Here is a 115,343-nt window from a genome sequence, read left to right on the forward strand (position 1 = left end):
AGAAGTAGTTCTTCCGGGCGAAGCGGCACCACTCGGCGATCTCGCAGTTCAGCGCGAGACCGATCTTGATGGCGGACTCGACGCCGATCTCGTTGACGACCGGCAGGGCGCCGGGCAGGCCGAGACAGACCGGGCAGGTCTGGGAGTTGGCGTCCTGCTTGAGCTCGGTGGAGCAGCCGCAGAACATCTTGGTCTTGGTGCCGAGCTCGACATGGACCTCCAGGCCCATGACGGGGTCGTAGGACGCGAGCGCGTCCTCGTACGACACCAGGTCGATGACAGTCACGGTGAAACTTCCCTCTCAGCCCAGCAGAACGTCGTCATCGCCGAGGCGCTTGAGCTCGCGCAGCAGCAGGGCGACACCGGTGGCGATGGCGGCGGCGGAGACAACGGCGTCGATCAGTCGGAGCGTGTCGTGCTCATGGCGTGCCTTCTTGGCCTGCTTGAGCACGCCGACCGCCCCGAAGGCGGTGGTGCCGATGGACAGGTACGTACCGGTCTTGGACTTCTTGAAGCCCTTGGCCTTGGTCAGTGCGCTCACAACGACGGAGCCTCCTCCAGCAGCGGGTGACCCCACTTTTCCACGAAGGCGGCCTCGACGGCGGCTCCGACCTTGTAGAGACGGTCGTCCTTCATGGCGGGGGCGATGATCTGCAGCCCGACCGGCAGGCCGTCCTCGGGTGCCAGGCCGCAGGGCAGCGACATGGCGGAGTTGCCCGCGAGGTTGGTCGGGATGGTGCACAGGTCCGCGAGGTACATCGCCATCGGGTCGTCGGCGCGCTCGCCGATCGGGAAGGCGGTGGTGGGCGTCGTCGGGGAGACGATGACGTCCACCTGCTCGAAGGCCTTCTCGAAGTCCTGCGTGATCAGGGTGCGGACCTTCTGCGCCGAGCCGTAGTACGCGTCGTAGTAGCCGGAGCTGAGTGCGTACGTACCGAGGATGACGCGGCGCTTGACCTCGTCGCCGAAGCCGGCCTCGCGGGTGAGCGCGGTGACGTCCTCGGCGGACCTCGTGCCGTCGTCACCGACGCGCAGCCCGTAACGCATGGCGTCGAAGCGGGCCAGGTTGGAGGAGCACTCGGACGGCGCGATCAGGTAGTACGCCGACAGGGCCAGGTCGAAGGACGGGCAGTCCAGCTCGACGATCGTGGCGCCGAGCGACTTCAGCAGCTCGACCGACTCGTTGAAGCGCTGGACGACTCCGGCCTGGTAGCCCTCACCGGAGAACTGCTTGACGACACCGACGCGCATGCCCTCGACGCTGCCGTTGCGCGCGGCCTCGACGACCGGCGGGACCGGGGCGTCGATGGACGTCGAGTCCATCGGGTCGTACCCGGCGATCGCCTCGTGCAGCAGGGCCGCGTCCAGGACGGTACGGGCGCAGGGCCCGCCCTGGTCCAGGGAGCTGGAGAAGGCCACCATGCCGTAGCGGGAGACGCCGCCGTAGGTGGGCTTGACGCCGACGGTGCCGGTGACGGCGGCGGGCTGGCGGATGGAGCCGCCGGTGTCCGTGCCGATGGCGAGCGGGGCCTCGTACGACGCGAGCGCGGCGGACGAGCCGCCGCCGGAGCCGCCCGGGATGCGGGTGAGGTCCCACGGGTTGCCGGTCGGGCCGTAGGCGCTGTTCTCGGTGGAGGACCCCATGGCGAACTCGTCCATGTTGGTCTTGCCGAGGATGACGACGTCGGCGGCCTTCAGCCGCTTGGTGAGGGTCGCGTCGTACGGCGGGATCCAGCCTTCGAGGATCTTGGAACCGACGGTGGTCGGCATGTCCTCGGTGGTGAAGATGTCCTTGAGCGCGAGCGGGACGCCGGCCAGCGGGCCGAGCTTCTCGCCGGCCGCCTTCTTCGCGTCGACGGCGCGGGCCTGCGCGAGCGCGCCCTCGCGGTCGACGTGCAGGAAGGCGTGGACCTTCTCGTCGACCGCGTCGATCCTGGCCAGGTGGGCCTCGGTGACCTGGACCGCCGTGAGTTCGCCGGAGGCGATCTTCGCGGCGATCTCGGCGGCGGTGAGCTTGATGATGGTGCTGTTGTCCGTCATGGCTGTTAGTCCTCCCCCAGGATCTGCGGCACCTTGAAACGCTGCTGCTCCTGGGCCGGGGCGCCGGAGAGCGCCTGCTCGGGGGTGAGCGACGGACGGACCTCGTCCGCGCGCATGACGTTGGTCAGCGGCAGCGGGTGGGAGGTCGGCGGTACGTCTTGGTCGGCGACCTCGGAGACGCGGGCGACCGCGCCGATGATGTCGTCGAGCTGACCGGCGAAGTGATCGAGCTCTTCGCCCTTCAGCTCCAGACGCGCCAGCCGGGCGAGGTGGGCGACCTCCTCGCGCGTGATGCCAGGCATGCAGCGATCCTCAGGGGTTGGTGTGTGGTTTTGGCCCAATCCTATGGTGTCGCCCGCCACCGCTCCCGCCACCCGGGCGAACGCCCTGGTCGGACGAGGATTTCCGGCTGCTCGGGCCGTTCCCGGCCCTGGGTCGCCCCTGGGTCGTCCCTCGCGTCCGAGGACGGAGAGGCCACCGGGCGCGGGGCCGGTGGCCTCTTTGGCTCAAGTCGTCGCGGGCCGCGAATCGACCGCCCGGCCGGGCGGCCGCTGCTCCAGCTCCGGTGGTGTACGGGCCGCTGCCGCGGCGGCGGCTGCCGCGGCCGCCAGCTCGGCCGGCCGCCGCCAGCCGTGCTCGCCCCGTGCCCGGAGCCAGGCCGTGGTCTCCTGCGGCGGCATCGCGGCGGCGACCAGCCACCCCTGCACCGCGTCGCAGCGCAGATCCCGCAGCCGCTCCCAGGTCTCGTCGTCCTCGACCCCTTCCGCGACGACCAGCAGGCCGAGCGAGTGGGCCAGGTCGATCGTGCAGCGGACGATCTCCGCGTCCTCGTTGTCCACGGCCAGCCGGGCCACGAACGAGCGGTCGATCTTCAGCTCGCTGACCGGCAGCCGCCGCAGATGGACGAGCGAGGAGTACCCCGTACCGAAGTCGTCGAGGGACATCTTCACGCCGTGCCCGGTCAGTCCGGCGAGCGTGTCGGCGGCGCGCTGCGGATCCTCCAGCAGCACGTGTTCCGTTATTTCCAGCTGGAGTGCCCCGGCCGGGACGCCGTGCCGGGCGAGGCGGGCCGCGACACCGCCCGCGAACCCGGGGGTGTGGACGTCGCGCGGGGATACGTTGACCGCGACCGGGACGAACAGGCCCTGTGCCCGCCACCGGGCGACCTGGGCCAGCGCCGTCTCCAGGACGTACTCCGTGAGGTGCGGCATGAGGCCGGACGACTCGGCGATGGCGATGAACTCGTCCGGGGGGACCCTGCCGCGTTCCGGATGCACCCAGCGCACCAGGGCTTCGAGGCCGGCCACCTGGCCGTCGAAGCGGACCTTCGGCTGGTAGTGGAGCTCGACCTCGCCGGCGTCCAGCGCGCGGCGCAGATCGCCCAGCAGCCCGAGCCGGTCCGGAGTGTTGCTGTCCCGCTTCGACTCGTAGACCTCGACGCCCGTACGGTCGCGCTTGGCCTGGTACATCGCCACGTCCGCGCGCCTGAGCAGCCCTTCGGCGTCCAGCGCGTGGTCGGGGTAGACGGCGACTCCGGCGCTGGCCTCCAGCACCAGGGTCAGACCGTCGAGGTCCAGCGGGGAGGACAGCTCGGCGACGAGGTGGCGGGCGACCCGCTGGGCGCTGGTGGTGGAGTCGGCGGTCGGCAGGAGCACCGCGAACTCGTCGCCGCCGAGCCGCGCGGCCTCCGCCCCCCGGGGCAGTGCGAGTCTGAGACGTTCCGCTATCTGCAACAGCAGCCGGTCCCCCGCCAGATGGCCGAGGGTGTCGTTGACCGCGCGGAACCGGTCGAGGTCGATCAGGACCAGAGCGGATCGCGCACCGACGGATTCGGCGTCCTCCAGAGCCGTCCAGGTGCGCTCCAGCAGCCACTGCCGGTTGGGCAGTCCGGTCAACGGATCGCGCAGCTGCTCCTCGGCCCGCGCCCGTGCGATCCAGAGGGCGGAGTCCAGGGCGATCAGCGGGACCGCGAAGAGCGGCAGGAGCAGGGGGGTGGCCATCGCGACGACGCAGATCAGCGGTGCGATGGCGAGCAGGGCGACCGCGACGAGGCCCTGGCGCAGCAGGGCGGTGCGGGCGATGGTCGGCAGCCCGCCGCCCTGGGGTGCCCGTGCGTACCACAGCAGGACCCGGGTGACCAGGAGGTAGGTGGAGGCGGCCAGGAGGACCTCCGGGACGGCGGCGATGCCCCAGTCGAGTGGCTGCCAGGGTGACTCGACGGTCTGCACCTCGCCGAACGCGGCGAGCACCAGGGCCGCCGCGCCTATCCCCAGGATGTCCACCGCGCCGTGCAGGAGCCCCTGCCACCAGCGGTGTCTGCGGGCGACGCCGACGAGGACCACGACGACCAGACTGACCAGTCCGGCGGGCACCCAGCCGTAGAGCATCAGCACGGCCAGGGTGAGGGAGGCCCCGGAACCGGTCCCTCCCCACCAGCGGTCGCGTCCGAGCGCGACGAGATGACCGACGATGATCCCGGTCAGGACGGCGAGCGACCAGCCGGCTCTGCCGTCGGGGAAGAGCGCGTGTCCTTCGCTCACGGTCCGGTAGAAACCGGTCGCGATCTGGACAACGGCGATCGCGATGACAACGGCACCCACTTTTGGCGTGAGGCCGACGAAACCTTGCAGCCGCGACACCGGTGCGGCGCTCTCGGTCGGTTTCATTCCGTCCCTCTCACAGCCGGCGGTGCCGATGTCACCTGATGGTTCCGTTCCATGCCGCCACGACCCGGTTTCCCACCCCGCGGCCGGGCACGGCAGGTGCACGTCTCAACAGTAGGCCGCGGAAGGCTTCTACGGGCAGCGCTCTGACGCTCTTGCCCGAATGCGGACCGACCATCCGTCAGCATCTGCTATGCGCCGATCGGGTGAACCGGCCGCAGGGCGAAAACCTTGCCCTCGTCTGTCCCCTTACGCCCTCTATCCGCCTCCTTGTTCGCCGCTCGCCCACCAGCCTGTCCCGGTCGACGCCCCGCCCCGATCCATCGGTCCGTGACAGGGATCTGTCCTATTCCGTCGGTTCTTCGATCGGCACAGCCGCCTCGCGCGCCACATCCGGACCCTGATCGAGCAGTACGGCGAAGCCGTCCTCGTCCAGCACCGGCACCTTCAGCTGCATGGCCTTTTCGTACTTCGAACCGGGGTTGTCACCGACGACCACGAAGGAGGTCTTCTTCGAAACGGAACCTGTCACCTTCGCTCCGCGGCTCTGGAGCGCCTCTTTCGCGCCATCCCTGGTGTGGCCGGCCAGCGTGCCGGTGACGACGACGGTCAGCCCTTCGAGCGGGCGCGGCCCCTCGTCCTCGCCCGTGCCCACGTCCTCCATCCGGACCCCGGCCTCGCGCCACTTGCGCAGGATCTCCCGGTGCCAGTCCTCGGCGAGCCACTGCTTCACCGACGCGGCGATGGTCTCCCCGACCCCGTCGGCCTCGACCAGCTCCTGTTCGGTCGCCTCGTCGATCCGGTCCATGGAGCGGAACTGACGGGCCAGTTCCGCGGCGGCGACCGGGCCCACATGACGGATGGACAGCCCGGTGAGGATCCGGGCGAGCGGCGCCTCCTTGGCCGCGGCGATGGCGTCGAGCATCGCGAGGGCGTTCTTCTTCGGCTCGCCCTGCTGGTTGGCGAAGACCCAGGCGGTCTTCTCCTCGCCGGTCTTCGGATCGCGCTTGGGCAGCCCGCTGTCCTGGTCCCGGACATAGGCCCGGATCGGCAGCAGCTCCTCGACGGTCAGCCCGAACAGATCGCCCTCGTCGTGCAGCGGCGGCTCCGCGGGCTCCAGCGGCTCGGTCAGGGCCGCGGCCGCGACATAGCCGAAATGGTCGATGTCCAGGCACTTGCGGCCCGCGAGATAGGCGATGCGCTCCCGCAACTGGGCGGTGCAGGACCGCGCGTTGGGGCAGCGGACATCGATGTCCCCCTCCTTCATGGGCTTCAGCTCCGTGCCGCACTCCGGGCAGTGCGTCGGCATCACGAACGCCCGCTCGGTGCCGTCGCGGAGGTCGACGACCGGGCCGAGGATCTCCGGAATCACGTCGCCCGCCTTGCGGAGCACCACCGTGTCCCCGATGAGGACGCCCTTCGCCTTCACCACGTTCTGGTTGTGCAGGGTGGCGAACTCCACCTCGGAGCCCGCCACTTTGACCGGCTCGACCTGGGCGTACGGTGTGACCCGGCCGGTTCGGCCGATGCCGACCCGGATGTTGACCAGCTTGGTGTTGACCTCCTCCGGGGCGTACTTCCAGGCGATGGCCCAGCGCGGCGCGCGCGAGGTGGAGCCGAGCCGGCCCTGGAGCGGGATCTCGTCGAGCTTGACGACCACGCCGTCGATCTCGTGCTCCACGGAGTGCCGGTTCTCGCCGAAGTACCTGATGAACTCCCGTACCCCGTCGAGGGAATCCACCACCTTGTTGTACTTGGCGGTGGGCAGACCCCATTCGCGCAGCAGCTCGTAGGCGTGCGAGAGGCAGTCGATGTCGAAACCCTCGCGGGCACCGATGCCGTGCACCACCATGTGCAGCGGGCGGGTGCGGGTGACCTTCGGGTCCTTCTGGCGCAGTGAACCCGCCGCCGCGTTGCGCGGATTGGCGAACGGCTTGTCGTCGGCCTCGACGAGCCGGGCGTTGAGCTCCTCGAAGGCCTCCATCGGGAAGAAGACCTCGCCGCGGATCTCGACCAGCGCCGGGATCCGGTCGCCCTTCAGCCGGTGCGGGATCTCGGCGATCGTACGGACATTGGGGGTGATGTCCTCGCCGGTGCGGCCGTCGCCGCGGGTGGCGGCCCGGGTCAGCCGCCCGTGCTCATAGGTGAGGTTGACCGCCAGACCGTCGACCTTCGGCTCGCACAGGAAGTGGTAGTCGGTGGTGCCGACCTCCTTGGCGATCCGCTCGCCCCAGGCGGCCAGCTCCAGGTCGTCGAAGGCATTGTCCAGCGAGAGCATCCGCTCGCGGTGCTCGACGGAGGTGAATTCCGTCCGGTACGGGCCCGCGACCTTCTGCGTCGGCGAATCCGGCGTACGCAGCTGCGGGTACGTCTCCTCCAGCGCCTCCACCTCGCGCATCAGCCGGTCGAACTCGGCGTCGCTGACGACCGGCTGGTCGTTCACGTAGTACCGGAAGCGGTGCTCCTCGACCTGCTCGGCCAGGAGCGCGTGCTGCTCCTGGACCTGTGCGGGCACGCCCGTCTGCTGTTCGCCGGCCATCGTCTCGTCCTCCCGTTACCCGTTGCCCCGTTACTCAGGGTTGTCTGCGAGCGATCTCGCGGCCCGAGCGCAGTGGGCGAGCGCGGCGCGCGCGTACGCGGGCGAGGCACCCGCGAGCCCGCACGACGGGGTGATCACCACGGACTCCGTGAGAGTCCCCGGATTCAGCCCCAGCCTGCGCCACAGCGTCCTGACACCCATGACGCTACCGCCCGGGTCCGACAATCCGCCCGAGGCCGGGTCGGTGCCCGGCACCACCCCCAGGAAGAGCTGGGTGCCGCCCTCGACGGCCTCCCCGATCGCGTCCTCCTCACGCTCGGTGAGCAACGAGAAGTCGAAGGAGATACCGCCGGCCCCGGCCCGGCGCAGCAGCGCGAACGGCACTTCGGGCGCGCAGGTGTGCACGACCGTCGCCGCGTCCCCGCCCGCCGCCAGGACGTCGCGCAGGGTGCCCTCCACGACCTGGCGGTCCACGGCCCGGTAGGTGCGGTAGCCGCTGGCCGTCCTGATCCGCCCGCGCAGTACGCCGGTCAGCGACGGCTCGTCGAGCTGGAGGATCACGTCGGCGCCGGGCACCCTGCGGCGCACCTCCGCGAGGTGGGCGCGCAGCCCCTCCGCCAGTGAGCCCGCCAGGTCTCGGCAGGCCCCCGGGTCGCCGAGCGCGGCCTCGCCGCCCCGGCGTTCCAGCGCGGCGGCCAGCGTCCACGGCCCGACGGCCTGGACCTTGAGCGGCCCCTCGTACCCCTGGGTGAACTCCTCCAGGGCGTCGAGGTCCTCGCCGAGCCAGGACCTGGCCCGGCGGGTGTCGCGTCCGGGCCGGTCGCTGATCCGCCAGCCGCTGGGCTCGACATGCCCGTACAGGTCGACGAGCAGCCCGATGGTCCGCCCGATCATGTCCGCACCGGGACCGCGCGCGGGCAGTTCCGCCAGATACGGCAGGCCCTCGCCGTCCCCGAAGGAACCGGTGACGGTCTTCGCCGCCTCCCGGGCGTCTCCCCCGGGCATGGACCCGATCCCGGTGGCCGGACAACCGCTGAACTTGCTCTTCTCGCTCACACGGGAAGCGTAAGGGCTGCCCCGCAGGGCGTTGTTCCGGAAGCGACGCCGCCCGGCCCGCGCGGGGTCAGCGCCCGGGGCGCACCGTCAGGTCGTTGACCTCGGCGTCGCGCGGCAGGTCGATGGCCATCAGGATCGTGGTGGCCATCGACTCCGGGTCGATCCACCGGGAGGCGTCGTACTCCTTGCCCTCCTGCTGGTGGACCTTGGCCTGCATCGGGCTGGCGGTGCGCCCCGGGTAGACCGAGGTAACGCGGACGCCGTTGGCGTGCTCCTCGTGGCGCAGCGAGTCGGCGAGGGCCTTCAGACCGTGCTTGCTCGCGGCGTACGCGCTCCACTCGGCGTGCGCGGCGAGGCCGGCGCCCGAGTTCACGAAGAGGACGTGGCCCTGGGCGACGCGGAGCAGCGGCAGGAAGAGCCGGGTCAGCTCGGCGGGCGCGACCAGGTTGGCGTTGAGCTGGAAGTGCCAGGCCTTGGGCGTGAGGTCACCGACCTTGCCGAGCTCCACGACGCCCGCGATGTGCAGCAGCGAGTCGACCCGCTCCGGCATCGCCTGCTGGGCGAACGCCCACGAGAGCCGGTCCGGATTGGAGAGATCGCCGACGAGCGTGCGGGCGCCGGGGTGGAGCTCGGCCAGCTCCTTGGCACGGCCCGCGTCGCGGGCGAGCAGCACGGCCTCGTCACCGCGCTCCAGTAGACGGCGGGTGACAGCGGCTCCGATGCCGGAGCCGGCACCGGTGATGACATGAGTGGACATGCCCTCATGATCGCACCCCGCCGCCCCGTCACCGCAGGCCGGACCACTCCTCCAGATAGGCCAGCGCGCCGACACCATCCTTGGCGAAGAACACCAGGTCGGTCAGCGGGACGGGCAGGAAGCCCTCGTCCTCCATGCGCTGGAACTGCTGGCGCAGCCCGTCGTAGAAGCCCGCGGTGTTGAGCAGGACGACCGGCTTGTCGTGCTTGCCGTGCTTCTTCAGCTCCAGGATCTCGGTCGCCTCGTCGAGCGTCCCGGTGCCGCCCACCATGATCACGACAGCGTCGGCCTTCTCCAGGAGCAGCGCCTTGCGCTCGGCGAGATCGCGCGCGATCACCATCTCGTCCGCGTTGGTACGCGCCTTCGCGGCCAGGAAGTCGACCGACACCCCCACCAGCCGCCCGCCCGACTCCTGGACCCCGTCGGCGACGACCTTCATCAGCCCGCTCTCCGAGCCTCCCCAGACCAGGGTGTGGCCGCCCTTGCCGAGCAGCTCGGCGAATTCGCGGGCGGGCCGGGTGTAGCGCTCGTCGAGGTCGGCGGCGGAGAGAAAAACACAGATCTTCATGGAGCAACCGTAAAGGCCGCCACCGACACACCCCGGCACCCGGCTACCAGGAAGGACCGGGACCGGGGAAGAAACCGGTCCACGAAACGGCTGACCCTTGTATGACTACGTCACCAGGACACCGCATCACGGTCGAGCCCGGCACCGAGCATGTACGGGTGGTCCGCGACGGGCAGATGCTCGCCGAGAGCCGGCGCCCGCTCGTCCTGCGCGAGACCGGCTGTCCGGTCCGCTACTACCTGCCGCCCGAGGACGTCCGTACGGACCTCCTGACAGCCTCGAACACCCGAACCCACTGCCCCTTCAAGGGAGATGCCTCCTACTGGTCGCTGCCGGACGCCCCTGACCTCGTCTGGGCCTACCCGGACCCGAAGCCCGAAGTGGCAGCGATCAAGGACCACTTCTGCTTCTACGACACCGAAAAAGTCACTGCGACAGTCACCGACTGATCGCCAGGAACACCCCTGACCTGGGAGTTCGAAGAACTTCAAAAAAACTTCGGCCGGAGCGATGAGTTTTGCCGGGCCCGGCGGTCCACCCTCGCATGGACAAGATTCTCTCCCGCGACGGCACCATGATCGCGTACCGGCACCGGGGTGAAGGGCCGCCGGTGATCCTGGTGGGCGGCTCGCTGGGCACGGCGGCGACCGAGGCGCCGCTGGCGCGCCTGCTCGCGCCGCACTTCCGTGTCGTCACGTACGACAGGCGCGGACGCGGCTCCAGCGGCGACAGCGGCCCGTACGCGGTGGAGCGCGAGATCGATGACCTGGCCACGCTCGTCACCGCGGTGGGCGGCCGGGCCTCGGTGTTCGGCATGGGAGCCGGCGGGGCACTCGCCCTGGAGGCGCAGGCCGCCGGGCTCCCCGTGGACCTGCTGGCGGTGTACGAACCGCCCTACACGCCGAGCGCCTCGGGCCTGCAGTACAAGGCGTGCTGCACCTCCCGCCTGCACCGGCTGCTGTCCACCGGGGATCGCGCGGGGGCCGTCGAGCTGTTCCTCTCCGTGACGGGCGTGCCGACCGACATGATCGCCCGGATGCGCCGCGCCCCGCTGTGGAGCGACCTGGTGGCGATGGCCCACACTCTCGCGTACGACGACGCGCTGCTCGGCAACGGCGCGATCCCGGCCGCCCGGTTCGCCTCCGTCACGGCCCGCACGCTGGTGATCTGCGGCGGCTCCAGCCCCACCCCCGCCCGCCAGTCCACCCGCGCCCTCGCGGAAATCCTCCCCCGCGCCCGCCACCGCACCCTGACCGGCCAGACCCGCGACCTGGCCCCGCAGGCGGTGGCCCCGGTCCTCACGGAGTTCTTCGCCAGGGACCTGTACGCCCGCCAGGCCTCCTGAGCCCACGGCCCGCCCCGCGCGGCCACGCCCGTACAGGGGTCGGACGTGGATGCGCGGGGCGTCGCGATGCCGCCTTTACCCGAGGTGTCTCATCGCACAGCCCCACGCCACAGCTCCGGCTCCGCCTCGGCGAACTGCTTCTCCCGCGCATCCGCGTCCGGCAGGACGAGTCGCATCTCTCGCCGGAACGCCGCACCGTGACCGGCCGCGCGCAGGTGGCAGAGTTCGTGGACCAGGACGAGATCCACCAAGGACGGCGGCAACTGCAACACCGCCCAGTGAACCGTGATCGCACCGTCCTGGCGCAGGGCCCCCCATCTCGGCCCGAGATCACATGCCTCGACCTGTGGTGCCGGCAGCCCGACGCGTGACGCGTACGAGGGCAGCCGCCCGGAGAGCCATCGGCTGCCGCGCGTCTCGTACCACCGAGCGATCCGGCGTGCGCCTTCGTCGGCCGTCTGCGGCCGGGGCAGCTCCAGCCACCCCCGGTGCAGCCTCACACGGCCGACTTCTCCCGGGGGCAGGAGCTTAAGCCGGTGCCGTCGCCCCAGATAGGTGAAGCCGGTGCCTCCGACGAGTTCCTTGACCGGCTCGTCCGGTCTGGTCCGCCTGCGCCGCACCTCGCGCGCCAGGCGCGGCAGCCGGGTCCGTACGGCCTGCGCGACCGCGGCCGGGTCGGCGTCCGGTGGTACGGCGAACAGCACATCCCCGTCATCGTCGACCTCGATGCCCAGGGTGCGACGCCGGGGCCGTACGACGACCTGCCACGTCCACTCCCCGGGCACGGGGAGCGCCGCGATCGCCTGGTGGACGGGAGTACTCACGGGGCATTCCTACCACCCGACAGCACGGATTCCCTGGGCGCCCCTTGCTCAGCGCCCGTTCTGTTCCCCGTACCGCAGGAAGTCGTCACGGCGCTCGACGGCCAGTTCCACCAGAAGCCCGGCAAGCGGGCCGGTGTCCTCCCAGTCCAGGGAGACGTGCCTCTCCAGACTGACACGAAGTTGCTTGCGGACCCGGTCCCTGGTGTCCGTCAGGTGCACGATGTCCGGTGAGCGCACGTGGCCGGCGATCTCCACAGTGAGGGCACGGGCGGCTGCCATCAGGTCGGCACCCGGCAGGGTCAGCGCACCTTCCTCCAGCTCCTGTACGAGCAGTCCGTGGACCGGCCGCTCGGTCAACGGGTCGAGTCCGCTGCCGGCACCGGTGTCCTCGGCCCCGTCCGTGTTCATGTCGCCGACCAGCTGGGTGAGCTCGGCGGCGGCCTTCTCGAAGTCGTCCCGCATCTGCTGCACGATCTCGTCGAGACGCCGGCTGAAGCGGGTGTAGCGAGCCCGGTCGGAGCCGATCTCGGCCGCGATGCGCACCTTGACGGAACCGGTCATGTAGGAGACCCGGGCACGCGGGTCGCTGTTGGCGTTGACCCGCTCCATGAAGTCCGCGGCCGTGAGGTCGACGGGCGGAACCCGCTGCTCGATCTTCGTCACCTTCAGGTGCCGCGCCATCAGCTGCCGGATCTTGGCACCGTAGCGGCGCGGGCTGAAGTCGTCGCGCCCGTCGAGGTATCGGCGGCGAGCCAGGTACTGGACCTCGCCGAGCAGACGGGCGAACGCCTCGTACTCCAAGGCCTCAGGTCGTGGCAGTACGGCGTTGAGGGCGGTGAGGAAGTCACGTGCGAGCTCGTCGAAATCGGCGCGCAACAGCGGGTCCTCAAGCGCGGCCAGCAGGTCCTCCCGCTGTTCCTCCACCTTGAGGGAGGTGACGCCCACCCGGTCCAGGAATTCGGAGACGCGGGTACGCAGATCTGCGAGCAGGGCATCGGCCGCGACATCGGCCTGGAGCAGCAGACGGTCCCGGACCGGCTGGTTGCCCGTGAACGCCTTCTTGTCGAGGTGATCGACAGACGTGTCGTAGCCGTACAGCTCGCGCAGGTGCGCCTTGTCGTACTCCCCGAGCGAGCGGGCGAGTTCCGGGCCGATCCCGATGAAGTCGACGACCTGACCCCAACGCTTGTCCCGGTACGGCCGGTTGGTACGAGCGACCGCCTGGAGCAGCCCCGCGCCGGACAGCGCGCGATCGAGGTAGAGCACCTGCTCGACGGGGGCGTCGAAGCCGGTGAGCAGCATCGACTGCACGACCAGGAAGGCCATGGGCGCCTCGCCCGGTTCCTCCCGCTCGGCCACCGGCGGGTCCGGCTGCCGGCCGTCCGGGTGCCAGACCTCCCCCGTTCCGCCGGGCGTGCCCAGTCCGGACGCCGAGGTCCCGTGGGCGGACACTTTCCACGCGGGATCCTCGGCAGCGGCGAGCGGGTCGCCGATGCCCTTCTGGAAGCGCTCGATGTAGTCGTCCTGGTGGGACTTCGAGGTCCAGCACTTCCATGTCTCGGGGTCCTTGCGCCCACTGTTCGGCTGGGCCTCGGAGATCACCACGGCGGCCTCGATGGACCTGAGCAGGTCCCGGTGAGCGACCAGGTCCAGCAGCTCACGTTCCTCCCCTTCGGCCTCGAAGGCTGCCATCGGATCGTGTACGAGTTCCGGGTCGAGGGCGTCGATCTGCTCCACCAGGCGGTTCCGTGCCGCGATGAGGGCGTCCCTGTATCGGACCGCCGCAAGCCGGGAAACAGCGGCGAGCTGGGCGCCGAAGCGGTCGGGCAGCGCGTTCCGCGCCCAGTGCCGCAGCATGTAGTCGGCCTTCGCCTCGATCACGGAGGGAGCTTCGAGGATCTCCTTGCGCCGCGCGAACTTCCCCAGGACGCGCTCGCGCTGCTTGGGGTCGGCAGGCACCTTCTCGTCGAACTCGGCGTCCAGCGCCGCCTTCTCGATCACTTCCAGCGGGACGCTGTACGCCTCGTAGCGCACCGGAACCACGGCCCCGTCCCGCTCGGCGTCACGCAGGGTGTAGAGGTCGGCGAAGGGGCCGAAGATGTCCTCGGTGGTCTTCCGGTCGCCACTGAGGATCGGGGTTCCGGTGAAGCCGACCATCATGGCGTTCGGCAGCATGGCGCGCAGTCGCGCGTGCTGCCACTGGTCCTGGCCCCTGTGGGCCTCGTCGATCAGGACGACGATGTCCGGGCTCGGGTTCTGAACGCGGTTGTACAGATAGCCTTCGCCGTCGTCCCCTCCAGGAAGTTTCTCCTCGCGGCCGTCGTACTCCGAGTCATCCCTGCGTGCCTTCTGCAACGTGACGAGGACAAGATCGGGCACGTCCACCGCGAGGTAGCCGCGCGCCTGCGCCACGCTGGAGGCCCGGTAGATCGTCTGGTTGCTCGCAGCGAGGCTCCCCCGGATCTGCTTCTCCAGGTCGAGCCGGTCCGTCACCACGACGACCTTGTGTTCCTTGAGACCAGGTGTGCTGCGGAGATGGCGCACGAGGAAGGCCATGGTGAGGCTCTTCCCGGAGCCCTGGGTGTGCCAGACGACTCCGCCCCGCTGGTCGACCGGCTCACCGGCGTCGATCTTCCTGCGCCGTTCCAGCAGGCGCTGGGCCAGTTTGTGCACGGCCTTGAACTGCGGGTAGCGGCCGATGATCTTGACGGTACGCGGGCCGCTCCCGGCCTGGGTGGTGAAATCCCGGACCAGGGACAGCAGATGCGCCGGTCTCAGCACACCGGCCACCAGGATGTCCTGGTCGCTCAGCGCGGTGCCGCTGCCCCTGCCGGTCTCCTCGCGTACCTGCTCCTCGGTGGCGGGCAGGGTGGTCCGCCAGGGCGCGAAGCGCAGCGAGTCGGCGGTGACGGTGCCGAGCTCGGCGTGGTCCCGGTCCGTTCCGATCAGCACCTGGGCGAAGCGTACGAACTCCGCGACGGGCGCCGGCGCGTCCACGCCCGCGTAGCCGATGACCTGCTCGACGGCCGCGTCCAGCGCCGCGCGCTGTTCCTGCCGGGCGGACACCAGGGGGGCCTTGCACTCGATGACGACCCAGGGCAGACCGTTGACGAACAGGACGATGTCCGGGATGACGGGTGCGGCGTTCTTGCGTTCCACCCGGAACTGCGAGACGGCGAGAAAGTCGTTGCCGTTCTCGAACTCACCGTCCCAGTCGACGAGTCTGATTTGTTCGGGCTTGCCCTTGGTCCAGCCGGGGACGGTCCGGGAGTTGATCCCCTTACGCAGGAGATCGGTCGCGTCCAGGTTGCCCGCGACGCCCCTTCCCGGGCTTCCGAATCCCGGCGCCGTGCCCTGGACCCGGGCGAGGAGGTGATTCAGCTGGGCGTCGGACAACCATGTCTTGCCGTGGGGGCCAGGGTTGATGCGGGCCACCGCAGCCCGGAATCGTTGTGCGTAGACGACCTGCTCGAAGCTCGTCCGCCCGGAAGGGCCCGGCTCGGTAACCGTGCCGTGCGGCGGGCCGCCTTCGAGGTGCGTCCACCCCATGGCGGTCAGCTGACTGGTCAGCGGCTTCTCGGTCTTGTCGTACTCCGGCTGCCCCATGCCTGGTCTCCCCGCGCGCCCGTCACCGTACGTCCCACCCGCACCCGTATGGGTGTACGCGGAACTCTACCGGCGGGCACCGGATCGGCCAGGGCGGAGGGCGGGGCGGCCGAGCAGGGGCAGCGGTCAGCTGGTGAGCGCCAGTTCGAACCAGATGGTTTTGCCACCCGAGCCCAACTCTCCGTCCCCTATGGCGCATCCACCCCAGCGGTCGGCGACGAGTTCGAGGATGGCCATGCCCCGCCCCGCTTCGGCCTCCGGGCCGACGGCCGGCCTGTAGGGCTTGGGCAGATCCGGGCTGAGGTCCCAGACGCTGACTCTGAGCACGGGGTGCAGCCACTGGAGCCGCACACCGGCGGGACCCTGGGCGTGCCGCACGGAGTTGGTGGTCAGCTCGGAGGTCAACAGCTCTGCGCGGTAGCTGAGTTCGGCCAGTTCGTGAGCGCCGAGGACGGCCCGGAGGGTGGTGCGGGCGATGCGAGGGCCTCGCGGATCGCGGGGGAAGACGAGTTCGTAGCTCCAGGGGTCGGCGAAGGGGATGGGGGCGGGGTGGAGTGCGTACGGGGTGTCGTCGTACGGGGCGTGCGGGGCGTAAGGGGTGGGCTCGGTCCTCACGGGCACCTCCTGGGGTGCGTGCGAGTGGGTGGGTGAAGTGGGCGTGCGCCAGGGGTGGTTGCGGTTGTTGCACCACGAGTGACGGTGGCAATGCCGGTCCGGGGCCTGCCTCCCGGGTGGGCAGGATGGGTCGGTGCACTTCCGTCGATAACAGTGAGCGAGTGGCGCACACCAGAGAGTAGAGGTCGAATGCATAACGGTGCTACCAAGTCACCCCGAAGGGTTAACTTCCCGATTTCGGTGGACCGCGACGTTTCCGCCGGAAACACTGTGCGCGGCTCCAGCAGAGAACGAGGACGACACGTGGCACCACGACATGCCCCCACCATCCTTCAGCGCCGATTCGGCATCGAGTTGAGGCGGCTTCGAGAAGCTGCCGGCATGACGGCACCAGAGGCCGCAGGCCTGCTGGGGACCGATCGGACGGTCATCTCCAACGTGGAGGCTGGGCGGTTCGGCATCAGCGAGGAGCGCCTTCGGCGCCTGGGCAGCATCTACGAATGCGACGAACCTGATCTGATCGACGCACTGGCGGCACTTACAGGTGGACGCAGGACGGGCTGGTGGGAGGAGTACCGAGGCAAGATCCCGCCGGGCTTTCTGGATGTATCAGCCCTGGAGAACTACGCCGTCCGCCTGCGCACGGTCCAGACAGCGCATCTGCCCGGCCTGTTCCACACGGAAGACCATGCACGCGCCATCTTCGAACTCTTCGTCCCGTCGCTACCCCGCCTCGAAGTCGAACTACGGGTGGCGCACCGCATGGCCCGCCAGTCCGTGATCGCGGGGGATCACGGGATCCCGTACTCCGGCGTGATCCACGAAGCCGCAATCAGGATGCAGCTCGGTGGCCGCAGCGCTGCACGCGCCCAACTGCTGCACTTGTTGGATGCCAGCGAGCACGCCAACGTGACGCTCCAAGTCATCCCGTTCACGGCGGGCGGCTACCCGCTCCTCGGCGACTCCTCCGTCCTGTACGCAGAGGCTCCCAACCACCACCTGGACACAGTGCAGATGGACTCACCGACCGGGGCGGTGTTCATCGACTCCCCCACGCAGCTGGCCAACTTCCGCACCAAGCTGGACTTGGTCGAAAAGGTGGCGTTGACTCCTTCCGAGTCCAAGGGCTTTATCCACTCCGTCGCCAAGGAGCTGTAAGAGGTGTCTCACGTGTCCGACCTGCACTGGGTGAAGTCGTCGTTCTCCGACGCAGGGGGGAACAACTGCGTTGAGGTCGCCGCGGTGAAGAACGCAGGCGTTGCAATGCGCGAGAGCGAGAGCCCCGGTGTCGTCCTGGTGATTAGCCGGGCTGCCCTGGGAGCACTCGTGCAGAAAGTGAAGAAGGACGCCGTCGGCGCACAGCTCCCCTAGCCTGGAGCCGCGCCGCTGCACCGGGTCGCAACTGTCGCGCGTCCGACGTCATTGATGGACTGACCGTCACGCCAACGCACTCGCCATGCCACTAAACACGTCGCCAGCCATCCCCAGTTGGACCATGCCTAGCTTCGCGATCTGCCGCTCCAGCAAATCCACCCTGTCGCGAACGGAACGAATCACACCAAGCAGCCGTTCCTGCTCTTCGAGAGGCGGGACGGGAACAGGCATCTGCTTCACCTGGGTTGAGTTGATCGAGGCCAGGTTTGTGGTCTGCTTGCCAACCCTCTGGAAGTAGGCGCGCCCCGCCGCCGAAGACGTGTACAAAGCCAGAAAGTCTGGTGACATACGCTCGCCGCACCTGACGCGGAACACATGGTTCTGGTGAAGACACGAGGCGATCCGGCCATCCCAAACTGCCCCCCGGCCGAGCTTGTCGAGGTCTCCCCCTTCGGTGAGGAGGAGGTCCCCCTCCCGGAGAGCAAACCGTTCGTACTGCGACTTGAGAATCCGAACCGTCTTCAGATCCGCAGTGTCAATACGACCGTCCAGGACATTGGCTACTCGGAGATATGGCAACTCAACGGTGCCGCCACCGACGGGTTCGGAGCCGAGTGTGACCCCAGCAGCCACGGTTGCCACCTCCCCCAGCGGCATGTAACTCCAACCGGCCCCAGAGGCCTGCTCCGAGTCGCGCGCGGTCAGGTTGGACCATCCCATTCCCCTTGCCGTCGGCCCGCTCTCCGCTTCCAAGACCTCCAGCGACACCGCGTACTTCTCCGCCCACCTCCGGAACGCCGCCACCAGCTCGCGCCTCCGCCCCGCCGTAGCCGAGTCCAGGCGGCCGGACAGGTCCGCGTCCAGGACCTCCAGCACCACCCGTTCCGGACCGTCCTCCTCCGCGTCTCTCACCACGTCCCGCGCGGCCCGCAGCTGGCGTAGGAACACCTCGTCCAGGGCCTTCCGCTTCTTCCTGGCCGCCGCCAGAGCCTTCTTGCACGCGGTGACGTCGCGGGTCAGTGCGGCGATCTTCTCTGCCGAGGCCACCGGAGCAGCGTCCTCCTCCGGCTCGGCGCCGTCCGCGCCCTCCGCAGCCTCGTCCGCCTCAGCGTCCTCGTCCGTCGGCTCCGGCCCCTCCGCCTCGGCAAGCGCCTCCAACGCCGTCTTGTACGCCACGTCGGCCTCGGTGACCGCCTTGTCCGCCAACGCCACCGCGTCCAGGAACTCCGGGATCAGCACCCGCACGACCGGCTGGTCCATGGCACGTCGGCGGTCGGTGGACGTGACCGTCGTCTTCTTGCGGGTCGCGGTGTCGTCGCCGGGGATCACCGGCTCGACGATCGCTTGGACCGAGTCGACCCAGCCGGTCAGCACCCGCTCGAATCCGCCCGCCGCCAACGCCTTCATGTCGTAGCGGTTGGTGGCCCACCAGTCGGCGATGATGCCGGCCGTGGTGAACTCGTCGATCACGCCGACGGCGCCGATGTCCCGCTTGAACGAGTCCAGGAGCCCGCTCCGCAGCTTCATCAGCTCACGGTCCGCCGCGAGCCCCGCGAAGAGCGGCGCGTGGGCCTTCCACCACGTGGCGTACACCTCGTCCAGCTCCGACTTCTTCTTCTCCGCCAGCCACGGGATGCGGGCCGCCGTCGCGTCGGGGCCCTCCGGCAGGAAGTCGTAGTAGTCCGGGTCGGCGTCCCGGACGGCGAACAGCTCCGTCGCGTCCACACCGAACGAGCGGAACAGCTCGGCCCGGTCCGCGACCTCGGCCACCGGTACGCCGCCGTACAGGTGCGCCCGTACGTCCTGGGGTTCGGCGGGCGGCGAGTTGTCCACCCAGCGGCGGATGTTGAGATTGGCCTCGGCAGCCTGCAGGTCCTCGACCTCGACCTCACGCGAGTACCGGGGGATCTGGCGCCACTGCTGGTACGTGGTGACGATCTTCTCGACGTGTTCCGGGCGGAGTTCGTTCTGGTTCCGGCCCGCCGTGAAGTCCCGGTCGGCGTTGATGAACAGAACCTTGCCCACCCGCTTGGCACGCTTGCGGTGCGGGCGGCGGAGCACCAGCACACAGGCCGGGATGCCCGTTCCGTAGAACAGGTTCGGGCCGAGGCCGATCACCGCCTCGATGCAGTCGTCCTTGAGGAGCTGCTCGCGGATGTCTCGTTCCTTACCGCCCCGGAACAGCACCCCGTGCGGCATGACGATCGCCGCGACGCCCTCCTCCTCCAGCACGGCCACCATGTGCTGGACGAACATGAGGTCGGCTTTCTTGCCGCCCTCCGGCGCCCAGTGCTTCATCCGCTTCCCGTGGTTCTTGTCGGCCTCGGCGACCAGGGAGGCGTCGTAGTTCAGGGAGAACGGCGGGTTGGAAAGGACCTTGGTGAACCGGCGCAGTTGCGTGGTGCCCGGCTGGAAGTGCAGCGGTTCGGTGAGGGTGTCACCGTGCTGGAGGTTGAACTGCCGGATGCCGTGCAACACCATGTTCATGCTGGCCATGGACCAGGAGGGGCCGTTCTTGTCCTGGCCGTTGACCGAGAGGTGCGTCGGGTCCTCGCCGTGCTCCTCCACATGCTCGCGGGCCGCGATCAGCATGCCGCCGGAGCCGGCGCACGGGTCGTAGACGGACTCCTGGGCCTTCGGGTCGACGAGCCGGACCATCATGCGTACGACAGCGCGCGGGGTGTAGAACTCCCCGCCCTTCTGCCCGGCCGAGTCGGCGAACTCCCCCAGCAGGAACTCGTAGGCCGCGCCCAGCATGTCGGGGAACTCGAAGTCCTCGTTGCGCAGCCGGTAGAGCGTGAAGTGGCGGATCAGCTGGGCCAGTTCGGCATCGGTGAAGCGGGGCTTCGTACCGATGATCTCGTTGAAGCTGATGTGGGTGGTGACGCCGGCCAGACGCTCGTTGCCCTCGCTGAGCGCGACCATCGCCTGATCGAGGCGCTCACCGACCTTGTCGGTGAGGGTCTGGATGCCGGGCGCGGGGTTCTCCGGGTGCTCCAGGTCGCGGTGGGGCCCTTTCCACCAGCGTGCCCGGGGCGGCACGTAGAAGACCTCGGCGTACGAGTCCGGGTCGTTGGCCCGCTTCAGCGCCTTCGTCTCGTCCTTCGTCCGGTCCAGGTGCTCCCGGTACACCCGCTCCCACTCCGGCTGGAACTCGTCCGAGGCGCGCTTCAGGAAGAGCATCCCGAAGATGTAGTCCCGGTACTCGGAGGCGTCCATCCGACCGCGCAGGATGTCGGCGGCCGAATACAGGTGCCGTTCGAGCTCGGGCAGGGTGATTCTGGCCACGCGCCATTCCTTCGTACGTACGGTGAGGGGATCGGGATGCTCAGGGAAGCGTAGACGTCCCATGGATCTGGTGCGGACCGATGACCGGATCGGGCGGCCTTCCGAGCGATCAGGCGTCCACGATTTCGAGACTCACCAGCAGCCGCCAGACATCGGTGGACGGGTCACGGTCGAGGACCGGGCAGTCCACGGCGTGGCCCGAGTGCGGGATCAGTGGATCGGGGCGCTCCGGAGCGCCTTCCCACTGGTAGCGATCCTTCCGGGTGGACTTCGCCTTGCATGTGCCATGCTCGCACTGGGCGACCAGGCTCCGCGCATGGCTGACGGCGGCGGACTCCTTCTTCGTCAACGCCGCGCGACGCCCGTCCTTGACGCTCTTGTCGTTCCGTTTGTCGAAGTTCTTGAAGGCCGGGTCCGCCTGCCGCAGCGTGTCCACCACGTGTTCGCTGCTGCCGCTGCGCTTGCCACCGAACGCCTGGAAATGGAGCAGCAGCCATAGGTCGAACGAGGGGTGGGAGAAGCAGACCTCGGTGCCCTGCTCGGCCGCCAGGCGCAGGGCCTCGGGGATGTCGTGGTGCTGGTCCCGGTCGAAGAGGGCCCAGGCCTCGTCCTCCTCTGCCTTGGCCTGAACCTGGGCGACCACCCTGGCCGGGGTCAGTCCGTTCTTGGCGTATACCGGCTGGATCCGGAACCGTCGTCCGCCGGTGAGGCTGCCGTCCCCGAATCGTTCGTTCAGGTAGTTGAGGTAGTCCGGCTCGGTGGACTCGCCCTCGCAGCCGACATACAGCACCCGTTGCGCCCGCGTATCGGCCGGAGGCGGTGGCGCGGGGGCCACGAGGGGCTTCTCCTCGTCCTTGCGGCTCTTCCGCTTCCGCCGGGGCGGCTCGTCCGCCTGCCCCTCGGCACCGTGCTGTCCCTGCTGCCCACCCCGCGTACTCACGCTGTTGCCTTCTCCTCCTGCCAGGACAGTTCGCGGGCGATCTCCCCCGCGCTGACTCGGGGCACCCCGCCGTAGCGCCCGCGCAGATAGCCACGCTCCAGATTCTCGCCGTCCTTCGGGTGGGCGGCGGTAAGCGGGTAGATCTCCGTCGCGCCCGACCGGTCCTTGGCCGCGATCCAGACCTGCTCGCGGGCGAGCGGGCGGTCCAGCACTTCGCTGCCGAGGAGGGTGGCATCGTGCGTGGTGAAGATCAGCTGCGCGTTGCGCGGGTTGGCCTTCGGGTCCTGGAAGATCCGTACGACTTCCGCCGCCAACGTCGGGTGCAAGGAGGAGTCCAGCTCGTCCACGAGCAGCACCGCCCCCTTGTCGAGCACGGTGAACATAGGCCCGAGGAAGGCGAACCAGGCATGCGTGCCGAAGGACTCCTCGGTGAGGAAGTCCAGCGGGGTATCGGTTCCGTCCCCCGTGCGGTGCCGCAGCCTGACCGCCCCGGTCTCCGGGTCGACGTCCATGCCGGTGACACCGATGTCGGCGGCGGCCAGCAGGTGCAGGACCCGCTCGCGGTACCCGTCCTTCGCGTTCTGCTCGATGAGGTCCAGGGTCCACCTGGTGCGATGCCCGACGTCCTCGCCGGGTGTCACCAGCCACAGGTTGTCCAGGAACCAGCGGTGCAGTGCGGAGAGTTGGGGGTCGTTCAGGGTGGCGGCGGTGGACAGGAACAGGGCGTCCTCGCGGGTGACGGACACCAGGAGCTCGCGATTCCCCTTGAAGCCCTCGCCCTCGAAGACGAACTCCCCGCCCTCCGCATCGGGCCGGCCCGCTTCCCGGTCGAACCAGGTCTCCCGCTTGCCCCCGGGGTAGGCGTGCAGCCATTCGGCCTCGACGCGGTCGTCCGAGAGCTCGAAGCCGTAGGTGAACCGGGTGCTGCTGCGGCCGAGGGAGAGATCGACCTCGTACAAACTGGTCTCTTCCGCACACGCGGGATCGAGCTTGAAGGGCTCGCGGGGCACACCGGGCGACTTCGTCCAGTCGGCGAACGATGTGCGAACCGCATGACGCATGTCGGACAGCGCACCGAGCATATTGCTCTTGCCCGCAGCGTTGGAGCCGAAGATGCCCAGCACCGGCAGAGCCGACACGTTGTGCCCGTCGTGGCGGAGTCCGGTCACTCGGGCGTTGCCGTCACCGTGATCCGGTCCGATGAGCGACAGCTCGCACTCACCGCGGATCGAGCGGTGATTGGCCACCCGGAAACGCAGTAGCACCCTCGGCCTCCCGACAGGACGGGGAGGCTGGCCCCGTCGTACGTACACCGCATGCGGACGATCCGCATGTGCAGCCTATGACGCCGGCACCGGCCGTGCCAGCCCCGACCGCTCAGCTCGCGGCGGCCCGCTCCCGCCGGACCGTCGTCGCGATAGTCGCCGAGCCGACCACCCGGGTGCCGTCGTACAGCACGACCGCCTGGCCGGGGGCCACGCCGCGTACCGGCTCGGTGAAGGTGACGTTCAGCGTCCCGTCGACCAGTTCCGCCGTCACCTCGGTCTCGCCGCCGTGGGCGCGGAGCTGGGCGGTGTAGGTGCCGGGGCCGGCCGGGGCCGTGCCGCACCAGCGGGGCTTGATGGCGGTGAGTGCGGTGACGTCGAGGGCCTCGACCGGGCCGACCGTCACCGTGTTGTTCACCGGGGAGATGTCCAGGACGTAGCGCGGCTTGCCGTCGGGGGCGGGGTGGCCGATGCGCAGGCCCTTGCGCTGGCCGATGGTGAAGCCGAAGGCGCCCTCGTGGGTGCCGACCTTCGTACCCGACTCGTCGACGATGTCGCCCTCGGCCGTGCCGAGCCGGCTCGCCAGGAAGCCCTGGGTGTCGCCGTCGGCGATGAAGCAGATGTCGTGGCTGTCGGGCTTCTTGGCGACGGCGAGGCCCCGGCGCTCGGCCTCGGCACGGATCTCGTCCTTGGTGGTGAGGGTGTCACCGAGCGGGAACATCGCATGGGCGAGCTGCTTCTCGTCCAGGACGCCGAGGACGTACGACTGGTCCTTGGCCATGTCGGAGGCGCGGTGCAGCTCGCGGCTGCCGTCCTCGTTCAGTACGACGGTGGCGTAGTGGCCGGTGCACACGGCGTCGAAGCCGAGCGCCAGGGCCTTGTCGAGCAGCGCGGCGAACTTGATCTTCTCGTTGCAGCGCAGGCACGGGTTGGGCGTGCGGCCCGCCTCGTACTCGGCGATGAAGTCGTCCACGACGTCCTCGCGGAAGCGTTCCGCCAGGTCCCAGACGTAGAACGGGATGCCGATGACGTCCGCCGCGCGGCGGGCGTCGCGGGAGTCCTCGATCGTGCAACAGCCACGCGCCCCGGTACGGAAGGACTGCGGGTTGGCGGAGAGGGCGAGGTGCACACCGGTCACGTCGTGGCCCGCCTCGGCGGCGCGGGCCGCGGCGACGGCGGAGTCGACACCGCCCGACATGGCGGCGAGCACACGGAGGGGGCGCTGGGAAGTCTCAGTCATAGCCCCACCAGAGTACGGGGCGCCGGGAACCGAACGCTCTCGGATATGCGTTGTGGCTCACATGGGGACCAAGGGGACATCGGGCGCCAAGGGCTCCGGGGGCGCGAAGTCCGGGCACGGCATCAGCCGGCGCGGGCTGCTGATCGGCGCCGCGGTCATGGCCGTGGGCACCGCCGCGCTGGCGCGGGAGGAGCTGGAGCACGCCTGGTGGCGGCTGCCGGGGGTGGACAAGCCCCGCAAGCCCGGCGAGGTGGATTATGCGCGGGCCCAGTGGATATCGGCCTCGTCGGCGAACTGGCGGAAGGCCGACCGCCCCGACGACTACACCGTCGACCGGGTCGTCATCCATGTCACCCAGGGCAGCTACCAGGGCGCGGTCAAGGTCTTCCAGGACCCGGGGCACGGAGCGGCGGCGCACTACGTGGTGCGCAAGGACGGCCATGTGACGCAGATGATCCGTGAGCTGGATGTGGCGTTCCACGCAGGAAACAGGTCGTTCAACGAGCGCAGCGTCGGCATAGAGCACGAGGGCTTCGTGGACCGGCCGCAGGACTTCACGGCGGCGATGTACGGGGCCTCGGCGCGGCTCACGGCGGCGATCTGCGGGCGGTACGGGATGCCGGTGGACCGGGAGCACATCATCGGGCATGCGGAGGTGCCGGGCACGGACCACACCGATCCGGGCAAGCACTGGGACTGGGACCGGTATCTGAAGCTGGTCCGCGCGGCGCACACGCGGTGACCGCGGGGCACACACGGTGACCGCGGGGCCCGCCCGATCGCCGGACGGGCCCGGATGCACCGGTTTCAGCTGAGTCCCGCCGTGCGCGCCCGCTCCACCGCCGGTCCGATCGCGCGGGCCACCTCGTCGATGTCCTGCTTGGTGGACGTGTGGCCGAGCGAGAAGCGGAGGGTGCCGCGGGCCAGGTCCGGGGCGGTGCCGGTGGCCAGCAGTACGTGGCTCGGCTGGGCGATCCCGGCGGTGCAGGCGGAGCCGGTGGAGCATTCGATGCCCTGGGCGTCCAGCAGCAGGAGCAGGGAATCGCCCTCGCAGCCGGGGAAGGTGAAGTGGGCGTTGGCGGGGAGCCGGCCGCCGGGGTCCGGATCGCCGCCGAGGACGGCGTCGGGCACGGCCGCCAGCACGGCCGCGACCAGCTCGTCGCGGAGCCCGCCGATCTCGCGGGCGAACTCCTCGCGCCCGTCGGCGGCCAGCCGCCCCGCGAGGGCGAAGGCGGCGATGGCGGGCACATCGAGGGTGCCCGAGCGGACGTGCCGCTCCTGGCCGCCGCCGTGGAGCACGGGTACGGGGGTGTGTTCGCGGCCGAGCAGGAGCGCGCCGATGCCGAACGGTCCGCCGATCTTGTGCGCGCTGACCGTCATCGCGGCCAGCCCGGACCGGGCGAAGTCGACTTCCAGCTGCCCGAACGCCTGCACCGCGTCCGCATGCATCGGCACATCGAACTCACGGGCCACGGCGGCCAGTTCGCGTACCGGCATGATGGTGCCGATCTCGTTGTTGGCCCACATCACGGTGACCAGCGCGACGTCGCCGGGGTCGCGGAGGATCGCCTCGCGCAGGACGTCCGGGTGGACGCGTCCGTGCCGGTCGACGGGGAGGTATTCGACGTTCGCGCCCTCGTGCTCGGCGAGCCAGTCGACGGCGTCCAGCACCGCGTGGTGCTCGACCGGGCTGGCCAGCACCCGGGTGCGGCGGGGGTCGGCATCGCGGCGGGCCCAGTACAGGCCCTTCACGGCGAGGTTGTCGGCCTCGGTGCCGCCGGAGGTGAAGACCACCTCGCTGGGGCGTGCCCCGAGGGCATCGGCGAGGGTCTCTCTCGACTCCTCGACGGTACGACGGGCCCGGCGCCCGGCGGCGTGCAGTGAGGACGCGTTACCGGTGGCGGCGAGCTGGGCGGTCATCGCCTCGATCGCTTCAGGAAGCATCGGCGTGGTCGCGGCGTGGTCGAGGTATGCCATGGTGGGCTCGATTCTACGAGCCCCGGCGGGGCGTACGGCGGGCGCATCGCGGCCCGGTCCCCGCGCACCGGTCACGGCACCCGGTCAGCCTGCGAAGTTCCAGGAGATGGTGCCGGAGCCGGTGACCAGGAAGGCCAGCACCACGAGGTCGGCGATGCCGAGTGCGAGCCCCAGGCAGGCACGGCCCCGGCGGGAGGTGGAACGCACCAGGGCGATGGTCGCCATGACGATCGCGGCCGGGCCGAGCAGGATGTTCATCACCAGCAGACCGACGAGCCCGAGCACGAACGAGGCGACGGCCAGCCCGTCGGCATCCCGGGTCCGGTCCCCGCGACTGCCGGGGCGGGCTTCGGCGCCGGCCACAGGCTCGGAGCCGAGCCCGGCTCCGACCTCGGCGGCCGTCTCGTCATCCGCTTCGGGACGGTGGACTGATGCGGTGAGTGTCATGGTGCCTGCTCCTTCGAATCGGTGGTCGAGGGGACGCGCGGAACGGCGGTCAGCGCGAACGGCGCTGCGCACCGGTCCGCTCCCTTACGGCGAAGATCAGCAGCCAGCAGCCGATCACGGCGGCGAGCGCGAAGGTCAGCGGCAGCGGAATCTGGACCACCGCTCCGAGCACGACCCCGAGCAGGAGCAGGGCGGCGACGAGGACGATCATGTTCAGCCTTTCTGCGAGCTCTCCAGGAGCATTTGAGAGTACGACTGTTCACTGACTTGTCAGTCTAGACTCGTTCGGCACTTCCCCGCCCCGGAGAACAGTTGTTTACTGAATGGCATGAGTCACACCGCCGGCATCCGCCAGACCCAGAAGCTGAGAACCCGTCAGGCACTGCTGGATGCCGCGCTCGGACTCCTGGAGCACCAGAGCCTCAGCAGCCTCGGGCTGCGCGAGGTGACCCGGGCCGCGGGCGTCACGCCCACCGCCTTCTACCGGCACTTCGACGACACGGCGGCGCTCGGTGTGGCGCTCGTCGAGGAGGCGCTGGGCAGCCTGCACGGAATGATCGGCGCGACGCTCGCCGAGACCGGTGACAGCGAGGAACGCCTGGACCGCAGCATCGACCTGATCATGCGTCATGTCGGTGAACAGCCGGCCCACTTCCGCTTCATCGCCCGCGAACGGCACGGCGGCGTCGGACCGGTCCGCGAGGCCATAGCGACCCAACTGCGGCGGTTCGCCGAGGAGGTGGCGGCGGCGCTCGCCGAGGAGCCGCAGTCCCGGGGCTGGAGCGAGGAGGACCTGCTGATGCTGGGCGGCCTCTATGTCGACCACATGGTGATCACGGCCTCGGCCCTGCTGGACGCGGGGCCGGGCGGCGCGCAGGAGGTGGCCGGGGTGGCCCGTCGCCGACTGAGGCTGGTCACCCTCGGCAGGCTGCACTGGCTGGACGACACGAGCGACACCGAAACCCGCTAGGGCGCGCCCGCCTCCCCGTACAGCTCCACGACCGCCGCCGCGTGGCGGAGCAGGATCTCCCGTGCCTCGGGCGGCGAGAGCACTTCGACGTTCGGGCCGAAGGAGAGCAGGGCGCGGGCCCACTCGACCGAGTCGACAGCCAGCTCGGCCCGCAGCCACTCCCCGCTCTCCTCGCCCGGCACCCGGTCGCGGCACTCCCCGCCCTTCTCGGGCCGCGGCTCCCCCGTCAGCGCGCCGCCGTGCAGGCGTACGAACAGATCGAGCCGGGAACGGTGCACGCGCACCCGCAGCCGTACCCGTCCGGGCCGTTCCTCGACCTGCTTGCGCAGCGCGTCCCACAGGTCCGCGAGCTCCGCCCCGGGCCTGCGCACGACCGGTTCGTCCGTGAGGGTGGCCCGCCGCACCCGGTCGGCCCTGAAGAGCCTGGGTACCCCGTCCCGGTCCGCGACCAGGTACCAGACGCCCGCCTTCACGACGAGGCCGTACGGATCGACGGTGTAGGTGCGCGGGTCACTCGTACCGCTGTGGCGGTAGCTCAGCCGCAATCGCCGGTCGGCGAAGACGGCATCGTGCAGTTCGGCCACATCGACGGCCGGCTGCGGGCCGCTCATCCAGCGCACCGGGTCGACCAGGATCCGTCTGCTGGTCAGTTCGGCGGCGGGCCGGTGCGGTTCGGGCAGGGCGGCCATCACCTTGCGCAGCGCGGACCCGAGCGCCGCGTCGAGGCCGAGCGCGGCGTGGGCGCCCTCGGCGGCGAGGACGAAGAGGGCGCGCGCCTCGTCGGCGGTGAGCCCGGTGACATCCGTACGGAATCCCGGCAGCAGCGCGATGCCGCCGTGCCGCCCGCGCTCGGCGTAGACCGGGACGCCGGAGGCGGAGAGCGCCTCGATGTCCCGGTAGATGGTGCGTACGGAGACTTCGAAGCGCTCGGCGAGCTCGGTGGCGGGCACCAGGCCGCGCGTCTGGAGCAGCAGGAGGATGGAGAGCAGCCGGTCGGATTTCACCTGACCAGCTTCCCCCGGCTCCGCCCCCTGCCCCGACCCCGTTCCCGGCCGTCAGGGGCGCGCTGCGCGCGCCAGCTGGCGGGACTGGGCCACCAGCCGGTCCGCGCTGTCCCAGACGTCCGCGTCCTCCTCCAGGAAGCCGCCCGCGAGATTGCGGGTGGTGATGGAGACACGCAGCGGGCCGGGGGCGGGGCGGCAGCGGATGTGGGTGGTGAGCTCGATGGTCGGCGTCCAGCCCTTGAGGCCCAGCTCGAACGAGGTGGGCGGCAGTGCGTCGACGGCGAGCAGCAGCGAGAGCGGGTCGGCGTCGCGGCCGTCCGCGAGGCCGAACCAGCCGCGCATCTCACCCTTGCCGGACGGCTGCCCGATGGCCCAGCCGATCGTCGCCGGGTCGAGCCTGATGTCGAGCCGTTCGGTGATGGCGGAGCTGCCGGGAATCGGGGCCGGGCCGTCGCTCGGGCCGAGGCAGTGCTCCAGCGGCGGGATGGCCGGCGGCTTCACCGATGTGCGGACCTCGTCGGAGAGGCCGTCCAGGTCGCCGTAGGTGGCGATGACCCGGATGCGCTCGACCTCGGTGCCGTCCTCCGCGTACTGGAAGAGGGACGCCTGGCCGGTGGAGAGCGTGCGGCCGGTACGGACGGTCTGGGTCCGGATGACCGCGGGGCCGGGGACGGACGCGGTGAGGTAGTGCGCGGAGACGGAGAAGGGGTCCGGGTGCGGCAGGGCCTCGCCGAGCGCGCGGCCGAGCATGGCCAGCAGATAGCCGCCGTTGACGGCACGGATGATCGTCCATCCGGCGGAGAGCTCGGCGTCGTAGACGCCCTCTTCTCGAAGGGTGACGGCGGTGTCGCGGTCGAACTCGCTGTCCCCGATGGTCGCGGGGCCGGTCTGCGCCGCCTTCTCTGCTGCTTGTGCCATGCGGTGCACCGTACACCGATTCCATTACTGAGCGGTAGCTTTTTTAGCCGGCATCACCACGCGGGCTCAGGTGGTCGCGGAGCTCTCCTCAGCCGTCGCGGACTTCCGGTTGTAGGCGCGCGGGGCCCGCCAGTGGTAGCGCATGGACAGCAGCCGCAGCACGAAGGCCGCGATCACGGCGGTGCCGCTGGTGAACGCGTTGAGCATCCCGAAACGGATGCACAGAACGATCATCGTGGCGCCGACGATGGCGGGCACCGCGTACAGGTCGCGGTCCCAGCGCAGCAGCGAGGGCACCTCGTTGGCCAGTACGTCACGCAGCACACCGCCGCCGACCGCGGTGGCGAGCCCCAGGGCCGCCGACGCGGTGAGGCCCAGACCGTAGTCGTACGCCTTCACCGTGCCCGTGACGCAGAACAGCCCGAGGCCCGCCGCGTCGAAGACATTGACGCCCACCTGGATCCGCTCGACGTGCGGGTGCAGGAAGAACACCAGGACGGCGGCGAGGAGCGGGGTGGTGAAGTAGCCGAGATCCGTGAACGCCGCGGGCGGGACCGCCCCGATGACGATGTCACGGAACAGCCCCCCGCCCAGCGCGGTCACCTCGGCGAGCACCGCGATGCCGAAGACATCGAAGTTCTTGCGTACGGCGAGCAGAGCGCCGGAGATCGCGAAGACGAAGATTCCGACGATGTCGAGCGCATGCTGGACGGAGGGCGTGAACAGTTCGTTGAGCACCGGGCAATTGTGCCGGTACTACTCCTTCGGGCTGTCCTCCCGCGCATCGGGCGAGGCGGTGCCGCCTTCGGCCGCGGTCCCGTCGGCCGCTGCTTCGTCCGCAGCGGCTTCGTCGGCCCCGGGCTTGCGCACCTCGACGATCTCGATCGCCTCGCGCGCCGTCGCCGTCACCGTCTCGCCGGGCACCTGGTCGGGTGCGTTCTCCGGGTGGTGGCAGGCCACCTGGTGCCCGGTCTTCAGCGCGACCAGCGGCGGCTCCTGCGTCTTGCAGACCTCCGTCGCCTTCCAGCACCGGGTGTGGAAGCGGCAGCCGCTGGGCGGCGAGATCGGCGAGGGCACGTCGCCCTTGAGCAGGATCCGCTCGCTCTTGGCGGCACGGCGCTTCGGGTCCGGGATCGGAACCGCCGAGAGCAGCGCCTTCGTGTACGGGTGCATCGGCGCCTTGTAGAGCGACTCGCGGTCGGCCAGCTCCACGATCTTGCCGAGGTACATCACCGCGATCCGGTCCGAGACGTGCCGGACGACCGACAGGTCGTGGGCGATGATCACGTACGTCAGGCCGAGCTCGCTCTGGAGGTCGTCGAGCAGGTTCACCACCTGCGCCTGGATCGAGACGTCCAGCGCCGACACGGGCTCGTCCGCCACGACCAGCTTCGGGTTGAGCGCCAGCGCGCGGGCGATCCCGATGCGCTGACGCTGACCGCCGGAGAACTCGTGCGGGTAGCGGTTGTAGTGCTCGGGGTTCAGGCCCACGACCTCCAGCAGCCGCTGCACCTCCTTCTTGACGCCGCCGTCGGGCGTGACGCCCTGGAGCTTGAAGGGGGCACCCACGATCGTGCCGATCGTGTGCCGGGGGTTCAGCGAGGAGTACGGGTCCTGGAAGATCATCTGCATGTCCCGGCGCATCGGGCGCATGCCGCCCACGCCGAGGTGCGTGATGTCCCTGCCCTCGAACTCGATCTTCCCCGCGGTGGGTTCGAGCAGCCGGGTGATCAGCCGGCCCATCGTCGACTTCCCGCAGCCGGACTCGCCGACGACGCCCAGGGTCTCGCCCGAGTGCACCTCGAAGTCGATCCCGTCGACGGCCTTCACGGCACCGGCGTTGCGCTGCAGCAGCCCCTTCTTGAGGGGGAAGTGCTTCTGCAGCCCGGTCACCCTGAGCAGCACCTCGCGGGAGGCGGTGTCACCGGCCGGCGCGCCGTGCCCGGCAGACCTCTGCGCGGGAACGTCCACGCTCTTGTCCTCGCTCGTCACGGCCTTGTCCTCGCTCACAGCTTGGGCGCAATCTCTTCGGTCCAGATACGCTCCCGCTGCTCCTGCGACATGTGGCAGGCCGCCCAGTGCCGGCTGCCGACCTCCTGCAGCTCGGGCCGTACGGTGCGGGTGACGTCGTCCTTGGGCACGTCCGCGTACGGGCAGCGCGGGTTGAAGGCGCAGCCCGACGGGATGTTGATGAGCGACGGCGGGGAACCCTTGACCGGGATGAGCCGGTCGGTCTGGTCGCGGTCGAGGCGCGGCATCGAGCCCAGCAGACCCCAGGTGTAGGGGTGCCGGGGCTCGTAGAACACCTTCTCGGCCGGTCCGCGCTCGACGCAGCGCCCGCCGTACATCACCAGGATGTCGTCGGCGAGCTCGGCGACGACGCCCAGGTCGTGGGTGATGATGATGACCGCGGAGCCGAACTCCTTCTGCAGGTCCCGGATCAGGTCGAGGATCTGCGCCTGGACCGTCACGTCCAGCGCGGTCGTCGGCTCGTCGGCGATCAGCAGCTCGGGGTTGTTGACCAGCGACATGGCGATCATCGCGCGCTGGCGCATGCCGCCGGAGAACTCGTGCGGGTAGCTGTCGACGCGCTTGTCGGGCTGCGGGATGCCGACCCGGTCGAGCATCTCGACCGCCCGCTTGCGAGCGGTCTTCTTGTCGACGCTGTGATGGACCCGGTACGCCTCCACGATCTGCTTGCCGATCGTGTAGTACGGGTGCAGCGCGGACAGCGGGTCCTGGAAGATCATGGCCATGTCGCGGCCGCGCAGCTTGCGTACCTCGTCGGGGTCGGCGGACAGCAGCTCCTTGCCGTCCAGCCAGATCTCGCCGGAGACCTGCGCCTTGCGCTTGCCGTACTGGCCGGCGGTGTGCAGGCCCATGATGCCCAGCGAGGTGACGGACTTGCCGGAGCCGGACTCGCCGACGATGCCGAGGGTCTTGCCCTTCTCCAGCTGGAAGTTGAGCCCGTCGACGGACTTGACCAGGCCGTCGTCGGTCGGGAAGTGCACCTTGAGGTCGCGCACTTCGAGGAAGGCGGTGGGAGCGGGCGAGCCGGCCGGGGACGGTTCGCCCAGCGCGGCACCGCTCTTGTGCAGTTCGGTCATCCCAGCCTCACTCGCGGGTCGATGACGGCGTACATGATGTCGACGACGAGGTTGGCGACGGCGATCGCGAGGGCCGCGAACAGGGTGACGCCGAGAATCACCGGCAGGTCCTTGTTGCTGATCGCCTGGACCGCGGCGAGCCCGAGTCCGGGCAGGTTGAACGTGGACTCGGTGAGGACGGCGCCACCGAGGAGCACGCCGATGTCGAGGCCGAAGACGGTGAGGATCGGCGTCATCGCGGAACGCAGCGCGTGCCGGGTGATGACGGTGCCCTCGCCGAGACCCTTGGCGCGGGCGGTACGGATGTAGTCCTCGCCGAGCACTTCGAGCATGGTGGCTCTGGTGAGGCGGGCGTACATCGCGGCGTTCAGGAAGGCGAGCACGATCCACGGCAGGATCAGGGTCTGGAACCAGGTGCCGATGCCGTCGTCCGTGGAGAGGTTGTCGGCGATGTGCACCCAGCCGAAGTTGTGCACGAACAGGCCCATGGCGACCATGCCGGTGAAGAAGATCGGCAGCGAGACGCCGGCGAGAGCCGTGGTCATCGCGGCGCGGTCCCAGATGCTGCCGCGCCGGAGTGCGGACACCACACCGGTGGCGACACCGCCGAGGAGCCACAGCACGCAGGCACCGGCGGCGAGCGCGCCGGTCACGGGCAGCGCGTCCTTGAGGGTGGTCCAGACGGGGACCTCCGTGCGGAAGGAGTAGCCGAAGCAGGGCGCGGCGCAGTGGGTGACATCGGCACCGTTCGCGTAGTCGCGCCCCATCGGGATGCCCTTGACGAAGTCCCAGAACTGGACGAGGAGGGGGTCGTCGAGACCCAGTTTGATCCGGATGCCCTGGAGCTGCTCGACACCCGTGGCCTTGCCGGCGAAGAGGACTGCGACGTCCTGACCCGCCCACTTGGGCAGCATGAAGAAGATGGTGAACGTCGCGAGCAGTACGACGAGCACCATGATGACTACGGCGAACAGGCGCCGGATGAGATAAGCAAGCACTGTGTGCGGCCCGGCGGTGGCCGGGAACCCCTTGTGGGGGCTCCCGGCCATCGCCCCGGCCCTCACCTGCCCTTCGGACTGGCGGGTTTCGGCGGCGGAGGAGCAGTCAACCGGGTTGACTGCAAATGCTGTTGACTACAGCGACTACTTGACGACGCCGAGCGAGACGTAGTCGTAACGGCCGCTGTAGGCGTCGGACATGTAGACGTTGGTCAGTCGGTCGCCGCGCCAGGTGATGTTCTTCTCGTAGATGAAGGGCATCCAGTCGGCCTGGTCGAGGATCCGCTTGTCGAGGGCCTTGTAGATCTCGCCGGCCTTGACCGGGTCGGTCTCCGCGATCGCGTTGTCGAAGAGCTTGTCGATCTGCGGGTCCTTGAGCTGCGACTCGTTGTAGTTACCGGTGTCCGAGAGGAACCGGCTGTCCCACAGCGGCTGACCGAAGCCCTGGCCGGACGGGAAGTCCGGGCCCCAGCCGCTCATCGTCATGCCGTAGCCGCGCTTCTTCACGACGGACGGCGAACCGGTGATGCTGGACGCCTCGGCGCCGTCGATCGGGTCGACCTCGACCTTGATGCCGACCTTGCCGAGCTGCTCCTGGAGCGCCTCGGCGGCGTCGACCTCGCCCGGGTTGTTGTTACGGGCGGTGAGCTTGGTGGAGAAGCCGGTCGGGTGGCCGCACTGCTTCAGCTCGTCCTTGGCCTTGGCCGCGTCCGGCTTGCCCTTGCGGGCGAGGACGCCGTACGGGTCGTAGTCGCTGTGGCCCTTGATGGAGGTCGGCAGCGTGCTGTTGGCGATCTCGCCACCGGCGATCTCGCCACCGCGGGTCTGCTGGAGACCGGCGAAGTCCGTGGCGTAGAAGACGGCCTTGCGGCAGTGGACGTCGTCCAGCGGCTTCGCCGTGTGGACGAGCGCGACGTAGCGGACGAAGGACGTCAGCATGTTGTCGACGCTGGCCTTGTGGTCCTGGACGGCGGTGACGCGGCCGGACTGGGTCATGCCGGTGCCGTTGAGGTCGACGTCGTAGTCGCCCTCCATCAGCTTCTTGTCGTTCTCCTCCAGGTTGGCGGAGATCGTCACCTCGATCTTGTCCGGGAGCGCGGCGCGGATCGGGTCGGAGGCCTTCTGCCACTTGTCGTTGCGGACGAGCACGATGTTCTTGCCCGGCTTGTACGTCTCGAACTTGTACGGGCCGGCGGCGAACGGGCGCTGGGTGTACTTCGCCCCGGTGTCCTTCGCCGCCTTCACGGGCGAGCCGGACGGCATGGCGAGGAACTGCTCGAAGTCACCGTTGGGCTTGGGCAGCTTGAAGATGATGGTGTTGTCGTCGGGCGTCTCGATCGTCTTGAGACCGAGCTTGTCCGCGGACTTGTCCTTGTAGGGGCCCTTGTACTCGCCCTTGGGGTCCAGCGTCTGCTTCAGGTACTGCGGGCCACCGGTGATGGTGTCCGTCGCCCAGATGCGCTCGATGCCGTACTTGACGTCCTTGGAGGTCAGCTTGGAGCCGTCCTCCCAGGTCAGACCATCACGCAGCTTGTACGTGTAGGTCTTGCCGCCGTCCGTGATCTCACCGGGGCCGGTGGCCAGGTCACCGACCAGCTTGGTGGAGGCCGCACCCGGCTTGGTGTCGTACGAGACCAGCTGGCGGGTGTAGAAGCGCATGAAGTCCCAGGCCATGCCGTAGTAGGCACGCTGGGGGTCGGCGGAGTCGAGGTCCTGCTTGCCGATCATCTTCAGCGTTCCACCCTTTTTGGTGGACGGGTTGGCAACCTTGTTGAACGCCGCGTTGAAACCGGCGCCCTTCGACTTGCCGCCGCCTTCGCTGTCGCCGCCGCCGCCGCACGCCGAGGTGGTCATCAGCGCCGCGACCACGAGGGCCGCACCAGCGGTGAGCCGTCGTTTCGAGGTAACTGTGGACATTTTCTCGCAACCTCCGAGATCGCGGTCCCAGGCCGTTGCTTGCCGGAGAACCATGGGAAAAGCCACCTGACGATGCGGCAGGGGCAAGTCGTGGGTTATCGGGTCCCCTTGGGGTCCAGGGCATCGCGCAGCCCGTCCCCGAAGAGGTTGAAGGCCAGCACGGTGATGAAGATCGTCACGCCGGGGAAGACCATGAACATCGGGTCGTGCTCGTACGTTTCCAGCGCGTCCCGCAGCATCCCGCCCCAGGAGGCGGTGGGCGGCCGGACACCTGCACCGAGGAAGCTGAGGGCCGCTTCGGTGAGGATGTTGGTGGGGATCATGAGGGTCGCGTAGACGGTGATCGGCGCGACCAGGTTGGGCAGCAGCTCGCGGAAGAGGATGTGCGTCCGTCCGCCGCCGAGGCTGCGCGCCGCCTCCACGTACTCGCGCTCGCGCAGCGAGAGCGTCTGGCCCCGGACGATGCGTCCGACGTACGGCCAGCCGAAGAAGCCGATGACGGCGACGAGTACGGCGATGCGTACGCCGCTGCCGGTCAGGCCGAGCAGATCGTCGGGCAGGACCGAGACCAGGGAGATGATGAAGAGGAGCTGCGGGAAGGACAGCAGCACGTCCATGACCCGGCTGATCACCGCGTCCACCCAGCCGCCGAAGTATCCGGCGATGATCCCGAAGAGGGTGCCGAGGGCGACGGCGACCAGGGCCGCCAGGAAGGCCACGAGCAGCGAGATCCGGGCACCGTAGACGATCCGGCTGAAGATGTCGCGCCCCTTGTTGGGCTCGACGCCGAAGAGGTAGTCGCCGCTCACGCCGCCGAGGCTGCCCGTGGGGAGATTGGTCAGCGGGTCGAGCTTGTCCTGGTGGAAATCGTTCGGCGGATGCCCCAGCAGGCCGACGATGAGTGGCGCGAACACCGCCACCACGACCAGGACGAGGACAACGATGCCACCCGCCAGAGCGACCTTGTCCTGCTTGAGGCGGTTCCAGGCGATCTGCTTGAGGGAGCGCCCCTCGACCTTCTTCACCCCGGAGTCGACTGCGGGACCGCCGGCCGCGACCGGATCCGCTTCCGTGGTCGGCTCGTGCAGTGGTGCCGTCATCGTGGCAAGGACCCCTCTCAACCGGCGGTGGCCGGGCCGAACTGGCCGCTGTGGCGGCGCGATCAGTCAGTCGTACGCAGAGGCGGCAAGACGCCCTTGCTGCGGGAGTCTTCATTGCCGTCACTACAGGTAGCCATACCGACAGGCGAATGGATGCCTAACCGTGATGCGGCCCTGGGTGTTCCGTTATCCGGACGGAAGTGAACGCCCCCCGAACACAGGTCAGTTGAGGAGGAAGGGGGCACGCGCGCAGATTAGCGACGCTTTCACCACCAGACATGCCCAGCACGTAAATCTCGGACATGGGCGGCCAGTTATGGCACGGGGAAGGTGAACGCGCGTCGACATTCGGGTAGTTGATGACTTATGGCCGCGTTACGGAATTCCGGAACGCACTCCCGCATTCCGGACGCCGGGGGGCGAACAGCCCCGGAAGGGTCAGTACGCGCCCTGCGGCGGGTAGCCGTAGCCCGCGACGGGGGCCGCCGGGGCATGCGCCTCGCGGTCGTAGAACGGGCGGGCGTTGGCGCGCAGCCACATCGCGACCGGGTCGTACTCGTCGGACATCGCGACGGTGGAGACGGGCAGCCCGTCCGGGACGGCGGAGATCGACTGCTGCATCATCGCGCGCGCCGCGTCCACCGAGGGCGGGCTCGTGTCGTAGAGGTCGAGACCGATGGTGAGGTACGGGACCCCGAGCGCGGGCTGCACCCAGGCGCGGCGCAGCGAGCGGATGGCCGGGGTGCGGTGGGCGTTCTGCGTGAGCAGGGCGTAGAACTGCGGGATCTCGATGGCCGGCTCGGTGAGCCGGAGCGGGCCCGCGGGCATCCGGTCGAGACCGGATGCGATCCGGCGCAGGTCCAGCCAGGGGATGCCGACGCCGCCGCCCGGGGCGTGCGGGTTGAGCCAGATGCCCCAGCGGTCGGGGAAGAGGGCGCGGGCGATCTCCAGGCCGCCGACCAGCTCATGGGCGCGGTTCCAGCCGCTGGCGGAGAGCTCCTGGGCGGAGGTCACACAGGGGGCGTAGCCGAGGCCGTCGACCTCCATGTTTCCGTACTGGGCGTCGGGCGAGCCCGCCTGGCCGTGCCAGAGGAGCATCCAGATCCGGCCGTTCACGAGGGCCTGCAGCAGCGCCTCGTACGCGTCGTAGCGTCCGGGCGTCACTTGGCGCAGCATGTGCTCGACCTGCCCGGCCGCCGCGGTGCCTGACGCACTCACCTGGTCCCGCCCCTCTTCGATCCACTGTGTCGGCCGGCCACTCCCGGGCACACGGGTGCGGCATGATGCCGAGGCACCAGCCATGAAACCAGCTTATGCGCCGGTCCTGACACCGACTTGACGCCATGGGTCGAAGCGGTGCTCCACGCCGGTGCCCGCCGCGGGCACCGCGCCGGGGTCTACTGGCCCGCCCGCCGGTAGAACGGCTGGATCTTCTCCCGCATCCAGTCGCCGACCGGGTCCTGTGCCACATCGAGCAGGACGAGATTGACCACCCAGGGCACCTCGACCCGGCCCAGAGCACGGCCGAGGGCGTCCATCGGGGCATTGCGCCCCGCGCCTTCCCAGGTGGAGAACTCGACGCCGATGAAGAGGACGGGGTCGCCGCCCTCGATGCTGGCCAGCGCCCGGCGGGCGGAGAGCACGACACCGCTCTCCTCGAACTCACCGGCCGCCGCGGCGAGGAAGTCGACGGGCTCCTCCCTCCAGTCCGGTTCGTACAGCCGGACCCTGCCGCCGCTGGCCGGCCCGTCCAGCGGGGTGCGTCCGGCCCGGCAGAGCTCGGCCACGGCGGGGGGCGGCAGCGGCATCCCGACCGCGCCGCCCGGGTTCACGGCCATGCCGAGCTGCGGCGGCAGCCCGCGGGCGAATTCGCGGGCGGGCGCGACGGTGAAGGACATCTGGGTGCCGACGCAGGTCAGGAACTGCTGTTCGGAGCTGAACACGGGGACGTACGGAGCGCCCTCGATCTCCATCGTCGGCAGGTCCAGGTCCGCCGAGTCGGGTCCGCCGCCATTGGGCAGGGGCACCCAGACATGGCTGCGTCCGAGCACCTCGACGAGCCGTCCGCCCGCCTCCGGGATGCCCACCGAGGCCATCAGCACTTCTTCGAGCTCATTGGCCGGCCATCCGCCCTGCGGATGGGACTGGACCTGTGCCGGAACGTCCACTGCTTCCCCTTCTCGCCCAAGCTTTCCGGCAGAAGGTTAACGCCCGCCCCGACGGCTGCCCCGGCCCCGGCTACCCGGCCCCGAGCCGCCCGTCCGCGAAGGTGATCCGGCCGAGCCTCCCCGCCGCCTCCCGGTCCAGCAGCACCGCCGAGGCGCAGCCGGGCGGCAGCAGGCCCGTCTCGGTCGCCCTCAGCAGCCTGCCCACCGCCCTGCGGTGCCGGGCGAAGGCGTATCCCGATACACCGCGTCCGCGCTCGCGCTGGCCCTCCCTGGCCGTCTGCGGCGTGACGTCGAGCAGGACGAGGTGCAGGACCCGGCCCCGGCGCCGCGCGCCACGGGCCAGCCAGCCGCGCACCCAGGCCTGTGTTCCGCAGTCGTGGACGACGACGGACTCCCCGGAACGCAGCACCCGCCACAGCCCCCAGTAGTGGGCGGCGCGGACGAGCGGGCGGTAGAGGGCGTAGGGAAGTAAGCGGGGCACGGCCCGCGCCCAGCGGTCACGGGTGTCCTGGGAGTCGATGGCGTGCGCCGTCGTCACCGCCCGCCGGATGAGCGTCGACTTGCCGCTGCCGGGCAGCCCGGAGACCACCACCACGTCACCGGCCGCGAAGCGCAGGCCGCGCGGGCTGCGCCCGGACCGCTCCCGGAGATCCCGCACGACGGGCGCGTGCGCGCCGGACGCCTCCCTCGCCGGGGCCCCCGGCTGTGCGGGCATCGCGCCGTGCGCGACCCCCGCGGTCGTCGCGTACCGCTGCAACGTCATCGCGCTCCCCCTGTCGGCTCACCCCACGCATGCCCCTGAAGTGTAAAGAAAAGGTAATGCGGCACAACCGTCCACGCCGCTGATTTCCGGTGGGGGACCGAGGCCCCACTCCGGCGCGATGCGTGCGATGATGACCCGGCCAACTGCATAAAGGCCGTTCGAATCCGCGCGGGAGAGTTCCGGTCACTGCAAGTGCCGGGCGCCGAAGGAGCAAGTTCCTCCCTTGAATCTCTCAGGCCCCGTACCGCGCGGATGAGGCAGATCTGAAAAGCGGGCCGCTGCGCGGCTCCACCCAAGGTGCAAGCCGAACCCTTCCGGGGCTCTCGGCGAACCTCTCAGGTTCCGATGACAGATGGGGAGGGATCGTCCTCGTCGTCATGCCCTGGGAGCCATATCCATGAGCACCGCCCCCCGCCTCACCGCCCTCGATGCCCTGCATCGCTCGCTGGGCGCCACGATGACCGACTTCGCGGGCTGGGACATGCCGCTGCGCTACGCCAGTGAGCGCGACGAGCACAACGCCGTGCGCACGAAGGCCGGCCTCTTCGACCTCTCGCACATGGGCGAGATCACCGTCACCGGCCCCGGGGCCGTGGCGCTCCTGAACTTCGCGCTGGTCGGCAACATCGGCACCGTCTCCGTGGGCCGCGCGCGCTACACGATGATCTGCGCCGAGGACGGCGGCATCCTGGACGACCTGATCGTCTACCGGCTCGGCGAGACGGAGTACATGGTCGTCGCCAACGCGGGCAACGCCCAGATCGTGCTGGACGCGCTGACCGCGCGGGCCGAGGGCTTCGACGCCGAGGTCCGCGACGACCGCGACGCGTACGCGCTGCTCGCCGTCCAGGGCCCCGAGTCCCCCGCGATCCTCGCCGCCGTCACCGATGCCGACCTGGACGGCCTCAAGTACTACGCCGGACTGCCCGGCACGGTCGCCGGGGTCCCCGCGCTGATCGCCCGTACCGGCTACACCGGCGAGGACGGCTTCGAGCTGTTCGTCGCCCCCGTCCACGCCGAGCAGCTGTGGAAGGCGCTGACCGAGGCGGGCGCCTCCCGCGGCCTGATCCCGTGCGGGCTCTCCTGCCGCGACACGCTGCGCCTGGAGGCGGGCATGCCGCTGTACGGACACGAGCTGACCACGGCACTGACTCCGTTCGACGCCGGTCTCGGCCGGGTCGTGAAGTTCGAGAAGGAGGGCGACTTCGTCGGCCGCAAGGCCCTTGAGGCCGCCGCCGAGCGTGCCGAGACCGCCCCGCCGCGCAAGCTGGTCGGGCTGGTCGCCGAGGGCCGCCGGGTGCCCCGCGCCGGCTTCTCCGTCGTCGCCGCGGGCGGGACCGGCGCCGAGGTCATCGGCGAGGTCACCTCGGGCGCCCCGTCGCCCACCCTGGGCAAGCCAATCGCCATGGCGTACGTGGACGCCGCGCACGCCACGCCCGGCACCGCGGGCGTCGGAGTGGACATCCGGGGCACCCACGAGCCGTACGAGGTCGTGGCGCTGCCGTTCTACAAGCGCCAGAAGTGACGTCGGCGCTCCCGAAGAAGTGACGCAGTCGCGTCTCACACCGTAAGACCACCGTTCATCAGCACTCCCCCGCGTACAGGAGAATTCAGGTCATGAGCAACCCCCAGCAGCTGCGTTACAGCAAGGAGCACGAGTGGCTGTCGGCCGTCGAGGACGGTGTGGCCACGATCGGCATCACCGAGTACGCGGCCAACGCGCTCGGCGACGTCGTCTACGCCCAGCTCCCCGAGGTCGGTGACACGGTGACCGCGGGCGAGACCTGTGGCGAGCTGGAGTCGACCAAGTCGGTGAGCGACCTGTACTCCCCGGTGACCGGCGAGGTCACCGAGTCGAACCAGGACGTCGTGGACGACCCGTCGCTGGTGAACTCCGCTCCCTTCGAGGGCGGCTGGCTGTTCAAGGTACGTATGGCGGAGGAGCCGAAGGACCTGCTCTCCGCCGACGAGTACACCGAGTTCTCCGGCAACTAAAGACCCAAAGGGACCACCTGATGTCGCTTCTCAACTCCTCCCTCCACGAGCTGGACCCGGACGTCGCCGCCGCTGTCGACGCCGAGCTCCACCGCCAGCAGTCCACCCTCGAAATGATCGCCTCGGAGAACTTCGCTCCGGTCGCGGTCATGGAGGCCCAGGGCTCCGTCCTCACCAACAAGTACGCCGAGGGCTACCCCGGCCGCCGCTACTACGGCGGCTGCGAGCACGTCGACGTCGTCGAGCAGATCGCCATCGACCGCATCAAGGCGCTGTTCGGCGCCGAGGCCGCGAACGTCCAGCCGCACTCCGGTGCGCAGGCCAACGCCGCCGCGATGTTCGCGCTGCTCAAGCCGGGCGACACGATCATGGGCCTGAGCCTCGCCCACGGCGGTCACCTGACCCACGGCATGAAGATCAACTTCTCCGGCAAGCTCTACAACGTGGTCCCGTACCACGTCGACGAGACCGGCGTCGTGGACATGGCCGAGGTCGAGCGTCTGGCCAAGGAGTCCAAGCCGAAGCTGATCGTCGCCGGCTGGTCCGCGTACCCGCGTCAGCTGGACTTCGCCGCCTTCCGCCGCATCGCGGACGAGGTCGGCGCGTACCTGATGGTCGACATGGCGCACTTCGCCGGTCTGGTGGCCGCGGGTCTGCACCCCAACCCGGTGCCGCACGCCCACGTCGTCACGACCACCACGCACAAGACCCTCGGCGGTCCGCGCGGTGGCGTCATCCTGTCGACGCAGGAGCTCGCCAAGAAGATCAACTCGGCGGTCTTCCCGGGCCAGCAGGGCGGTCCGCTGGAGCACGTGATCGCGGCCAAGGCGGTCTCGTTCAAGGTCGCGGCGACCGAGGAGTTCAAGGAGCGCCAGCAGCGCACCCTGGACGGCGCCCGCATCCTCGCCGAGCGCCTGGTCCAGCCGGACGTCACCGAGGTCGGTGTCTCCGTGCTGTCCGGCGGTACGGACGTCCACCTGGTCCTCGTCGACCTGCGCAACTCCGAGCTGGACGGCCAGCAGGCCGAGGACCGGCTGCACGAGCTGGGCATCACGGTCAACCGGAACGCCATCCCGAACGACCCGCGGCCGCCGATGGTCACCTCGGGTCTGCGGATCGGTACGCCGGCCCTGGCGACCCGCGGTTTCCAGACCGAGGACTTCACCGAGGTCGCGGAGATCATCGCCGCCGCGCTCAAGCCGTCCTACGACGCGGACGCGCTGAAGGCCCGCGTCGTCGCGCTGGCCGACAAGTTCCCGCTGTACCCCGGCCTCAAGTAGGTCACCCGCAGTTTGCACGCCGGGTGGGGGCACCGCGCACACTGAAGAGTGAGCACGGTGCCCCCGCCCTTGCCCCGCGCTCTTCGTACCCACCGGTCCGTCCCGCACCACCCGGCAGACGACGGCGTCTACCAACCCTTGAGGAGTCCTCCGTGGCCATCTCGGTCTTCGACCTGTTCTCGATCGGCATCGGCCCGTCCAGCTCCCATACGGTCGGCCCGATGCGCGCCGCCCGCATGTTCGCGCGCCGGCTGAAGAACGAGGGCCTGATCGCCCACACCGTCTCGATACGCGCCGAGCTGTACGGCTCGCTCGGGGCGACCGGTCACGGCCACGGCACTCCCAAGGCCGTCCTGCTCGGCCTGGAGGGCGAATCGCCCCGCACCGTCGACGTGGAGTCCGCCGACGAGCGGGTGGAGCAGATCCGCACCACGGGCCGGATCAACCTCCTCGGCATGCACGAGATCGACTTCGACGCCGACGAGCAGCTGATCCTGCACCGCCGCAAGGCCCTCCCGTACCACGCCAACGGCATGACGATCTTCGCCTTCGACCGCGAGGGCACCCTTCTCCTGGAGAAGACGTACTACTCGGTCGGCGGCGGCTTCGTCGTGGACGAGGACGCGGTGGGCGAGGACCGGATCGTGCTCGACGACACCGTGCTGAAGTACCCCTTCCGCACCGGCGACGAACTGCTGCGGCTCTCGAAGGACACCGGCCTGTCCATCTCCTCGCTGATGCTGGAGAACGAGCGGGCCTGGCGCACCGAGGACGAGATCCGCTCGGGTCTGCTGGACATCTGGCGGGTCATGCAGGCCTGCGTCTCGCGCGGCATGTCCCGCGAGGGCATCCTGCCCGGCGGTCTCAAGGTCCGCCGCCGCGCCGCGAACACCGCCCGCCAGCTGCGTGCCGAGGGCGACCCGCAGGCCCGCGCGATGGAGTGGATCACCCTCTACGCGATGGCGGTCAACGAGGAGAACGCGGCGGGCGGCCGGGTCGTCACCGCGCCCACCAACGGCGCCGCGGGCATCATCCCGGCGGTGCTGCACTACTACATGAACTTCGCGGCCGGCGGCGCCACCGAGGCGGAGAAGGAGGACGGCGTCGTCCGCTTCCTCCTCGCCGCCGGGGCCATCGGCATGCTCTTCAAGGAGAACGCCTCCATCTCCGGCGCCGAGGTCGGCTGCCAGGGCGAGGTCGGCTCCGCCTGCTCCATGGCCGCGGGCGCCCTTGCCGAGGTCCTCGGAGGCACTCCCGAACAGGTCGAGAACGCCGCCGAGATCGGCATGGAGCACAACCTCGGCCTGACCTGCGACCCGGTCGGCGGTCTCGTCCAGATCCCGTGCATCGAGCGCAACGGCATGGCCGCGGTGAAGGCGGTCACGGCGGCGAAGATGGCACTGCGCGGCGACGGCAGCCACAAGGTCTCCCTCGACAAGGTCATCAAGACCATGAAGGAGACCGGTGCGGACATGAGCGTGAAGTACAAGGAGACCGCGCGGGGCGGGCTCGCGGTGAACATCATCGAGTGCTGACGTTCCAGGGCGTGTTTCAGACCCCGCGAGACAGACGGGACTTCTCAAACACGCCCTAGGGCCTGATCAGGGGTTTCCCGTCTGTCAGCTCTGTCACGGCCTTTCCCCCTTGGGCGGCGGATCGTCCCCGAAAGGTCCCTCCGGCAGACGGGAGGTACTCCCGCACGGTTCACCCGGCCGTCAGCGTCCGACGTCGAGCCGGTCCGTCGCCGCAGCCACAGGTCCCTGCATCCTGGGAGGGTGCGGCTCCCGTTCCTCCGCACTCGCGATCTGACGGAACAGTGCCGGTACCGCGATCAGACAGGCCACGGATGCAATCGCCACCCACAGCGCCGGGGCATACGGGGTCACGGAAGCGGTGGCCCAAGCCATGATCGCCGGCGTGAACCCCGCGAAGAGGGTTGCGGCGATGTTGTAGCTCAGCGCCACCCCTGTCGCACGCACGGCAACCGGGAAGGCCCGGGGCAGTACGGACGGCGCGACCCCGGCGAACGCGGAGACGCCCGCGCACAGCAGGCCGTGCACGACCAGCAGCACCGGGACGGTCGGCTGGTCGTGCAACCAGAGGAGGCAGGGCAGCGGTAGCACGAGCAGGGTGAGCGCACCGGCCACCACCACCCGCTTCGCGCCGAGCCGGTCGGCTGCGCGGCCGGCGGCCACGCAGCCCGCGATCAGGACGACATTGCCCACCAGCGATGCCAGGAACGTCTGTCGAGCGGTGAATCCCAGTCCGGTCTGCGTGCTCGCGTAATAGGTCGGCCCGTAGATGACGAATGCGTACACACAGATCGTCCACAGCACGGAGAACAGGAAGCCGGTCAGGATCTGCCCTCGGTACTCACGGACCAACCGCAGGACGGGACTTCGCTGCTGCTTCGCATCGGCGTTGTTCTGCTCGAATGCCTCCGTCTCGGGAAGTTGTCGGCGGATGTAGACGCCGACCGGGATGATCAGCAGGCCGAGTATGAACGGGAGCCGCCACGCCCAGTCGTTCACCGCCGACTCGGGGAGCACGGTGGTGATGGTGACCCCCGCGACTGCGGCGACGAGGTTGCACACCCCCATGGACCCCTGCAGCCACGCCGCGTACCGGCCCCGCCGGTCCGGCGGGGCGTGCTCGACGAGGAAGGCCGCGGCGCCCCCGATCTCCCCGCCCGCGGAGAAACCCTGCAGGAGACGGGCGACGAGGAGCAGGATCGGTGCCGCGATCCCGATGTATTCGGCGGACGGGGTGAGCGCGAGCACCAGTGTTCCGGCGCCCATGGTGCCGATGGAGAGCGTCAGCGCGGCTTTGCGGCCCCTCCTGTCGCCGTACAGGCCGATCACCACGGCGCCGAGCGGGCGCGCCACGAATCCGGTACCGAACACGACGAAGGCGCCGATCATTGCCGACTGGGGATCGTCACTCGTGAAGAAGTTGCGGGCGATGTAACCGGCGAAGAACGCGTAGACCGTGAAGTCGTACCATTCCATCGCGTTGCCGAGGGACGCCGCGACGACCGAACGCCGGGCGACAGTGGCTGCAGCCATTGCGGTTCCGCCTCCTACACGCCGTGCACGACGTCGTGCCGGTCCAGTGACATGCGGTCCAGCGACATCAGGGTGCTCGCGAGTACGTGCACCCCCTGCTCGATGTCGGTGATCGCGGTGAACTCCTCGGGGCAGTGGCTGCGCCCGTTCACCGAGGGGACGAAGATCATGCCCATCGGCGCCAGCCGGGCCAGGTGCGCGGCATCGTGCCCCGCGCCGGAGGGCACCGCCTGCCAGGAGAGGCCGAGTGCGTCCGCGGACCGGCCGATCACGTCCTGCACCGGCTCCGCGGTGGGTACCGGGTCCTGATCGGTGAGGTGGTCGACATCCACCTGCACGCCGCGGCGCCGGGCCTCCGCCACCACCTCATCGACGATCTGCTTGCGCGCACCGCGGAGCCAGGAGCCGTCCACGCTGCGCAGTTCCGCCCACAGCCGGGCCTGATCGGTGATCACCCCCATCGAGCCGGGGCTCGACTCGATACAGCCCGGGGTTGCCACGCCGTGCACCGGCGCCCCGCAACCGACCCGCTCGACGGTGAGCACGGCCGCAGCCGCGGAGACCAGCGCATCGTGCCGTTCGTCCATCGCGGTGGTGCCCGCATGTCCGGACTGGCCGGCGAAGCGCAGCAGCAGCCGGTCGATCCCGGCGATCGCGGTCACCACGCCGACGCTCGTGCCCGATCGTTCCAGCAGCGGCCCCTGCTCGATGTGCAACTCGACGTAGGCGTGCACATCGGCCGGGCGCCAGGCCTGCCGCAGCATCTGCTGCGGGTCCAGTCCGAAACCGGTGACGGCGTCCCCCAGCCGGGTTCCGGTTCCATCGACGCGGTCGAAGTGCTCGGCCCGCAGCACCCCGGTGACAGCCCGGGAACCGATGCAGGAGATACCGAAGTCGTTGGCTTCCTCTCCGAGGAAGTCCACGACCGTCAGGTCATGCTCCAGCCGGGTGCCGGTCTCCCGGAACCGTTGCGCGACCTCGATCCCCGCAAGCACGCCCACGATCCCGTCGAAGCGCCCGCCCTGACTCACCGTGTCGGTGTGCGACCCGGTGACCAGGGCGGGGCCCCCGCCACGGCGTCCGGGCAGCCTGCCGACGACGTTCCCGGCCGCGTCGATCACCGGGTCGAGCCCGGCGTCGGCCATCTGCCGGCGTACCCAGTCGCGGGAGGCGCGGTACGGCTCGGAGAACACCTCCCGGCTCCACCCCGGCACCGTCGAGTCGTGGAACTCGGCGAGGGCGGCGAACCGTTCGGACAGTCTCTCGACATTCGGTGTGATGAGCTCCGGGTTGCTGATCATGCGCCCTGCTTCCGGACGTCGCCGGGCGCACCACAACGGGCGGCCACGGCAGTGTTTTCACGCATCGAGTCTCCTTGCCATCAACGTGCATTCCGGGGCACCTGTGGTTGCCCCGGCCTGAGGGAAATTCAGATTTCGCCGCGCGAGCCCTCTGCGTCCGGCGACAGCCAGGCGCGGGACACCGCGTGCGGAAGGCCCGCGCCGATCTCGTCGACTGCGGTGCGCAGCAGCGCCAGCGGCCCGGTCGCGTCGGCGAGTTCGGCATGCCGGCCCACCAGGGACACCGTGCACAGGCACGAACCGGCGACGATCACCGGTACCCCGAGCGCGCTCATCCCCGGGGTCAGCCAGCCGTGCGTCACGTGGTAACCGCGTCGGCGGATACCGGCGAGCTCCTCCCGCAGGGCGGCGGCGTCCGGGGTCGCGGCGGTGAACCGCTGCAGCCTGCCTTGCAGGACCTGCCGGCGCACCGCCTCCGGGGCGGTCGCCAGCAGCGGGGTCGCGCTGGCCCCCGAGTGCAGCGCGAGGACCTCGCCGGGATGCAGCGCCACGCCACCGGATCCGCCGCGCCGGGTGTCGAGGCACAACGCCGCGGTGTGCACACGCACGGTGAGCGCGACGTCGAGCCCGCTGTGGCGGAGCAGCCGCGTGAGCACCGGACGGGCGATGTCCACCAGGTGCTCGCTCCGGTCGACCGAGCGGTCCGTGAGTCGGTCCGTCGGCAGCAGCGCGCCGTTGACCTCCGCGAGGAACCCCGCGCCCTTCAGCAGCCGGATGTAGCGATACGCCGATGACGTCGGGATGGCGAGTGCTTCGACCACCTCGGCCACCTGCGCCTGCCCCCGGTCCTGGATGAACTCGAGGATCCGCATTCCACGGGCCAGGGACGACAGCTCGCCGGCCGACGACCGCTCGATCGCCATGGTCACCTCCGACGCACCTGCATCCCGCGGCCCGGGGAGCCGGTGAGTCCCTTGTCCGCATCCCAGACGACCGTGCCGCGGCTGAGCGTCAGTGCGACCCGAGCGCCGGGGACATATGTGTCGTAGGGGCTCCACCCGGCGTTGGAGTGTTGGGCCGAGCCGTCGATCCGCCAGTCCTCGGTCGGGGTGAGGACGAGAATATCGGCGTCGTATCCGGGCGCGAGCCGGCCCTTGCGATGGCCGATGCCGTATCGCTCGGCCGGGTTGCTGGTGAGCGCGGCCACCACCCGGGAGAACTCCGGGCCGGCCCCGTAGCGGCGCAGGCACGCACCGAGTGTGGTGGCCACCAGTGTCTCGGTGCCGGGGGCTCCGGAATGGTTGTCCAGGATTCGCTGATGGTCCTTGAGCTCCAGCGGCCAGGGAGCGTGATCGGAGGAGATGACGGCGGCCAGACCGGTACTGACCGCCCGCCACATCGCGTCCCGGCTCGCCTCGTCCCGCAGCGGTGGGTTGATCTTCAACCGGCCACGCTGCTCGACCATGTCGTCCTCGGTGAAGATCAGGTAGTGCGGGCAGGTTTCGAAGGTGATGTCGACCTCCTGCTCCCGGTACCAGCGCACCAGGTCGGCCGAGCGGCCCAGCGACAGGTGACACAGGTGCAGCGCGTTGCCCTGGTGCGCGGCGATCTCCATGGCGGTGAGCACGCCGAGCGTCTCCGACACCGGCGGCCGGGTCCTGCCGTGCACGCGGGGGTCCGACGCGTTGCGGTGGCGTTCGTCGGCCAGCAGCGCCTGGATGATCTCGTTGTTCTCGGCGTGCACGCACAGCACGGAGTCGGCCTCGCCGACCGCCTTCATCACACTCAGCAGCTCGGCGTCGCAGATGCGCGGGAACCGGAACGGGTCGGTGTCGAACAGCGACACCTTGAATCCGACCACCCCCGCGTCGACCAGTTCCTCGGCGCGGCGCCATCCCCCTCCCGGGGCGAGGGTGCCGAGCAGCGCGACGTCGACGACCGCCTCCTCCGCGACCTTCGCCAGCTTGGCGTCGAGGCGCTCGGTGGTGTTGATCGGGCCGGTCGCGTCGAAGGGCATTTCGACGATCGTGGTCACTCCGCCGGCGGCCGCCGCCGACGTGGAGGCCCGCAGCCCCTCCCCGGAATGCGAGTAGGAGTGCACATGGGCGTCCACCGCGCCCGGCAGCACGAAGGAGTCGCCGGCATCGATCCGCCGCGCGCCCTGAACCGGCGGTTCACCGGGACCGACGCCGGTGATCACGCCGTCGGTGACGGCGACCCACCCGCGTTCGAAGGCGCCCTCTCCGAGTGGCACCACTCCGGTGAGGATGAGGTCGGCGTCCGGCTGGCCGTGAGTTGCTTCCATGGCAGGCAAAGGTGGCACCCTGCCGACGGCGCGAGAACATGATTCCCGTAGATCGGGAATCATGTGGACCGCTCCGTCGCCGGGACCGACAATCGGCAACCGGTCGGACCGGATCGACCGGGTTGCGCACGGTGTGGACGAGTTTCGAAGGACGCAGACATGGAAGAAGATTCGATGGGCCCGGACGCCGAGGTCGGGGCCGGCGCGGCCCGTGGGGGCGATCAGTCGATGCGCGGCCTCGTCGAGGCCCTTGCGTGCCGCGGGGAGCTCGTCGACATCGACCGGCCGGTGGACCCGCGGTTCGAACTCGGCGGCGTACTCGCGCTGTTGGATCGGGGACCGGCGGTGCGGTTCACCGACGTCAGGGGATCGGCGCTGCCCGTCATCGGTAACGTGCTGACCGATCGCGAACGAATCGCGGCAGCGTTGGGGGTGCCGAAGTCCGGCATTCTGGACGCACTGTCCGCGGCCATCGCTTCCCGGCAACCGACCGAGGAGGTCGCGGTCGCCCCGTGCCAGGAGCTCCGCTTCCCCGCGGCGGACGTCTGGCGCGAGGTCGTCACGCCCACATTCTTCGAGAAGGACTCCGGCGGGTACATCACCGCGGGAATGATCGTCGCCCACGATCCGGTCACCGGTCACCGCAACGCCTCCTACGCCCGGATCAAGCCGCTGGAGCAGACGACAGGGTTCGTCGGGATCGCCCCCAACCACCACCTCAGCGCCCTCGCGCGCTCGGCGGCGACCGCGGGACGCGGCCTGCCCGTCGCGGTCACGCTGGGCAGCCACCCCGCCATCCAGCTGGCGGCGTGCTTCTATCTCGGACTCGGGGACGACGAATTGGAGCACGCGGGTCACCTGCTGGGCGAGCCCGTCCGGGTCGTCAGGGCCACGACGAGCGACGTGCTCGTGCCCGCCGACGCGGAGGTGGTCATCGAGGGTGTGCTGCGGGTCGACCGACCGGTCCACGAGGGCCTGGTGAGCGAATACCACGGCATGTACGAGGACTACGGCGACGGGTGCACCCTCGAAGTCACCGCGGTGACCAGGCGGGCCGACGCCTCGGTCCAGGTGATCCTCCCGGGCCTCGCCGCCGAGCACTCCTTCCTCGGCGCGCTGCCGATCGCCGCCGGCCTGCGGCATGCGCTGCGCGGATTCGGCTGTCGGGCCACCGATCTCGCGGTGACTCTCTCCGGGGGTGGGCGCGTGGACGTCGTCGTCGCTCTCCCTCCGGAACAGCGGAAGCAGGCCAAACGCGCGATCCTCGGCTGCTTCGCCGCCGTGAGCATGATCAAGCAGGTCACCGTCGTCGACTCGGACGTCGATGTCTGGGACGCCGAACACGTCCAGTGGGCCCGCACCAGCCGGATGCGCTGGGAGCGGGACCTCGTCCTGGTGCCGGCCGTCCCGTGCGACCGCAACGTGCCCATGCAGCAGGACGGCACCGTGACGAAGGTCGGCATGGACGCGACGGCGAAGCCGGGCGACCGCGCGGCGGGAAACGAGCTCGCCGTCCCGCCGCGCGAAACGATGGACCGGGTGCACGAGTGGTTGACGAGTGACGGCCTCGGCGGCAAGGTGCGGCCGACCCCGGTGCTCTGGGGCGCTCTCCACGGCGCACACGAAGGTGGCCGATGAACCGGCGCCGCGTCGCCACCCTCGGCGGGAGGGGAACGACGTGATCGGCACAGGACACGGGGTCGAGCCACCGGGCCGGGTCGTGGCCGCGCTCACCGGAGTCGGCCCGGCCGGTCACGCGGCTGCCCCCGAGGGCGGTGCGTTGGCGCTGACACAGGAGTCGCGACACCGGCCTGTCCCATCGGCCCGGACGGACCGGCGCGTCCCGTAGCACCGCCCGCCGCCCGGTCAGTTCGGCCCGGCGAAGATCGACGCCGGCGGGATCAACGCGGTGCTCCGCCCCTCCGCATCGAGGATGTGGCCACCCCGCTTGTACGTACGGAGGCTGACGAATCGGTCCGCGATGACGATGGACGGGAGCTCGCGGACCAGCGCGGCCTCGAAGGGCGCGATCTCGGCGGTACTGCGGAACCACATCGTCAGCAGCATGTTCGACGGTCCGGTGATCGCTTCCAGGACCCGGCACTTCGGAATTCTGCCGAGCACCTCGCCGACCCGGTTCACCTCGTCCGCCGGCACCGAGATCATGAACGTGGTCGGGACGATCGGCCCGACCAGGGCGTTCGCGCCTTCACAGCGCAGGGCGATCCGGCCGGAATCGATCATCTTCCCTACGCGGCGCCGGGCAGTGGGTCCGGTCGTTCCGCACCGGTCGGCGAGGTCCGTCCAGGGCAGCCGTCCGTCGCGCGACAGCGCCTCGAGCAGAAGTCGGTCGAGATCGTCGAGCGAAGGACCCGGCCTGCGGGGCGCCCCGGCCTGCGGCCGTGTCAGCAGGGCGGACTGCTGCAGGTCCAGCGCCTGCACCCGCCACCGCGACCCCTCCCGATAGGTCGCCAGCGCGACGAGCGTTGTCACAGAGACGATCCCGCCGATGGTCTCGATCCGTTCACTCAGCAGTCGGTCCAGGTCGTCGAGGCTCGGCGCGAAGGCGTCGACCAGGAAGTCCGCCCCGCCCGACATCGCGGACACCGAGACCACGGCGGGCTCAGCGATCAGCGCTGCGACGACATCGCGCTTGGCATGCGGCCGGCAACTGACAACCAGGAACGCCGCACACCCGTAGCGGACGAACGCCGGGCCCGGACCGATCGCAATCCAGGCCAGGCCGCGCTCGGACAACGCACTCCACTTTCTGGCCAACGTCTTCGGCGAGTGGCACAGCGCCCCGGCCAGCTCGGCCCAGTCGGCGCGAGGGTTCAGCTGGAGCGCATCGATGAGCGAGATGTCGAGTTCCGACCCGGGGCGAGTGTTCATATCGGGCAGTCTGGCGCTCCGTTGTGTCAAATATGGGCCAGTTGACGAATTGAGTGACGCGTGTCACCCACAGTGTGGAGCGGGCGGGCCGCCCACGTACCCAGGTTCCCAACGCCATCGAAGTCGAGGTCAATGATGCGGACAAAGCCACCACAGCGGGAGCAAGCGGTCGCGCAGCGGCACACTCCCGCCAAGGTGCTCCTGGGCTCGATGGCCCTCGTCGAGCTGCTGAGCGGCGTGACCCAGGGCTACCTCACGCCGCTCCTGCCCTCGCTCGGCAGCGCCCTGCACATCACCGACGCGGGACAGACCCGGATCTACCTGCTGTCCCAGCTCGCCTTCGCCGTGTGGACGCCCCTGCTCGCCAAGCTCGGCGACACGTACGGCTACCGCCTCTTCCTGCGGGTGTCCATCGCGCTCGTCACCGTCGGATCTCTGCTGATGGCGGCCTGGCCGAGCCAGCTCACGATCTCCGTCGGCGTCGTGCTCCAGGCCGCCGTCGTCGGCTTCATGCCCCTGCTCATCGGCATCCTGAGGCACCGGGCGCCGGAGCACCGCCGCTCCGGGGTCGGCCTCCTCGTCGGCGCGCTGACCGCCGCGGTGGGCGTCGGCGGCGTCATCTCGGGCACACTCAGCGAGCACTCCGCGGACCTGGGTCTGTGGGTTGCGGTGCCGTTCGCGGTCCTGGCCGTCATCGCGGGCCTGTTGCTCCCGGACGGGGCGCCGCCCACCGGCGAGCGCCTGCCGCTGCGAGCGTTCGCGCTGCTGGCGCTCGGCCTCGTCGGCGTGGTGGCCGCGCTCTCGCTCGGCGGCAGCTGGGGCTGGACCTCGGCCCGCACGGTCGGCTCGCTGGCCGGGGGGCTGCTCGCCCTGGCCGCCTGGATCGCCGTCGAGGCGCGGGCGGCGACCCCGCTCGTCAACCTGCGGATGCTGGTCGACCCACCCGTAGCCATCGTCTCGGGGGTCACGTTCTGCCTGGCGTTCTCCACCATCGGATTCTTCGGCGCGAACGCCGTCTTCCTGGGCTCCTCGCCCGACGAGGCCGGGTTCGGGCTGGCCTACGGGCCGCAGGCGATCGCACTGGTCGCGCTCGCGCTCAACGTCTTCGCCCTCGGTAGTTCCCTCTCCACCTCGACGCTGCTGCGCAAGCTCGGCGAGCGCCGCACGCTCGCGCTCTCCGGCATCGTCATCGCGGCGTCGTTCCTGAGCCTGTTGGCGTGGCACCACACGGCGCCGCAGTATCTCGCCGCGATCGCGCTGCTCGGCCTCGGCTTCGGCGGCTACCAGGCGTCAACCCGCGCGCTGTGCGTCGAATGCATCCCGGAGAAGGACACCGCCATGGCGGCGGGCATCAACGAGCTCGCGCTGTCGTTCGGCGCGGCAATCGGAGCGTCCGTCGTGGGCGCGATCATGTCGGCCCACCAGACCTCGGCGGGCGTGACCCTGCACGCGTACACCTGGCTGTGGTCCGTATGCGCCGGTGTCGCGGTCGTCGGCGCGGGCTTGGGCCTGTGTTACCGCAAGCGAGAGGAGTCCCGGTGAACACCGAACACGCCGGCGTGCCGGCCGAGATCGCAGCCGCGATCACGAATGCAGTCGACCGCTGGTCCGAAGGGCTCGTAGAGCTCAGTCACAGCCTGCACCGGGAACCGGAACCGGCATTCGCGGAGCATCGGTCCTGCGCCAAGATCGCCGACCTCGTCGCGGCCGCCGGGTTCGCCGTCGAGCGCGGCGTCGGCGGTCTGGACACGGCGTTCACCGCCACGCGCGGCACCGGCGACCTGACGATCGGCTTCTGCGCCGAGTACGACGCCCTGCCCGGGATCGGACACTCGTGCGGGCACAACGTCAACGGCGCCGCCGCGACCGGCGGCGCGCTGGCCCTGGCCGCAGTCGCCGACGAGCTGGGCATCCGCGTCAAGCTCATCGGCACGCCCGCGGAGGAAGCCGGAGGCGGCAAGGCGATTCTCCTGCGGGCCGGGGTTTTCGACGATGTCGCCGCCGCGATGATGGTTCACGCCGGCGGGCGGGACGAGGTCGGCGGCTCCTCACTGGCGATGACCCAGTGGACCGCGGACTACACCGGCCGGCCCTCCCACGCCGCGACCGCGCCGTGGGAGGGCGCGAACGCACTCGACGCGATCTCGGTGGCCTACCACGCAGTCGGGCTGTTGCGGCAGCAGCTCGAGCCGGGGCTGGTCGTCTCCTTCATCGTCACCGAGGGTGGGCAGGCGCCCAACGTCATCCCCGCGCATACGCAGGCGGCGGTGGAGATCCGGGCCGGCTCGGTGCCCCTGCTGCGCCGGGCGCAGGACCGGGTCCGGGCCTGTCTGGAGGCCGGCGCGCTCGCCACCGGGACAAAGCTGGAAATCACGCCGTGCGGGGAGGAGTTCGCCGACCTGCGGCAGGACGAGTTCATGACCGGCGCGTATGTCCGGGCGCTCAGGGCCCTGGGGCGGATCCCGGTCTCGCGCGCGGGTGAGCACATCGCGTCGACCGACATGGGCAACGTTTCGCAAGTGCTGCCGGCGATCCACCCGACCATCGGCTACGAGGTCGGCGACGCCGCCCACCACACAGCCGAGTTCGCGGAGCACGGAGCGTCGCCCTCCGCCGACTCGGCGGTGCTCGCCGGGGCTGCGGCAATGGCGCTGGCCGGAGCGGAGCTTGCACGCGATCCCGAGCAGCGGGCCCGGCTGCTCGACGGGGTGAGGGGGCGACTGAGCAGCGCCGGGTCCGATCCCGGTGTGGAGGTCGGACATCGGTAGTGCGCCTGCCGATGGCTCGCCCAGCGGACTGCATGCGTCGGGGTACGGGGGGAAGGAGACCGCGCGGGGCGGGCTCGCGGTGAGCATCATCGAGTGCTGGGAGACCGCCCCGGCCTCCCGCACCTCACCGAACGCCCCCGCACGCCGTGCAGGGCGCGGTGCTGGAGGTGCGGCGCGAGCATGACGGTGTCGGCCGACGCGGCGTGCCGGTTCCCGTTGCCGGCGATCCAGCACACCCACTCGGCGATCTGGCCGAGGATCATCTCCTCCTGGCTCTTGCGGAAGCGCTCCACGCTGAGGCTGTACACCTCGGCGGCGAGCCGGCGCCGGTCGGCAGCCGCCCGGTCGCGCATGCCGGGGGCCAGCCCGAGCGTGCGCTCGGCCGCCTCCTGGAGGTCTCCGCCGCCGAGTCGGGAGACGCACGCGCGCAACAGGTTCTCGACATCGACGGGCCAGGCGTCGGTCACGGCTCCCGGCACTGACGCGGCGGCCCTGCGCAGCAGGGGCAGGTCGAGCCCGCGGAGCCGCACCAGCCCCTCCAGGCGGACCATCTTCACCTCCCGCAGAACCGACGCAACGTCGAACTGTCCGGCGCGAGTTGGCATGGGCCCATGATCGTGCGCCGGTCATGGCATCACAAGGTGCGCCGGGCCGTCCGTTCACGCTAGGCCTCGGCGGGAGGCCCGTCGGGTCGGCGGTGGGTCGTCACCGGGTCGGCACCGGGTCGGCGCCACGGGCGGGAGCGCCCCTCCGGTGCGCGGCTCACCCGCCGGAGAGGCCCCGGGCCCGCATCAGCGCAGGTGTACCGGCAGCGATTCGATGCCGTACACGATGGACAGCTTGCGGAACGCCAGGTCCTGGGGCGGGACGGCGAGCCGCATCCCGGGGAACCGCCGGGCCAGGGCCGGGTAGGCCGTGCGCAGTTCCATCCGGGCCAGTTCGGCGCCGATGCAGCGGTGGATGCCGTGGCCGAAGGCGAGATGGCCGGCCGAGGGAGTGCGGTGCGGGTCGAAGCGCCCGTCGTCCGTGACGTACGCGGCATCGCGGTTGGCGGCGCTCAGCGAGCAGAGCACCATGTCGCCCCGGGGAATGACCACTCCGCCGATCTCGATGTCCTCGCGGGCGAACCGGGGGAAGGCAATCTGCACCGCGGAGAGGTAGCGCAGCACTTCCTCGACGAAGGGGGCGGTCATGGCGTCGTCGTTGCGTATTCGCTGCAAGACGTCCCCGTTCTGCAGCAGCACGAGGGAGCCGAGGGCGATCGTGCTGGCGGTCGTCTCGAAGCCGCCGGTGAGCACCCCGTCGGCGAGGCCCGCGAGTTCCTCGTCGTCGACGTCGTCGCCGTGCTCCCGCACGATCATGCCGAGCAGACCGTCGCCCGGCTTCCGGCGCTGCGCCTCGACGACGCCCCTGAAGTACTCCAGCGACTCCGACATCGCGCCGAAGGGCGCGGTCGTTCCGGCGAAGAGGTCGAAGCGGTCCATGGCGAGCTGCTGGAAGTCGTCGCGGTCCTCGTACGGCACGCCGAGCAACTCGCAGATCGTGAGGGAGGGGATCGGCAGCGCGAACTCCTGCACCAGGTCGACCGGGCCCCGGGCGGCTTCCATCGCGTCGAGGCGTTCCGCGACGATGGCATCGATCCTGGGGGTCAGACGCCGCAGCCGGCGCATCGTGAACTCCGGGGTCAGGATGCGGCGCAGTCGCGTGTGCACGGGAGGATCGTTGAACCCGAGCCCGCCGGGACTCTGCTCGGCGGCCACCCCGGCGTTCGTCGCGAGATGCGCGAAGTCGGTGCTGAATCCGTCGGCCGAGCCGAGGACGGCCTTCGACTCCTCGTAGCCGCTGACCACCCAGGCGTCCATGCCGAACGGCAGCGAGACCTTGTGCACCGGCCGCTTCGCCCGGGTCCTGGCCAGTTTGTCCACCGGGTCGAGGCCGTCCCTGCGCAGCATCATCAGCAGGTCGTCGGGGAGCAGCCTGACCGTCGAGGACCCGATCCCGTACTTCTGGATCCTGGACAGGTAGCTGCGCCCGATCCGGGCGGTGATCCGAGAGCGGAACGTCGTAGTCAATCTGCACTCCATGAGTCGTCGCGCGGTCCGCACACACGGTGCGGACGTGAAACAGCTGTGCAGCAGGCGCGGATGTGGATAGTGGCCGGCGGCGACACGGCTTGTGCCAAACGGCATTCTGTCTCAGAGCGTGAGCAATCAGCGCCCCGGCGGCACCAGATCCGTCCTGCGGCGATCGGACAGCCGCGGCCGGTGATCGTGCGCGCACCGTGCAGGACCGCCTGAAGATCTGCGGGAGCCCGGCCACTCCGGAACGGCTCCCGGCCCACCATGACCGGGTCAGGCGCTCCGTGTTCGGCTCCCTTGCCTGCGCCGGACCCACCGGTGACTCTGTCACAGCCTCTCAACAGCACCATGGGCCCCAATTGCCTCCGGCCCCGGCAAGTTGATAGGCATAGCGAGACATTTGTTCGCTCAGCTCGGCAGGGGGACTGGATGAAGTTCGACATGGGGGCGCAGGTTCTGACGAATCTGTCGTCGAAGTCGCGTGGGTCGAGTGATGACCTGGGTACGTTGATTCGTCAGCTGTTGCAGGCGGCGGCGCCGTTGGAGGGGAAGTTCAACGGTGCGGGCCGTGCGGCGTTCGATTCGTTCAAGGGTCGTTCGGACGAGATCACGGCGGCGTTGAACGGTTCGCTTTCGGCTCTTCTCGGTGGTCAGTCGGGGATGGAGCAGGCGTTCGGTTCGGGTGATCAGGAGCAGGGTGACAACGCGCGGCAGCAGATGTCGGCGGCGAACTTCGACGCGGCGCGCTTCGGCGGCCGGTGACAACGGGGAGTTGGGTTTCTGATGGCTGGTGACGGTGACCGTCGTTCGTACGACATCGGTGCGTCCGCGGACGCGCAGGGCAACATCCAGGTGGTGATCGGGCGCCTGGAGGAAGTGATCGCCGCGCGGGACGGCCAGGTGAAGGCGGCGATGGCGGACTTCGCGGCCGATGGTGTGGCGGACGAGTACCACGGCAAGGAACTGCGGTGGAACCGTTCCTCGCAGGAGGTCAAGAACATCATCCAGCTGCTGAAGACGACGCTGGAGAAGAACGACGGCACGGCGCAGCACACGATCACGCGCGCGAAGGCCGCGGTCGACAACATCGGCTGAGCTGTTCCTGATCGGCTGTCATTGATTGATTGGTTCACGGGGGTGTGCCGGTGACTGGGTGGGATCTGAAACCGCAGGGTATTCAGGGTGTGCTGAAGACGACGGGTGAGATCGCGTCGAAGATTCAGACGCATGCGACGTCGTACGGGGATCATCTGTCGTCGGCGGCGTCGAGTGCGGGCACGATCACCGCCGAGGGCGGCGACGGCGGCGGTGGCGGCAAGGACGGGGAGCAGGCCGTGGGTGGTCTGGTCGCGTTGGCGTTGTCGCAGTTCGCGGAGCACACCACCCCGGATCTGAAGTTCATCGCGGCACGGGCGGGGAAGTCGCTGACCGGTGCGGTGGACGCCACGACCGCGTACCTCAACGGTGACCTGGACATGGCCGCCGAGGCGCAGCGCAAGGCGTTGGGTGCGGTGGATCTGGATCCGAAGAAGCCGGGGGTGCAGTCGCGGTGATCAAGCCTGAGGCGATTCCGCAGTACACGGGTGATCTGGGTCAGCTGGAGAAGGACCACGCGAGCCTGACGACGGATGCGGGTCATATCCGGGACACCGGTTCGTCCGTCCATACGCATTTCCAGGCGTTGTCGGCGTATTACAAGGCTCCTGAGGCGGAGCGGTTGTTCGCGTCGACGAAGCCGGTGCAGGACCGGGCGGACGGGTTCGCGGACGATCTGGAGAAGGTCGCTTCGTCGTTGTCGGACTATGCGACGGAGATCCGTCCGCTGGTCACGAAGCTCACGCAGCTCAAGGCGGACGCGACGACGTTCGTGAACGACAACAAGGACGACGACGACTGGGAGTACGACGGGGACAAGGTCGAGGAGCACAATCAGCTCCGCGACGACATCACCGCGACGGTCGCCGCGTTCTGGGCGGCGGAGCGGACCTGTCACAACAAGATCACCGCGTTGTTCGGCGGGACGCAGATGGTCGCCGGGGACGGGTCCGAGCGCAAGGACCAGTACGGGTTCGACGCGGACGACCTGAAGAACGCGAAGCTTCCCTGGGGCGATCCGGTCGAGGAGAAGCACCACTGGTACGAGGTCGGTCACTGGGTCAAGTCGTTCGTGTGGGACGGGCTGATCGTCGACGGGATCTGGGGCACCATCAAGGGCCTGGGCACCCTCGTCGGGTTCGGTGGCTGGGACGCGATGGGGCAGGCCTGGAAGGGCCTGGCCCAGCTCGCGACCGGCCTCGCGATCAGCGCGATCCCCGGCGCCTCGACCCTCTTCTGGACTCTGCCCGACGACAAACTCCCCTCCTGGCTGCGTGACTCGCGCACCGCGATGAAGGAGACCGGCAAGGCCCTGGTCGCGTGGGACGAGTGGGGCAAGAACCCCGGCCGGGCGGCCGGAGCGGTCACGTTCAACGTCCTGACGACCGTGTTCACCGGAGGCGCCGGCGGCGCCGCCGCAGGAGCAGGCAAAGCCGGAGCCGTCGCGAAGGTGCTGTCCGTCGCGGGCAAGGCCGGCAAGGTCATCGACCCGATGACCTACATCGCCAAGGGCGCCGGTGCGGGCCTGTCCAAGATCGGCGACATCACCAAGGGCCTCAAGGGCATCAGCAACATCGAGATCCCCAAACTCCCCGACGACGCGATCACCCTGCCCGAGGGCTCCCTCAAGCTCCCCGACGGCACCGTCCACCTCCCCGACGGCGCCCCGATCCCCGAGGGCGGCGTCAAACTCCCCGACGGCAACATCAAGTTCCCCGACGACGCCCCCCTCCTGCCCGAGAACACCACCAAACTCCCCACCCACACCGACGTCCCCGTCCAGTACTTCGACCACGACGGCAACCTCCTCAACGAACACGGCGACACCGTCCAGCACGCCAAGGACGCGCCCGCCGAGACCTCCCCTCACCTCCCTGACGTGGAAAACACGGTCAGAGAACCGGCGCTGGTCGGTGCGGGCACCCACACGGCAACCGATGTCGGTCACATGGGTGACGACGCTTTCGGAGGGACCACCCACCCTGCCGACCACCCGTCCGGCAGCGGAACGGGACACGGCGGGGACACCCCGTCCCACCCTGGGGAAACGCCGGATGGGCCTGCACACCCGCACGAGGGTGGCTCCTCGGAGCCCGAGCACACCCCGGACAACGGGCCGGACGAACCGCATGCCCACGATTCGGACGGTCACCAGCCTTCGCCCGACGGACCTGCGGCCGATCACCACCCCACACCTGATGCCGGCGACGGGCCCCACTCCCCGGACCACGACGCCGATATGGGCACCCGCCGCGACTACGAGGCCCGGGTTTCACCGGAATCCAGAATTCCGGCACAGCCCAAGGAACCCGGCGATCTGATTCTGGACACCGGCGACCCCGTCTACTTCGGAGACGGGCGAACAGCCGTGGGCTACGACAGGAGCACGAGGGTCAACTTCGACCTGGTCGAGCCGCTCCCGGGGTACCACGACGTGGTTGTGCACGGAAACAACCAGGGCTTCTTCGAACCCGGGCGGGTGAACGAGGCCGGATCGTCCTTCTCTGCCGGTGACACTCACCCCACACACATCGCGGATGCCATACGGGCCAACCCGAGCTACGACGGAGGCCCGGTGCGGCTGGTGTCGTGCCATACGGGAACGGCAGGAGAAGGCGTGCTGGACATCCCCGCCGCACAGGCCGTCGCCAATGAACTCGGAGTCCCTGTGATGGCCCCGACGAACAAGGTCGGCGTGAACACCAAGCTCGGTCCCAACCAGATTCCGAAGATCTTTGGTGGAGGATACTGGCGAACATTCCTTCCCATGGCCCGCTAGCAGAGGATCACCCATGCAGATCGCCGATTTCTTCCAGGAACTCTGGGCACCCTCGTTCGGAACTCCGAGAGGAAGTGTGCGGGACTTCCTTGCGCCGAACCCTTACGAAGATGCCAAACGGATCACCGAGTATCTGCTCGGAGGCCACGAGGTCTTCAGCGTCATGGGCTCCTCCGAAGACGTGCTCGGTTCCGGCAGGACCGTACTCGGTGGCGACTCGATCTTCTCCGACGGAGAGTGGCTCTGGAGGGGAGACCTCTGGTTCTACGTCTGGACACACCACGTAGAACTCCCCGAGGAATTCCTCGCGCGGATCAGGGAACACGACTATCTGGTGCCCCCCGAGAACGAAGCCCAAATGGTGGAGGTCGCCAAGTACGTCGACGCGAATCTCTGACCGGCCCGGACCGGCCTGGCAGGTTTTTTGCCGGGCCGATCGGTCTCATCGGCCCAGGGGCGGGTTTTCGAGTGAGCGGCGAATCGTCGCGGGCCGTCCTCGGGCGGCTGTGGGCCATCGCCTGGGACGACCTGGAGCCGGCCATCGAGCGGGTGTGCCGCGGCGCGGTCCGCTGGGCCGCGCTGCGGGCCGAGGGCAAGGTCAAGCTGCCCGAGCTGCCCGATCCCTACGAGCCGATCCTGCTCATGTTCGAGCGGGGCAGAGGCTATTCCTTCGGGCAGTTCAGCGAGCGCAGGGGCGGGTTCGCGCAATGGGAAGGGCTCGGGCTCGATGCGCCGAAGATTGAACTGGCGCCCGACCTCTCAAACATCAACGAGGCGATGGAGGCTGCCTTCCAGGAGCTCCGTTCGAACGGACTGGACCTGAAATGACCGATGGATCGACACTCGCTCTGCTGGAAAGGCTGCGTACAGCCGACTGGTCCGGCGATTGGGATCACGCCTTCGACCACGCGCAGTCCCGCCGTCTGCTGATGCACGAGTACCTTCGACGTTCCGCTCTGTGGGCCCAGGCATACGACGCCGAGGGCGACTGGCCCTTCTTCGATGTCACTCAATACATCGACAAGGAGTTCCGGCTCCCACCGGCACTTGCCACGAAGCTCGACGAGTGCCTCAAGAAGGTCGCATACGGCGCCCGGAAGACCTGCGGGGCGGCCGTACGATTTACGGAGCTCCGCGCACAGGGCAACATCGCGACGCCCGACCTGCCCGACCTCTACGAGCCCCTGATCCTCTTCTACGAGCGGGGCGGCGAGTTCCTTCAGGACGGGGCCGGATTCCTCGACCTGACCGGTGTGTCCATCAAGCCCCGCAGCCTTCGGAACCACCTCGCGGACCTGCCCTTCCTCACCTTCGACGGGCGCACGCTGGACGCCCTGGACGCCAAGGGACGGATCTCCTACCACGCGACAGCCGACCGTTCGGGGCCCGTCCTGCGACGGCGTCTGCTCAAGGCTGCGGAGCAGCGCGACGAGGTCTTCACGCAGGACCTGCGCTGGGAGCCGACGGACCTGCTCCAGCTCTCCGACGAGAAGAAGACCGATATTGTCTACACGCAGATCGGCGACATCGAAGCGGCCGAGCTCATCCAGTCGGCCATCCGGGGCTCCTCCCGCACCTGACGCGTTGCGGCCGATGGCGAGGTCGAGGAGCGGTCGGCCGATGCCGGCCGGGGACGGGCTACGAAAGAACAGCGAACCGTCGCGGGCCGCCCCTGAGCGGCTGCGGGCCATCGCCTGGGACGATCTTGGACTCGGCCTTCGCCCACGGTCGTTCACGCGCGCTGCTGATGCGTGAGCACATGCGCCGTGCGGCTCTGTGGGCGCGCGCCTGCGGCGCCGAGGAGGGCCGGCCGTTCTTCGACGTCGGCGAGTACGTCGACCCTGGCAGCCGGGTCACCTACTGCGCGAAGATCAGTGAGGGCTTTCCCCGGAACAGCCCGCGCGGGATCCTCCGGCGCCGCACCATCGGCCGGGAAGCGGAAACGTACGACGAGGCGTTCACCCGGAATCTCCGCTGGGAACCCACCGAATACCTCCGGTTGTATGCGCTCGGCCACAACGAGATCGACCATGTCGAGATCACCGAGATCGAAGCCGCCGCGTTCATCGAATCGACGACGAAGAGGCTCGCCGGATCCTGATGACCCGCCGGGTCCGCAGGCGATCACCAGGCTACGGATAGGGCGATCGAATGATCGCCGCTCAAATCGTGTACAGGGAGTGAAGATCGACCGAAGATCCTCGGGAGCCCCGTCGAGCCGGGAGGGCTCCCCTTCCCCTGCGGCCCGGTCATGTATTTCGTTTTCACACGTCATAGCCTGCGCCGTGCTTCGGTAGCCCTGTCACAGCCTGTCCACAGCCCCGAGGTCCTCGATTGCTTCAGCACCCCGGAGTTGATAGGGATGGTCAGCACATTTGTTTGCACAGGCTCGGCAGGGGGACTGAATGAAGTTCGACATGGGGGCGCAGGTTCTGACGAATCTGTCGTCGAAGTCGCGTGGGTCGAGTGATGACCTGGGTACGTTGATTCGTCAGCTGTTGCAGGCGGCGGCGCCGTTGGAGGGGAAGTTCAACGGTGCGGGCCGTGCGGCGTTCGATTCGTTCAAGGGTCGTTCGGACGAGATCACGGCGGCGTTGAACGGTTCGCTTTCGGCTCTTCTCGGTGGTCAGTCGGGGATGGAGCAGGCGTTCGGTTCGGGTGATCAGGAGCAGGGTGACAACGCGCGGCAGCAGATGTCGGCGGCGAACTTCGACGCGGCGCGCTTCGGCGGCCGGTGACAACGGGGAGTTGGGTTTCTGATGGCTGGTGACGGTGACCGTCGTTCGTACGACATCGGCGCGTCCGCGGACGCGCAGGGCAACATCCAGGTGGTGATCGGGCGCCTGGAGGAAGTGATCGCCGCGCGGGACGGCCAAGTGAAGGCGGCGATGGCGGACTTCGCGGCCGATGGTGTGGCGGACGAGTACCACGGCAAGGAACTGCGGTGGAACCGTTCCTCGCAGGAGGTCAAGAACATCATCCAGCTGCTGAAGACGACGCTGGAGAAGAACGACGGCACGGCGCAGCACACGATCACGCGCGCGAAGGCCGCGGTCGACAACATCGGCTGACTCGTCCGGGAAACCTGCCTGGGGGTGGGTTCGGGGTCGGCGCGGTAACGGGGAGCATGAGGTAGGGCATGACCGGCTGGGATCTGAAGCCGCAGGGTATTCAGGGTGTGCTGAAGACGACGGGTGAGATCGCGTCGAGGATTCAGACGCATGCGACGTCGTACGGGGATCATCTGTCGTCGGCGGCGTCGAGTGCGGGCACGATCACCGCCGAGGGCGGCGACGGCGGCGGTGGCGGCAAGGACGGGGAGCAGGCCGTGGGTGGTCTGGTCGCGTTGGCGTTGTCGCAGTTCGCGGAGCACACCACCCCGGATCTGAAGTTCATCGCGGCACGGGCGGGGAAGTCGCTGACCGGTGCGGTGGACGCCACGACCGCGTACCTCAACGGTGACCTGGACATGGCCGCCGAGGCGCAGCGCAAGGCGTTGGGTGCGGTGGATCTGGATCCGAAGAAGCCGGGGGTGCAGTCGCGGTGATCAAGCCTGAGGCGATTCCGCAGTACACGGGTGATCTGGGTCAGCTGGAGAAGGACCACGCGAGCCTGACGGCGGATGCGGGTCATGTCCGGGACACCGGATCGTCCGTCCATACGCATTTCCAGGCGTTGTCGGCGTATTACAAGGCTCCTGAGGCGGAGCAGTTGTTCGCGTCGACGAAGCCGGTGCAGGACCGGGCGGACGGGTTCGCGGACGATCTGGAGAAGGTCGCTTCGTCGTTGTCGGACTATGCGACGGAGATCCGTCCGCTGGTCACGAAGCTCACGCAGCTCAAGGCGGACGCGACGACGTTCGTGAACGACAACAAGGACGACGACGACTGGGAGTACGACGGGGACAAGGTCGAGGAGCACAATCAGCTCCGCGACGACATCACCGCGACGGTCGCCGCGTTCTGGGCGGCGGAGCGGACCTGTCACAACAAGATCACCGCGTTGTTCGGCGGGACGCAGATGGTCGCCGGGGACGGGTCCGAGCGCAAGGACCAGTACGGGTTCGACGCGGACGACCTGAAGAACGCGAAACTTCCCTGGGGCGACCCGGTCGAGGAGAAGCACCACTGGTACGAGGTCGGTCACTGGGTCAAGTCGTTCGTGTGGGACGGGCTGATCGTCGACGGGATCTGGGGCACCATCAAGGGCCTGGGCACCCTCGTCGGGTTCGGTGGCTGGGACGCGATGGGGCAGGCCTGGAAGGGCCTGGCCCAGCTCGCGACCGGCCTCGCGATCAGCGCGATCCCCGGCGCCTCGACCCTCTTCTGGACCCTGCCCGACGACAAACTCCCCTCCTGGCTGCGTGACTCGCGCACCGCGATGAAGGAGACCGGCAAGGCCCTGGTCGCGTGGGACGAGTGGGGCAAGAACCCCGGCCGGGCGGCCGGGGCCGTCACGTTCAACGTCCTGACGACCGTGTTCACCGGAGGCGCCGGCGGCGCCGCCGCAGGAGCCGGGAAGGCCGGCGCGGTCGCGAAGGTGCTGTCCGTCGCGGGCAAGGCCGGCAAGGTCATCGACCCGATGACCTACATCGCCAAGGGCGCCGGTGCGGGCCTGTCCAAGATCGGCGACATCACCAAGGGCCTCAAGGGCATCAGCAACATCGAGATCCCCAAACTCCCCGACGGTTCGGTGCAGTTGCCCGACGGTCGCCTCCTGGAGCCCAACGGGAATCTGATCGCCCCGAACGGCGTGGTCGAAACGACTCCGATCCCGCACGACACGGTCCCCCACACCTCGGGCCTGCCGTCGTCCTGGCAGATTCAGCAGCCGGTGCCGTCGGGAGTTCACGCGGGAGGCGGCTTCGACCACGTACCGGGCGGAGCACCCGGCCACGTACCGAACGGATCGTTCGGCCCCGCCCCAGCACACTTCGACCCGGCGAGCCACGTACCCGGCGGAACACCCAACCACGTACCGAACGGATCCTTCGGCCCCGCCCCAGCACACTTCGACCCGGCGAGCCACGTACCCGGCGGAACACCCAACCACGTACCGAACGGATCCTTCGGCCCCGCCCCAGCACACTTCGACCCGGCGAGCCACGTACCCGGCCATGTCCCGGGCGGCGTCGGCGGTCACGTCCCCACCGACCACTTCCCGACGGGCGCGGGGCACGACATTCCTGGCCACACGGCTCCGGGGCACGACCTGCCCACGGGCGCGCACGGACCGGACCACGGCGTACCCGGCAGCAACCCGCACACGACGGACGCCCCGCACACCCCGGGCCACGACGGACCGGGCGCGCACGGGCACGACGGTTCACACGGCGGCGGGCACAACGAGTCGCACAGCGGCGGGCACGCGGACGACGTGGCCGCGCACGGCGACGACGCGGCGCACGTCGGTGACCACGGCGGGCATGTCGACCCGCACGGCGCCGCCGGAGACGCGCTGCACGGCGCCGACGACGCGACGACGGCCGGGCATCACGGTGCGGACGGGCCGGGTGGCGGGGGTGCGGGTGATGGCTTCAAGTACACCCCGCACGTTTCCGCGGACGACTTCGATGATCTCCCGACTGCCGAGAAGCACGCGGTCGCGGCAGCCGAACTGACGGACGGTACCGTTCCGTTCGCCGACAACAAGGCCGCGATCGCATACGGTCGGAACCACTGGAACGACTATGTGGACAACTTGGACCCGTCCGCGAAGCAAGCCCTTCGGGACTACACGGGTGAGACGTTCCCCTCCTACCACGACATGAACGGCTACCTGAGGGGTACCGAGGGCTACGGTCCCAGCGCCGCGGTGACGCACGACATCGCCGAGATGGACCGAGTTCTGTCCACCCGTGCCGTGCCCGACGACATCATGGTCGTCCGGGGTACTGGTCTGGGTCACCTCAAGCTGGACTCCCCATTCGACATGCTGGGCCAGACGTACCCGGACAAGGGGTACACCTCGACCTCCCTCGGTAACCACCCGGTGTCCGGCTTCGCCGGCAAGGAGGCGATCCTGCACCTCCGCGTGCCGAAGGGGACGCCCGCCCTGTGGCTGGAGAAGGTCTCGAAGTTCGATGTGGAGGAGCGGGAACTGCTCCTGGCCCGCGGTTCCGAATTCAAGGTGACCCGTGTCTTTATGGACAATGGTCAGGTCCAGGTCTATGGGGAAGTCCTGCCTTCGAATAAGGGAGCGGTGCACGGATGAGCAACGAACAGCGGCCCAATCCGCGGTTGAACGAGGATCTGTTGTTCAACGAGGCGCCCGGAGGGCCACCGCGCTACAGCCGTCTGTCCCACAAGCCCGTCCAATACCTGACAGTGGCGGGCAAGGACGGCGAGGTGATCGGCTACGTGTGGGCGAACGACGAAGACGACGCCGCCGGGTGGTTGGTGCGCAAGGCAGGCGGTGACGAGGCATTCAACAAGGGCGCCAGGTGGGCCAGGAAGCTCCACGACGCAAAGGCCCGTGGGCTTGCGCCGACGTCCGCTCTGGCGGAGATGATTCAGGAGTCGGACCCCACGAAGAGCAGCTATGTCGTGCCCGGATCCTTGACCGAGGCACCGAACGTCGAGGTGGTCAGGAGCCTGGCCGACGCGGGCTGAGGCCCGGCCCACCCACGACAAGAGCTGACCATGACGTACGAACCCGACGCACCGCGATACCGCGCCGAGACCGACAAGCCGGTCCATCACCTCGCCGTCGCCAACGCGCGCGGCGAGGCGATGGGCTATCTGTGGGCCAACGACGAGGATGACGCCGCGGGTTGGTGCCTGCGGCCCGCCGGTGACCGGGCCGGGTTCGACGAAGGGCTCGAATGGTCCGCGAAGCTCGGCACCGCCAAGGCGCGCGGGCTCGCACCCACAGCCGCGCTCGCCGAGCTGGCCCGCGGCTCGGACCCGAGGTGCGTCAGCCATGTCGTCCCGGACTCCCTGGCCGCGGCCCCGTCCCTGGCCGCGCTCAGGGAGCTGGCCCACGTCGTCACCGAGGCCGACGACCGGCGTCTGCTGGCTCAGCTCGACCGCGAGAACGCCGACGCGTGGCGTGAGCTGAGGAGCGCGCTCGCCGCGCTCACGGACGAGGACCGCGCCGTGCGGTGGTCCGAGGGTGGGAAGCAGCCCGACGGCACCTGGCGGATGAGCTACCCGCTCCACGGCGAGCGGCTCCAACGCCTGGTGCGCGCGCTGCCCGCCGTCGGCGCGGTGACGCCCGCGTACCTGTGGCGGGACAACCCGCCGCCGGCCGTGCCCGCCGACGGACGGCTGAGTCCGGCCGACGCGGTGCGTGCGGCCACCGCCGTGGTGCGTGGGGAACGCTTCTCCGACGGGACGATCGCGCAGGCGGCGGGGGACGGTCTTCTCGACGCCGTGGCCGAGTCGTTGTGCGCCTGGTACGAGGCCGTGGCCAACGGCTCGCGGGACGATCCCTGACGAATACGGAATGCGCGTTCGCCGTGCTCGCTCGTGCCGCAACCTGGGCTGTACTGCCTGCTCGCCCATGCCTTATGTTGCAGGAGTGAATTAGGGGATTCCCGTACGGTGCCCGCCGACTGATGCGGAATATGCCGCTCCCCCGGAGTGGGCGGGAGTGACCCGGCCCCGGCCGCCGTTCCTCGCGCCGACGGGCCGATGATGCAGCGACCATGACCGACGCAACGTACGACTGAGGCAACGGACGACAAGACGAATGGCACGGGATTACGACAGCCAGCTTCTGGAGTCGGTGGCGGTACGGCGGCGCAGGATGCGCGACGCACTGCTGTTCGGCGCGCAGCGGGCACGGCGCACGGCGGACGAGCGGCTCGGGAAGGTGTTCGCGGGCATCGCCATCGCCGCCGTGCTGTGCGCGGGATGTGTGGGGTGGTCGTTCGTCCAGAACATGCTGGAGAAGCAGAAGGCCGAACAGCAGAAGCAGCAGCGCCAGGAACAGCAGTACCAGCAGCCGACGAAAACGGCGCAACCGGAGAAAACCGGGGAATCGGCGAAGAATCCCCAATAAGTCAGTAACTCCGGCAAATTCAGAAAGAGTTCCCCGCAAAGGGAACTGAGAAGGCGCTAGTAGCATGGGCACGCCAAGCTGCCCGACTCCTCAAAACGTCGCGATGATAGGTTCCCGTAAAGTGGTGAGCACAGCAACGACTTCCCGAGCGCAGCTCAGCCGGGTGACTCTGGTCGGTGAGCGACGCCGGGCCGATATCGTCCTGCCGTCCGACACCCCGATCGGGCAACTGCTGCCGGACATTCTGCAATTGCTGGACGACCGGGCGGCTTCGCGCCCGATGACACGGCAGTTGATCACGTCGGACGGGTCCGCGCTCCCCCACGACAGCACGCTGTCCTCGGCCGGGATCGCGGACGGTGCGGTGCTCCGGCTCGTCCGGGCCCACTCCGCGCCCCCTGCCCCGGTCGTGCACGATGTCACCGACCTGGTGGCCGACGATCTCGATCTGCAGGCCTGGCGCTGGCGTCCCGCCGCGCGCCGGACGAGTGCGGGTGTGGCGTCGGTGGCCTTCGCGGTGGTCGCCGCGCTGCTCGCCCGGCGTGAGTTCGCCCTGGACGCGCTGACCGGCGCCCTCACGGCCGCCACGCTCGTCCTGCTGGCGGCCGGTGCGCTCATCGCGAAGATCGGGCAGGGCAACCGGGGTCTGGCGACGGCGCTCCTGCTCGCCTCCGGCAGCCTCGGCATCCTCACCGCCTGGACCGCCGCGGACGCCTACGACTGGGCGGGGACCTCGCGGCTCGCCGCCGTGGCCGCCGCGCTGGTCCTGACGCTGGTGCTCCTCGGCTACTTCTCGCCGCTCGGCCGCGGCGGGCTCATCGGCGCCGTCGCCACCACCGCGATCACCGTGGTGTGGGAGGCCGTCGCCGCCGTCCAGGACGATCTGGCCCGGCTCGGCGCGGTGATGGCCGTCTTCTCCGTCGTCCTGCTCGGACTGCTCCCCCGGCTCGCCCTGGCGGCGTCCGGGCTCACCGCGCTCGACGACCGCCGCTCCGGCGGCGCCTCCGTCAGCCGCCACCAGGTGGGCAACGCGCTGGCGGCCACCCACCGCGGCCTCGCCCTGGCGACGGTGATCACCGCGGTCTCCGCGGCGGCCGGCGGCTGGCTGCTCACGCTGGCCGACAAGCCGTCTGTGTGGACCGTGGCGCTCCCCTCGCTGGTGGCCCTCGTGCTGCTCTCCCGGGCGCGGGCCTTCCCGCTGGTCGCCGAGGTCGTGGCGCTGTTCGCCGCCGCCGCGGTCCTGGTCGTGCGCCTGGTCATGCTGTGGATGCAGCACGCCGGGGGCGCCGGTCCGCTCGCCCTGCTGGTCGTGGCCGCGGTGCTGCCGCTGCTCGTCCTGGCGGTGCAGCCGCCCGAGCATGTGCAGGTCCGGCTGCGGCGCATGGCCGATCTGGTCGAATCCATCGGCGTGGTGGGGCTCTTCCCGCTCGCCGTCGGTGTGTTCGGCGTGTACGGACAGCTGCTCAACAAGTTCTGAGTCGACGCGCAGGTGCTCCGGGCGGGGCAGCAGGGCGAAAAAGAAGGGCAGACATGCCGAACGAAGACAACTGGCAGGGCGATGTGCTGCGCGCCATGAGGGGCGGCGCCGCCCAGGAGGGCGCGCAGGGCCCCGGCGGTCAGGGGTACGGTGCGCCCGCGCAGGGTCAGGGCGGTCAGGGCGGTCAGCCGTACGGTGCCGCCGCGCCGGGTCCCGCCCTGCCCGCGCAGAACGCCCACGCCTACGGGGCACCCCAGCAGCACCCCGGGTATCAGGACCCCCAGCAGCCCCAGCAGCACCTCGGCTATCAGGAACAGCAGCAGCCTCAGCAGTACTCGGGCTACCAGGAACAGCAGCCGGCCCAGCAGCACCCCGGCTACCAGGGACAGCAGCAGTACGCCGGGTACCCGGAACAGCACCAGCCGCACCAGCAGTACCCCGGACACGAGGAACAACAGCAACCGCACCAGCAGCACCCCGGCTACCAGGAGCAGCAGGCCGTGGCCGCCCACCCCGTCGGGCAGGCGCAGCCGCAGCAGGCCCAGCCGCAACAGCCGCAGCCCGCGTACACCCCGGGCACCCGGCCCCACCACACCCCCGACTCCCGGCCCGTGGTGGACCGGCAGCTGGCCGCCGTCGGGCGCAAGGCGCGGCGCGGCGAGCCGTTCGCCGCACGGGCCGCACGGGCCCTGCGGGTGAGCGTGTCCTCCTCGGCCGCGCGCGAGGTCGCCCGTACCACCGCCACCGCCGAGATGCTCCAGCAGCCGGTGACGACCGGCCGGCAGATCGCCGTCACCTCCATCCGGGGCGGCGCGGGCAAGTCGACCGTCGCCGCGCTGCTCGGCTCCACGTACGCGCACTACCGCCAGGACCCGGTCCTCTTCGTCGAGGCCGACCCGGCGCTCGGCTCGCTGCCGCTGCGGCTCGGCGCCGAGTCGCTGCGCTGGACCACCGGTGACCTGGCGGGCATCATCGAGCCGCAGATGTCGCTGCTGGACATCACCGGCTATCTCGTCCAGCTCCCTGGCAACGCCTGGCTGCTGCCCGGCAGTCAGGGCCAGATCGGCGCGATGCTGGACAGCAGGGCGTACGAGCGGGTCATGGTGTCGCTGCGCCGTTACTTCGGCGTCACCGTCGTCGACTGCGAGACGCTGCCCGCCGAGGTCGCCCGGGTCGCGCTGTCCGCCGCCCAGGCCCGGGTGCTGGCCGCGCCCGCCACGCTGGAGGGCATCACCAGCACGTACGCGGTCCTGACCTGGATGCAGTCGCTGCCCCGGCAGGTGATCGCCGGCACGGTCGTCGTGCTCAGCGAACTGGTGCCGCACCCCGGACTCGATCTCGACGAGGCGGCGGAGAAGCTGAAGGCCACCGGCGCGAGTGTCCAGGTGCTGCCGTACGACCGGCATCTGGCGGCCGGCGGCGAGATCCGTACCGAACTCCTGGCGCACGCGACCCGGGAGGCCGCCACCCGGCTCGCCGCGGACGTGTTCCGGCTCTCCCAGCAGCACCACTGATCACCGATCGGCAGCACCCACTGATCCCGATGCCCGGGTCGTGTCCGCAGAGCCCCGTCGTACGCCCGCAGGCCGGACGGGACCCTGCGGACACGACCTGACCCGACCCCGAGTGACGGACGACGATGAGTACCCGACTGATCCACCGCCCGGCCAGGACCACCCGGCCGCCGGCCGCCTCCGAGGCGCGCACCATCGAGGCCCCGCCGAACCTGCCCGAGGGCAAGTCGGGCAACATCGCGATGTCGCTGTTGCCCGTCGCCGGTGTGATGTCCTCCGTCGTGATGATGACGGTCGTACGCAACAGTCAGTTCGCCGGGCTCGGTGCGATCATCCTCGTCGTCACCGTCATCGGCTCCGTGGCGCTGGTCTTCTCGCAGCGCGGCAAGGCCCAGCGCACCCGTCGTACCCAGCGCGAGGCCTACCTCGCCTATCTGGAGGACCTGCGCGAGGAGCTCTCCGTCGAGGAGCGCCGGCGGGCCGAGCGGGCCGATGTCCTCAATCCGCCGCCGCACGCCCTGTACGACATCGTGCGCGACCCGGCCCGGGTCTGGGAGCGGCGCCGGCTCGACGGCGACTTCCTGCGGGTACGCGTCGGCACGGGTGAGATGCCGGTGCGCGATCTGACGGTCGCCCAGCAGGGCTCGTCCGTCCTCTCGCCACCCGACACCTTCATGCTCAACGAGGCGTCCGCGCTGATGGACCGCTTCCGTACCGGTACCGAACTCCCGCTCACCGTCCCGCTCGACCGGGTCGGCAACGTCAGTGTCATCGGCCCCCGCGAGGACTGTCTGCGCGTCGCGCGCGCCCTGCTCGTCCAGACCGCCGCCACGCACGCCCCCGACGACGTCGCGATGGCGCTCGCCGTGCCCGGTGACCGGCTGGCCGACTGGGAGTGGGCCAAGTGGATGCCGCACCTGCTCGACAGCGAGCAGTTCGACGGTCCGGTCGCCGCGCGCCGGATCGCCCCGTCCGCGCCCCAGCTCGCCCGCCAGATCGGTCCGGAGCTGCGCCGTCGTGCCTCGTACGCGGCCGAGGTGCGGCGCGGTCTGTCCGGCAAGGACGCGCTGTCCATGACGTCCCGGCTGCTCGTCGTCACCGACGGGCACGGCGAGGACGCCGTCGACCTGCCGCGCCCGGACGACGCGGTCGGGCTGCGCGAGATGGGCGTCAGCGTGCTGCACCTGCTCGAACACCGGGTCCAGGAGCCGGGCCACGTCAGTGTCCGGATCACCGTCGACGGCAACGGGGTGGTCATCGAGGACCTGCGCGAGCAGGAGCCGATCAGCGCCCACGGCACCGTGGACGAGGTCGGCATCCCGTTCGCCGAGGGCCTGGCCCGGATGCTGGCGCCGATGCGGCTGTCCGCCGAATCGCTGGTGGACGCCCCGCTGTCCGGGCCCGTCGACTTCGCCGACCTGCTCGGCATCGACGACGTGGCGCAGCTCGACCTCTCGCGCCTGTGGGCGCCGCGCGGCGAACGTGCCTTCCTGCGCGTGCCGATCGGCATCAGCGACTCCCACCAGTCGGTGCTCCTGGACCTGAAGGAGTCCTCCGAGCTGGGCATGGGTCCGCACGGGCTGTGTGTCGGGGCCACCGGTTCCGGCAAGTCGGAGCTGCTGCGGACCCTGGTCCTCGCCCTGGTGGCCACGCACCCGCCGGAAGACCTCGCCCTGGTCCTCGTCGACTACAAGGGCGGTGCGACCTTCGCCCCGTTCGCGGATCTGCCGCACGTGGCGGGTGTCATCACCAACCTGGAGAACCAGGCGGGCCTCGTCGAGCGGGTGCACGCCTCGCTCGCCGGTGAGGTCAAGCGCCGCCAGCAGGTGCTCAAGGACGCGGGCAATGTCGCCGACATCGGTGACTACGCGGCGCTGCGCGCGGACCGGCGGCCCGATCTGGATCCGCTGCCGCATCTGTTCGTCGTGATCGACGAGTTCGGTGAACTCCTCACCGCGAAGCCGGACTTCATCGACCTGTTCCTGTCCATCGGCCGTATCGGCCGCTCCATCGGTGTGCACCTGCTGCTGTCCAGCCAGCGCATCGAGGGCGGCAAGCTCAAGGGCCTGGACACCTATCTCTCCTACCGGCTCGGTCTGCGTACCTTCTCCGCCGACGAGTCGCGCACGGTCCTGGACACCACGGACGCCTTCCATCTGCCGCCGCTGCCCGGGTTCGGCTACCTCAAGGTCGACACCAGCCACTACGAGCGCTTCAAGGCGAGCTACGTCTCGGGCGCGTACCGGGGCCCGGTGCAGCGTACGCAGGAGGAGGACGCGGGTCCGCTCGCCCTGGAGTACGAGGCCTTCAACACCCTGGCCGAGCCCGTGAGTTCGGGCGAGGAGCCGAAGGTGCGGCGCCGGGAGACCGGGCCGACCGAGATGGGCGTCATCGTCGACCAGCTGCGGGAGGCCGCCGGTCCGGTGCGCCGCATCTGGCTGCCGCCGCTGCCCGACTCCGTCGCCCTGGACAAGGTCGCGGGGCCGCTGGACGTGGGCCCGCGCGGGATGCAGCTGGCCAAGCGGCGCGGTCCGCTCCAGGTGCCGCTCGGCCTGCTCGACGACCCGACCAAGCAGTGGCAGGGCCAGTGGTACCTGGACCTCACGGTGGCGGGCGGTCACGCCGCGATCATCGGCGGTCCGCAGGCGGGCAAGACGACGATGCTGCGCACGCTCGCGCTCGCCATCGCGCTGACCCACACTCCGCAGGAGGTCGGCGTCTACGGCCTCGACCTGGTCGGTGGCGGTCTCCAGGCCGTGTCGGGGCTGCCGCACGTCGGCGGCGTCGCCGGCCGTGCGGACCGGGAGCGCGCGGGGCGCACCGTCGAGGAGGTGCGGGGGATGCTCGCGGTCCGCGAGGAGCTCTTCCGCGAGCACGGCATCGACTCCGTGGAGCAGCTGCGTTCGCTGCACGCGGCGGGCCGGCTGCCCCGGCTGGCCTCGGCCGAGATCGTGCTGATCATCGACGGTTTCGGCGCACTGCGCGACGACTTCGACGAGCTGGACGATGCCGTCGTCGACATCCTCAAGCGCGGTGGCGGCTACGGCATCCATGTCGTCGCGGGCATGCTCCGCTGGAACGACGTACGCATCGCCACCCAGTCGAACTTCGGCACCCGGGTCGAGCTGCGGCTGAACGACCCCAGCGAGTCCAGCATCGACCGCAAGCTCGCGCAGACCCTGTCGCCCGACGAGCCGGGCCGCATCCTCACCGACGGCAAGCTCTTCGCGCAGGTCGCGCTGCCGCGCACGGACGGTCTCGCGGACGTCTCGGATCTGGGCGCGGTCCTGGAGCACACCGCCCGCACGATCCGCGCCACCTGGAGCGGCGAGGTCGCCCAGCCGGTGCGGATCCTGCCGCACATCCTGGAGCCGCACCTGCTGCCGGGCCCGGTCGCCGAGCCCAAGCGGGTGCCGATCGGCCTGGACCAGACGGCGCTCGCGCCCGCCGTGCTCGACCTGTTCCACCACGACCAGCATCTGCTGATCATGGGCGACAGCGAGTGCGGCAAGACGAACCTGCTGAAGACCGTCGCCGGTGGGCTGATCGAGCGCTACGGCGAGGAGGAGCTGGTCTTCGCCGTCATGGACCCGCGGCGCGGTCTGCGCGGCGCGATCCCGGAGGAGTTCCGCGGCGGCTACGCGTACAACCCCAAGATGTGCGCGGGCCTGGCCGCCGGTATCGCCGGCGAGCTGGAGAAGCGGCTGCCCGACGACCGGGCGGACACCGAGGACCTGGAGCCCGGCAGTTGGGGCAGCGGTCCGCGGATCGTGATCCTGGTCGACGACTACGACGTGCTGACCACGGCCGGCCAGTCGCCGCTCGACCCGTTCCTGCCGTACATCCCGTCCGCCGTCGACATCGGGCTCCACTTCGTGCTGACGCGCCGGGTCGCGGGCGCCTCCCGCGGCATGTACGACCCGCTGATGCTCGGCCTGCGCGAGTCGGGGGCCTCGGCGCTCCTGATGTCGGGCGACCGCAGCGAGGGCCAGCTGTTCCCCGGTGTGTACGCGGCCCAGCAGCCGCCGGGGCGCGGTGTGTTCATCCGCAGGGGCCAGCCCAACCGTCTGATCCAGACCGTGTACACCGCGGAGTGACGCGCCCGGGAGCGGTCCCGCGTCCGCGGGCCGCTCCCCACCGCACATCCGCACTCCGGACGAAGAAGGAACGGCCGACCACATGACCAAGGACGTCATCGCCCTCACCACGCGCATGCCCGACCCGCTGACCGTGCTCGCAGGGCTGCTCGCGGGCGGCCCGGACAAGCTGGTGGGGACGACGGGCGAGGATGCCGTCGTGCAGCTCTGCGACGATCAGGGCCGACCCCTCGTCTCCATCGAGGCGCCGGTGCTGGTGCAGGTCGCGGGCGAGGCCGAGCGGCTGCTCGGGGCCACCGCGCCCCCGGTCCCGTTCTGGTGGACGGAGGCCCGCGCCACCACCGGTGTCGAGGAGGCCGAGCGGCTCGCGGGCACCTTCGCGGCCCGGATCGCGACGCTGGCCGGGGGCTCCGCCTGGCCGCCGGAGGCCGCGCGTTCGCTGGCGGTGGTGAAGACCGAGGGGGTGAGCGTCGCGCCCACGCCCGCCGCCGCGCAGCCCGCCGTCGACGCGCTCACCGACAAGGTGGCCGTCATCATCCAGGACCGTCCGGTGATCGCCATGACGGCCTGGCTCTCGGACGCGTTCCGGGCCGCGGCCAATGCCGAGCTGGGGCTCCAGATCGTCACCTCGCCGGGTGCCGTGCTCTCCCCCGCCGTACGCAACAGCCTGAGCGGCTGGCCGTCGCGCTGGGTGGTGCAGGACGAGAAGGACGGCTACTACGACGGTCTGTCCGGTGCCGTACTGCGCTGGCAGAACGGCATGTTCGCGACGGTCGAGTCGGCCGACGCCACCCCCGAGGACCCGCGCACGCCGGTGGCCGCCTCGTACCAGGAGGTCGCGAACACCGGTGAGCGTCAGCTGGCCATCTCGTTCCGCACGGTCCACCCGGCGGACGACCGGCTGGTGCTGGGCGGGTCCCTGGAGTCGGTGTGGCAGGAGCTGACGGGGCAGGCTCCGGCGGGGTGGGGCACCGCCGAGCCCGCCAACCTGCCGTGGTCGCTGCGCCGGCTGACCGATGTCGCCTTCGACCGGGCGCCCGCGCCGACCTGGCTCGTGGTGGTCGGCGGCCCGGACCGGCCGGGCCTGGCCACGGTCCGCATCAGCCGTACGAAGGCGGGGGTGGAGGAGGACGTCACGCTGGCGTTCGGCTACGGCCCCGGCGAGGAACTTCCGCTGGACGCCCTGCCCCGGGTGGCGGAGGTGCTCGCCACCCGTCATCACCTCCAGTCGATGCTGGTCCAACTCCGCAAGGCCCGCCGGGACCTGGCCGTACCGCCACGCTTCGAGGGGCCGGGGGTCCCGCTGGCCTTCGTGCTCGGCGCGGAGGAGGTGCGCGAGATGCCCGGCGACCGCGCCCGGCGCACCCCGCTCTCCGAGCCGCCGGTCCAGCTCGGCCCGAGGTCCCGTCCGGCGCTGTACTACCCGCTGCCTGGTGACCCTTCGGACCTGTCGGGCTGGCAGGATTTCGAGCGGCTGATGCGGCATCTCAAGGGCGCCTGAGCGGAACGGCATGCCGACGGCCCCGTCCCGGGAGACCGGGCCGGGGCCGTCGGCATGCCCGGGGCGGCGTGAAGGCGGCGTGAAATCGACGGCGTGGGCGCCTGGGCTGACGTCCGGGCGGACGCCCGTGCCGCCGACAGACGATCACCACAAGAGGTCATTAACTGCTCAGAGACGTTCACTCGTTTCCTGACGATCAAGCACTTTCGGTCACAAACAGCTTCCCTCCCACCCACACACGGGGTTGACTGGGAGTCACGCATGGTGATGCCGCCGTCCCTGCACCAAGGGCGATTGCCACCGCGGGCCCGCGGGCCCGCGCCCGATGCCCCGAACCCCCGGCGGAGGAGAGTGAGCAGGAATGACTGCCTCGTCTCGCACGGTGAGCCCCTGGCCAGGGTCGGTGGGTGCGGGCGGCCCGTCCCCCGATGCGCACCCGGCGCCGACATATGAGTCCGACCGGAAACCCGTTCGTATCGTTCATCCGAATCGTTTCGACGAGGGGCACCAATGAGCCAGATCGCGCTGCCAGCGTTTCATATGCCGTTCCAGAGCACCGGATGCAATCCCGGCATCGAGGAGACCCGTGAGGCCGCGTGGGAATGGGCCGGATCCAACGATCTCGCGCTCTCTCCGGTGGCCCGCAAGAAGATGATCCGGACCAGGCCCGAACTCTGGATCTCGCTCATATTCCCCACTGCCTCGCAGCAGCATCTCGATCTCTTCTGCCAGTGGCTCTTCTGGGCCTTTCTCGTCGACGACGAGTTCGACGACGGCCCCGCCGGACGTGATCCGCGCATGTGCGAGGCGGCGATCGACCGGCTGGTCACCGTCCTCGACGGCGGCCCGCCGCGCGGCGCCATGGAGGGGGCACTCGTGGGGCTGCGGACCCGGACGTACCGGGACCGGTCGACGCGCTGGATCCGGCAGTTCCGGCGGGACACGGTCGCCTGGCTGTGGACCTACTACGCCGAGGCCGTGGAGCGGGCCGCCGGGCAGGCGCCGAGCCGCACCGAATTCGTGAAGCACCGCCGGGATTCGGTGGCCATGCAGCCCTTCCTGGATCTGCACGAGATCACCGCCGGGATCGACCTTCCGGAATCGGCCAGGAGCCTTCCCGCGTACATCGCGCTGCGCAATGCCGTGACCGATCATTCGGGTCTGTGCAACGACATCTGCTCCTTCGAGAAGGAGGCCCTGCTCGGATACGAGCACAATGCGGTGCGCCTCATCCAGCGTGATCGCGGATGCACGCTCCAGGAGGCCGTGGACGAGGCCGGGGCACAGCTCGGGGAGATCGCGGAGCGGGTGCAGCGCGCCGAGAAGGAACTGATCGAGGAGATCGACGCGGCCGGCATCCAGGGCCCCACCCGGGCCGCGCTGGAGCAGTGCGTGCAGGACTACCGCGGTCTGGTCCGGGGCGACTTCGACTACCACGCCCGCGCGGAGCGCTACACCCGTCCCGATCTCGTCGAGGTCGACGAACGGGAGTCCCTGTCGGAGCACTTCGCGGCCTGACCCATCATCAGCACGGCGCGGGAGCCGGCGACCGGAGGTCCGGCGAACGGCCTCCGGTCCCGCGCGGCCCGCGCGGTCAGGCCCGGCCCAAGTCGTCGTCCACCGCGTCCCGTTCGTCGTCGGCGCCCATCAGCGGCAACGCCCTCAGGGCCAGTGCCCACCCCAGCCGGACCTCGCCCGACTCGGCGGAACGGCCGGTGAGTTCGGCGATCCGGCCGATCCGGTTGAGGACGGTGTTGCGGTGGCAGTAGAGCAGCTCGGCCGCCCGCGCCGCCGAGCAGCCCTGGTCGAGCCAGATCCGGAGGGTGCCGAGCAGCACCTCGCGTTCGGCCGCCGCTTCCAGGACACCGCCCAGCCGCGTGGTGACGATGCGCTCGGCGATCTCCGGCCGGCCGACGAGGAGCACCTCCGCGAGCCGGTCGTCGAAGGCCGCCGCCTCGCCGCTCCCGGCGGGCAGCGTGCGCAGCGCCTGCTCGGCCAGCCGCAGGGCCCTGCCCGCCTGGGCGAGCCGGTCGAACTCCGGTGACACGCCCGCGGTGGCGCCGGTGCGGTGCCGCAGCAGGTCGAGCAGGACGGCGGACTCCCCCGCGGCCAGCCGCACGATGCCCGCGTACCGGCCCGACCGGGGCCGCCAGAAGGACCAGATGCCGTGGTCGTCGAGGACGGGTGCCGGGTTGGGCGGGGCGGCCGGGTCCTGGGCGGCGACGACGATGACGTACCGGTCGTGGACCGGGACGCCCAGCGCCGCGGAGGCCGCCGCCGCGACCGCCGGATCGTCGCCGCGCCCGTCGAGCAGGGCCTCGAAGAGGGCGACGCGGCGGGTGTCCTGCCGGCCCTGCATCTCCAGCTGGGTCAGCCGGTACGACTCCGCCATCGCCAGCGAGTAGCGGTCGATGGTCTCCCACACGGCGCCCGCCATGTCGAGCTCGGTGTCCGGGTCGCCTGCGGCCGGTCCCACGGCCTCCGGTGTCCCGCGCGTCGCCCGCAGATGCTCGGCCATCACCTGCCACATCACCCGGCCACCGCGCCGGTAGGCCTGGAGCACGGTGTCCAGCGGTACGTCCTGCTCCGCGCGCCGCCGCCCCGTCTCGCGCGCCGCATGCTCGAAGCCGCGCCCGCTGGACGGGAGCCCGCCGAAGTCCTCCAGCGCGCGCAGCAGGTTGTCGCGGCAGATCTCCCACAGATCGTCCCGGCTGACGGGTGAGCCGGAGGCGTACGTACCGCTGTGCGCGTGGATGTCGTCGACGACCCGCCTGGTCAGTTCGTCGATCCCCGGCAGGAGCGCGACGGCCAGGGCGCGGCGCAGCCCCCCGTCGTCGCCGCTGCCGTTGCGGGAGCGGTCCGCGCGGGGCCCGTCGTTGCGGGGGCCGTCGGTTCGAGGGGCTCGGGCACCCGGATTCTGCGCCATGACCGAAGGCTAAGGGCTGTCCCGTAGCGCCCGTGTGTTAGGCGGATGCCTTGTCGCGTACCGCTGCGCGTGGCTGCTGCCCAGGTGGGCGGCGCTCATGGTGGGCAACCGCACATTGTGCGGAGACGGGGGCACGGCCGATTCTGAGCAGGAGCAGCCGTGTGAACGCCATGTTTCCCTGGAGCGTGTCATGTTTCTCAGCGTCGCAACCGTCCTGGGCGAGTCGGCCCGCAGGCATCCCGGCCGCGTCGCCGTGGTCGATTCGGGCACCCGGATCGACTACCGCGAGCTGTGGGCGGGGGCCCTGCGCTGTGCGGGCGCGCTGCGGGCCTCCGGGGTCCGGCCGGGCGACCGGGTCGCGGTGCTGCTGCCCAATTCGGCGGACTTCCTGTACGCGTACTACGGCGCGCTCGCCGCCGGGGCGACGGTGGTGCCGGTGCACGGGCTGCTGGTGGCCGAAGAGGTGGCGTACGTGCTGCGGCACAGCGGTTCCGTCGCGCTGATCGGCGGCGGTCCGATGTGGCCGGTCGCGGAGGAGGCGGCGCGCGCCGCGGGTGTCCGGGCCGTGCACGGCGTACCGGCGGGCGGCGAGCCGCTGCCCGCTCCGGAGCCGGCGGCCCCGGAGGACATCGCGGTGATCCTGTACACCAGCGGCACGACCGGGCGGCCCAAGGGTGCGCTGCTCACCCACCTCAACATCGTGATGAACGCCTCCGTGATCGCCCACGACCTGCTGGGTCTTGGCGTCGACGACGTGGTCCTCGGCTGTCTGCCGTTGTTCCACACCTACGGGCAGACCTGCGCGATGAACGCGACTCTCCGGTCCGGCGCGACGCTCGTCCTCATGCCGCGCTTCAGCGGCGCGGGCGCGCTGGAGCTGCTGGCCGACGAGGGCGTGAGCGTCTTCATGGGCGTACCGACGATGTACCACGCCCTCGTCGAGGCGGCGGCGCAGGACGCCGCGACGCGGGACGAAACGACGCGCCGTCTCACCCTGCGCGCCGCCGTCTCGGGCGGCGCGGCCCTCCCCGTCGCCGTACTCGAACGCTTCGAGGCCACCTTCGCGACGCAGGTCCTGGAGGGCTACGGGCTGACCGAGACCTCCCCGGTCGCCACCTTCAACCAGCCGGAGTTCGGCCGGCGCCCCGGCACGGTCGGCCACCCGGTGTGGGGCGTGGAGGTCGGTGTGGCGGACGCGGCGGTGGAGGACGCCGTGGTGCTGCTCCCGGACGGCGAGGTCGGCGAGGTCGTGGTGCGCGGCCACAACGTGTTCGCCGGGTATCTCGACGATCCGGCGGCGACGGCCGCGGCCGTGGTCGACGGCTGGTTCCGCACCGGGGATCTCGGGGTCCGGGACGAGGACGGCTTCCTGAGCATCGTCGACCGGAAGAAGGACCTGGTCATCCGGGGCGGTTTCAACATCTACCCGCGTGAGGTCGAGGAGGTGCTGGTGCGCCACCCGGCGGTCTCCGAGGTCGCGGTGATCGGCGTGCCCGACGAGGCCCGCGGTGAGGAGATCTGCGCGGTCGTCGTCCTGCGCGCCGGAGCGGAGGCGGTGACGGAGAAGGAGCTGATCGACTGGTCCAGGGAGCGGCTCGGGCGGCACAAGTACCCGCGGATCGTGCGGTTCACCGAGACACTGCCGCTGGGACCGACCGGCAAGGTCCTCAAACGCGTCCTGACGGCGGCCTCCTGATCCCGCCCGATCGCCCCCGCCGGGCCGGTCCGGGTCGACGCGGCCCCGGACCGGGTACATATCGGGTCACGTCCTCGAATCGCGCCGCAGAAGGGCTGAACCTCATGACTGCCGTACCCCTTTCGATATCCGGAACGTCGCCTCGGGTCAGCACGGCCCACGGGGCGGTGCGCGGCACGCTGGAGCAGGGTGTCGCCGTCTTCCGGGGCATCCCGTACGCCGCCGCGCCGGTCGGCCCCCGGCGCTTCCGGGCTCCCGAGCCGCCCGAGCCCTGGGAAGGGGTGCGGGACGCGGTGGCGTTCGGGCCGACCGCACCCAAACGGCCGTACGCCCCGCCGCTGGACCGGCTGCTGCCCGACCCCGATGTGGCGGGCGAGGGCTGCCTCAACCTCAATGTGTGGACACCGTCCCCGGCCCGCACCGGGCTGCCGGTGCTCGTCTGGATCCACGGCGGCTCGCTGCTGCACGGTTCGTCGTCCGTTCCGCTGTACGACGGGACCGCGTTCGCCCGTGACGGTGTGGTCCTGGTGTCGGTCAACTACCGGCTCGGCATCGAGGGATTCGGGGTGCTCCCGGACGCGCCCGCCAACCTGGGGCTGCTCGACCAGATCGCGGCGCTGACCTGGGTGCGGGACAACATCGCGGCGTTCGGCGGCGATCCGGACCTGGTCACGGTGTGCGGCGAGTCGGCGGGGGCGATCAGCATCGGCGCCCTGCTGGCCGCCCCGCGGGCGAGGGGCCTGTTCCGCCGGGCGGTGCTGCAGAGCGGTGCGCCGACCGCGCTGCCGCCGGGCGCGGCCGCCCGCCGCACCACGGAGCTGATCGCCCAGCGGCTCGGGGTCGCGGCGACGGCCGAGGCACTGGCCGCGGTGGATCCGGCCGTACTGCTGGCCGCGCAGACCGAGGTGACGTCCGGCGGCTCCCCGCTGACCGGCGGGAACTCCTTCCAGATCGTGGTGGACGGCGATCTGCTGCCCCGCGATCCGCTCGAAGCACTGCTGGACGGTGCCGCGTCCGACATCGATCTGCTGATGGGCTCGACCAGCGAGGAGTACCGGCTCTGGTTCGTACCCAGCGGTCTGACGGAGCGGCTGTCCGCGTTCAAGCTCAGGCTGGCCCTGCTGAAGTTCAAGGTGCCCGGCGCCACGGCGCGTACATACCGCGCGAACCGGCCGGACGCCACGCCGGGCGAGCTGCTCGGGGCGCTCGCCACCGATCTGCTGCTGCGTGTCCCGCTGAACCGGGTGGCCGACGCCCACGCCGGTGCCCCGGGAAGCACTCATCTCTACGAGTTCGGCTGGCCGTCCCCGGTGCTGCGGCTGGGTGCCTGTCACGCGCTGGAGATCGGTTTCGTCTTCGACACGCTGGACCGGCCCGACGCGGTGGCGCTGACCGGTGAGGATGCCCCGCAGGAGCTGGCCGACGCGATGCACGCGGCGTGGGTGTCGTTCGCGGTGTCCGGCGACCCCGGCTGGCCGGGCTGGGACGCCTCGCGCCCGGTGATGGGCTTCGGCCCCGGGAAGCCCGCCGTGCTGCGGGCCCCGCGCGACGAGGAGCTGCGCGGCTGGGCGCCGTACCGGAAGAAGTCCTGACGGCAGCGCCGACGGCGGCCCCCGGCCCGCGGGCCGGGGGTCCTCCGGGGGTCAGCTCTTGTTCTGCGCCGCCCAGAACTCGTCGAACGTGAGCAGCCCGTCGCCGTTGGCGTCGTGCGAGTTGATGACGGCCTGGGCCACCGTCTCGGTGACGTAGGGGTCGCCGAGCTGAGCCATCACGCTCTTGTACTCGGCGGCCGAGATCAGCCCGTCGCCGTTCAGATCGAACCGCTCGAATGCCTTGCGCGCCGACTCTATGTCCGCCACAGTTCTGCCCCTTCGTAATACCTGATCAATGGCTGATCAGTGCCTGACCGATGCCTGGCCAATGCCTGACCGACGGGGGTCAGATTAACGGTCGCGACCGATGGCGTTCGCGGCGGCCGGTCGTCGATCATGGATGGGTGGTCCGCCGCCCGGCGGACCACGGCCCGGACCGGGGAGCGGAACGCCCATGGATGACGCACTGGCACGGATTCTGGCAGCCGCGGCGCAGGGGCGGTTTCCCCCGCCGGACGGTTCGACGACCGTGGTGGGGCAGCCCGGTGCCCGGGACGCGGGAGTGCTGGCGTTCACCGCGCACTCGGTGGTCTTCACCGCCGAGGACCCCGGCTGGGTACGGTCTCTGCTGGCCGGCACCCCCGGCGACGCGCTCGCCGCGACGATGAATCCGCACTTCCTGGGCGCGCTGCTGGCCCGGACCGGCCGGCACATGAACACCATCGATCTGCTGACGGTCGCGGACGCGCTGCCCGGCGAACCGGAGATCGCGCTGCGGGAGATCGAGGACCCGGAGCATCCGCGGGTGGCACGGGCGATGAAGTACCGCGACGAGGTGCGGGTCTGGTCCGCCGACGGCGGGGTGGTGATCCTCGGCCGGGGCGTAGCGGGGCGCTGGGAGACCGCGATCGAGGTGGCCGAGGAGGCGCGCGGCCGGCGGCTCGGCGAACGGCTGGCGCGGGCGGCCCGGCATCTGGTGCCGGACGCGGTGGTGTGGGCCCAGCAGTCGCCGGGGAACGCCCGCAGTGTGCGGACGTTCCAGGCGGCGGGCTACCGGCCGGTGGGCTCGGAGGCCCTGCTGATCGCGGGGTGAGCGGTCGGCAGGGCCGTGGCGGGGTGCGGTCGGGCGGTCAGCGGAAGACGCCGGTGTGGCCGAGCGAGTAGCGGCCCGGCTGCGGGTAGACGGCGAGTCCGTGCGGGCCGCTGCCCACCGGGATGCGGGCGAGCTGTTTGCCGGTGGCGGTGTCGATCGCGTAGACCTCGGCGTTGTAACGTCCGCTCAGCCAGAGGACCTTGCCGTCCGCCGAGACCCCGCCCATGTCGGGGCTGCCGCCGCCGGGCAGACGCCATTTCTTCACCAGCTCGCGCCGTGCGAAGTCGAAGACGGAGATGGAGCCCTCGCCGCGGTTGGAGATGTACATCTCCTTGGAGTCGCGGCTGACGTAGAGGCCGTGGGCGCCCTTGCCGGTACGCACCAGCTTCGGAGTGGTGAACTTCTTCCCGTCCAGCACCCAGATCCCGTCGGCGATCATGTCCGCGATGTAGAACGTCCCGCCGTCGGGCGACAGCTTCACGTCCTGCGGCATCGCGCCCTTGAGCGGCAGCTTCTGCTGGCCGACGACCTTCATCCCGGCCGTGTCGACCTTGAGGAGCTCGCCGGAGAACTCGCAGGAGACGATGAAGTACCGGCCGTCGGTGGAGAAGTCGGCGTGATTGACGCCCGCGCAGCCGACCGGGAGGGTCTTGGCCGTCTTCATGGTGTGGGCGTCGCGGAAGACCAGCTGACGGTCCATCGAGGCCATCACCACGGCGTATTTGCCGTCCGGGGTGAAGTAGAGGTTGTACGGGTCGGAGACCGGCACCGTGGGGCCGGTCTTCCCGGTGGCCGGGTCGATGGCCGTGAGGCTGTCGCCGATGTCGTTGTTGACCCAGAGGGTCTTCAGGTCCCAGGACGGGACGACGTGCTGCGGCTGGCGGCCGACCTTGATGGTCTTGATGACCTTGTACGTCGCGGGGTCGATCACGGACACGGTGTCGGAGTTGGTGTTGGGTACGTACACCCGGGACGGGAAGTCCTTGACGACCGGTGAGAGCTTTCCCCGGTCGGCCGCGTAGACGTCCTTGGTGTCGAGCACCGGAGGCATCCCGGGGAGCCCCGGCGGTGAGACGTGGTCGGGCTCGGCGGGCCGGGCGGCCTCGCTGCCGACGGCCTGGACGTTCGTCTTCTCGGCGGAGGTGCCGCAGCCGGTGAGTACGGCCAGCAGGACACCCCCGAGCAGGGCCGCGGTGTGTTTGGTGGAGGGAGACATCAGGTCAGCAGCTCCGTGGTCGTCACCGCGCGCAGTTGGCGGCGGTCGATTTCGGTGAGGAGGAGGGGCAGCGCGGCGACCGTGTCCGCGTAGCCGAAGTGCAGGCTCACCACCGATCCGTTGCGGATCTCCCCGGCCACCTTGCGGGTCACGGCCGCGGCGCCGGGAGAGGTGAAGTCGAGGGAGTCCACGTCGTACGAGAGGACGTGCGGGTAGCCCGCCCTGGCGGCCAGCCGCTGGACGAGCGGGGTGGCGTACCGGGTTCGCGAGGGCCGGAACCAGGTGCCGATGGAGCCGGTGAGCCTGCGCAGCCGCTGGGCGCAGCCGTCGATCTCCGCGTACGCCTCGGCCTCGCCCATCGAGGAGATGTCGACGTGGTGCTGGGTGTGGTTGCCGAGTTCGTGGCCGCCGTCGAGGATGCGCCGGGCCATCCCGGGGTGTTCGTCGAGCCAGCTGCCGACGGCGAGGACGGTGACCCGGACGTGGGCCCGTTCGGCCTCGGCGAGCACGGTGCGGGCGATGGCGGGGTCGCCCTGGCCGTGGAAGGTGAGGGCGACGCGGGCGCGGTCACGGGGGCCGTGGTCGATCTGGACCGGCTGTCCGGGGAAGCGGCGCGGTCCGGGTGCGGGCTGCGGGGACGGGGGCCGGGTGGTCGCGCCGACGGCGTTCTTCGGGCTCACCGCGTCCGTGACGGTCCCGGCCGGTGTGCCGGCGGCGTCGTGGTCCGCGCATCCGGCGGCGAGGACACCGGCGAGGGCGGCCCCTGCTCCCGCGCGCAGGGCGCTGCGGCGGTGCACCGGAGTGTCGGAGGCGTTCATGTACAGACACAGTAGGGGTGAAATGAGAAGAAAATAACAATTTAGGCATATGGGCGAAGCGAATGAATCACTCACTGAATCCCATAAATATTCACACTTTTGCAGGCAAGTGACCCATCACACCTGCGATTCACCCCAGGAATGTCCCGTTCTGAGATCGATGCACCGATTGCGCCTTTGGCGGAGAGGTCGCCCGTCTGCCATAGTCGGTGACACGACCGCATGACCCGAGCCCGGTCGTCGCAAGCGGCCGTGAACACACCCCCCATTTCACGGCCCCCACACAGCAGCCCCCGAAGCGCCGCACCACGGCGGACCGGGGGCTGCTGTGGTTCCGGGCGCGGGCCCGCCGGGTCATCAGCGGTCGGAGATCCGCATCTCGAACCAGGTGGTCTTGCCGCGCGGCAGCAGATCCACGCCCCAGCGGTCGGAGAGCTTGTCGACGAGGAAGAGGCCCCGTCCGCTGATGTCCATCTCCTGAACGGGCATCAGGCAGGGCAGCCCGCGCGAGGGGTCACGCACCTCGATCCTGATCCAGCCGCGGCGGCGCAGCATCCGCAGCCCGAAGACCCGGGCACCGGTGTGCCGCACCGCGTTGCCGACGAGCTCCGAGACGAGCAGCACGGCGTACTCGGCGGCCTGCGGGGAGAGCGCCCACTGACGGAGCACCACGCACGAGGTGAGCCGCCGGGCGGTGGCCGCCGACTCCGGACGGGAGGGCAGCCGGACTTCACCCTCCGTCGGATTTCCGAACAACTCCAGCGCCTTGAACGCCTGTTCGTCCTCGACGGCCGACATCCAGCGCGCCGCTGTCGCACCGCTGTGCGGTCGCGGCTGTTCCACACCCTCCAGGCCCGCCATGGACACCATCATGGTCGCAAGACAGGCGTCCCGGGGCCGTTCCAACGGAATCCGCACCCCGGAATACGGTGTTCCGACGAGGTCGGTAGGCATATGCCACTGACGGAATGCGACCCGCCGCAACCCCTCTGACCTGCACGGACACCCCGTCCGAACGAGGCCTGCGGGCCTGTCGGCGAGCTGGGCCTCAAGGTTCTCTCAAGGCCCAGCCAATCCGCCCGCACGGATGAACCCGCGTCAGTCTGTGCCCAACTGACGGCCGGTCAGAGGAATTTGGCCTTGCCCGGACCCTCTTCCACAAAGCTGCGCATTCCGCGCTCCCGGTCCTCGGTGGCGAACAGTCCGGCGAACCAGTTCCGCTCGATCGTGAGCCCGGTGTCGATGTCCGTCTCCAGACCGGCATCGATGGATTCCTTGGCGGCGCGCAGCGCGAGAGCCGGCCCCTTCGCCAGCGTGGCGGCCCAGGCGTGCGCCTGCTCGTACACCTCGGCGGCGGGCACCACACGGTCCACCAGGCCGATCGTCAGGGCCTCTTCGGCCCTGACATGGCGACCGGTGAAGATCAGGTCCTTGGCCTTGGAGGGGCCGATCAGCCGGGCCAGGCGCTGGGTGCCGCCCGCACCCGGGATCAGCCCGAGCAGGATCTCGGGCTGGCCCAGCTTGGCGTTGTCGGCGGCGATGCGGAAGTCGGCGCAGAGCGCCAGCTCGCAGCCGCCGCCCAGCGCGTAGCCGGTGACGGCGGCGACGACGGGCTTGGGGATCCGGGCCACCGCGGTGAACGAGTCCTGCAGTGCTTTGGACCGTACGACCATCGCCGTATGGTCCATCGCCTGCATCTCCTTGATGTCCGCGCCCGCCGCGAACACCTTCTCGCCGCCGTAGAGGACCACGGCCCGCACGTCGTCGCGCCGGGTCGCCTCCTCGGCGAGTTCACGCAGCCGGTCCTGGGTGGCGACGTCCAGGGCGTTCATGGGCGGACGGTCCAGCAGGATCGTGCCGACGCCGTCGCGTACTTCGAGATTTGCGGTCATGGGAGGCAGGTTAACTGTGGTTAACGGCGGCGGGCCCGGTGCTGTTGGTCACAGCACCGGGCCCGCTCCGTGTTCCCTGCGCGAAGAACTACTTGGTCCACTCCGACCAGGCCATGTTCCAGCCGTTGAGGCCGTTGTCCGGCTGGATGGTGCTGTCGTGCGAGTTCTTCACGACCACGACGTCGCCGATGAGCGAGTTGTCGAAGAGCCAGGCCGCCGGGGTCTTCGAGCTCCAGGCGCCGCGCACGTCCTGCAGACCGACGCAGCCGTGGCTGGTGTTGGTCGAACCGAAGATGCCGGAGGCGCCCCAGTAGTTGCCGTGGATGAAGGTGCCCGAGGTGGACAGACGCATCGCGTGCGGCACGTCCTTGATGTCGTACTCGCCGCCGAAGCCGACGGTGTCACCGTTCATCCGGGTCACCTTGAGCTTCTCGCTGATGACCATCTGGCCGTTGTACGTGGTGGTCGCCGGGGCGCCCGCCGAGATCGGGATGTCCTTGATCTGCTGACCGTCACGGACGACCTTCATCCGGTGCGTGCTCGCGTCGACCGTGCTGACCTGCTTGCGGCCGATGGTGAAGGAGATCGTCTTGGCCTGCTTGCCGTAGACACCGGGGCGTCCCTCGACGCCGTCGAGGTTGAGCTTCACGGTCACCTTGGTGCCCGCGGCCCAGTACTCCTCGGGGCGGAAGTCCAGGCGGTCGTTGCCGAACCAGTGGCCCTCGACCGGTACGGACGGCTCGGCCGTCACCTTGATCGCGTTCTCGACCGCGTCCGGGTCGGTGATGCCGCGGGTGAAGTGGATCGAGACGGGCATCCCGACGCCGACCGTGGAGCCGTCCTCGGGGGTGTACTGCCCGATGAAGGTGTTCTGCGGGACCAGCGTGGTGAAGCTGGTGTCCTTCGCCGACTCACGGCCCTTCGAGTCCTTGGCGATCGCGTGGACCTTGTACTTGGTCGCCGCGGCCAGATGCTGGTCCGGCGCCCAGCTCGCGCCGTCCGCCGCGATCTTCCCCGCGACCTCGGCGCCCTTGGGGTCGGAGACCTTGACCGTGGTCAGCTTCCCCTGGTCGGCCGAGACCTTCAGCGCCCCGCTGGTCGCGACGGAGTCCGCGCCGTCCTTGGGCGCGACGGTCACCACGGCCTGCGAGGCGGAGTTGTCGTCGACCTTCCCCCCGCCCTTGCCGTTGCCGGCGTCGTCTCCCCCGCCGCACGCCGTCACCAGCAACAGCAGCGCACCCAGTACCAGAGCCAGCAGTCCGGTGGACCCTCGCCCGCCCCGTACGCTGTTCGCCCCGGCCGATGTCCCCGATATCGGCTGCCCGTTCAATGTGGTCGTCTCCCCTCACACGGCCTGGCCCCGCCAAGGCCCCCGGGAGCCCGAAGGCTCCCTCCCCCGCGCGCTGCACATGCACGCTCAGCGAAAGATAATCACACCGACCATGGGGAATTGACCCCCCGGATGTCACCGTTCAGTCCCAAATTGTCCCGGGACTTCACGGAGTGGCGCGGGGCGTGCCGGGCCGGGGCGGTCCGACGGGGCCTCAGCGGAGGGCGGAGCCAGCCTTCCACCGGGTCCAGTCCAGGTTCCAGCCGCCGAGCCCGTTGTCCGGTGCGACCTGCTTGTCCGCGGACTTGACGACCTCGACCACATCGCCGATGAGCGTCCGGTCGAAGAACCGGCCGGCCGGGGTGTCGCTGCTGCCGCCCTGTACGTCCTCCAGCCCGACACAGCCGTGGCTGACGTTGTCCGAGCCGAAGACGTCCTCGTCCGACCAGTAGTTGCCGTGCAGGAAGGTGCCGGAGTCGGTGAGCCGGAGGGCGTGCGGGACGTCCTTGATGTCGTACTCGCCGCCGAAGCCGACCGTTCGGCCGTCCATCCGGGTCACTTCGTGCATCTCGCTGACCACCATCTTCCCGTTGTACGTGGCCGTTCCCGCGGAGCCCGCCGTGATCGGGAAGGTCGAGACCAGCTTGCCGTCGCGGCGCACCTCCATGGTGTGCGCGGCCGCGTCGACCAGGGACGTCTGGGAGCGGCCCACCTCGAAGGCGATCTTCTTGTCCTGGGTGCCGTAGACGTGCGGCGCACCCTCCACGTCGCGCAGCGCCATCTCGACGGACACCTCGGTGCCCGGCTTCCAGTAGGCGGCGGGGCGGAAGTCGAGGCGCTTCCCGCCGAACCAGTGCCCCACCACCTCGACCGGCGGAACGGCCGTCACCCGGATGGCCTTCTGCACGGCCGCCCGGTTGCTGACCGGCCGGTTGAAGTCGAAGGAGACGATCATCCCGGTGCCGACCGTGGACCGGTTCTCCGGTCTGAAGTAGCCGATGAAGCGGTGTTCGGGCACGGCCGTGGTGAAGGTGGTGTGGCGGGCCGAACGCTTCCCCGAGCCGTCCACGGCCACCGCGTCCACGCTGTACTTGGCGGCGAGCCTGAGCCGGCCCGCGCCCGCCCGGGGCGCCCAGGACCGGCCGTCGTCCGCGATCCGGCCCGGCACCTTCTGGCTCTGCGCGTCCTCGACCCGTGCCACCTCGACGCTCTCCAGCCGGCCGTCGGGGACCTTCACCCCGATCCGGTCGTCCGGGCCGATGTTCCTCGCCCCGTTCCGCGGGGTGACCTGGATCGCGTCCTGCGGCGGGCCCGCCTTCCCGCTGAAGATCGATCCGGCGCCGGTGCAGCCGGTCAGTACGGCCAGCACGACGAGCAGTCCTGCCCATGTCAGCACGGTGGCCGGGTTCGCCACCGCTCTCTTCGCTACGTGGTTCACGTCCCCCCAACGACGGGGGCCGGTCGGGGGAAACGTGAGTGCGTGCGCCGGGGTGGGCAGAAACAGGGGGGAGGACCACACTCGGGGGCCGCGGCCGGGACGCCGTGCGCCCCTTTTCGTGCCGGTCCCCACGAGCCGCGGGAGGCGAGCAGGTGTCGAGCGCAGCCGAGCAGGAGGCAGTGCAGGAGACGGGAGCGCCGGGGCCGCCGCCGGCCGTGTGGCCCGGCGCCCCGACGCCGCTCGGGGCCCGTTTCCGGGTGGGGCCCGACGGGGTCGCGGGCACCAATTTCGCGCTCTGGGCGGGTGGTTCGGAGGCCGTCGAGCTCTGCCTCTTCGACGAGGGCGGCACCGAGCGGCGCCTTGTGCTGACCGAGCTGACCCATGAGATCCGGCACGGCTTCGTGCCGGGCGTGCGGCCGGGGCAGCGCTACGGCTACCGGGTGCACGGTCGCTGGGACCCCTGGACGGGGGCCCGCTGGAACCCGTCGAAGCTGCTCCTCGATCCGTACGCACGGGCGGTGGACGGCTCGTTCACGCTTCCGGCCGAGATATACGGCCATGTGAGGGACTGGCCGCAGCAGCAGGTCGCCGACACCGTCCGCGACGAACGGGACTCCGCTCCGTACGTCCCCAAAGGTGTCGTGGTCCAGGACGAGGACGACTGGGCCGAGGACCGCCGGCCCAAGACCCCGTGGGCGGACTCCGTCATCTACGAACTGCATGTGCGCGGCTTCACCAAGCTGCACCCCGGGATCCCCGAGGAGCTGCGGGGCACGTACGCGGGTCTCGCCCATCCGGCGGCCGTCGGACATCTGCTGCGGCTCGGGGTGACGGCGGTGGAGCTGCTGCCGGTGCATCAGTTCGCCCACGAGGACCATCTGCTCCGTCGCGGGCTGCACAACTACTGGGGCTACAACTCCATCGGCTACTTCGCCCCGCACGCCGGCTACTCGGCGAGCGGCAGCGCGGGCCGGCAGGTCGGCGAGTTCAAGCGGATGGTGCGGGCCCTGCACGACGCCGGGATCGAGGTGATCCTCGACGTGGTCTACAACCACACGGCGGAGGCGGGCGAGCTCGGTCCGATGCTGTCGCTGCGCGGCATCGACAACCGCGGCTACTACCGCCTCCAGTCCGACGCCCGCAGATACGCGGACTACACCGGCTGCGGCAACACCCTGCACGTGGTCCAGCCGCAGGTGCTGCGGCTGATCACGGACTCGCTGCGCTACTGGGTGACGGAGATGGGCGTCGACGGCTTCCGCTTCGACCTGGCGGCGGCGCTGGCCCGCTCCATGCACGACGTGGACATGCTCTCGCCGTTCCTCGCGGTGATCGCCCAGGACCCGGTGCTGCGCCGGGTGAAGCTGATCGCCGAGCCGTGGGACGTCGGCAACGGCGGCTACCAGGTGGGCGCCTTCCCGCCGCTGTGGACCGAGTGGAACGACCGCTACCGGGACGCCGTACGGGACTTCTGGCGCGGCGCCCTGCCCGACGTACGGGATCTCGGCTACCGGCTCACCGGCTCCAGCGACCTCTACGCGTGGGGCGGCCGGCGCCCGTACGCCTCGGTCAACTTCGTCACCGCGCACGACGGCTTCACCCTGCGCGACCTCGTCAGCTACGAACAGAAGCACAACGAGGCCAACGGCGAGGACAACCGGGACGGCACCTCGGACAACCGGGCCTGGAACTGCGGCGCCGAGGGCGAGAGCGAGGACCCCGGGATCAACGCCCTGCGCCGCCGCCAGCTGCGCAATCTGCTGACCACGCTGCTGCTGTCGACGGGCGTGCCGATGCTGGTCGCGGGCGACGAGATGGGCCGTACGCAGGGCGGCAACAACAACGCGTACTGCCAGGACAACGAGATCGGCTGGCTGGACTGGTCACTGCTCGAACAGCCCGGGTGGCGGGAGCTGACCGAGCTGACGGCGCGGGTGCTGCGGCTGCGCCACACCCATCCGGTGCTGCGCCGCCGGGCCTTCTTCTCCGGGCTGCCGCAGGCGGCGGACGGACTGCGGGACCTGGCGTGGTTCACCCCGCGGGGTACGGAGATGACGGAGGGCGACTGGTACGCACCGGCCGCCACGGTCGGGCTGTATCTCTCCGGGCGCGACATCCCCGGCCGGGACGCGCGCGGCGAACAGATCACGGACGACAGCTTCCTGGCGATCCTGCACGCCGATCACCGGCCGTCCGCCTTCCGGCTCCCCGGTCCGCCGTGGGCGCTGAGCTACGAGCTGGTCCTGGACACCTCGCGGGAGGACCAGTCCGCGGCCCCCGGCACCGTCCACCCGGGCGACGGGACGCTGACCGTGCCGGCCAGGTCGGTGCTGCTGCTGCGCGTCACGGAGTGAGCGGGGGTGCGGGGTGAGCGGGGGTGCAGGGGTGCGGAGTGAGCGGGGGTGCGGACGGGTCAGCCGAGGATGCCCCGGTCGTAGCCGATCGCGACGGCGGCGGCCCGGTCCTTGGCGCCCAGCTTGGCGAAGACATGGGTGAGATGGGTCTTCACGGTGGCCTCGCTGATGAACAGCTCGGCGGCGATCTCCCGGTTCGACGTGCCCTTCGCGACGAGTTCGAGCACCTCGCGCTCGCGGACCGACAGCGATTCGCTGCCCGCCGCCGGGGTGCGCACCCGTGAGATGAGCCGGGAGGCGACGGCGGGCGAGAGCACGGTGCGGCCGTCGGCGGCGGCGCGGACGGCGGTGAACAGCTCGTCGCGGGGCGCGTCCTTGAGCAGATAGCCGGTAGCCCCGGCCTCGATCGCGGGCAGGGTGTCGGAATCGGTGTCGTACGTGGTGAGGACCAGCACCTTGGACCGGGCGCCGCGCCCGGTCAGTTCGGCGATGGCGGCGACTCCGCCGCCGCCCGGCATCCGCAGGTCCATCAGGACGACGTCGGGGTCCAGCCTGACCACCAGGTCGACCCCCTCCACCCCGTTCGACGCCTCCCCGAGGACCTCGAAGTCCGGGGCCGAGTCGAACATGCCGCGCAGACCGTCCCGTACGACGGGGTGGTCGTCGACGACGACGAGCGTGATGACGCGTGCGGATTCCTGAGCCATGGCAGGCCAACCGTACTGGTCATCGGCTGTGCCGGACCAGGGGCACCCGGGCACTGACCGCCGTGCCCCGGCCCGGCTCCGTCTCCACCTCGACGGCGCCCGCGATGCGCTCGGCGCGGGCCCGCATGCCGCCGAGCCCGAAACCGCCCGCTCCGCTGTACGGCGGCAGGGCGACCGGGTCGAAGCCGCAGCCGTCGTCCCGTACGTCCAGGGTGAGTTCGTCCCCCATGAACGACAGCGTGACGCCGGCCCGGGAGGCCCCGGCGTGGCGGCCGACGTTGGCGAGGGCCTCCTCGGCGATCCGGAGCAGGGTCGCGGCTATCTCGTCGTGGAGCGGCTCGACGGTACCGGTGACGGTGAACTCGGCCCGGACTCCGTGGCGTTCCCCCCAGTCGGCGACCGTACGCTTCAGCGCCCCCGGCAGGTCGTCGTGTTCCAGTGCGGCGGGGACCAGGTCGTGGACCGAGCGGCGCGCCTCGCCGAGGCTGTGCCGGGCGAGGGCGGCGGCGCGGTCCAGGTGCACCCGGGCCAGCGCCGGGTCGGTGTCGCCGATCGAGGTCACCACCTGGAGCTGGGCGATGATGCCGGTCAGGCCCTGGGCCAGGGTGTCGTGGATCTCGGCGGCGAGCCGTCGGCGCTCGTCGGCGACGCCCGCCTCGCGGGCCTGGACGAGGAGCTGGGCGTGCAGCCCGGCGTTCTCCGCCAGGGCCTGTTCGAGGCGGGCGTTGGCCGACTCCAGCTCGGCGATGGTGTCGACCTGGGTGCGGGCGTGGTCGGCCTCGCGGTCGCCGATCTTGGCGAAGACCATGGTGAGGGTTCCGTGCAGACCGAACAGGGCGGCGAAGGCGAACCAGTTCATCAGGGAGACCGGTGGCAGGCCGCTGCCGCACTGCGCACCCGCCATGATGGCGGCCGTGACCAGCAGCGCGGGGCGGACGGCCCGCTGCGGGAGCAGCCGGCCGGTGTCGAAGTATCCGAGGATCGCGAACACCGAGTAGAAGGGGTTGCACCAGGTCAGTGCGAAGGCGATCAAGGTGCGGGCGACGTAGTAGAACTGCGACGCCCGCGACTTGGGGACAACGATCGGCCTGACCCGCCCCCACCAGAGCTGGAGGGCGAGAGCGACGGGCACCAGCACCGCGGTGGTGTACACGTCGGCGCGATCCATGATGAGCGGGGCGCTCACGGCCGCGACGACCGTGCTCAGGCCGAGGAGCCCGTAGGGCCCGTACCTGAAGAACCGTTCCCACCCGAGTTCGGCGCTCATCGCGTCGTTCCGGTGCGCCGTCGCCGTGTCCCCCGCGTTCATGGATGCAGTCTCCCCGTATCCCGCGCGCCGGTCACTCCCACCGGAACAGACGGGTCGCGAGCAGTGTCACCAGCGCCGTCCACAGCGCCATCACACCGAGCTGGGCGAAGCCGGGCCAGCCGCCGGACGCCGCCCGGTCCAGCGCCTCGGACGCCGCTCCGAACGGGGTGAACCGGACGATGTTCCGGAGGGTGTCGGGCATGCTCTGCACCGGGATCCAGACGCCGGCGGTGAACATCATCAGGAGGTTCACGACCGAACTGATGGCGGCGGCCGCCTTGGTCGTACGGGAGAGGGCGCAGAGCAGCGCGCCGAGGGTCAGCACGCTCGCCGTCGACAGGAGCAGTGCCAGGGCGTAGGCGACGGGCCGGCCGGGCAGCTCGACGCCGAAGGCGACCCGGCCGACGGCCATCGCCAGTGCGGCGGAGCCGAGGGCGGCGGCGCCGTGCAGGGCGATCTGCGCGGTGAGCAGCGCGGAGGGGCGTACCGGAGTGGTGGACATCCGGCGCAGGATGCCGCGTTCGCGGTAGCCGGTGAGGACGGGCGGCATGGCCTGCAGCCCGGACATGATCATGGCGAGCAGGACCGCCACCGGTACGTACAGGTCGATGACGCGCCGACCGCCGAGATCGTCGCTGTGCTCCCGGAAGGAGGGGATGAGACCGAGGATCGTCAGGAGCGCGGTCGGGAAGACGACGATCCAGAACAGGGCGCCGGGTTCGCGCAGGAAGAGCCGGGTCTCGGACCTGAGCACCGCCTTGCGCGCGGATGCCGGTGCGGGTGTCGTGGTGGCCGTCGCCGTGGCCGGGTTCGCCGTGGTCATCTCAGGCCGCCTGTTCTGTGAGGTCGAGGAAGGCGTCGTCGAGCGTCGCCTCCGAGACGCGGAGCCGGTGTGCGGTGATGTGGTGGCGGGCCAGCAGTGAGATCACCGCGTTGACCGTCTCGTCGGTGCCGCTGATGACGATCCGGTCGTCCTTCCGCTCCACGGACACCGCGCCGGGCAGCTGCTCCAGCTCGGCGTCGGTGAGCGGCTGCGACGGGGTGAAGGAGATGACCGTGGAGCTGTCCGCCCTGCCGATCAGCCCGGACGGGGTGTCGAGGGCGACGACCTTCCCCTTGTCGATCACGGCGACCCGGTCGCAGAGCTGCCTGGCCTCTTCCATGAAGTGGGTGACCAGCAGGACGGTGACGCCGCTGTCGCGTACGTCCTCGATCAGCTTCCAGGTGTCCCGGCGGGCCCGTGGGTCCAGGCCGGTGGTCAGCTCGTCGAGCACCACCACCCGGGGATTGCCGACCAGGGCGAGCGCGATGGACAGCCGCTGCTTCTGGCCGCCGGACAGTTTGGCGAAGCGGGTGTCGAACTTGGTGTGCAGACCGAGCCGTTCGGCGAGCTCCCGCCAGTCGGCGGGGTCCGGGTAGAAGGCGCTGTACAGCTCCAGCGCCTCGGCCACGGTGATTTTGGGCTGGAGCTCGCTCTCCTGGAGCTGGGCGCCCAGCAGCCGGGTGACCCGGTCGTGGTCGGCGACGGGGTCGAGACCGGCGACCCGGACGGTGCCGGCGTCGGGGGCCCGCAGGCCCCCGACGCACTCGACGGTGGTGGTCTTGCCCGCGCCGTTGGGGCCGAGGATCCCGAAGATCTCCCCCTCGTCGACGGTGAAGCTCACTCCGTCGACCACGGTGCGCCCGGCGTACGCCTTCTGCACCCCGTTCACTTCGATGATTGCCATGACCACGAGCATCGTGTCGCGGGGGCCGACGCACCATCGTCCATCGCGCTCGAAGGGGCATCAGCCGATCGGTTGATACGGACTACGACCGGCGTGCGCCGGTCCCCGTCGCACCCGGTCACCGTCTGTCGGGCGAAAAACCACATGAGCGATGTCAGGGGTGAACCGTAGGCTCGCCTGTGATGCCCGAAGAACATGTAGAGCCCAAGGACCGGTCCACCGCTCAGTCGCTGATGCGGTTGTGGCCTTATGTGAAGCCGGTGCGGAAGCGGCTGTTCGGCGCCGCTCTGGTCGCTGTCACCGCGTCCTGCGTCGGCCTGGTGATCCCCCTCGTCCTGAAGTGGATCGTCGACGGCCCGGTGACGGACCGCGACCCCGGCGGCGTCTGGCTCGGCGCGCTGTACCTGCTGTTGCTGGGCATCGGCGAGGCCGCGCTGTTCGGGGTGCGGCGGTGGATGGTGGCCCGTCCGCTGGCCGGGGTCGAGGCGTCGATGCGGGCCGATCTGTACCGGCATCTCCAGCGGCTGCCGGTGGCGTTCCACGACCGCTGGGCATCGGGGCAGTTGCTCTCGCGCGCGACCACGGACCTGATGCTGCTGCGTCAGTTCCTGGCCTTCCCGCTGACCTTCCTGCTGGTCAACGGTGCGACGATCCTGATCGGCTTCGTCATTCTGCTGATGCAGCAGTGGACGCTGGGGCTGGTGCTGCTCGCTCCGGCGGCGCCGCTGATGGTCATCTGCCTGGTCTTCGAGACGAAGTTCTCGACCGTGGCGCGCCGGGCCCAGGACCAGGTCGGCGATCTGACGACGGTCGTCGAGGAGAGCGTGCTCGGCATCCGCATCATCAAGGGCTTCGGCCGGCACCGCAGCCAGGCCCTCGCCTTCCGTTCCCTCTCGCAGCGGCTGCGCACCACGGAGCTGGCCAAGGCCCGCCTCCTCGCGGGCATCTGGGCCGCCATCACCCTGCTCCCGGAGCTGGCCATCGGTGCGGCGCTGGTGCTCGGCACGGTCCAGGTCGCGGACGGCGACCTCTCCGCGGGCACCCTGGTCGCCTTTCTCTCCACCGCGCTCGCGCTGCGCTGGCCGGTGGAGTCGATCGGCTTCCTGCTGGCGATGAGCCAGGAGTCGGCGACGGCGACCGAGCGGTTCTTCGAGGTGATGGACGTGGCCGAGGAGGAGAACGCCTCCACCGCCGACGGGCAGGCCCCGGTCAGTGGGTCGGCCCGCGGTGAAATGGTCTTCGAGGGCGTGGAGTTCCGCTACCCCGACGCGGCGCCCGGCTCCGTGCCCGTACTGTCCCGGATCGATCTGCGCATCCGCCCCGGCGAGACGATGGCGCTGGTCGGGGCCACGGGTTCCGGGAAGACGACGCTCACCGCCCTCGTGCCACGGCTGCACGAGGCCACCGCGGGGCGGATCACCCTGGACGGTACGGACATCACCACCATGCCCCGGGAGCGGCTGCGCGAGCTGGTGTCCGTGGCCTTCGAGGAGCCGACGCTCTTCTCGGCGAGCGTCGGGGAGAACGTGCTGATGGGCGCCGAGGGGGCCGGGGACGACGAGTTGCGCAGGGCGCTCGCCATCGCCCAGGCCGACTTCGCGCACGATCTGCCCGAGGGCGTCGGCACCCAGGTCGGCGAGCAGGGTCTCAGCCTCTCCGGCGGGCAGCGGCAACGGCTCGCGCTGGCCCGCGCCGTGGTCGGCCGGCCGCGCTTCCTGGTCCTCGACGATCCGCTCTCCGCGCTGGACGTGCACACGGAGGCGCTGGTGGAGGCCGCGCTGCGGCAGGTCCTGGCGGAGACCACGGCGATCGTGGTCGCGCACCGGCCGTCCACCGTGATGCTCGCGGACCGGGTGGCACTGCTTTCGGAGGGCCGGATCACCGCCGTCGGCACCCATCAGGAACTGCTGCGCAGCAGCGCCGAGTACGCCTGGCTGATGTCGGGCGCCGAGGGCGCGCCGGACGCGCCCGCGGAGGACGCCGAGGACTCCTTCCCCGACCTGTCCGCCGAGGACCTCCTCGCCGAGAAGGGCACCCGATGACCAGCACGACGACGGACACAGCCCCCGCCCAGGACGCGGCGGACGCTGCGGACTCCGAGGCCACCGGGGACCGGTTCGACCGGGACGATCTGCCCACCCCGCCCGGCGCGACCCGGGCACTGCTGAGATCGCTGCTGCGGCCGATGAAGGCCCGGGTGGCGCTGATCGCGCTGCTGCTCCTGGTCCAGCAGGCCGCGGTCCAGGCCGGCCCGCTGCTCGTCGCGTACGCCATCGACAGCGGGGTGCCCGCGTTCCGGGACGCGGACTACGGGCCGCTGATCGCGGTGGCCGTCGGGTACGCGCTGTGCTCGGCGACGGCCGGGGGCATGCAGTACGCGTTCGTACGGGTCTCCGCCCTGGTCAACCAGGGCGCGCTGCTCGATCTGCGCGGGCGGATCTTCCGTCATGCGCAGGCACTGAGCGTGGACTTCCACGAGCGCTACACCTCGGGCCGGCTGATCTCCCGTTCCACCACGGACGTGGAGTCGCTGCGGGAGCTGCTCAGCGAGGGGCTTCAGGAGCTGATCGGCGTCGTGTTGTCCTTCGTCTCCATCTCGCTGATGCTGCTCTGGCTGGACTTCGGTCTGGGCTCGCTGGCCGTGCTGTCCTTCGTCCCGCTGTATCTGCTGGTGCGGCTCTTCCAGCGGCGGGCCGGAGTGCTGTACGCCGAGCGGTCCTCGGCCATCGCCGCGGTCATCGTCAAGTTCGCGGAGACGATGAACGGCATCCGCCCCGTCCAGGCCTTCCGCCGCGAGCCCGTCAACGACGCGCACTTCGAGGGCCTCAACAACACGCACCGGCGGACCAACGGCAGCGCGATGCTGGAGATGGCCCGCTATGTCGTCGGCTCCCGGCTGGTCGCCAACACGGCGGTCGCCGGAATCGTGCTGTGGGGTGCGTACCGGGTGGCCTCGGGCACCCTGGCGCTCGGGGTGCTGGCCGCGGCCGTGCTCTATCTGCGCCGGCTGTACGACCCGATCGACCGGCTCGGCATGTTCCTCAACTCCTACCAGTCGGCCGCGGCCTCGCTGGAGAAGATCGCGGGTCTGCTGGCCCAGACCCCGTCCGTCCCGGAGACGTCGGACCCGCGGGATCTGCCGGCCCTCACGGGCGAACACCCGGGCCGCGAGGTCGTCTTCGACCAGGTGCGCTTCGCCTACCGCACGGGCGGCGAGGTGCTGCCCCGCTTCGATCTGACGGTCCCGGCCGGGCAGACCGTCGCCGTGGTCGGATCGACGGGTGCGGGCAAGTCGACGCTGGCCAAGCTGCTGGCCCGGTTCTACGACCCGACGGACGGCCGGGTGCTGCTCGACGGTACGGATCTGCGCGACCTGGCCGTGCCGGAGCTGCGGCGGGGTGTGGTGATGGTGACCCAGGAGGCGTTCCTGTTCTCCGGGACGGTCGCCGAGAACATCGCGATCGGCAGCCCGGACGCGACCCGTGCGGAGATCGAGCAGGCCGCCAAGGCGATCGGCGCGCACGATTTCATCAGCGGACTGCCCGACGGGTACGACACGGACGTACGCAAGCGGGGCGGCCGGATCTCGGCCGGTCAGCGCCAGCTGGTCGGCTTCGCCCGCGCCCTGCTCGCGAACCCGGCGGTGCTGATCCTCGACGAGGCGACGAGCTCGCTGGACGTCCCCGGCGAACGGGCGGTGCAACGGGCCATGGACACGGTGCTGCACGGCCGCACCGCGGTGGTGATCGCCCACCGCCTCTCCACGGTGGAGATCGCGGACCGGGTCCTGGTGATGGAGCACGGCCGCATCGTGGAGGACGGCACCCCGGCCGAACTCATCGCCGGCACCGGCCGCTTCGCGGGGCTGCACCGGGCGTGGCGGGAGAGCCTGACCTGAGCGGCCTCCGGCCCGGGGCGCCCGGTGGGGCGGGTGGAGGCCGTCCGCGGGCGGCCGGCTACGGAACGGGGGTACCGGGGGCCGACAGGGTGATCGCCGCGGCGGGGCACAGGTCGACCGCCTCACGAACCGAGTCCCGCGTGTCGGCGGGCGGCTCGGGTCGCAGCACGATCGCCTTGCCGTCCTCCTCACGCTGGTCGAACACCTCGCCGGCCGTCAACACGCACATTCCGGAGCCGACGCAGCGCTCGGTGTCCACAGTGATCCTCATGGGTCACGCGTCCCAGGTGACCGGGAGGCTCTTCACCCCGTAGACGTCCGCGGTCTCCGGACGCAGGGCAACCTCCTCAGGCGGTACGGCCAGGCGCAGCGTGGGGAAGCGGTCGAACAGCGCGGGGAACGCGACCTTCATCTCGACGCGGGCCAGCTGCTGCCCCAGGCACTGGTGGATGCCGTGACCGAAGGCCAGGTGCCCGCCGTCCTGCCTGCGGAGGTCGAGCACGTGGGGGTCGGCGAAGCGCTCGGGGTCGCGGTTGGCGGTGTTGTACGACAGGATCACCCGCGAGCCGGCCTTGATGGTCCGGCCGCCCACCTCGACGTCCTCCAGCGCCGTCCTCATGAACGTCTTGGCGACACTGAGGTACCGCAGCAGTTCCTCCACGGCCCGGTCGGCGAGCGCGGGATCGGCGCGCAGCGCGGCCAGTTGCTCCGGATTGCGCAGCAGTGCGAAGGCGCCGAGGGCCAGCATGTTCGCGGTGGTGTCGAGCCCGGCCGCCAGCAGGATCAGTGCGATCCCCCTCAGCTCCTCGTCGGTCAGATCGCTGTCGGTGAGGTCGCTGAGCACGTCGTCGGTGGGGTTCGCGCGTTTGGCGGCCACCAGCTGCGCGAGGTAGTCCTGGGTCGCGGTATAGGCCGCCAGCAGGTCCTCGTCGCTCGTCTCCCCGTTCATGAACGAGTCGACCTGCTCCTGGAAGGACCCCCGGTCCTGGTACGGCACCCCCAGCAGTTCACAGATCATGATGGCGGGGATGGGCTTGGCGAACGCGGTCACCAGGTCCGCCGACGGCCCGGCCTCCTCCATGGCGTCCAGGTGGTCCGCGGTGATCTGCTCGACGCGCTCGGTGAGCAGTCGCATCCGCCGTACGGTGAACTTGCCCATCAGCGGCTTTCGGTAGCGGCTGTGCTGGGGCTCGTCCATGAGGAGGAACTCGCCGGGCGGCGCCGGGGGTGCCTGCATGTCTCCGTAGTCGATGGTCGGGTGGAGCATGAGCTCCTTGCGTGAGCTGAACCGCGAGTCGGCCAGGACCGACCTGACCAGGTCGAATCCGGTGATCAGCCAGCCGGGCTTTCCGCCGGGGAAGGTGTAGGGGCTGATGGGGCTGTGCCGGCGGGCGTCGACCAGCTCTGCCGGCGGGTCGAAGGGGCAGCCGGACTGACGCGCCGTCGGCATCGTCGTGACGGTGTGCGGGAATTCACCCATGACCATTCCTCATCTCGCGATAGTACGCGTTTGACGATGCTCGAAAGCTACGTTGCATTCAGAAGGAGTGTCAATCGACAGAAACGCATTTCCCCAGGTGACTTGCGGGAAATTGATGCAATGACGCTGGGCCCTAATGCAATATCGCGTTGCAATGAATGACGGCAAAAGCAATACTGACGGCATGCCAGGAGAACGGTTGACCCAGCAGGACCGCCAGCGCATCGCGGCCGGAATCGCCGACGGGCTCTCCTACGCCGAGATCGCGAGGCGGACCGACCGGCCGACCTCGACGATCAGCCGGGAGATCGGACGCAACGGTGGCCCCAGCGGCTACCAGCCCCAGCGGGCGCACCGGGCGACGACCCGGCGGGCGCGGCGTGGCACACCGGCACCCCCGCGCGCGGCCGAACCACCGGGTGGCGCAACGGGAGAGGAGATCGTCGAGATGGCGGTCCGGGCGGGGCTGCCGAGGATGACAGCGCGCGTGCACGTCGACCTGCTGCTGTCCGAGGACGGCAGGCGCACCGCGGCCGAGCTGACCCGCAGGCTGAAGGTCAGCCCCGCCTCGGTCTCCGTGTCCGTGAACTACCTCGTCCAGCACGGCTATGTCCGGCGCGAGCGTGATCCGCAGCGGCGTCGCGACGTCTACGTGATCGACGACCAGGCCTGGTACCACTCCGTCGTTCTCAGCGCGCAACAGACGCTCGATGCGGCACAGTCCGCGATGACCACGGTGGAGGCGTCCGGGCCCGACAGCCCCGTGGGGCAGCGGATGGCCAGGGCAGGGGCATTCCTGGAGCGGGTCAGCCTGGACATCATGGAGTCGGCCGAGCGCTGGCGTCCCCTCCTGGGGTGAGGGGCCCCGGAGCGGGCGTCGACGTTCGCCGATGCATACCCTCGCCGAACAGACCCACCGTAGCGCGCACTCCTTGCCAAGTAGCGTGTACAGCAAGGCCATTCACCTGTGCACCAAGCTCGTCAAGGAGCCCCTGGTAGGGTCCGCGGAGAGCATCCACAACGCGATGGAGATGGTTCATGAGGCTGCTCCCGCTGTTCCTCCGACGGCCGATCGAAGCGGTGTACGAACGCCGACTGGCCGCCACCCTGGCGGGGCTGCCACGCCCACAGCACGTCGGGATCATGCTCGACGGCAATCGGCGCTGGGCTCGGCAGGCGGGTCACGTGGACGTCCGGGAGGGGTACCGGGCGGGCGGCGCCAAGACCACCGAGTTCCTGGGCTGGTGCAGTGCCGACGGCATCGAGCGCGTGACCCTCTTCATGCTCTCCGACGACAACCTCGGGCGCCCCGCCGAGCAGCTCGGCCCGCTGATCGAGATCATCGAAGAGACCGTCCGGGACATCACGGCCGCAGGCCGTTCATGGGAGGTCCAGGTGATCGGCTCGCTCGACATGCTGCCCGGTGCCAGTGCCCGGGTACTCAAGGAGGCCGCCGCCTCGACCGCGGGACGCGGCGGGCTCAAGGTGGACGTCGCGGTCGGCTACGGCGGCCGGTGGGAGATCGTCGACGCGGTGAAGAGCGCCTTCGAGGAACACATCGCCGCCGGTGGTGACCCTGCCGAGCTGGCCGAGCGGTTCGAGATCGAGGACATCTCCCGGCATCTGTACTCGCCGACAGCCGACCACACCGACTTCATCATCCGGACCTCCGGAGAACAGCGGCTGTCCGGCTTCCTTCTCTGGCAGTCCGCGTACGCCGAGATGCACTGGGTGGACTGCTACTGGCCGGCGTTCCGTCACGTCGACTTCCTGCGCGCACTTCGCTCGTACGCGAATCGTGAACGGCGATTCGGCAAATGACCGCCTTCGGTGCCGGGAATCAGCCGGGGTGAGCAGGCCGGTGCGCTCCGCAGTCGCCACTCCGCTGTGCATCTCGATGCACCGGGCGCCGTTCTCGCTGGATGAGGACTTGGACCAACGGGGGACTCGGCCGTCGCAGGGCGCCCGTTCGTAACCGCTTGAGCCCCGCCACGAACGAGGCGAGCAGGCGAGTTACCGATGCGAGGCCCTCGTCGAAGGGCTCGTGTACGGCACCGACGAGACGGCGCGGTACGTCCTCGGCGGCGAAAGCCGACGCGCCGCCCACGCGCACCTCAAGCGCGGCGCCCCGCTGCTCGTCGTCGTCCCCGACACGGACCGCACGTACACGCTGTCCGTACGATCCGGGGAGCAGGCGCCCGCGACCGCGTTCCGCTGCCACCCCGGGGAGGGATCCACATCAAGAATCGCTCACTGCACCCGATACGGCCCCCGGACCGCCGCAGCGCCCTGCGGTACCTGTGGTGGCTGATCGTCTGTCAGCGCCGTCGGGTCTCCGCCGGGGCGCTGCTCGGCAGCGCCTGGATGGTGTGCCTGACGCTGCCGCCGTACCTGCTGTCCCGCGCCATCGACGACGGGCTGCAACCGGGGCGGTGGCCCGCTCTGATCGGCTGGGTCGCGGCGTTGCTGGGTGTGGGTGTGCTGAACGCGTGGCTGGCCATCATGCGGCACCGCACGATGACCAGGGTGCGGCTGGACGCCGCCTTCCGTTCCGTGCGGGCCGTGGTCGCGCAGGCGACCCGGCTGGGCGGGGCGCTGCCGCGCCGGGTCACGGCCGGGGAGGTCGTCACGATCGGCTTCGGTGACGTCGCCGTGATCGCCGGCACGCTGACCATCACCGGCCCCGGCGTCGGCGCGGTCCTCGCCTTCGTCGTCGTGGCCGCGCTGCTGCTGGCCGTGGAACCGCTGCTCGCCGCAGTGGTGCTGCTCGGGGTACCGCTGCTCGCGGTGCTGGTCGGACCGCTGCTGGGGCGGCTGCAGGGCGCAGAGGCGGCGTACCGGGAGCGGCAGGGCCGACTCGCCGACCGGTTCGAGGACATGGTCGGGGGGCTGCGCGTCCTCAACGGCATCGGCGGCAAGGAGGTGTACGCCGAGCGCTACCGGCGCGGCTCGCAGGAGTTGCGGGCGGAGGGGTACCGCGTCGGCGCGGTGACCAGCTGGATCCAGGCCCTCGGCGTCGGCCTGCCCACCCTGTTCCTCGGGGCCGTGACCTGGCTGGCGGCCCGGATGGCCGCTCAGGGAACCATCAGCGTCGGCGAGTTGGTCGCGGTCTACGGCTACGCCGCGGTGCTCGTGGTGCCGGTCTCGTTCTTCATCGAGGGCGGCTACGACCTCAGCCGCGGGCTGGTCGCCGCCCGCCGGGTCATACGTTTCCTGGACCTGGAGCCCGATTCCGCGGGCGGTGAGGCGGCCGTGGACGGGCCCGGTCCGCCGTCCGCGCTCCGTGATCCGGACTCCGGCGTGGAAGTGGTGCCCGGGAGGCTGACCGCGCTGGCCGGCGCCCGGCCGTCGGAGTCCGCGGCGGTGGTCGAGAGGCTCGGCCGGTTCACCGGGTCGGCCGCGACCTGGGGCGCGATACGCCTGGACGAGATCGACCTGACGCAGGTGCGGCGGCGGATCCTGGTCGCGGACAACGAGGCCGATCTGTTCGCCGGTCCGCTGCGCGAGGTGATCAGCGGCGCCCGGGACCGGGACGAGGAATCCATCGGCCGCTGCCTGTACACGGCCGTGGCGCAGGACATCGTCCGCGGTCTGCCGGACGGACTCGACTCGCCCGTCGACGCCCAGGGCCGCAATCTCTCCGGAGGCCAGCGCCAGCGCGTCCGGCTGGTCCGGGCCCTGCTGGCCGATCCCGAGGTGCTCCTGGCGGTCGAGCCCACCTCGGCGGTCGACGCACACACCGAGGCGGCCATGGCGACCCGGCTGCGCGCCGCGCGCTCCGGCCGCACCACGGTCGTCACCAGCACCTCACCGCTCCTGCTGGACCGGGCGGACACCGTGTACTACCTGGTCGACGGTCGCGTCGCGGCCGTCGGCAGCCACCGTGAGCTCCTTGACCGGGAGTCCGGCTACCGCCTCCTGGTGTCCCGCGGTACGGACGACGACCGCGCCGACGAAGGAAACGTCCCGCCGTCCCGGGAGGCCGTGCGATGACCACCGGATCCGAGCCGACGCCCCAGGCCCTGCCCATCGCCGAACCGTCCCGGATACGCCGGGCCGTGCTCCGGCTGATCCGGCTGGACGCTCGCGTCTTCGCCGCCGTGATCGGCCTCAACGCGCTGGCCGCCGGTGCGGGGCTCGTCGGCCCGTGGCTGCTCGGCCGCATCATCGACGAGGTCAGGGCCGGCGGCGGGGTGGCCGCGGTGGACCGCCTGGCGCTCACCATCCTCGTCTTCGCGCTGGCGCAGCTCCTCCTGGTCCGTTGCGCCGGCCACGTCGGACACCGTTTCGGCGAGCGGACCCTGGCACGCATCCGCGAGCAGTTCGCCGACCGGGTGCTCGCGCTGCCCGCCCCGGTGGTAGAGCGGGCCGGCACGGGCGACCTGATGACCCGCGGCACCACCGATGTCGCCGCGGTCGGCGCCACCCTCCGGGACGCCGGGCCCGAGGTCCTCATCGCCGGGGTCCAGGCGCTGTTCATCCTCGGTGCGGTCTTCGCGCTCGACCCGCTGCTCGGTGCGTGCGGGGTGCTGGGCCTGCTCGGCATCTGGTTCGCGGCCCGCTGGTATCTGCGCCGGGCGCTCACCGCGTACCTGGCCGAGGGAGCCGCCAACTCGGCTCTCGCCGAGCAGCTGGCGGCCACCGCCGCCGGGGCCCGCACCGTGGAGGCCCTCGGGCTTCAGCAGCGCCGCGTCACGGCATGCCGGGAAGCAATCGAGAAGTGCTGGAGCACCCGGACCCGGACGCTGTTCCTGCGCAGTGTGCTCTTCCCGGCCGTGGACATCTCGTACGTCATTCCGGTGGCCGGTGTCCTGCTCGTCGGCGGCGTACTGCACGACCACGGCACGATGAGCCTCGGCGCGGTGGTCGCCTCGGCCCTGTATCTGCGGCAGCTCTCCCAGCCCCTGGACACCATCCTCCAGCGGCTCGAACAACTGCAGAGCAGCAGTGCCTCCTTCGCCAGGGTCGAGGGCCTCGGCCTGGCGGCGCACACACCACCGGCCGTCTCCCCCGCACCGGCCGACGACCGGATCGAGGTGACGGATGTGCGCTACGCCTACGACGGCGGGGGCGACGTGCTGCACGGTGTCGGCCTGACGGTCCGTCCCGGCGAGCGGCTCGCGATCGTCGGCCCCTCCGGCGCGGGCAAGACCACCCTGGGCAGACTGCTGGCGGGCATGGACGCACCGCGCACCGGTTCGGTGACGGTCGGGCGGGTCCCGGTCGCCGGGCTGGACCCCGAGCGGCTGCGCCGGCACGTCGTCCTGGTCACCCAGGAGCACCATGTCTTCCTCGGCACGGTCCGGGACAACCTGAAGATCGCCTCGGCCGGCGCCACCGATGCCGAAATGCGCGCGGCACTCGCCGCCGTCGGCGCCGACTGGGCCGACGAGCTGCCGGACGGCCTGGACACCGATCTGGGCCACGGCGGGCATCGGCCGGACGGCGCCCGGTCACAGCAGCTCGCCCTGGCGCGCGTGGTGCTGGCGGACCCGCACACGCTGATACTCGACGAGGCCACCGCGCTCCTGGACCCGAGGACGGCCCGGCACACGGAGCGGGCGCTGGCCGCCGTCCTCGAAGGCCGGACCGTCGTCGCCGTCGCGCACCGCCTGCAGACGGCTCACGACGCCGACCGGGTGGCGGTGATGGAGGACGGCCGGATCACCGAACTCGGCACCCACGACGATCTCGTGGCGGCCGACGGCGCCTACGCCGCGCTCTGGCGCTCCTGGCACGGCGAAGGCCCGCCCTCCTCCTGAGCCGGTGACACCCGGACGCGGCGGGGCCCGCCCCCCGTCCGCGCCGCCCGGCGCGCGCGACCGGGCCGGAGCTGGTCTGCTGTTTCCAGGGGGCCGTCCACTCCCATGTCCCGGAGAGATCCAGATGAGCGTCCCCAGTGTCTACCGAGCCGCGCAGGCCACCGCCGCCGGCGGTCCTTTCGAGATCGTCGAGCGCGCGGTGCCGCAGCCGGGTCCGGGCCATGTCCGGGTGGCCGTGGACGCCTGCGGCGTCTGCCACAGCGACGCCCTCTTCGTGGACGACGCGCTCCCGGGCGTACGGTTCCCGGTGGTTCCCGGGCACGAGATCGCCGGCCGGATCGAAGAGCTCGGCGACGGCACGCAGAGCGCCTGGCAGGTGGGTGAGCGGGTGGCGGTGGGCTGGTTCGGCGGCAGCTGCCACCAGTGCACACCGTGCAGGCAGGGCGACTTCATGGTCTGCGTGAACCTGAAGGTGCCCGGGTGGGCGTACGACGGGGGCTATGCCGAGAGCGTCATCGTCCCGGCGGACGCCCTGGCCCGGATCCCCGACGCGCTGTCGGCGACCGACGCGGCGCCCATGGGCTGTGCGGGAGTGACCACGTACAACGGACTGCGGCGCAGCGTCGCCCGGCCGGGAGACCTGGTCGCCGTGCTCGGCATCGGCGGGCTGGGGCACCTGGGCGTGCAGTACGCGGCCGCGATGGGCTTCGAGACGGTTGCCATCGCCCGCGGAGCCGCCAAGGCCGACTTCGCCAAGGAGCTCGGCGCGCACCACTACATCGACAGCACCGCGGGCACCACCGTCGCGGACGCGCTGCAGTCCCTGGGCGGTGCCCGGGTCGTCCTGGCCACCGCCGCCAACTCCGCGGCCATCACCGCGACCGTGGAGGGGCTCGCGCCCCGCGGCGAGCTGGTGGCCATCGGCGCGGACCCGGAGCCGCTGGGGATCAGCCCGAACCAGTTGCTGATGACCGGCAAGGTCGTCCGGGGCCACCCGGCCGGCACCGCGCAGGACGTGCAGGACACCCTGGCGTTCAGCGCCCTGCACGGGATCCGCCCGATGACCGAGACCGTGCCGCTGGACGCGGCGGAGGAGGCGTACCGCAAGATGCTGTCCGGCGCCGCCCGCTTCCGGATGGTGCTCACCACCGCCTGACGCCCGAGGCCGCTGGTCCTCACCGCGATCGGCTCCGCTCCTCGGTACGGGCTTCGCCGCCCGCTCCGCCGGCCGGTACGAACGCCGAGCCCCTGAGCAGGACGACGGAGAGCACGGCGGCACCGAGCATCGCGGCCGCGGCACCGGCCGCGGCCATGTTCATGCTGTGTGTGAAGGCCCTGGACGCCGAGGAGAGCACCGTGTCCCGCAGGTGGTGCGGGAGCTGCCGGGCCACCGCGACCGCGCCTCCCAGGGTCTCCCGCGCGGCCTCGGGCACGACGCCGGGCACCGTACCGTTCATGTCCCGGCCGTAGACGGTGGCGCCGACCGAACCGAGCATCGCCATCCCCAGGGCACCGCCGAGCTCCTGCCCCGACTCGAGGACCGCGGCGGCGGAGCCCGCGCGCTCGGGCGGTGCGGCGCCGAGGGCGAGTTCATTGGCGAGGGTCATCGCGGAGACCAGCCCGCCCGCGTAGACGGCGGACCCGGCAAGTGTCGTCCAGAGCGGCGAGTCCACCCCGACACGGGTGAGCGAGAGGAAGCCCGCGGCGGAGACGACGAACCCGCCGCCCATGACGTATCCGCGGTCGAACCGCCGGGCGAACGCGGCGCCCGCCGGGGCGGCGACCATGACGCCGAGGGAAGGAACCAGGCTCCACATGGCCGCCTCGAAGGGGCTCTTCCCCAGGACGGACTGCACGTACTGGGAGAAGAACGCGGCGAATCCGACCGTGGCCGCCATCGCCAGCAGGTTGACGACGACCGGCCCGCCGAAGGAGCGGCGGCGCAGGAGCGCGAGGTCGACCATCGGGTGGTCGAGACGGGCCTGCCGGCGGAGGAAGACGAAGCCCAGGGCGAGTCCGACGGTGATTCCGAGAGCCGGCAGCGGCTGGTACCCGTGCTTGGCGAGCTCCTTGATGCCGTGGATCAGTGGCAGCAGCGCGGCGAGCGAGAGCACTGCGCTCAGGATGTCGAACCTGCCCTCGGCGGGGGCCTTCGACTCCGGCAACAGCAAGGGTGCGAGGACCAGCAGCAGTGCCATCGCGGGCAGGTTGACGAGGAACACGGAGCCCCACCAGAAGTGTTCGAGGAGCGCCCCGCTGACGACCGGGCCGACGGAGATGCCGGTGGCCAGTACGGTCGTCCAGAGGGCGACCGCCCGGGAGCGCTGCCCCGGGTCGTGGAAGAGGTTGCGCACGAGGGCGAGGGTGGACGGCATCAGACAGGCGCCGCCCACGCCGAGGAGAGCCCGAGCGGCGATCAGCGCCCCGGGGGACTGCGCGTAGGCGGCGGCGACCGAGGCGGCCGCGAACAGGACTGTGCCGGCGATGAGTACGGTCCGGCGGCCGATGCGGTCGCCGAGCGCGCCCATGGTGATGAGCAGTCCGGCGAGGACGAAGCCGTACATGTCCAGGATCCACAGCTGTTGGGTGGAGCCGGGTTCGAGGTCCGCGCCGATGGCCGGCAGGGCGTAGAAGAGGATGGAGACGTCCATCGAGACGAAGAGCAGCGGCAGCATCAGCACGCCGAGCGCGGTCCATTCACGACGTCCGGCACGCGGGGCGACGGGCTCCGGTGCGCCGGGGGCGGGTGGTGCCGGGATGTGTGGTCCTGAAGTCATGCCGGGAGCACAGCAGTTGCTCCGCGTACACCGCAAACACCGCCGTAGTGCACCTCCCGACCGGCTCCGCGAACCCCGCAGAATTCCGCGTGCTGAGCGGGCGTACGCCGTTCCGGGTGCACTAGTACAGTGCACCCGTGCCGACCGAATCGCCCTACCTCAGGATCGCCGGTGTACTCCGCCGCCGGATCGTCTCCGGTGAACTCGCCCCGGGTGACCGGGTGCCCTCCACCCGCGCGATCGTCCAGGAGTGGGGTGTCGCCATGGCGACCGCCACCAAGGCACTGTCGGCGCTGCGCGGTGAGGGCCTCGTGCGGGCGGTGCCGGGCGTCGGCACGGTCGTCGCCGAGCGGAGCGCACCGGGCCCCTCCGGCGCGGGCAACGGCCCCGCCCTGAGCCGTGAACGCATCGTGCGTACCGCCGTCGGACTGGCGGACGCCGAGGGGCTGCCCGCGGTGTCGATGCGCCGGGTCGCGACCATCCTGGCCACCTCCACCATGGCGCTGTACCGCCATGTGCCGGGCAAGGCGGAGCTGGTCCGGCTGATGTCGGACGAGGCCTTCGGGGAACGCCCGCTGGGTGCCGCACCCCAGGACTGGCGACCGGGGCTGGAACTCGCCGCCCGGTGGCTCCGGTCGGTGTACGGGCGCCATCCCTGGATGGCGCAGGCCGTGGCCTCCTTCACCCGGCCGACCGCGACCCCGCACGCGATGCGGTACACGGAGTGGGTGCTGCGCGCCCTCGCCGGAACCGGACTTCCGCCGCAGACGAAGCTGTACATCCACCTCACACTGTTCGCTCATGTCCAGGGGCTGGCAATGGCCGGCGAGCTGGAGTCGCAGGCGCGTCAGGACACCGGACTCTCCGCCGAGGAGTGGATGGTAAGAAATGAGCCACATTTCGACACCATCTCGGCCAGCGGCGAATACCCGTTCCTCAACTCACTGTTCGAACACGAGGAGTTCGAGCTCGACCTCGACATTCTCTTCGAATTCGGGCTGCGGAGGACGCTGGACGGCATCGCGGTGATGATCCGTGAAACGTCCGCTTAACGAACATGACCTTTCCGGCAACGGACGAGTTCCGGCCAAGTTGTTGACGCGGTCCTGACAGAGACGGCTTCCTGCTGACACTCTTCACCCCGTTCTGCGCACTTCTCGCTCACCCCGGACGGCTCACCGAGCCGCCGGTACCCCCCTCGCAGAAGGAGTCCGCGTGAGATCCACGCCCAGCCGTCGTGCCACCGCGACCGGCGCTCTGATAGCCGCAGCAGCCCTCCTCGCCGTCGGCGTCCAGACCGGAACGGCCACTGCCACTCCCAGCAGCGCCACAGCGGCGACCTCGGCGGCGGCCGGCGCCGACCACGGTGCCCTGGCCAAGCAGCTCTCCCCGTCCCAGCGCGCCGAGCTGATCCGCGAGGCCAACGCGAGCAAGGCGGACACGGCCAAGGACCTCGGTCTCGGTTCGCAGGAGAAGCTCGTCGTCAAGGACGTCATCCAGGACAACGACGGCACCACGCACACGCGTTACGAGCGCACCTTCGCCGGACTCCCGGTGCTCGGTGGCGACCTGGTCGTCCAGGAGACCAAGGCCGGCACCACCCAGAGCGTCACCAAGGCCTCCAAGGTCTCCAGCGCGCAGCTGAAGTCCGTGGACACGGCGGCCGACGTCGCTCCCGCGGTGGCCGAGAAGCAGGCACTCGGCCTCGCCAAGGCCGACGGATCCAAGAAGACCGAGGCCGACCGGGCACCGCGCAAGGTGGTCTGGATGGCGCAGGGCAAGCCGCAGCTCGCCTACGAGACCGTCGTCGGCGGCCTCCAGGAGGACGGCACCCCGAACCAGCTGCACGTCATCACCGACGCCACCACCGGCGCGAAGCTGTACGAGTGGCAGGGCATCGAGAACGGCACCGGCAACACCGAGTACAGCGGCCAGGTGACCCTCGGCACCGCCCCGTCGTACACGCTGACGGACACGGGCCGCGGCAACCACAAGACGTACAACCTGAACCACGGCAGCTCCGGCACCGGGACGCTGTACTCCAAGTCCACCGACGTGTGGGGCGACGGCACCCCGCAGAACTCGGAGACCGCCGCCGCGGACGCCCACTACGGCGCTGCGGAGACGTGGGACTACTACAAGAACGTGCAGGGCCGCACCGGCATCCGGGGCGACGGCGTCGGCGCGTACTCCCGCGTCCACTACGGCAACAACTACGTCAACGCCTTCTGGGACGACAGCTGCTTCTGCATGACCTACGGGGACGGCAGCGGCAACGCGAACCCGCTGACCGCCCTCGACGTGGCCGCGCACGAGATGACGCACGGTGTCACCTCGGCCACCGCCGACCTGGTCTACAGCGGCGAGTCCGGCGGCCTCAACGAGGCGACCAGCGACATCTTCGCCTCCGCGGTCGAGTTCTACGCCAACAACGCCAGTGACCCGGGCGACTACCTCATCGGCGAGAAGATCGACATCAACGGTGACGGCACCCCGCTGCGTTACCAGGACAAGCCGAGCAAGGACGGCGCGTCCAAGGACGCCTGGTACTCCGGCATCGGCAACGTCGACGTCCACTACTCCTCGGGCCCGGCGAACCACTTCTTCTACCTGCTCTCCGAGGGCAGCGGCGCCAAGGTCATCAACGGGGTCTCCTACGACTCCCCGACCTCCGACGGCCTGCCGGTGACCGGCATCGGCCGCGACAAGGCCGCGCTGATCTGGTTCAAGGCGCTCACCACCAAGTTCACCTCCACCACGAACTACGCGGCGGCCCGCACCGGCGCCCTCGCCGCGGCCGGTGAGCTGTACGGCACGACCAGCGCCGAGTACAAGGCCGTCGGAGACGCCTTTGCCGCCATCAACGTCGGCACCCGCGACGGCGGCAACCCCGACCCGGGCGGCAAGGTCTTCGAAAGCAAGACGTCGGTCGCCATCCCGGACCGCGGTGCGGCCGTCACCAGCTCGGTCAACGTCACCGGTGTCACCGGCAACGCGCCCAGCGCCCTCAAGGTCGACGTGGACATCACCCACACCTACCGCGGTGACCTGGTCGTCGACCTCGTCGCCCCGGACGGCACGGCCTACCGGCTGAAGAACTCCTCGGCCGGCGACCCGGCGGACGACGTCCGCGGCACCTACACGGTCAACGCGTCCTCCGAGGTGGCCAACGGCACCTGGAAGCTCAAGGTCCAGGACGTCTACTCGGGTGACACGGGCAAGATCAACAGCTTCAAGCTCACCTTCTGAACCCCGCACCGGTCATGAACCGGTGACCACCGCCCGGCAGGAGCTCGCGCCCCTGCCGGGCGGTTCCGTGTCGGAGCCCGTCGGGTGACCTCCGACCGGCTCTCAGCGCATCAGCACGCCCGCACCGTCCCCCGCCGCCTCCGGGGGCAGCGCCACCAGGCCGAGTTCCGCTCCGGTCGCCAGCAGCGGATGGGCCGGAAGCACCCGCACCGTGTAGCCGTACGGCCCCGTGCGGTCGAGGGCGAGCGGCCCCTCGTAGAGCCAGCGGCCCTCCAGGTCCTGGCCCCCGGCCGGTTTCAGCGGGAAGACCTGGGCGTCCGAGATCCCGTCGGCGGCGTCCACCCGGCCGGCCACCGCCTGCACCTCCACGTCGTCCGGCTCCAGCACCCCGAGGGCGACCCTGGCCCGGAGCGTCAGCGTCGCCCCCAGCTCGGCCGAA

At 70.4% G+C, this 115,343-nt stretch carries 100 protein-coding genes and 1 riboswitch (2 of these 101 only partly in view); of the genes, 47 read left to right on the forward strand and 53 right to left on the reverse strand.

The genetic code is table 11. The features are described 5' to 3' along the window. The 9 genes from gatB to OG520_RS11880 all read right to left on the reverse strand — a co-directional run. Nucleotides 1-286, reverse strand: the beginning of a protein-coding gene (gatB, locus tag OG520_RS11840) for an Asp-tRNA(Asn)/Glu-tRNA(Gln) amidotransferase subunit GatB (protein ID WP_266426874.1). Its footprint begins 1,223 nt before the window's first position; 286 of the gene's 1,509 nt are visible here — the first part of the coding sequence; the start codon lies at nt 284-286; its stop codon lies beyond the left edge, outside the window. A gap of 15 nt (nt 287-301) precedes the next feature. Next, the gene (locus tag OG520_RS11845) at nt 302-541 is read right to left on the reverse strand and encodes a hypothetical protein (protein ID WP_072486848.1); all 240 of its coding nucleotides are present in this window, start codon (nt 539-541) and stop codon (nt 302-304) included. Then, nucleotides 538-2,040 (reverse strand): Asp-tRNA(Asn)/Glu-tRNA(Gln) amidotransferase subunit GatA, encoded by a 1,503-nt coding sequence (gene gatA, locus OG520_RS11850; protein ID WP_406013145.1) that lies wholly within the window; start codon nt 2,038-2,040, stop codon nt 538-540. Before gatA ends, OG520_RS11845 begins: the two co-directional genes overlap by 4 nt. Before the next feature lie 5 nt (nt 2,041-2,045). Continuing rightward, nucleotides 2,046-2,342, reverse strand: a complete 297-nt coding sequence (gatC, locus tag OG520_RS11855; protein ID WP_015036350.1) for an Asp-tRNA(Asn)/Glu-tRNA(Gln) amidotransferase subunit GatC — start codon at nt 2,340-2,342, stop codon at nt 2,046-2,048. Between the two features lie 204 nt (nt 2,343-2,546). Further along, on the reverse strand, nt 2,547-4,706 hold the full coding sequence (locus OG520_RS11860) for a putative bifunctional diguanylate cyclase/phosphodiesterase (protein WP_406013146.1): 2,160 nt from the start codon (nt 4,704-4,706) through the stop codon (nt 2,547-2,549). A 343-nt stretch (nt 4,707-5,049) separates the two neighbouring features. Further along, nucleotides 5,050-7,242 (reverse strand): NAD-dependent DNA ligase LigA, encoded by a 2,193-nt coding sequence (ligA, locus tag OG520_RS11865; RefSeq protein WP_406013147.1) that lies wholly within the window; start codon nt 7,240-7,242, stop codon nt 5,050-5,052. A 30-nt stretch (nt 7,243-7,272) separates the two neighbouring features. Continuing rightward, nucleotides 7,273-8,298 (reverse strand): methionine synthase, encoded by a 1,026-nt coding sequence (locus OG520_RS11870; RefSeq protein ID WP_399334468.1) that lies wholly within the window; start codon nt 8,296-8,298, stop codon nt 7,273-7,275. Nucleotides 8,299-8,365: 67 nt separating this feature from the next. Continuing rightward, complete coding sequence (locus OG520_RS11875) at nt 8,366-9,055, reverse strand: SDR family oxidoreductase (RefSeq protein ID WP_399334466.1); 690 nt, start codon at nt 9,053-9,055, stop codon at nt 8,366-8,368. A gap of 28 nt (nt 9,056-9,083) precedes the next feature. Beyond that, nucleotides 9,084-9,623: a TIGR00730 family Rossman fold protein gene (locus OG520_RS11880; protein WP_399334464.1), complete on the reverse strand. Its 540-nt coding sequence runs from the start codon at nt 9,621-9,623 to the stop codon at nt 9,084-9,086. Nucleotides 9,624-9,724: 101 nt separating this feature from the next. Between OG520_RS11880 and OG520_RS11885 the strand changes: the two genes are divergently transcribed. Both OG520_RS11885 and OG520_RS11890 read left to right on the forward strand, forming a co-directional pair. Beyond that, on the forward strand, nt 9,725-10,072 hold the full coding sequence (locus tag OG520_RS11885) for a DUF427 domain-containing protein (protein ID WP_399334462.1): 348 nt from the start codon (nt 9,725-9,727) through the stop codon (nt 10,070-10,072). A gap of 95 nt (nt 10,073-10,167) precedes the next feature. Beyond that, on the forward strand, nt 10,168-10,968 hold the full coding sequence (locus tag OG520_RS11890) for an alpha/beta fold hydrolase (protein WP_406013148.1): 801 nt from the start codon (nt 10,168-10,170) through the stop codon (nt 10,966-10,968). Nucleotides 10,969-11,057: 89 nt separating this feature from the next. Here OG520_RS11890 and OG520_RS11895 read toward each other — a convergent pair whose 3' ends face one another. The 3 genes from OG520_RS11895 to OG520_RS11905 form a co-directional block, all read right to left on the reverse strand. Further along, complete coding sequence (locus OG520_RS11895) at nt 11,058-11,792, reverse strand: M48 family metallopeptidase (RefSeq protein ID WP_406013149.1); 735 nt, start codon at nt 11,790-11,792, stop codon at nt 11,058-11,060. 48 nt (nt 11,793-11,840) lie between these two features. After that, nucleotides 11,841-15,398, reverse strand: a complete 3,558-nt coding sequence (locus tag OG520_RS11900; RefSeq protein WP_406013150.1) for a type I restriction endonuclease subunit R — start codon at nt 15,396-15,398, stop codon at nt 11,841-11,843. A gap of 126 nt (nt 15,399-15,524) precedes the next feature. Then, complete coding sequence (locus OG520_RS11905) at nt 15,525-16,013, reverse strand: ATP-binding protein (RefSeq protein ID WP_406013151.1); 489 nt, start codon at nt 16,011-16,013, stop codon at nt 15,525-15,527. A gap of 303 nt (nt 16,014-16,316) precedes the next feature. Between OG520_RS11905 and OG520_RS11910 the strand changes: the two genes are divergently transcribed. Continuing rightward, nucleotides 16,317-17,171: a helix-turn-helix domain-containing protein gene (locus tag OG520_RS11910; protein WP_401988166.1), complete on the forward strand. Its 855-nt coding sequence runs from the start codon at nt 16,317-16,319 to the stop codon at nt 17,169-17,171. A gap of 3 nt (nt 17,172-17,174) precedes the next feature. Then, a complete protein-coding gene (locus tag OG520_RS11915) occupies nt 17,175-17,384 on the forward strand; it encodes a DUF397 domain-containing protein (protein ID WP_401988167.1) in 210 nt (69 codons plus the stop codon). A gap of 66 nt (nt 17,385-17,450) precedes the next feature. Here OG520_RS11915 and OG520_RS11920 read toward each other — a convergent pair whose 3' ends face one another. From OG520_RS11920 to mnmA, 4 genes are all read right to left on the reverse strand, one after another. Continuing rightward, nucleotides 17,451-20,675 (reverse strand): N-6 DNA methylase, encoded by a 3,225-nt coding sequence (locus OG520_RS11920; protein ID WP_406013152.1) that lies wholly within the window; start codon nt 20,673-20,675, stop codon nt 17,451-17,453. A 109-nt stretch (nt 20,676-20,784) separates the two neighbouring features. Further along, complete coding sequence (locus OG520_RS11925) at nt 20,785-21,615, reverse strand: RloB family protein (RefSeq protein WP_317862854.1); 831 nt, start codon at nt 21,613-21,615, stop codon at nt 20,785-20,787. Then, complete coding sequence (locus OG520_RS11930; protein WP_317862855.1) at nt 21,612-22,880, reverse strand: AAA family ATPase; 1,269 nt, start codon at nt 22,878-22,880, stop codon at nt 21,612-21,614. The genes OG520_RS11925 and OG520_RS11930 overlap by 4 nt, the downstream gene beginning before the upstream one ends. Nucleotides 22,881-22,992: 112 nt before the next feature. Beyond that, nucleotides 22,993-24,120 (reverse strand): tRNA 2-thiouridine(34) synthase MnmA, encoded by a 1,128-nt coding sequence (gene mnmA / locus OG520_RS11935; RefSeq protein WP_317862857.1) that lies wholly within the window; start codon nt 24,118-24,120, stop codon nt 22,993-22,995. A 61-nt stretch (nt 24,121-24,181) separates the two neighbouring features. Between mnmA and OG520_RS11940 the strand changes: the two genes are divergently transcribed. Beyond that, nucleotides 24,182-24,862, forward strand: a complete 681-nt coding sequence (locus OG520_RS11940) for an N-acetylmuramoyl-L-alanine amidase (protein WP_406016466.1) — start codon at nt 24,182-24,184, stop codon at nt 24,860-24,862. A gap of 65 nt (nt 24,863-24,927) precedes the next feature. Here OG520_RS11940 and OG520_RS11945 read toward each other — a convergent pair whose 3' ends face one another. From OG520_RS11945 to OG520_RS11955, 3 genes are all read right to left on the reverse strand, one after another. Beyond that, a complete protein-coding gene (locus OG520_RS11945; RefSeq protein ID WP_406013153.1) occupies nt 24,928-26,097 on the reverse strand; it encodes a cysteine desulfurase family protein in 1,170 nt (389 codons plus the stop codon). Nucleotides 26,098-26,181: 84 nt separating this feature from the next. Further along, nucleotides 26,182-26,544 carry a DUF4190 domain-containing protein gene (locus OG520_RS11950; protein WP_406013154.1) on the reverse strand — a complete coding sequence of 121 codons (363 nt, stop codon included), beginning with the start codon at nt 26,542-26,544 and terminating at the stop codon, nt 26,182-26,184. A 49-nt stretch (nt 26,545-26,593) separates the two neighbouring features. Then, on the reverse strand, nt 26,594-26,755 hold the full coding sequence (locus tag OG520_RS11955; RefSeq protein WP_399334435.1) for a hypothetical protein: 162 nt from the start codon (nt 26,753-26,755) through the stop codon (nt 26,594-26,596). A gap of 117 nt (nt 26,756-26,872) precedes the next feature. On the opposite strand from OG520_RS11955, the gene OG520_RS11960 reads away from it, so the two are divergent. Next, nucleotides 26,873-27,514 carry a TetR family transcriptional regulator gene (locus tag OG520_RS11960; RefSeq protein WP_406013155.1) on the forward strand — a complete coding sequence of 214 codons (642 nt, stop codon included), beginning with the start codon at nt 26,873-26,875 and terminating at the stop codon, nt 27,512-27,514. Here the strand turns inward: OG520_RS11960 and OG520_RS11965 are convergent. The 11 genes from OG520_RS11965 to OG520_RS12015 all read right to left on the reverse strand — a co-directional run bounded on the left by OG520_RS11965 (nt 27,511) and on the right by OG520_RS12015 (nt 39,489). Beyond that, entirely contained in the window at nt 27,511-28,518 is a 1,008-nt protein-coding gene (locus tag OG520_RS11965) for a helix-turn-helix transcriptional regulator (RefSeq protein ID WP_406013156.1), read from the reverse strand. The two genes, OG520_RS11960 and OG520_RS11965, sit on opposite strands and share 4 nt — an antisense overlap. Nucleotides 28,519-28,569: 51 nt before the next feature. Further along, on the reverse strand, nt 28,570-29,436 hold the full coding sequence (locus OG520_RS11970) for a thioesterase family protein (protein WP_399334421.1): 867 nt from the start codon (nt 29,434-29,436) through the stop codon (nt 28,570-28,572). Between the two features lie 66 nt (nt 29,437-29,502). Further along, nucleotides 29,503-30,174, reverse strand: coding sequence for a trimeric intracellular cation channel family protein (locus OG520_RS11975; protein ID WP_389983426.1), 672 nt, complete (start codon nt 30,172-30,174; stop codon nt 29,503-29,505). 18 nt (nt 30,175-30,192) lie between these two features. After that, nucleotides 30,193-31,407, reverse strand: a complete 1,215-nt coding sequence (locus tag OG520_RS11980; protein WP_406016467.1) for an ABC transporter ATP-binding protein — start codon at nt 31,405-31,407, stop codon at nt 30,193-30,195. Nucleotides 31,408-31,442: 35 nt separating this feature from the next. Further along, nucleotides 31,443-32,543: an ABC transporter ATP-binding protein gene (locus tag OG520_RS11985; RefSeq protein ID WP_266426819.1), complete on the reverse strand. Its 1,101-nt coding sequence runs from the start codon at nt 32,541-32,543 to the stop codon at nt 31,443-31,445. After that, the gene (locus tag OG520_RS11990; protein WP_266431288.1) at nt 32,540-33,541 is read right to left on the reverse strand and encodes an ABC transporter permease; all 1,002 of its coding nucleotides are present in this window, start codon (nt 33,539-33,541) and stop codon (nt 32,540-32,542) included. The genes OG520_RS11985 and OG520_RS11990 overlap by 4 nt, the downstream gene beginning before the upstream one ends. 144 nt (nt 33,542-33,685) lie before the next feature. Continuing rightward, nucleotides 33,686-35,458 (reverse strand): ABC transporter substrate-binding protein, encoded by a 1,773-nt coding sequence (locus OG520_RS11995; RefSeq protein ID WP_399334416.1) that lies wholly within the window; start codon nt 35,456-35,458, stop codon nt 33,686-33,688. A 95-nt stretch (nt 35,459-35,553) separates the two neighbouring features. Beyond that, nucleotides 35,554-36,558, reverse strand: a complete 1,005-nt coding sequence (locus tag OG520_RS12000; protein WP_406013157.1) for an ABC transporter permease — start codon at nt 36,556-36,558, stop codon at nt 35,554-35,556. A 438-nt stretch (nt 36,559-36,996) separates the two neighbouring features. After that, nucleotides 36,997-37,776, reverse strand: a complete 780-nt coding sequence (locus OG520_RS12005) for an enhanced serine sensitivity protein SseB C-terminal domain-containing protein (protein ID WP_406013158.1) — start codon at nt 37,774-37,776, stop codon at nt 36,997-36,999. 179 nt (nt 37,777-37,955) lie between these two features. Beyond that, nucleotides 37,956-38,726, reverse strand: a complete 771-nt coding sequence (locus OG520_RS12010; protein WP_406013159.1) for an enhanced serine sensitivity protein SseB — start codon at nt 38,724-38,726, stop codon at nt 37,956-37,958. Between the two features lie 70 nt (nt 38,727-38,796). Then, nucleotides 38,797-39,489, reverse strand: coding sequence for an AAA family ATPase (locus OG520_RS12015; RefSeq protein WP_399334408.1), 693 nt, complete (start codon nt 39,487-39,489; stop codon nt 38,797-38,799). Nucleotides 39,490-39,648: 159 nt separating this feature from the next. After that, nucleotides 39,649-39,746: riboswitch (glycine riboswitch) on the forward strand. A gap of 140 nt (nt 39,747-39,886) precedes the next feature. Between OG520_RS12015 and gcvT the strand changes: the two genes are divergently transcribed. The 4 genes from gcvT (at nt 39,887) to OG520_RS12035 (ending at nt 44,299) form a co-directional block, all read left to right on the forward strand. Continuing rightward, the gene (gene gcvT, locus OG520_RS12020; protein ID WP_406013160.1) at nt 39,887-41,014 is read left to right on the forward strand and encodes a glycine cleavage system aminomethyltransferase GcvT; all 1,128 of its coding nucleotides are present in this window, start codon (nt 39,887-39,889) and stop codon (nt 41,012-41,014) included. 92 nt (nt 41,015-41,106) lie between these two features. Then, nucleotides 41,107-41,484 (forward strand): glycine cleavage system protein GcvH, encoded by a 378-nt coding sequence (gene gcvH, locus OG520_RS12025; protein WP_266426811.1) that lies wholly within the window; start codon nt 41,107-41,109, stop codon nt 41,482-41,484. Between the two features lie 20 nt (nt 41,485-41,504). Next, nucleotides 41,505-42,764 carry a serine hydroxymethyltransferase gene (gene glyA / locus OG520_RS12030; RefSeq protein WP_399334404.1) on the forward strand — a complete coding sequence of 420 codons (1,260 nt, stop codon included), beginning with the start codon at nt 41,505-41,507 and terminating at the stop codon, nt 42,762-42,764. Between the two features lie 152 nt (nt 42,765-42,916). Beyond that, nucleotides 42,917-44,299 carry an L-serine ammonia-lyase gene (locus OG520_RS12035; RefSeq protein ID WP_406013161.1) on the forward strand — a complete coding sequence of 461 codons (1,383 nt, stop codon included), beginning with the start codon at nt 42,917-42,919 and terminating at the stop codon, nt 44,297-44,299. A gap of 180 nt (nt 44,300-44,479) precedes the next feature. Here OG520_RS12035 and OG520_RS12040 read toward each other — a convergent pair whose 3' ends face one another. From OG520_RS12040 to OG520_RS12055, 4 genes are all read right to left on the reverse strand, one after another. Beyond that, nucleotides 44,480-45,829: an MFS transporter gene (locus tag OG520_RS12040; RefSeq protein WP_406013162.1), complete on the reverse strand. Its 1,350-nt coding sequence runs from the start codon at nt 45,827-45,829 to the stop codon at nt 44,480-44,482. A 14-nt stretch (nt 45,830-45,843) separates the two neighbouring features. Beyond that, nucleotides 45,844-47,130 (reverse strand): M20 family metallo-hydrolase, encoded by a 1,287-nt coding sequence (locus tag OG520_RS12045; protein ID WP_406013163.1) that lies wholly within the window; start codon nt 47,128-47,130, stop codon nt 45,844-45,846. Nucleotides 47,131-47,258: 128 nt separating this feature from the next. Then, nucleotides 47,259-48,053 carry an IclR family transcriptional regulator gene (locus tag OG520_RS12050; protein WP_406016468.1) on the reverse strand — a complete coding sequence of 265 codons (795 nt, stop codon included), beginning with the start codon at nt 48,051-48,053 and terminating at the stop codon, nt 47,259-47,261. A gap of 2 nt (nt 48,054-48,055) precedes the next feature. Beyond that, nucleotides 48,056-49,435 (reverse strand): dihydroorotase, encoded by a 1,380-nt coding sequence (locus OG520_RS12055; protein WP_406013164.1) that lies wholly within the window; start codon nt 49,433-49,435, stop codon nt 48,056-48,058. A 159-nt stretch (nt 49,436-49,594) separates the two neighbouring features. Between OG520_RS12055 and OG520_RS12060 the strand changes: the two genes are divergently transcribed. Further along, nucleotides 49,595-51,073 (forward strand): UbiD family decarboxylase domain-containing protein, encoded by a 1,479-nt coding sequence (locus OG520_RS12060; protein ID WP_406013165.1) that lies wholly within the window; start codon nt 49,595-49,597, stop codon nt 51,071-51,073. Nucleotides 51,074-51,301: 228 nt separating this feature from the next. On the opposite strand, the gene OG520_RS12065 is transcribed toward OG520_RS12060, so the two are convergent. Then, complete coding sequence (locus OG520_RS12065; RefSeq protein WP_406013166.1) at nt 51,302-52,327, reverse strand: Lrp/AsnC family transcriptional regulator; 1,026 nt, start codon at nt 52,325-52,327, stop codon at nt 51,302-51,304. A 135-nt stretch (nt 52,328-52,462) separates the two neighbouring features. On the opposite strand from OG520_RS12065, the gene OG520_RS12070 reads away from it, so the two are divergent. Together OG520_RS12070 and OG520_RS12075 are read left to right on the forward strand one after the other, a co-directional pair. Continuing rightward, on the forward strand, nt 52,463-53,869 hold the full coding sequence (locus OG520_RS12070; RefSeq protein ID WP_406013167.1) for an MFS transporter: 1,407 nt from the start codon (nt 52,463-52,465) through the stop codon (nt 53,867-53,869). Beyond that, a complete protein-coding gene (locus OG520_RS12075; protein ID WP_406013168.1) occupies nt 53,866-55,095 on the forward strand; it encodes an amidohydrolase in 1,230 nt (409 codons plus the stop codon). Before OG520_RS12070 ends, OG520_RS12075 begins: the two co-directional genes overlap by 4 nt. Nucleotides 55,096-55,181: 86 nt before the next feature. On the opposite strand, the gene OG520_RS12080 is transcribed toward OG520_RS12075, so the two are convergent. Then, the gene (locus OG520_RS12080) at nt 55,182-55,700 is read right to left on the reverse strand and encodes a hypothetical protein (protein WP_406013169.1); all 519 of its coding nucleotides are present in this window, start codon (nt 55,698-55,700) and stop codon (nt 55,182-55,184) included. Between the two features lie 186 nt (nt 55,701-55,886). Then, nucleotides 55,887-57,179 (reverse strand): cytochrome P450, encoded by a 1,293-nt coding sequence (locus OG520_RS12085; protein WP_406013170.1) that lies wholly within the window; start codon nt 57,177-57,179, stop codon nt 55,887-55,889. A gap of 423 nt (nt 57,180-57,602) precedes the next feature. On the opposite strand from OG520_RS12085, the gene OG520_RS12090 reads away from it, so the two are divergent. The 20 genes from OG520_RS12090 (at nt 57,603) to OG520_RS12185 (ending at nt 79,158) form a co-directional block, all read left to right on the forward strand. Then, nucleotides 57,603-57,935 (forward strand): hypothetical protein, encoded by a 333-nt coding sequence (locus OG520_RS12090; RefSeq protein ID WP_266415905.1) that lies wholly within the window; start codon nt 57,603-57,605, stop codon nt 57,933-57,935. A 21-nt stretch (nt 57,936-57,956) separates the two neighbouring features. Then, nucleotides 57,957-58,268 carry a pore-forming ESAT-6 family protein gene (locus tag OG520_RS12095; protein WP_266415907.1) on the forward strand — a complete coding sequence of 104 codons (312 nt, stop codon included), beginning with the start codon at nt 57,957-57,959 and terminating at the stop codon, nt 58,266-58,268. Between the two features lie 89 nt (nt 58,269-58,357). Then, nucleotides 58,358-58,726, forward strand: a complete 369-nt coding sequence (locus OG520_RS12100) for a DUF6507 family protein (RefSeq protein WP_399338530.1) — start codon at nt 58,358-58,360, stop codon at nt 58,724-58,726. Next, complete coding sequence (locus OG520_RS12105; RefSeq protein WP_406013171.1) at nt 58,723-61,047, forward strand: hypothetical protein; 2,325 nt, start codon at nt 58,723-58,725, stop codon at nt 61,045-61,047. The genes OG520_RS12100 and OG520_RS12105 overlap by 4 nt, the downstream gene beginning before the upstream one ends. A gap of 13 nt (nt 61,048-61,060) precedes the next feature. Then, nucleotides 61,061-61,444 (forward strand): hypothetical protein, encoded by a 384-nt coding sequence (locus OG520_RS12110; RefSeq protein WP_385339716.1) that lies wholly within the window; start codon nt 61,061-61,063, stop codon nt 61,442-61,444. A gap of 71 nt (nt 61,445-61,515) precedes the next feature. Then, nucleotides 61,516-61,875 (forward strand): hypothetical protein, encoded by a 360-nt coding sequence (locus OG520_RS12115; RefSeq protein WP_406013172.1) that lies wholly within the window; start codon nt 61,516-61,518, stop codon nt 61,873-61,875. Then, nucleotides 61,872-62,627, forward strand: a complete 756-nt coding sequence (locus tag OG520_RS12120; RefSeq protein WP_406013173.1) for a hypothetical protein — start codon at nt 61,872-61,874, stop codon at nt 62,625-62,627. The genes OG520_RS12115 and OG520_RS12120 overlap by 4 nt, the downstream gene beginning before the upstream one ends. Before the next feature lie 167 nt (nt 62,628-62,794). Continuing rightward, nucleotides 62,795-63,148, forward strand: coding sequence for a hypothetical protein (locus tag OG520_RS12125; protein WP_406013174.1), 354 nt, complete (start codon nt 62,795-62,797; stop codon nt 63,146-63,148). Between the two features lie 304 nt (nt 63,149-63,452). Beyond that, entirely contained in the window at nt 63,453-63,785 is a 333-nt protein-coding gene (locus OG520_RS12130; protein ID WP_266415905.1) for a hypothetical protein, read from the forward strand. A gap of 21 nt (nt 63,786-63,806) precedes the next feature. After that, nucleotides 63,807-64,118 (forward strand): pore-forming ESAT-6 family protein, encoded by a 312-nt coding sequence (locus tag OG520_RS12135; protein ID WP_266415907.1) that lies wholly within the window; start codon nt 63,807-63,809, stop codon nt 64,116-64,118. 68 nt (nt 64,119-64,186) lie between these two features. Continuing rightward, nucleotides 64,187-64,594, forward strand: a complete 408-nt coding sequence (locus OG520_RS12140; RefSeq protein WP_406013175.1) for a DUF6507 family protein — start codon at nt 64,187-64,189, stop codon at nt 64,592-64,594. Then, on the forward strand, nt 64,591-67,260 hold the full coding sequence (locus tag OG520_RS12145) for an ADP-ribosyltransferase (RefSeq protein WP_406013176.1): 2,670 nt from the start codon (nt 64,591-64,593) through the stop codon (nt 67,258-67,260). The genes OG520_RS12140 and OG520_RS12145 overlap by 4 nt, the downstream gene beginning before the upstream one ends. Further along, complete coding sequence (locus OG520_RS12150; RefSeq protein WP_406013177.1) at nt 67,257-67,658, forward strand: hypothetical protein; 402 nt, start codon at nt 67,257-67,259, stop codon at nt 67,656-67,658. The genes OG520_RS12145 and OG520_RS12150 overlap by 4 nt, the downstream gene beginning before the upstream one ends. A gap of 30 nt (nt 67,659-67,688) precedes the next feature. Further along, nucleotides 67,689-68,483 (forward strand): DUF6508 domain-containing protein, encoded by a 795-nt coding sequence (locus OG520_RS12155; RefSeq protein WP_406013178.1) that lies wholly within the window; start codon nt 67,689-67,691, stop codon nt 68,481-68,483. Nucleotides 68,484-68,739: 256 nt separating this feature from the next. Then, a complete protein-coding gene (locus OG520_RS12160) occupies nt 68,740-69,051 on the forward strand; it encodes a hypothetical protein (RefSeq protein ID WP_266426773.1) in 312 nt (103 codons plus the stop codon). A 103-nt stretch (nt 69,052-69,154) separates the two neighbouring features. After that, nucleotides 69,155-70,528, forward strand: coding sequence for a type VII secretion integral membrane protein EccD (gene eccD, locus OG520_RS12165; protein ID WP_406013179.1), 1,374 nt, complete (start codon nt 69,155-69,157; stop codon nt 70,526-70,528). Between the two features lie 53 nt (nt 70,529-70,581). Beyond that, the gene (locus OG520_RS12170; protein ID WP_406013180.1) at nt 70,582-72,042 is read left to right on the forward strand and encodes a hypothetical protein; all 1,461 of its coding nucleotides are present in this window, start codon (nt 70,582-70,584) and stop codon (nt 72,040-72,042) included. A gap of 125 nt (nt 72,043-72,167) precedes the next feature. Further along, nucleotides 72,168-76,139, forward strand: coding sequence for a type VII secretion protein EccCa (gene eccCa, locus OG520_RS12175; RefSeq protein WP_406013181.1), 3,972 nt, complete (start codon nt 72,168-72,170; stop codon nt 76,137-76,139). An 82-nt stretch (nt 76,140-76,221) separates the two neighbouring features. Then, nucleotides 76,222-77,640: a DUF6177 family protein gene (locus tag OG520_RS12180; protein WP_406013182.1), complete on the forward strand. Its 1,419-nt coding sequence runs from the start codon at nt 76,222-76,224 to the stop codon at nt 77,638-77,640. Nucleotides 77,641-78,180: 540 nt separating this feature from the next. Beyond that, complete coding sequence (locus OG520_RS12185; protein ID WP_406016469.1) at nt 78,181-79,158, forward strand: terpene synthase family protein; 978 nt, start codon at nt 78,181-78,183, stop codon at nt 79,156-79,158. A 76-nt stretch (nt 79,159-79,234) separates the two neighbouring features. On the opposite strand, the gene OG520_RS12190 is transcribed toward OG520_RS12185, so the two are convergent. Next, entirely contained in the window at nt 79,235-80,566 is a 1,332-nt protein-coding gene (locus OG520_RS12190) for a PucR family transcriptional regulator (RefSeq protein WP_406013183.1), read from the reverse strand. Nucleotides 80,567-80,756: 190 nt separating this feature from the next. Between OG520_RS12190 and OG520_RS12195 the strand changes: the two genes are divergently transcribed. Both OG520_RS12195 and OG520_RS12200 read left to right on the forward strand, forming a co-directional pair. After that, complete coding sequence (locus tag OG520_RS12195) at nt 80,757-82,262, forward strand: long-chain-fatty-acid--CoA ligase (RefSeq protein ID WP_406013184.1); 1,506 nt, start codon at nt 80,757-80,759, stop codon at nt 82,260-82,262. Nucleotides 82,263-82,366: 104 nt separating this feature from the next. Then, nucleotides 82,367-83,854 carry a carboxylesterase/lipase family protein gene (locus OG520_RS12200; RefSeq protein WP_406013185.1) on the forward strand — a complete coding sequence of 496 codons (1,488 nt, stop codon included), beginning with the start codon at nt 82,367-82,369 and terminating at the stop codon, nt 83,852-83,854. 51 nt (nt 83,855-83,905) lie between these two features. Here the strand turns inward: OG520_RS12200 and OG520_RS12205 are convergent, their stop codons facing one another. Continuing rightward, nucleotides 83,906-84,121 carry an EF-hand domain-containing protein gene (locus tag OG520_RS12205; protein WP_406013186.1) on the reverse strand — a complete coding sequence of 72 codons (216 nt, stop codon included), beginning with the start codon at nt 84,119-84,121 and terminating at the stop codon, nt 83,906-83,908. Nucleotides 84,122-84,308: 187 nt separating this feature from the next. Here OG520_RS12205 and OG520_RS12210 point away from each other — a divergent pair, with 187 nt between their 5' ends. Continuing rightward, the gene (locus OG520_RS12210) at nt 84,309-84,947 is read left to right on the forward strand and encodes a GNAT family N-acetyltransferase (RefSeq protein ID WP_406013187.1); all 639 of its coding nucleotides are present in this window, start codon (nt 84,309-84,311) and stop codon (nt 84,945-84,947) included. 37 nt (nt 84,948-84,984) lie between these two features. On the opposite strand, the gene OG520_RS12215 is transcribed toward OG520_RS12210, so the two are convergent. The 6 genes from OG520_RS12215 to OG520_RS12240 all read right to left on the reverse strand — a co-directional run bounded on the left by OG520_RS12215 (nt 84,985) and on the right by OG520_RS12240 (nt 91,641). After that, on the reverse strand, nt 84,985-86,163 hold the full coding sequence (locus tag OG520_RS12215; RefSeq protein ID WP_406013188.1) for a hypothetical protein: 1,179 nt from the start codon (nt 86,161-86,163) through the stop codon (nt 84,985-84,987). Then, entirely contained in the window at nt 86,163-86,981 is an 819-nt protein-coding gene (locus OG520_RS12220) for a polysaccharide deacetylase family protein (protein ID WP_406013189.1), read from the reverse strand. The genes OG520_RS12215 and OG520_RS12220 overlap by 1 nt, the downstream gene beginning before the upstream one ends. Nucleotides 86,982-87,338: 357 nt before the next feature. Further along, nucleotides 87,339-87,854, reverse strand: a complete 516-nt coding sequence (locus OG520_RS12225; RefSeq protein ID WP_399333904.1) for an ATP-binding protein — start codon at nt 87,852-87,854, stop codon at nt 87,339-87,341. 251 nt (nt 87,855-88,105) lie between these two features. Beyond that, nucleotides 88,106-88,873: an enoyl-CoA hydratase/isomerase family protein gene (locus OG520_RS12230; protein WP_399333906.1), complete on the reverse strand. Its 768-nt coding sequence runs from the start codon at nt 88,871-88,873 to the stop codon at nt 88,106-88,108. Nucleotides 88,874-88,961: 88 nt separating this feature from the next. Next, nucleotides 88,962-90,203: an Ig-like domain-containing protein gene (locus OG520_RS12235; protein WP_406013190.1), complete on the reverse strand. Its 1,242-nt coding sequence runs from the start codon at nt 90,201-90,203 to the stop codon at nt 88,962-88,964. 214 nt (nt 90,204-90,417) lie between these two features. Further along, complete coding sequence (locus OG520_RS12240) at nt 90,418-91,641, reverse strand: Ig-like domain-containing protein (protein ID WP_406013191.1); 1,224 nt, start codon at nt 91,639-91,641, stop codon at nt 90,418-90,420. A 152-nt stretch (nt 91,642-91,793) separates the two neighbouring features. Between OG520_RS12240 and glgX the strand changes: the two genes are divergently transcribed. Then, a complete protein-coding gene (gene glgX / locus OG520_RS12245) occupies nt 91,794-93,995 on the forward strand; it encodes a glycogen debranching protein GlgX (protein ID WP_406013192.1) in 2,202 nt (733 codons plus the stop codon). A 59-nt stretch (nt 93,996-94,054) separates the two neighbouring features. On the opposite strand, the gene OG520_RS12250 is transcribed toward glgX, so the two are convergent. Genes OG520_RS12250 through OG520_RS12265 form a run of 4 tightly spaced genes read right to left on the reverse strand, consistent with a single transcriptional unit; the run spans nt 94,055 to nt 97,738 of the window. Beyond that, complete coding sequence (locus OG520_RS12250) at nt 94,055-94,702, reverse strand: response regulator (RefSeq protein ID WP_399333914.1); 648 nt, start codon at nt 94,700-94,702, stop codon at nt 94,055-94,057. 19 nt (nt 94,703-94,721) lie between these two features. Then, a complete protein-coding gene (locus tag OG520_RS12255) occupies nt 94,722-96,011 on the reverse strand; it encodes a sensor histidine kinase (RefSeq protein ID WP_406013193.1) in 1,290 nt (429 codons plus the stop codon). 31 nt (nt 96,012-96,042) lie between these two features. Continuing rightward, a complete protein-coding gene (locus tag OG520_RS12260) occupies nt 96,043-96,834 on the reverse strand; it encodes an ABC transporter permease (protein ID WP_406013194.1) in 792 nt (263 codons plus the stop codon). 1 nt (nt 96,835) lies between these two features. Continuing rightward, entirely contained in the window at nt 96,836-97,738 is a 903-nt protein-coding gene (locus tag OG520_RS12265) for an ABC transporter ATP-binding protein (protein ID WP_266426717.1), read from the reverse strand. Nucleotides 97,739-97,920: 182 nt separating this feature from the next. Here OG520_RS12265 and OG520_RS12270 point away from each other — a divergent pair, with 182 nt between their 5' ends. Together OG520_RS12270 and OG520_RS12275 are read left to right on the forward strand one after the other, a co-directional pair. Next, entirely contained in the window at nt 97,921-99,780 is a 1,860-nt protein-coding gene (locus OG520_RS12270; RefSeq protein WP_406013195.1) for an ABC transporter ATP-binding protein, read from the forward strand. Beyond that, nucleotides 99,777-101,636, forward strand: coding sequence for an ABC transporter ATP-binding protein (locus OG520_RS12275; protein ID WP_406013196.1), 1,860 nt, complete (start codon nt 99,777-99,779; stop codon nt 101,634-101,636). Before OG520_RS12270 ends, OG520_RS12275 begins: the two co-directional genes overlap by 4 nt. A gap of 58 nt (nt 101,637-101,694) precedes the next feature. Here the strand turns inward: OG520_RS12275 and OG520_RS12280 are convergent, their stop codons facing one another. Together OG520_RS12280 and OG520_RS12285 are read right to left on the reverse strand one after the other, a co-directional pair. Continuing rightward, nucleotides 101,695-101,907: a ferredoxin gene (locus OG520_RS12280; RefSeq protein WP_399333926.1), complete on the reverse strand. Its 213-nt coding sequence runs from the start codon at nt 101,905-101,907 to the stop codon at nt 101,695-101,697. Between the two features lie 3 nt (nt 101,908-101,910). Further along, the gene (locus OG520_RS12285) at nt 101,911-103,116 is read right to left on the reverse strand and encodes a cytochrome P450 (RefSeq protein WP_406013197.1); all 1,206 of its coding nucleotides are present in this window, start codon (nt 103,114-103,116) and stop codon (nt 101,911-101,913) included. Between the two features lie 199 nt (nt 103,117-103,315). Here OG520_RS12285 and OG520_RS12290 point away from each other — a divergent pair, with 199 nt between their 5' ends. The 6 genes from OG520_RS12290 to OG520_RS12315 all read left to right on the forward strand — a co-directional run bounded on the left by OG520_RS12290 (nt 103,316) and on the right by OG520_RS12315 (nt 110,034). Beyond that, the gene (locus OG520_RS12290) at nt 103,316-103,975 is read left to right on the forward strand and encodes a MarR family transcriptional regulator (protein ID WP_406013198.1); all 660 of its coding nucleotides are present in this window, start codon (nt 103,316-103,318) and stop codon (nt 103,973-103,975) included. Nucleotides 103,976-104,154: 179 nt separating this feature from the next. Continuing rightward, nucleotides 104,155-104,937, forward strand: a complete 783-nt coding sequence (locus tag OG520_RS12295) for an isoprenyl transferase (RefSeq protein ID WP_406013199.1) — start codon at nt 104,155-104,157, stop codon at nt 104,935-104,937. Nucleotides 104,938-105,160: 223 nt separating this feature from the next. Beyond that, nucleotides 105,161-105,427, forward strand: a complete 267-nt coding sequence (locus tag OG520_RS12300; RefSeq protein WP_406013200.1) for a hypothetical protein — start codon at nt 105,161-105,163, stop codon at nt 105,425-105,427. Between the two features lie 53 nt (nt 105,428-105,480). After that, nucleotides 105,481-107,109, forward strand: a complete 1,629-nt coding sequence (locus tag OG520_RS12305) for an ABC transporter transmembrane domain-containing protein (RefSeq protein ID WP_406013201.1) — start codon at nt 105,481-105,483, stop codon at nt 107,107-107,109. Continuing rightward, complete coding sequence (locus tag OG520_RS12310) at nt 107,106-108,878, forward strand: ABC transporter ATP-binding protein (RefSeq protein ID WP_406013202.1); 1,773 nt, start codon at nt 107,106-107,108, stop codon at nt 108,876-108,878. Before OG520_RS12305 ends, OG520_RS12310 begins: the two co-directional genes overlap by 4 nt. Before the next feature lie 124 nt (nt 108,879-109,002). After that, on the forward strand, nt 109,003-110,034 hold the full coding sequence (locus OG520_RS12315) for an alcohol dehydrogenase (protein ID WP_406013203.1): 1,032 nt from the start codon (nt 109,003-109,005) through the stop codon (nt 110,032-110,034). Between the two features lie 19 nt (nt 110,035-110,053). Here the strand turns inward: OG520_RS12315 and OG520_RS12320 are convergent, their stop codons facing one another. Beyond that, entirely contained in the window at nt 110,054-111,655 is a 1,602-nt protein-coding gene (locus OG520_RS12320; RefSeq protein ID WP_406013204.1) for an MFS transporter, read from the reverse strand. 137 nt (nt 111,656-111,792) lie between these two features. Between OG520_RS12320 and OG520_RS12325 the strand changes: the two genes are divergently transcribed. Both OG520_RS12325 and OG520_RS12330 read left to right on the forward strand, forming a co-directional pair. Continuing rightward, nucleotides 111,793-112,707 (forward strand): TetR/AcrR family transcriptional regulator C-terminal domain-containing protein, encoded by a 915-nt coding sequence (locus tag OG520_RS12325; protein ID WP_406013205.1) that lies wholly within the window; start codon nt 111,793-111,795, stop codon nt 112,705-112,707. Between the two features lie 163 nt (nt 112,708-112,870). Continuing rightward, entirely contained in the window at nt 112,871-114,904 is a 2,034-nt protein-coding gene (locus OG520_RS12330; RefSeq protein WP_406013206.1) for a M4 family metallopeptidase, read from the forward strand. 102 nt (nt 114,905-115,006) lie between these two features. Here the strand turns inward: OG520_RS12330 and glgP are convergent, their stop codons facing one another. Next, nucleotides 115,007-115,343, reverse strand: partial view of an alpha-glucan family phosphorylase gene (gene glgP / locus OG520_RS12335; protein WP_399333947.1) — the final stretch only. 2,267 nt of this gene lie beyond the right edge of the window; 337 of the gene's 2,604 nt are visible here — the last part of the coding sequence; the start codon falls outside the window, past its right edge; its stop codon occupies nt 115,007-115,009.

Source organism: Streptomyces sp. NBC_00984, assembly GCF_045162475.1.
In the GTDB taxonomy this organism is placed as follows: domain Bacteria; phylum Actinomycetota; class Actinomycetes; order Streptomycetales; family Streptomycetaceae; genus Streptomyces.

Coding starts and splice junctions, on each gene's coding strand:
- gatA (WP_406013145.1), bottom strand. CDS start 2,040: ATGACGGACAACAGCACCATCATCAAGCTCACCGCCGCCGAGATCGCC.
- gatC (WP_015036350.1), bottom strand. CDS start 2,342: ATGCCTGGCATCACGCGCGAGGAGGTCGCCCACCTCGCCCGGCTGGCG.
- OG520_RS11860 (WP_406013146.1), bottom strand. CDS start 4,706: ATGAAACCGACCGAGAGCGCCGCACCGGTGTCGCGGCTGCAAGGTTTC.
- ligA (WP_406013147.1), bottom strand. CDS start 7,242: ATGGCCGGCGAACAGCAGACGGGCGTGCCCGCACAGGTCCAGGAGCAG.
- OG520_RS11875 (WP_399334466.1), bottom strand. CDS start 9,055: ATGTCCACTCATGTCATCACCGGTGCCGGCTCCGGCATCGGAGCCGCT.
- OG520_RS11880 (WP_399334464.1), bottom strand. CDS start 9,623: ATGAAGATCTGTGTTTTTCTCTCCGCCGCCGACCTCGACGAGCGCTAC.
- OG520_RS11885 (WP_399334462.1), top strand. CDS start 9,725: ATGACTACGTCACCAGGACACCGCATCACGGTCGAGCCCGGCACCGAG.
- OG520_RS11890 (WP_406013148.1), top strand. CDS start 10,168: ATGGACAAGATTCTCTCCCGCGACGGCACCATGATCGCGTACCGGCAC.
- OG520_RS11900 (WP_406013150.1), bottom strand. CDS start 15,398: ATGGGGCAGCCGGAGTACGACAAGACCGAGAAGCCGCTGACCAGTCAG.
- mnmA (WP_317862857.1), bottom strand. CDS start 24,120: ATGACTGAGACTTCCCAGCGCCCCCTCCGTGTGCTCGCCGCCATGTCG.
- OG520_RS11940 (WP_406016466.1), top strand. CDS start 24,182: ATGGGGACCAAGGGGACATCGGGCGCCAAGGGCTCCGGGGGCGCGAAG.
- OG520_RS11945 (WP_406013153.1), bottom strand. CDS start 26,097: ATGGCATACCTCGACCACGCCGCGACCACGCCGATGCTTCCTGAAGCG.
- OG520_RS11950 (WP_406013154.1), bottom strand. CDS start 26,544: ATGACACTCACCGCATCAGTCCACCGTCCCGAAGCGGATGACGAGACG.
- OG520_RS11955 (WP_399334435.1), bottom strand. CDS start 26,755: ATGATCGTCCTCGTCGCCGCCCTGCTCCTGCTCGGGGTCGTGCTCGGA.
- OG520_RS11960 (WP_406013155.1), top strand. CDS start 26,873: ATGAGTCACACCGCCGGCATCCGCCAGACCCAGAAGCTGAGAACCCGT.
- OG520_RS11970 (WP_399334421.1), bottom strand. CDS start 29,436: ATGGCACAAGCAGCAGAGAAGGCGGCGCAGACCGGCCCCGCGACCATC.
- OG520_RS11985 (WP_266426819.1), bottom strand. CDS start 32,543: ATGACCGAACTGCACAAGAGCGGTGCCGCGCTGGGCGAACCGTCCCCG.
- OG520_RS11995 (WP_399334416.1), bottom strand. CDS start 35,458: ATGTCCACAGTTACCTCGAAACGACGGCTCACCGCTGGTGCGGCCCTC.
- OG520_RS12000 (WP_406013157.1), bottom strand. CDS start 36,558: ATGACGGCACCACTGCACGAGCCGACCACGGAAGCGGATCCGGTCGCG.
- OG520_RS12015 (WP_399334408.1), bottom strand. CDS start 39,489: ATGACGTTGCAGCGGTACGCGACGACCGCGGGGGTCGCGCACGGCGCG.
- gcvT (WP_406013160.1), top strand. CDS start 39,887: ATGAGCACCGCCCCCCGCCTCACCGCCCTCGATGCCCTGCATCGCTCG.
- gcvH (WP_266426811.1), top strand. CDS start 41,107: ATGAGCAACCCCCAGCAGCTGCGTTACAGCAAGGAGCACGAGTGGCTG.
- glyA (WP_399334404.1), top strand. CDS start 41,505: ATGTCGCTTCTCAACTCCTCCCTCCACGAGCTGGACCCGGACGTCGCC.
- OG520_RS12040 (WP_406013162.1), bottom strand. CDS start 45,829: ATGGCTGCAGCCACTGTCGCCCGGCGTTCGGTCGTCGCGGCGTCCCTC.
- OG520_RS12045 (WP_406013163.1), bottom strand. CDS start 47,130: ATGATCAGCAACCCGGAGCTCATCACACCGAATGTCGAGAGACTGTCC.
- OG520_RS12050 (WP_406016468.1), bottom strand. CDS start 48,053: ATGGCGATCGAGCGGTCGTCGGCCGGCGAGCTGTCGTCCCTGGCCCGT.
- OG520_RS12055 (WP_406013164.1), bottom strand. CDS start 49,435: ATGGAAGCAACTCACGGCCAGCCGGACGCCGACCTCATCCTCACCGGA.
- OG520_RS12060 (WP_406013165.1), top strand. CDS start 49,595: ATGGAAGAAGATTCGATGGGCCCGGACGCCGAGGTCGGGGCCGGCGCG.
- OG520_RS12065 (WP_406013166.1), bottom strand. CDS start 52,327: ATGAACACTCGCCCCGGGTCGGAACTCGACATCTCGCTCATCGATGCG.
- OG520_RS12070 (WP_406013167.1), top strand. CDS start 52,463: ATGCGGACAAAGCCACCACAGCGGGAGCAAGCGGTCGCGCAGCGGCAC.
- OG520_RS12080 (WP_406013169.1), bottom strand. CDS start 55,700: ATGCCAACTCGCGCCGGACAGTTCGACGTTGCGTCGGTTCTGCGGGAG.
- OG520_RS12085 (WP_406013170.1), bottom strand. CDS start 57,179: ATGGAGTGCAGATTGACTACGACGTTCCGCTCTCGGATCACCGCCCGG.
- OG520_RS12090 (WP_266415905.1), top strand. CDS start 57,603: ATGAAGTTCGACATGGGGGCGCAGGTTCTGACGAATCTGTCGTCGAAG.
- OG520_RS12095 (WP_266415907.1), top strand. CDS start 57,957: ATGGCTGGTGACGGTGACCGTCGTTCGTACGACATCGGTGCGTCCGCG.
- OG520_RS12110 (WP_385339716.1), top strand. CDS start 61,061: ATGCAGATCGCCGATTTCTTCCAGGAACTCTGGGCACCCTCGTTCGGA.
- OG520_RS12120 (WP_406013173.1), top strand. CDS start 61,872: ATGACCGATGGATCGACACTCGCTCTGCTGGAAAGGCTGCGTACAGCC.
- OG520_RS12125 (WP_406013174.1), top strand. CDS start 62,795: ATGCGTGAGCACATGCGCCGTGCGGCTCTGTGGGCGCGCGCCTGCGGC.
- OG520_RS12130 (WP_266415905.1), top strand. CDS start 63,453: ATGAAGTTCGACATGGGGGCGCAGGTTCTGACGAATCTGTCGTCGAAG.
- OG520_RS12135 (WP_266415907.1), top strand. CDS start 63,807: ATGGCTGGTGACGGTGACCGTCGTTCGTACGACATCGGCGCGTCCGCG.
- OG520_RS12140 (WP_406013175.1), top strand. CDS start 64,187: ATGACCGGCTGGGATCTGAAGCCGCAGGGTATTCAGGGTGTGCTGAAG.
- OG520_RS12150 (WP_406013177.1), top strand. CDS start 67,257: ATGAGCAACGAACAGCGGCCCAATCCGCGGTTGAACGAGGATCTGTTG.
- OG520_RS12155 (WP_406013178.1), top strand. CDS start 67,689: ATGACGTACGAACCCGACGCACCGCGATACCGCGCCGAGACCGACAAG.
- OG520_RS12160 (WP_266426773.1), top strand. CDS start 68,740: ATGGCACGGGATTACGACAGCCAGCTTCTGGAGTCGGTGGCGGTACGG.
- eccD (WP_406013179.1), top strand. CDS start 69,155: ATGATAGGTTCCCGTAAAGTGGTGAGCACAGCAACGACTTCCCGAGCG.
- OG520_RS12170 (WP_406013180.1), top strand. CDS start 70,582: ATGCCGAACGAAGACAACTGGCAGGGCGATGTGCTGCGCGCCATGAGG.
- eccCa (WP_406013181.1), top strand. CDS start 72,168: ATGAGTACCCGACTGATCCACCGCCCGGCCAGGACCACCCGGCCGCCG.
- OG520_RS12180 (WP_406013182.1), top strand. CDS start 76,222: ATGACCAAGGACGTCATCGCCCTCACCACGCGCATGCCCGACCCGCTG.
- OG520_RS12185 (WP_406016469.1), top strand. CDS start 78,181: ATGCCGTTCCAGAGCACCGGATGCAATCCCGGCATCGAGGAGACCCGT.
- OG520_RS12190 (WP_406013183.1), bottom strand. CDS start 80,566: ATGGCGCAGAATCCGGGTGCCCGAGCCCCTCGAACCGACGGCCCCCGC.
- OG520_RS12195 (WP_406013184.1), top strand. CDS start 80,757: ATGTTTCTCAGCGTCGCAACCGTCCTGGGCGAGTCGGCCCGCAGGCAT.
- OG520_RS12200 (WP_406013185.1), top strand. CDS start 82,367: ATGACTGCCGTACCCCTTTCGATATCCGGAACGTCGCCTCGGGTCAGC.
- OG520_RS12210 (WP_406013187.1), top strand. CDS start 84,309: ATGGATGACGCACTGGCACGGATTCTGGCAGCCGCGGCGCAGGGGCGG.
- OG520_RS12215 (WP_406013188.1), bottom strand. CDS start 86,163: ATGTCTCCCTCCACCAAACACACCGCGGCCCTGCTCGGGGGTGTCCTG.
- OG520_RS12220 (WP_406013189.1), bottom strand. CDS start 86,981: ATGAACGCCTCCGACACTCCGGTGCACCGCCGCAGCGCCCTGCGCGCG.
- OG520_RS12225 (WP_399333904.1), bottom strand. CDS start 87,854: ATGATGGTGTCCATGGCGGGCCTGGAGGGTGTGGAACAGCCGCGACCG.
- OG520_RS12230 (WP_399333906.1), bottom strand. CDS start 88,873: ATGACCGCAAATCTCGAAGTACGCGACGGCGTCGGCACGATCCTGCTG.
- OG520_RS12250 (WP_399333914.1), bottom strand. CDS start 94,702: ATGGCTCAGGAATCCGCACGCGTCATCACGCTCGTCGTCGTCGACGAC.
- OG520_RS12255 (WP_406013193.1), bottom strand. CDS start 96,011: ATGAACGCGGGGGACACGGCGACGGCGCACCGGAACGACGCGATGAGC.
- OG520_RS12260 (WP_406013194.1), bottom strand. CDS start 96,834: ATGACCACGGCGAACCCGGCCACGGCGACGGCCACCACGACACCCGCA.
- OG520_RS12265 (WP_266426717.1), bottom strand. CDS start 97,738: ATGGCAATCATCGAAGTGAACGGGGTGCAGAAGGCGTACGCCGGGCGC.
- OG520_RS12270 (WP_406013195.1), top strand. CDS start 97,921: ATGCCCGAAGAACATGTAGAGCCCAAGGACCGGTCCACCGCTCAGTCG.
- OG520_RS12275 (WP_406013196.1), top strand. CDS start 99,777: ATGACCAGCACGACGACGGACACAGCCCCCGCCCAGGACGCGGCGGAC.
- OG520_RS12280 (WP_399333926.1), bottom strand. CDS start 101,907: ATGAGGATCACTGTGGACACCGAGCGCTGCGTCGGCTCCGGAATGTGC.
- OG520_RS12285 (WP_406013197.1), bottom strand. CDS start 103,116: ATGGGTGAATTCCCGCACACCGTCACGACGATGCCGACGGCGCGTCAG.
- OG520_RS12295 (WP_406013199.1), top strand. CDS start 104,155: ATGAGGCTGCTCCCGCTGTTCCTCCGACGGCCGATCGAAGCGGTGTAC.
- OG520_RS12305 (WP_406013201.1), top strand. CDS start 105,481: ATGGTGTGCCTGACGCTGCCGCCGTACCTGCTGTCCCGCGCCATCGAC.
- OG520_RS12310 (WP_406013202.1), top strand. CDS start 107,106: ATGACCACCGGATCCGAGCCGACGCCCCAGGCCCTGCCCATCGCCGAA.
- OG520_RS12315 (WP_406013203.1), top strand. CDS start 109,003: ATGAGCGTCCCCAGTGTCTACCGAGCCGCGCAGGCCACCGCCGCCGGC.
- OG520_RS12320 (WP_406013204.1), bottom strand. CDS start 111,655: ATGACTTCAGGACCACACATCCCGGCACCACCCGCCCCCGGCGCACCG.